Annotated in this window: 106 protein-coding genes and 1 tRNA gene; 45 read left to right on the forward strand and 62 right to left on the reverse strand. The window is 63.3% G+C overall.

What is annotated here, in order from left to right; all coding sequences use genetic code 11:
- The 5 genes from C1A35_RS30470 to chvE all read right to left on the reverse strand — a co-directional run.
- Window positions 1-563: aldehyde dehydrogenase family protein (locus C1A35_RS30470; protein ID WP_158665206.1), on the reverse strand; the 563-nt coding region annotated here is incomplete at its 3' end.
- 54 nt (window positions 564-617) lie between these two features.
- Window positions 618-1,613, reverse strand: coding sequence for an AraD1 family protein (gene araD1, locus C1A35_RS30475; RefSeq protein ID WP_104667984.1), 996 nt, complete (start codon window positions 1,611-1,613; stop codon window positions 618-620).
- 170 nt (window positions 1,614-1,783) lie between these two features.
- A complete protein-coding gene (gene mmsB / locus C1A35_RS30480) occupies window positions 1,784-2,992 on the reverse strand; it encodes a multiple monosaccharide ABC transporter permease (RefSeq protein ID WP_104667985.1) in 1,209 nt (402 codons plus the stop codon).
- Window positions 2,992-4,527: a multiple monosaccharide ABC transporter ATP-binding protein gene (gene mmsA / locus C1A35_RS30485; RefSeq protein WP_104667986.1), complete on the reverse strand. Its 1,536-nt coding sequence runs from the start codon at window positions 4,525-4,527 to the stop codon at window positions 2,992-2,994. Before mmsA ends, mmsB begins: the two co-directional genes overlap by 1 nt.
- 97 nt (window positions 4,528-4,624) lie before the next feature.
- Window positions 4,625-5,692 (reverse strand): multiple monosaccharide ABC transporter substrate-binding protein, encoded by a 1,068-nt coding sequence (chvE, locus tag C1A35_RS30490; RefSeq protein WP_034793892.1) that lies wholly within the window; start codon window positions 5,690-5,692, stop codon window positions 4,625-4,627.
- Between the two features lie 265 nt (window positions 5,693-5,957).
- On the opposite strand from chvE, the gene C1A35_RS30495 reads away from it, so the two are divergent.
- Complete coding sequence (locus tag C1A35_RS30495) at window positions 5,958-6,950, forward strand: LysR family transcriptional regulator (protein WP_104667987.1); 993 nt, start codon at window positions 5,958-5,960, stop codon at window positions 6,948-6,950.
- 120 nt (window positions 6,951-7,070) lie between these two features.
- Window positions 7,071-7,523, forward strand: a complete 453-nt coding sequence (locus tag C1A35_RS30500; protein ID WP_104667988.1) for a hypothetical protein — start codon at window positions 7,071-7,073, stop codon at window positions 7,521-7,523.
- Between the two features lie 3 nt (window positions 7,524-7,526).
- On the opposite strand, the gene C1A35_RS30505 is transcribed toward C1A35_RS30500, so the two are convergent.
- On the reverse strand, window positions 7,527-7,775 hold the full coding sequence (locus C1A35_RS30505) for a hypothetical protein (protein WP_104667989.1): 249 nt from the start codon (window positions 7,773-7,775) through the stop codon (window positions 7,527-7,529).
- 340 nt (window positions 7,776-8,115) lie between these two features.
- On the opposite strand from C1A35_RS30505, the gene iolG reads away from it, so the two are divergent.
- Window positions 8,116-9,108, forward strand: coding sequence for an inositol 2-dehydrogenase (gene iolG, locus C1A35_RS30510; RefSeq protein ID WP_104667990.1), 993 nt, complete (start codon window positions 8,116-8,118; stop codon window positions 9,106-9,108).
- 91 nt (window positions 9,109-9,199) lie between these two features.
- Here the strand turns inward: iolG and C1A35_RS30515 are convergent, their stop codons facing one another.
- Together C1A35_RS30515 and C1A35_RS30520 are read right to left on the reverse strand one after the other, a co-directional pair.
- A complete protein-coding gene (locus C1A35_RS30515; RefSeq protein WP_104667991.1) occupies window positions 9,200-11,560 on the reverse strand; it encodes a bifunctional diguanylate cyclase/phosphodiesterase in 2,361 nt (786 codons plus the stop codon).
- A gap of 128 nt (window positions 11,561-11,688) precedes the next feature.
- On the reverse strand, window positions 11,689-12,903 hold the full coding sequence (locus C1A35_RS30520; RefSeq protein ID WP_104667992.1) for an ROK family transcriptional regulator: 1,215 nt from the start codon (window positions 12,901-12,903) through the stop codon (window positions 11,689-11,691).
- A 347-nt stretch (window positions 12,904-13,250) separates the two neighbouring features.
- Between C1A35_RS30520 and xylF the strand changes: the two genes are divergently transcribed.
- From xylF to C1A35_RS30540, 4 genes are all read left to right on the forward strand, one after another.
- A complete protein-coding gene (xylF, locus tag C1A35_RS30525; RefSeq protein ID WP_077960105.1) occupies window positions 13,251-14,288 on the forward strand; it encodes a D-xylose ABC transporter substrate-binding protein in 1,038 nt (345 codons plus the stop codon).
- A gap of 225 nt (window positions 14,289-14,513) precedes the next feature.
- Window positions 14,514-15,839, forward strand: coding sequence for a sugar ABC transporter permease (locus C1A35_RS30530; RefSeq protein ID WP_104667993.1), 1,326 nt, complete (start codon window positions 14,514-14,516; stop codon window positions 15,837-15,839).
- A gap of 12 nt (window positions 15,840-15,851) precedes the next feature.
- Window positions 15,852-16,637 carry an ATP-binding cassette domain-containing protein gene (locus C1A35_RS30535; RefSeq protein ID WP_034793927.1) on the forward strand — a complete coding sequence of 262 codons (786 nt, stop codon included), beginning with the start codon at window positions 15,852-15,854 and terminating at the stop codon, window positions 16,635-16,637.
- A gap of 199 nt (window positions 16,638-16,836) precedes the next feature.
- Window positions 16,837-16,913 (forward strand) — tRNA-Arg (locus C1A35_RS30540).
- Window positions 16,914-17,235: 322 nt separating this feature from the next.
- On the opposite strand, the gene C1A35_RS30550 is transcribed toward C1A35_RS30540, so the two are convergent.
- From C1A35_RS30550 to C1A35_RS30580, 7 genes are all read right to left on the reverse strand, one after another.
- Window positions 17,236-18,351: a hypothetical protein gene (locus C1A35_RS30550; RefSeq protein ID WP_104667994.1), complete on the reverse strand. Its 1,116-nt coding sequence runs from the start codon at window positions 18,349-18,351 to the stop codon at window positions 17,236-17,238.
- A gap of 4 nt (window positions 18,352-18,355) precedes the next feature.
- Window positions 18,356-18,910 carry a DUF4365 domain-containing protein gene (locus C1A35_RS30555; RefSeq protein ID WP_272939278.1) on the reverse strand — a complete coding sequence of 185 codons (555 nt, stop codon included), beginning with the start codon at window positions 18,908-18,910 and terminating at the stop codon, window positions 18,356-18,358.
- A gap of 199 nt (window positions 18,911-19,109) precedes the next feature.
- A complete protein-coding gene (locus C1A35_RS30560) occupies window positions 19,110-19,646 on the reverse strand; it encodes an OmpA family protein (RefSeq protein WP_104667995.1) in 537 nt (178 codons plus the stop codon).
- Between the two features lie 14 nt (window positions 19,647-19,660).
- Window positions 19,661-20,350 carry a L,D-transpeptidase gene (locus tag C1A35_RS30565; RefSeq protein WP_104667996.1) on the reverse strand — a complete coding sequence of 230 codons (690 nt, stop codon included), beginning with the start codon at window positions 20,348-20,350 and terminating at the stop codon, window positions 19,661-19,663.
- A 296-nt stretch (window positions 20,351-20,646) separates the two neighbouring features.
- Window positions 20,647-20,991: a hypothetical protein gene (locus C1A35_RS30570; protein WP_234823065.1), complete on the reverse strand. Its 345-nt coding sequence runs from the start codon at window positions 20,989-20,991 to the stop codon at window positions 20,647-20,649.
- Between the two features lie 198 nt (window positions 20,992-21,189).
- Window positions 21,190-21,660 (reverse strand): aminoacyl-tRNA deacylase, encoded by a 471-nt coding sequence (locus C1A35_RS30575; RefSeq protein WP_104668073.1) that lies wholly within the window; start codon window positions 21,658-21,660, stop codon window positions 21,190-21,192.
- Window positions 21,661-21,759: 99 nt separating this feature from the next.
- A complete protein-coding gene (locus tag C1A35_RS30580) occupies window positions 21,760-22,293 on the reverse strand; it encodes a dTDP-4-dehydrorhamnose 3,5-epimerase family protein (protein ID WP_104668074.1) in 534 nt (177 codons plus the stop codon).
- Window positions 22,294-22,483: 190 nt separating this feature from the next.
- Between C1A35_RS30580 and C1A35_RS30585 the strand changes: the two genes are divergently transcribed.
- From C1A35_RS30585 to C1A35_RS30630, 10 genes are all read left to right on the forward strand, one after another.
- Window positions 22,484-23,236: a cephalosporin hydroxylase family protein gene (locus C1A35_RS30585; protein ID WP_104667997.1), complete on the forward strand. Its 753-nt coding sequence runs from the start codon at window positions 22,484-22,486 to the stop codon at window positions 23,234-23,236.
- Window positions 23,221-23,757, forward strand: coding sequence for a GNAT family N-acetyltransferase (locus C1A35_RS30590; protein ID WP_234823066.1), 537 nt, complete (start codon window positions 23,221-23,223; stop codon window positions 23,755-23,757). The genes C1A35_RS30585 and C1A35_RS30590 overlap by 16 nt, the downstream gene beginning before the upstream one ends.
- Window position 23,758: 1 nt before the next feature.
- Window positions 23,759-24,484: a WbqC family protein gene (locus tag C1A35_RS30595; RefSeq protein WP_104667998.1), complete on the forward strand. Its 726-nt coding sequence runs from the start codon at window positions 23,759-23,761 to the stop codon at window positions 24,482-24,484.
- Window positions 24,481-25,338 carry a phytanoyl-CoA dioxygenase family protein gene (locus C1A35_RS30600; RefSeq protein WP_104667999.1) on the forward strand — a complete coding sequence of 286 codons (858 nt, stop codon included), beginning with the start codon at window positions 24,481-24,483 and terminating at the stop codon, window positions 25,336-25,338. Before C1A35_RS30595 ends, C1A35_RS30600 begins: the two co-directional genes overlap by 4 nt.
- The gene (locus C1A35_RS30605) at window positions 25,335-26,486 is read left to right on the forward strand and encodes a class I SAM-dependent methyltransferase (protein WP_104668000.1); all 1,152 of its coding nucleotides are present in this window, start codon (window positions 25,335-25,337) and stop codon (window positions 26,484-26,486) included. The genes C1A35_RS30600 and C1A35_RS30605 overlap by 4 nt, the downstream gene beginning before the upstream one ends.
- Before the next feature lie 104 nt (window positions 26,487-26,590).
- Entirely contained in the window at window positions 26,591-27,700 is a 1,110-nt protein-coding gene (locus tag C1A35_RS30610) for a DegT/DnrJ/EryC1/StrS family aminotransferase (RefSeq protein ID WP_104668076.1), read from the forward strand.
- Between the two features lie 97 nt (window positions 27,701-27,797).
- On the forward strand, window positions 27,798-28,565 hold the full coding sequence (gene rfbF, locus C1A35_RS30615) for a glucose-1-phosphate cytidylyltransferase (RefSeq protein WP_104668001.1): 768 nt from the start codon (window positions 27,798-27,800) through the stop codon (window positions 28,563-28,565).
- Complete coding sequence (gene rfbG / locus C1A35_RS30620) at window positions 28,562-29,629, forward strand: CDP-glucose 4,6-dehydratase (protein WP_104668002.1); 1,068 nt, start codon at window positions 28,562-28,564, stop codon at window positions 29,627-29,629. The genes rfbF and rfbG overlap by 4 nt, the downstream gene beginning before the upstream one ends.
- Window positions 29,630-29,637: 8 nt before the next feature.
- Window positions 29,638-30,870 (forward strand): class I SAM-dependent methyltransferase, encoded by a 1,233-nt coding sequence (locus C1A35_RS30625; protein WP_104668003.1) that lies wholly within the window; start codon window positions 29,638-29,640, stop codon window positions 30,868-30,870.
- A 171-nt stretch (window positions 30,871-31,041) separates the two neighbouring features.
- Window positions 31,042-31,779, forward strand: coding sequence for a glycosyltransferase (locus C1A35_RS30630; protein WP_158665207.1), 738 nt, complete (start codon window positions 31,042-31,044; stop codon window positions 31,777-31,779).
- 77 nt (window positions 31,780-31,856) lie between these two features.
- Here the strand turns inward: C1A35_RS30630 and C1A35_RS30635 are convergent, their stop codons facing one another.
- From C1A35_RS30635 to C1A35_RS30660, 6 genes are read right to left on the reverse strand one after another with little or no spacing between them, the layout of a single operon-like run.
- Window positions 31,857-32,624: an ABC transporter ATP-binding protein gene (locus C1A35_RS30635; RefSeq protein ID WP_104668004.1), complete on the reverse strand. Its 768-nt coding sequence runs from the start codon at window positions 32,622-32,624 to the stop codon at window positions 31,857-31,859.
- The gene (locus C1A35_RS30640; RefSeq protein ID WP_104668005.1) at window positions 32,621-33,454 is read right to left on the reverse strand and encodes an ABC transporter ATP-binding protein; all 834 of its coding nucleotides are present in this window, start codon (window positions 33,452-33,454) and stop codon (window positions 32,621-32,623) included. Before C1A35_RS30640 ends, C1A35_RS30635 begins: the two co-directional genes overlap by 4 nt.
- Entirely contained in the window at window positions 33,451-34,383 is a 933-nt protein-coding gene (gene nikC, locus C1A35_RS30645; protein ID WP_104668006.1) for a nickel transporter permease, read from the reverse strand. Before nikC ends, C1A35_RS30640 begins: the two co-directional genes overlap by 4 nt.
- The gene (locus tag C1A35_RS30650; protein ID WP_199773073.1) at window positions 34,380-35,423 is read right to left on the reverse strand and encodes an ABC transporter permease; all 1,044 of its coding nucleotides are present in this window, start codon (window positions 35,421-35,423) and stop codon (window positions 34,380-34,382) included. The genes nikC and C1A35_RS30650 overlap by 4 nt, the downstream gene beginning before the upstream one ends.
- A gap of 60 nt (window positions 35,424-35,483) precedes the next feature.
- The gene (locus C1A35_RS30655; RefSeq protein WP_104668008.1) at window positions 35,484-37,124 is read right to left on the reverse strand and encodes an ABC transporter substrate-binding protein; all 1,641 of its coding nucleotides are present in this window, start codon (window positions 37,122-37,124) and stop codon (window positions 35,484-35,486) included.
- A gap of 49 nt (window positions 37,125-37,173) precedes the next feature.
- Entirely contained in the window at window positions 37,174-38,229 is a 1,056-nt protein-coding gene (locus tag C1A35_RS30660; RefSeq protein WP_104668009.1) for a dipeptidase, read from the reverse strand.
- Between the two features lie 361 nt (window positions 38,230-38,590).
- Here C1A35_RS30660 and C1A35_RS30665 point away from each other — a divergent pair, with 361 nt between their 5' ends.
- Window positions 38,591-39,847, forward strand: coding sequence for an alpha/beta hydrolase (locus C1A35_RS30665; protein ID WP_199773076.1), 1,257 nt, complete (start codon window positions 38,591-38,593; stop codon window positions 39,845-39,847).
- 44 nt (window positions 39,848-39,891) lie between these two features.
- On the opposite strand, the gene C1A35_RS30670 is transcribed toward C1A35_RS30665, so the two are convergent.
- The 6 genes from C1A35_RS30670 to C1A35_RS30695 all read right to left on the reverse strand — a co-directional run bounded on the left by C1A35_RS30670 (window position 39,892) and on the right by C1A35_RS30695 (window position 46,073).
- A complete protein-coding gene (locus tag C1A35_RS30670) occupies window positions 39,892-40,935 on the reverse strand; it encodes a Gfo/Idh/MocA family protein (RefSeq protein ID WP_104668011.1) in 1,044 nt (347 codons plus the stop codon).
- 5 nt (window positions 40,936-40,940) lie between these two features.
- The gene (locus C1A35_RS30675; protein WP_440271579.1) at window positions 40,941-41,732 is read right to left on the reverse strand and encodes a ThuA domain-containing protein; all 792 of its coding nucleotides are present in this window, start codon (window positions 41,730-41,732) and stop codon (window positions 40,941-40,943) included.
- Window positions 41,733-41,838: 106 nt separating this feature from the next.
- On the reverse strand, window positions 41,839-42,867 hold the full coding sequence (locus tag C1A35_RS30680) for an ABC transporter ATP-binding protein (RefSeq protein WP_104668013.1): 1,029 nt from the start codon (window positions 42,865-42,867) through the stop codon (window positions 41,839-41,841).
- A 12-nt stretch (window positions 42,868-42,879) separates the two neighbouring features.
- Window positions 42,880-43,710, reverse strand: coding sequence for a carbohydrate ABC transporter permease (locus tag C1A35_RS30685; protein ID WP_104668014.1), 831 nt, complete (start codon window positions 43,708-43,710; stop codon window positions 42,880-42,882).
- Window positions 43,710-44,693: a carbohydrate ABC transporter permease gene (locus tag C1A35_RS30690; RefSeq protein ID WP_104668015.1), complete on the reverse strand. Its 984-nt coding sequence runs from the start codon at window positions 44,691-44,693 to the stop codon at window positions 43,710-43,712. Before C1A35_RS30690 ends, C1A35_RS30685 begins: the two co-directional genes overlap by 1 nt.
- A 117-nt stretch (window positions 44,694-44,810) precedes the next feature.
- Window positions 44,811-46,073, reverse strand: a complete 1,263-nt coding sequence (locus C1A35_RS30695) for an ABC transporter substrate-binding protein (protein ID WP_104668016.1) — start codon at window positions 46,071-46,073, stop codon at window positions 44,811-44,813.
- A 364-nt stretch (window positions 46,074-46,437) separates the two neighbouring features.
- On the opposite strand from C1A35_RS30695, the gene C1A35_RS30700 reads away from it, so the two are divergent.
- A complete protein-coding gene (locus tag C1A35_RS30700; protein ID WP_104668017.1) occupies window positions 46,438-47,463 on the forward strand; it encodes a substrate-binding domain-containing protein in 1,026 nt (341 codons plus the stop codon).
- A gap of 17 nt (window positions 47,464-47,480) precedes the next feature.
- Here C1A35_RS30700 and C1A35_RS30705 read toward each other — a convergent pair whose 3' ends face one another.
- Entirely contained in the window at window positions 47,481-47,822 is a 342-nt protein-coding gene (locus tag C1A35_RS30705; protein ID WP_104668078.1) for a DMT family transporter, read from the reverse strand.
- A 17-nt stretch (window positions 47,823-47,839) separates the two neighbouring features.
- Window positions 47,840-48,400, reverse strand: a complete 561-nt coding sequence (locus C1A35_RS30710; protein WP_104668018.1) for a TetR/AcrR family transcriptional regulator — start codon at window positions 48,398-48,400, stop codon at window positions 47,840-47,842.
- Window positions 48,401-48,540: 140 nt separating this feature from the next.
- On the opposite strand from C1A35_RS30710, the gene C1A35_RS30715 reads away from it, so the two are divergent.
- Complete coding sequence (locus tag C1A35_RS30715; RefSeq protein WP_104668079.1) at window positions 48,541-48,933, forward strand: globin domain-containing protein; 393 nt, start codon at window positions 48,541-48,543, stop codon at window positions 48,931-48,933.
- A 2-nt stretch (window positions 48,934-48,935) separates the two neighbouring features.
- Complete coding sequence (locus tag C1A35_RS30720) at window positions 48,936-49,304, forward strand: DUF423 domain-containing protein (protein ID WP_104668080.1); 369 nt, start codon at window positions 48,936-48,938, stop codon at window positions 49,302-49,304.
- An 87-nt stretch (window positions 49,305-49,391) separates the two neighbouring features.
- Here C1A35_RS30720 and C1A35_RS30725 read toward each other — a convergent pair whose 3' ends face one another.
- The 5 genes from C1A35_RS30725 to C1A35_RS30745 all read right to left on the reverse strand — a co-directional run bounded on the left by C1A35_RS30725 (window position 49,392) and on the right by C1A35_RS30745 (window position 52,067).
- Window positions 49,392-49,706, reverse strand: coding sequence for an antibiotic biosynthesis monooxygenase family protein (locus tag C1A35_RS30725; protein ID WP_104668019.1), 315 nt, complete (start codon window positions 49,704-49,706; stop codon window positions 49,392-49,394).
- 9 nt (window positions 49,707-49,715) lie between these two features.
- A complete protein-coding gene (locus C1A35_RS30730) occupies window positions 49,716-49,985 on the reverse strand; it encodes a hypothetical protein (RefSeq protein ID WP_104668020.1) in 270 nt (89 codons plus the stop codon).
- Between the two features lie 28 nt (window positions 49,986-50,013).
- Entirely contained in the window at window positions 50,014-50,427 is a 414-nt protein-coding gene (locus tag C1A35_RS30735) for a DUF2325 domain-containing protein (RefSeq protein ID WP_104668021.1), read from the reverse strand.
- A 201-nt stretch (window positions 50,428-50,628) separates the two neighbouring features.
- A complete protein-coding gene (locus C1A35_RS30740) occupies window positions 50,629-51,534 on the reverse strand; it encodes an energy transducer TonB family protein (protein WP_104668022.1) in 906 nt (301 codons plus the stop codon).
- 95 nt (window positions 51,535-51,629) lie between these two features.
- The gene (locus C1A35_RS30745; RefSeq protein ID WP_104668023.1) at window positions 51,630-52,067 is read right to left on the reverse strand and encodes a hypothetical protein; all 438 of its coding nucleotides are present in this window, start codon (window positions 52,065-52,067) and stop codon (window positions 51,630-51,632) included.
- Between the two features lie 161 nt (window positions 52,068-52,228).
- Between C1A35_RS30745 and hemP the strand changes: the two genes are divergently transcribed.
- The 7 genes from hemP to C1A35_RS30780 all read left to right on the forward strand — a co-directional run bounded on the left by hemP (window position 52,229) and on the right by C1A35_RS30780 (window position 57,474).
- Window positions 52,229-52,456, forward strand: a complete 228-nt coding sequence (gene hemP / locus C1A35_RS37375; RefSeq protein WP_104668024.1) for a hemin uptake protein HemP — start codon at window positions 52,229-52,231, stop codon at window positions 52,454-52,456.
- Window positions 52,457-52,466: 10 nt separating this feature from the next.
- Entirely contained in the window at window positions 52,467-53,528 is a 1,062-nt protein-coding gene (locus tag C1A35_RS30755; protein WP_199773075.1) for a hemin-degrading factor, read from the forward strand.
- A gap of 21 nt (window positions 53,529-53,549) precedes the next feature.
- The gene (locus tag C1A35_RS30760; protein ID WP_104668026.1) at window positions 53,550-54,500 is read left to right on the forward strand and encodes a heme/hemin ABC transporter substrate-binding protein; all 951 of its coding nucleotides are present in this window, start codon (window positions 53,550-53,552) and stop codon (window positions 54,498-54,500) included.
- Window positions 54,487-55,605, forward strand: a complete 1,119-nt coding sequence (locus C1A35_RS30765; RefSeq protein WP_104668027.1) for a FecCD family ABC transporter permease — start codon at window positions 54,487-54,489, stop codon at window positions 55,603-55,605. The genes C1A35_RS30760 and C1A35_RS30765 overlap by 14 nt, the downstream gene beginning before the upstream one ends.
- Before the next feature lie 8 nt (window positions 55,606-55,613).
- Window positions 55,614-56,405 (forward strand): heme ABC transporter ATP-binding protein, encoded by a 792-nt coding sequence (locus C1A35_RS30770; RefSeq protein WP_104668081.1) that lies wholly within the window; start codon window positions 55,614-55,616, stop codon window positions 56,403-56,405.
- Window positions 56,406-56,603: 198 nt separating this feature from the next.
- Complete coding sequence (locus C1A35_RS30775) at window positions 56,604-56,969, forward strand: DUF883 family protein (protein WP_104668028.1); 366 nt, start codon at window positions 56,604-56,606, stop codon at window positions 56,967-56,969.
- Between the two features lie 73 nt (window positions 56,970-57,042).
- Window positions 57,043-57,474, forward strand: a complete 432-nt coding sequence (locus C1A35_RS30780) for a hypothetical protein (protein WP_104668029.1) — start codon at window positions 57,043-57,045, stop codon at window positions 57,472-57,474.
- Window positions 57,475-57,589: 115 nt separating this feature from the next.
- On the opposite strand, the gene C1A35_RS30785 is transcribed toward C1A35_RS30780, so the two are convergent.
- The 3 genes from C1A35_RS30785 to C1A35_RS30795 all read right to left on the reverse strand — a co-directional run bounded on the left by C1A35_RS30785 (window position 57,590) and on the right by C1A35_RS30795 (window position 60,039).
- The gene (locus tag C1A35_RS30785; protein ID WP_104668030.1) at window positions 57,590-59,092 is read right to left on the reverse strand and encodes a sensor histidine kinase; all 1,503 of its coding nucleotides are present in this window, start codon (window positions 59,090-59,092) and stop codon (window positions 57,590-57,592) included.
- A 198-nt stretch (window positions 59,093-59,290) separates the two neighbouring features.
- Window positions 59,291-59,845, reverse strand: coding sequence for an RNA polymerase sigma factor (locus C1A35_RS30790; protein ID WP_034794051.1), 555 nt, complete (start codon window positions 59,843-59,845; stop codon window positions 59,291-59,293).
- Window positions 59,846-59,853: 8 nt separating this feature from the next.
- Window positions 59,854-60,039: a NepR family anti-sigma factor gene (locus C1A35_RS30795; RefSeq protein WP_104668031.1), complete on the reverse strand. Its 186-nt coding sequence runs from the start codon at window positions 60,037-60,039 to the stop codon at window positions 59,854-59,856.
- 154 nt (window positions 60,040-60,193) lie between these two features.
- Here C1A35_RS30795 and C1A35_RS30800 point away from each other — a divergent pair, with 154 nt between their 5' ends.
- Window positions 60,194-60,988, forward strand: coding sequence for a response regulator (locus tag C1A35_RS30800; RefSeq protein WP_077960044.1), 795 nt, complete (start codon window positions 60,194-60,196; stop codon window positions 60,986-60,988).
- Between the two features lie 443 nt (window positions 60,989-61,431).
- Here C1A35_RS30800 and C1A35_RS30805 read toward each other — a convergent pair whose 3' ends face one another.
- The 9 genes from C1A35_RS30805 to C1A35_RS30845 form a co-directional block, all read right to left on the reverse strand.
- The gene (locus C1A35_RS30805; protein WP_104668032.1) at window positions 61,432-63,015 is read right to left on the reverse strand and encodes an FGGY-family carbohydrate kinase; all 1,584 of its coding nucleotides are present in this window, start codon (window positions 63,013-63,015) and stop codon (window positions 61,432-61,434) included.
- 145 nt (window positions 63,016-63,160) lie between these two features.
- Window positions 63,161-63,829, reverse strand: coding sequence for an HAD family hydrolase (locus C1A35_RS30810; protein WP_104668033.1), 669 nt, complete (start codon window positions 63,827-63,829; stop codon window positions 63,161-63,163).
- Between the two features lie 6 nt (window positions 63,830-63,835).
- A complete protein-coding gene (locus C1A35_RS30815) occupies window positions 63,836-65,320 on the reverse strand; it encodes a mannitol dehydrogenase family protein (protein ID WP_104668034.1) in 1,485 nt (494 codons plus the stop codon).
- Between the two features lie 40 nt (window positions 65,321-65,360).
- Complete coding sequence (locus C1A35_RS30820) at window positions 65,361-66,134, reverse strand: L-iditol 2-dehydrogenase (protein WP_104668035.1); 774 nt, start codon at window positions 66,132-66,134, stop codon at window positions 65,361-65,363.
- Window positions 66,131-67,135 carry an ABC transporter ATP-binding protein gene (locus C1A35_RS30825; RefSeq protein WP_104668036.1) on the reverse strand — a complete coding sequence of 335 codons (1,005 nt, stop codon included), beginning with the start codon at window positions 67,133-67,135 and terminating at the stop codon, window positions 66,131-66,133. Before C1A35_RS30825 ends, C1A35_RS30820 begins: the two co-directional genes overlap by 4 nt.
- 11 nt (window positions 67,136-67,146) lie before the next feature.
- On the reverse strand, window positions 67,147-67,977 hold the full coding sequence (locus C1A35_RS30830) for a carbohydrate ABC transporter permease (RefSeq protein ID WP_104668037.1): 831 nt from the start codon (window positions 67,975-67,977) through the stop codon (window positions 67,147-67,149).
- Window positions 67,978-67,982: 5 nt separating this feature from the next.
- Window positions 67,983-68,855, reverse strand: coding sequence for a carbohydrate ABC transporter permease (locus tag C1A35_RS30835; protein ID WP_104668038.1), 873 nt, complete (start codon window positions 68,853-68,855; stop codon window positions 67,983-67,985).
- A gap of 161 nt (window positions 68,856-69,016) precedes the next feature.
- The gene (locus C1A35_RS30840; protein WP_104668039.1) at window positions 69,017-70,327 is read right to left on the reverse strand and encodes an ABC transporter substrate-binding protein; all 1,311 of its coding nucleotides are present in this window, start codon (window positions 70,325-70,327) and stop codon (window positions 69,017-69,019) included.
- Between the two features lie 199 nt (window positions 70,328-70,526).
- Window positions 70,527-71,480, reverse strand: coding sequence for a sugar-binding transcriptional regulator (locus C1A35_RS30845; protein WP_104668040.1), 954 nt, complete (start codon window positions 71,478-71,480; stop codon window positions 70,527-70,529).
- Between the two features lie 312 nt (window positions 71,481-71,792).
- Here C1A35_RS30845 and C1A35_RS30850 point away from each other — a divergent pair, with 312 nt between their 5' ends.
- Both C1A35_RS30850 and preA read left to right on the forward strand, forming a co-directional pair.
- The gene (locus C1A35_RS30850) at window positions 71,793-73,154 is read left to right on the forward strand and encodes an NAD(P)-dependent oxidoreductase (RefSeq protein ID WP_104668041.1); all 1,362 of its coding nucleotides are present in this window, start codon (window positions 71,793-71,795) and stop codon (window positions 73,152-73,154) included.
- Between the two features lie 18 nt (window positions 73,155-73,172).
- A complete protein-coding gene (gene preA / locus C1A35_RS30855) occupies window positions 73,173-74,486 on the forward strand; it encodes an NAD-dependent dihydropyrimidine dehydrogenase subunit PreA (RefSeq protein WP_104668042.1) in 1,314 nt (437 codons plus the stop codon).
- A 76-nt stretch (window positions 74,487-74,562) separates the two neighbouring features.
- Here preA and C1A35_RS30860 read toward each other — a convergent pair whose 3' ends face one another.
- A complete protein-coding gene (locus tag C1A35_RS30860) occupies window positions 74,563-75,585 on the reverse strand; it encodes a zinc-dependent alcohol dehydrogenase family protein (RefSeq protein WP_104668043.1) in 1,023 nt (340 codons plus the stop codon).
- A gap of 106 nt (window positions 75,586-75,691) precedes the next feature.
- Between C1A35_RS30860 and C1A35_RS30865 the strand changes: the two genes are divergently transcribed.
- From C1A35_RS30865 to C1A35_RS30875, 3 genes are all read left to right on the forward strand, one after another.
- Window positions 75,692-76,591, forward strand: a complete 900-nt coding sequence (locus C1A35_RS30865; RefSeq protein WP_104668044.1) for a LysR family transcriptional regulator — start codon at window positions 75,692-75,694, stop codon at window positions 76,589-76,591.
- A gap of 221 nt (window positions 76,592-76,812) precedes the next feature.
- Window positions 76,813-78,489 carry an adenylate/guanylate cyclase domain-containing protein gene (locus C1A35_RS30870; protein ID WP_104668045.1) on the forward strand — a complete coding sequence of 559 codons (1,677 nt, stop codon included), beginning with the start codon at window positions 76,813-76,815 and terminating at the stop codon, window positions 78,487-78,489.
- A 151-nt stretch (window positions 78,490-78,640) separates the two neighbouring features.
- Entirely contained in the window at window positions 78,641-79,570 is a 930-nt protein-coding gene (locus tag C1A35_RS30875; protein ID WP_234823067.1) for a DMT family transporter, read from the forward strand.
- Between the two features lie 12 nt (window positions 79,571-79,582).
- Here C1A35_RS30875 and rutR read toward each other — a convergent pair whose 3' ends face one another.
- Window positions 79,583-80,236, reverse strand: coding sequence for an HTH-type transcriptional regulator RutR (gene rutR, locus C1A35_RS30880; protein ID WP_104668046.1), 654 nt, complete (start codon window positions 80,234-80,236; stop codon window positions 79,583-79,585).
- 279 nt (window positions 80,237-80,515) lie between these two features.
- On the opposite strand from rutR, the gene C1A35_RS30885 reads away from it, so the two are divergent.
- Entirely contained in the window at window positions 80,516-81,766 is a 1,251-nt protein-coding gene (locus C1A35_RS30885; protein ID WP_104668047.1) for a Zn-dependent hydrolase, read from the forward strand.
- An 82-nt stretch (window positions 81,767-81,848) separates the two neighbouring features.
- Window positions 81,849-83,303, forward strand: coding sequence for a dihydropyrimidinase (gene hydA / locus C1A35_RS30890; protein WP_104668048.1), 1,455 nt, complete (start codon window positions 81,849-81,851; stop codon window positions 83,301-83,303).
- A 93-nt stretch (window positions 83,304-83,396) separates the two neighbouring features.
- Here hydA and C1A35_RS30895 read toward each other — a convergent pair whose 3' ends face one another.
- The gene (locus C1A35_RS30895) at window positions 83,397-83,810 is read right to left on the reverse strand and encodes a cupin domain-containing protein (RefSeq protein WP_104668049.1); all 414 of its coding nucleotides are present in this window, start codon (window positions 83,808-83,810) and stop codon (window positions 83,397-83,399) included.
- 121 nt (window positions 83,811-83,931) lie between these two features.
- Between C1A35_RS30895 and C1A35_RS30900 the strand changes: the two genes are divergently transcribed.
- The 9 genes from C1A35_RS30900 to C1A35_RS30940 all read left to right on the forward strand — a co-directional run bounded on the left by C1A35_RS30900 (window position 83,932) and on the right by C1A35_RS30940 (window position 94,239).
- Window positions 83,932-84,723: an ABC transporter ATP-binding protein gene (locus tag C1A35_RS30900; RefSeq protein ID WP_104668083.1), complete on the forward strand. Its 792-nt coding sequence runs from the start codon at window positions 83,932-83,934 to the stop codon at window positions 84,721-84,723.
- Entirely contained in the window at window positions 84,713-85,177 is a 465-nt protein-coding gene (locus tag C1A35_RS30905) for a GNAT family N-acetyltransferase (RefSeq protein WP_104668050.1), read from the forward strand. The genes C1A35_RS30900 and C1A35_RS30905 overlap by 11 nt, the downstream gene beginning before the upstream one ends.
- On the forward strand, window positions 85,174-85,509 hold the full coding sequence (locus C1A35_RS30910) for a hypothetical protein (protein ID WP_104668051.1): 336 nt from the start codon (window positions 85,174-85,176) through the stop codon (window positions 85,507-85,509). Before C1A35_RS30905 ends, C1A35_RS30910 begins: the two co-directional genes overlap by 4 nt.
- Before the next feature lie 2 nt (window positions 85,510-85,511).
- Complete coding sequence (locus C1A35_RS30915; RefSeq protein WP_104668052.1) at window positions 85,512-86,396, forward strand: ABC transporter permease; 885 nt, start codon at window positions 85,512-85,514, stop codon at window positions 86,394-86,396.
- Window positions 86,393-87,262 (forward strand): ABC transporter permease, encoded by an 870-nt coding sequence (locus C1A35_RS30920; RefSeq protein WP_104668053.1) that lies wholly within the window; start codon window positions 86,393-86,395, stop codon window positions 87,260-87,262. The genes C1A35_RS30915 and C1A35_RS30920 overlap by 4 nt, the downstream gene beginning before the upstream one ends.
- Window positions 87,263-87,361: 99 nt before the next feature.
- A complete protein-coding gene (locus C1A35_RS30925; protein ID WP_104668054.1) occupies window positions 87,362-88,354 on the forward strand; it encodes an ABC transporter substrate-binding protein in 993 nt (330 codons plus the stop codon).
- A 527-nt stretch (window positions 88,355-88,881) separates the two neighbouring features.
- A complete protein-coding gene (locus tag C1A35_RS30930) occupies window positions 88,882-90,069 on the forward strand; it encodes an efflux RND transporter periplasmic adaptor subunit (protein ID WP_104668055.1) in 1,188 nt (395 codons plus the stop codon).
- A 14-nt stretch (window positions 90,070-90,083) separates the two neighbouring features.
- On the forward strand, window positions 90,084-93,398 hold the full coding sequence (locus C1A35_RS30935; protein ID WP_104668056.1) for an efflux RND transporter permease subunit: 3,315 nt from the start codon (window positions 90,084-90,086) through the stop codon (window positions 93,396-93,398).
- A 160-nt stretch (window positions 93,399-93,558) separates the two neighbouring features.
- The gene (locus tag C1A35_RS30940) at window positions 93,559-94,239 is read left to right on the forward strand and encodes a Crp/Fnr family transcriptional regulator (RefSeq protein ID WP_104668057.1); all 681 of its coding nucleotides are present in this window, start codon (window positions 93,559-93,561) and stop codon (window positions 94,237-94,239) included.
- A 36-nt stretch (window positions 94,240-94,275) separates the two neighbouring features.
- Here C1A35_RS30940 and ureG read toward each other — a convergent pair whose 3' ends face one another.
- The 13 genes from ureG to C1A35_RS31005 form a co-directional block, all read right to left on the reverse strand.
- Window positions 94,276-94,887 (reverse strand): urease accessory protein UreG, encoded by a 612-nt coding sequence (ureG, locus tag C1A35_RS30945; protein WP_104668058.1) that lies wholly within the window; start codon window positions 94,885-94,887, stop codon window positions 94,276-94,278.
- A gap of 78 nt (window positions 94,888-94,965) precedes the next feature.
- Window positions 94,966-95,637 carry an urease accessory protein UreF gene (locus C1A35_RS30950; protein ID WP_199773077.1) on the reverse strand — a complete coding sequence of 224 codons (672 nt, stop codon included), beginning with the start codon at window positions 95,635-95,637 and terminating at the stop codon, window positions 94,966-94,968.
- Window positions 95,630-96,103 (reverse strand): urease accessory protein UreE, encoded by a 474-nt coding sequence (gene ureE / locus C1A35_RS30955; RefSeq protein WP_104668060.1) that lies wholly within the window; start codon window positions 96,101-96,103, stop codon window positions 95,630-95,632. Before ureE ends, C1A35_RS30950 begins: the two co-directional genes overlap by 8 nt.
- 2 nt (window positions 96,104-96,105) lie before the next feature.
- On the reverse strand, window positions 96,106-96,402 hold the full coding sequence (locus C1A35_RS30960; protein ID WP_104668061.1) for a putative quinol monooxygenase: 297 nt from the start codon (window positions 96,400-96,402) through the stop codon (window positions 96,106-96,108).
- Window positions 96,403-96,573: 171 nt separating this feature from the next.
- Window positions 96,574-97,113: a peroxiredoxin gene (locus C1A35_RS30965; RefSeq protein ID WP_104668062.1), complete on the reverse strand. Its 540-nt coding sequence runs from the start codon at window positions 97,111-97,113 to the stop codon at window positions 96,574-96,576.
- Window positions 97,114-97,389: 276 nt separating this feature from the next.
- Window positions 97,390-98,061: a TIGR02117 family protein gene (locus C1A35_RS30970; RefSeq protein ID WP_104668063.1), complete on the reverse strand. Its 672-nt coding sequence runs from the start codon at window positions 98,059-98,061 to the stop codon at window positions 97,390-97,392.
- A 13-nt stretch (window positions 98,062-98,074) separates the two neighbouring features.
- On the reverse strand, window positions 98,075-99,787 hold the full coding sequence (gene ureC, locus C1A35_RS30975; protein WP_104668064.1) for an urease subunit alpha: 1,713 nt from the start codon (window positions 99,785-99,787) through the stop codon (window positions 98,075-98,077).
- A gap of 3 nt (window positions 99,788-99,790) precedes the next feature.
- Window positions 99,791-100,435: a Urease operon accessory protein gene (locus tag C1A35_RS30980; RefSeq protein WP_104668065.1), complete on the reverse strand. Its 645-nt coding sequence runs from the start codon at window positions 100,433-100,435 to the stop codon at window positions 99,791-99,793.
- A gap of 3 nt (window positions 100,436-100,438) precedes the next feature.
- Entirely contained in the window at window positions 100,439-100,858 is a 420-nt protein-coding gene (locus tag C1A35_RS30985; RefSeq protein ID WP_104668066.1) for a lysozyme inhibitor LprI family protein, read from the reverse strand.
- Complete coding sequence (locus C1A35_RS30990; RefSeq protein ID WP_104668067.1) at window positions 100,855-101,160, reverse strand: urease subunit beta; 306 nt, start codon at window positions 101,158-101,160, stop codon at window positions 100,855-100,857. Before C1A35_RS30990 ends, C1A35_RS30985 begins: the two co-directional genes overlap by 4 nt.
- A 98-nt stretch (window positions 101,161-101,258) precedes the next feature.
- Window positions 101,259-101,561 (reverse strand): urease subunit gamma, encoded by a 303-nt coding sequence (locus tag C1A35_RS30995; protein ID WP_104668068.1) that lies wholly within the window; start codon window positions 101,559-101,561, stop codon window positions 101,259-101,261.
- 123 nt (window positions 101,562-101,684) lie between these two features.
- Window positions 101,685-102,518: an urease accessory protein UreD gene (locus C1A35_RS31000; RefSeq protein WP_104668069.1), complete on the reverse strand. Its 834-nt coding sequence runs from the start codon at window positions 102,516-102,518 to the stop codon at window positions 101,685-101,687.
- Between the two features lie 175 nt (window positions 102,519-102,693).
- The gene (locus C1A35_RS31005) at window positions 102,694-103,668 is read right to left on the reverse strand and encodes a 2-hydroxyacid dehydrogenase (protein WP_104668070.1); all 975 of its coding nucleotides are present in this window, start codon (window positions 103,666-103,668) and stop codon (window positions 102,694-102,696) included.
- Window positions 103,669-103,896: the final 228 nt, after the last annotated feature.

The following is a 103,896-nucleotide window of genomic DNA, read 5'->3' on the forward strand; positions in this document are numbered from 1 at the left end:
TTAAGAATGTCGACGATGGCCCAGGAACTGCCGGGCACCAGTTCGGCCGGCTTGAAGACGACGGTGTTGCCGTAGCAGAGCGCCGGGGCGATCTTCCAGGCGGGAATGGCGATCGGGAAGTTCCACGGCGTGATGATGCCGACGACGCCGACCGGCTCGCGGGTGATCTCGACGCCGATGTTGGGCCGCGCCGATGGCAGCACTTCGCCCGCCAATCGCAGGCACTCGCCGGCGAAGAAGTCGAAGATCTGGCCGGCGCGCACGGTCTCGCCGATGCCCTCGGCGAGCGTCTTGCCTTCCTCGCGCGACAACAGCCTTCCGAGCTCTTCCTTGCGGGCAAGGATCTCGTCGGCGGTCTTTCTCAAGATCGCGTGACGCTCGAGGATACCGGAGCGCGACCAGGCCGGAAACGCTGCCTTGGCCGCGGCGATCGCCAAACGCGCATCGTCGGCAGACGCGCGGGCATATTCGCCGACAACGTCATGGGTGTCGGACGGGTTGATGTTGGCAACCCCGTCACCGCCGACCCATTCGCCGGCAATCAGGTTCTGGTGCAATGTCATGGCCTTGAGGCCTCCTTCATTCTCGCGCAAATCCGGCTCGCGCCGACACGGCGGTCAGAGCTGCTTTATGACGACCGGCTCGTCGGCGGCGATCGCAAGGGCATTGCGCAGCGGCAGCCCGAAACCATTGGCCTCGATCTCGAACACGTCGCCCTCCTCGGTGCGGATGCCATCGCCGAAGGACAGCGTCGCTGTGCCGAACATGTGGACGTGCACGTCACCCGGCTGGCGGAACAGGCCGTACTTGAAATGATGATGCTCGAGATTGGCGAAGCTGTGCGACATGTTGGCTTCGCCCGACAGGAACGGCTTTTCCCACAGCACCTTGCCGCCGCGCAGGATGCGCGACATGCCGCGGATATCCTCGGGCGCAACCCCGATGCGGATCTCCGGGCCGAAGCTCGCCTGGCGCAGCTTCGAGTGTGCGAGCCAGAGATAGTTGACCCGCTCGGTCTTGTGATCGGAGAACTCGTTGGCAACGGCAAAGCCGATCCGGAACGGCACCCCCTTCTCGCAGATCACGTAGATCCCGGCCATTTCCGGTTCCTCGCCACCATCCTCGGCAAAGGAAGGCGAGACGAGCGCGGCACCTGGGGCAACGGCGCTGGTGCCGTTGCCCTTGTAGAACCATTCCGGCTGCACTCCGGTCTGACCGGCCTTCGGCTTGCCGCCCTCGAGCCCCATGCGGAACATCTTCATCGAGTCCGTGAGCGTTTCTTCGGCGGCCTCGCTGGTCTTCTTGTGCATGGCGTCGCGGGTCGCGGCCGAGCCGAGATGCGTAAGGCCCGTGCCGGTCAGATGCAGATGTGCCGGATCCGGATGGGTGATCGGCGGCAGGAGACGCCCTTCCGCATAGGCCTTGTCGAGGTCGACGGCGGCGCCAAGGCCCTTGGCGTCGATCGTCTCCTTCAGGCTGCGCCCGGCATTGGCCGCCTCCAGAGCCAGTGCGTAGACGCTTGCCGCGCCGTTGACCGCATGTGCGGTCTCGCCCGGCTGGCGCACCGCCACGGTGATCGATCCGTCTTCGTTCCTGATCTGCGAAATCAGCACGATCCTGTCCTTCCTTGCGTCGTTCGGGTCTAAGTCTTCGCCTTCTCAAGGCAAAAGCGTCCCCGTGGGTGGCTTTCGCCACCCAATTCCGGCGGGCCAATCCGCCGATCCTGGCAGCCGTGGCTGCCGGTGAATGTTACTGGTTCGCGTCGGGTCTTATGGCTTTCCGCTCAACCCTTGTTCTTGTTGTAGACATCGAAGAACACGGCAGCGAGCAGCACGAGGCCCTTGATCAGCTGCTGGTAGTCGATGCCGATGCCCATGATCGACATGCCGTTGTTCATCACGCCCATGATGAAGGCCCCGATGACGGCTCCGATGATCTTGCCGACGCCGCCCGACGCCGAGGCGCCGCCGATGAAGCAGGCCGCAATGACGTCGAGCTCGAAGCCGACGCCGGCTTTCGGCGTTGCCGAATTGAGGCGTGCGGTGATGATCATGCCGGCCAGGGCCGCAAGCACGCCCATGTTGACGAAGGTGTAGAAGGTCAGCCGCTCGGTGTTGATGCCCGAAAGCTTGGTCGCCTTGACGTTGCCGCCCATGGCATAGATGCGGCGGCCGATCGTCGAGCGCGTCGTGATGAAGGTGTAGAGCGCAATCAGCACCGCCATGGCGATCAGCACGTTCGGCAGGCCGCGATAGGTCGCAAGCTGGAAGCCGATGAACAGCGCCACGGCAGCGATGACGGCCATCTGCACCGCGAAGAACACGAACGGCTCGTTCTCCGTGCCGTGCTGCTCGTTGATCTTGCGGTCACGAATGCCCGCATAGATCGCGTAGCCGACGAGCGCGATGACGGCCACGAGCGCCACCATGTTCTGGATGGTCTCGGGCGCCGGATTGAGGAAATAGAGGAAATCCGGAACGAAGCCCGTCGAGAGCAGCTGGAATTCCTTCGGGAACGGACCGATCGGGCGGCCGCCGAGCACCACATAGGTGAGCCCGCGGAAGACGAGCATGCCGGCAAGCGTGACGATGAAGGACGGGATCTTCTGGTAGGCGACCCAATAACCCTGGGCCGCCCCCATGATGCCGCCGACGATCAGACAGGCGGGAATGACGATGATGGCGGGCAGACCCCATTTCACCAGCATGATCGCCGAGATCGCCCCGATGAAGGCGACGATCGAGCCGACCGACAGGTCGATATGCCCGGCGACGATGATCAGCAGCATGCCGAGCGCCATGATGACGATGAAGGAGTTCTGCAGCACCAGGTTGGTGATGTTGACCGGCTTGAACAGGACGCCGTTGGTGACGAACTGGAAGAACAGCATGATCACCACGAGCGCGACGAGCAGGCCGTATTCGCGGATGTTGTTCTTGAGATAGTCCCCGATCGAGGGCTTGTTGTTTTGGGTGCTCGTATCGGCGACCATTAGTGTTTCTCCCCTGAACGCATGATGGCACGCATGATGGATTCCTGGCTCGCTTCCGCCTTCGAAAGCTCCGCGACGATGCGGCCCTCGTTCATGACGTAGATGCGATCGCAGGTTCCAAGCAGCTCCGGCATTTCCGATGAAATCATCAGGATGCCCTTACCCTCGGCGGCAAGCTGGTTGATGATGGAGTAGATCTCATACTTCGCGCCGATATCGATACCGCGTGTCGGCTCGTCGAGAATGAGAACTTCCGGATTGGTGAACAGCCATTTGGACAGCACGACCTTCTGCTGGTTGCCGCCCGAAAGGTTGACCGTTTCCTGATAGATCGAGTGCGAACGGATGCGCAGCTTCGAGCGATAGTCGGAGGCGACCTTCGCTTCCTTGCGATCGTCGATGACGCCGTTCGCGGCCACCGCCTTCAGGTTGGAGAGCGTCGTGTTCTCCTTGATGTTGTTGATCAGCACAAGCCCGAGCTGCTTGCGGTCCTCGGTGACATAGGCGAGCCCCGCATCGATCGCGCGCGGAATGGTGCTGACGTCGACGGGCTTGCCGCGCATCGTCACGTCGCCGGTGATCTTGTGGCCCCAGGACTTGCCGAAAAGGCTCATCGCCGTTTCGGTGCGCCCTGCCCCCATGAGCCCGGCAATGCCGACCACCTCGCCGGCGCGCACGGTGAAATTGACATCGTGCAGGAACTGCCGGTCGCGATGCTGCTGGTGGAAGACGTTCCAGTTCTTCACTTCGAGCAGCGTCTCGCCGATATCAGGTTCGCGCGGCGGATAACGGTCTTCCATGGCACGGCCGACCATGCCCTTGATGATCCGGTCTTCGCCGATGTCTTCGCTGTGACAGTCGAGCGTCTCGACCGTGCCGCCGTCGCGCAGGATGGTGATCTGGTCGGCGACCTTCCGGATCTCGTTCAGCTTGTGCGAGATGATGATCGAGGTCATGCCCTGGGTGCGAAACTCCATCAGCAGCTTCAAGAGCGCATCGGAATCGGTTTCGTTGAGCGAGGCGGTCGGCTCGTCGAGGATCAGCAGCCGCACCTTCTTCGAAAGCGCCTTGGCGATCTCGACCAACTGCTGCTTGCCGACACCGATGTCGGTGATCAGCGTTGCCGGGCTCTCGCTGAGGCCCACCTTCTTCAGCAGTTCCTGCGTACGGGCAAAGGTCTGCGGCCAGTGGATCACGCCGTTGCTGGCGATCTCGTTGCCGAGGAAGATGTTCTCGGCAATCGACAGCAGCGGCACCAGCGCCAGTTCCTGGTGGATGATGATGATACCGAGGTCTTCGCTGTCGGAAATCGTCGAGAAGCGGCGGGCTTCGCCGTCATAGTGGATCTCGCCGTCATAGGTACCGGCGGGATAGACGCCGCTCAGCACCTTCATCAGCGTCGACTTGCCGGCGCCGTTTTCGCCGACGAGTGCGTGGATCTCGCCTTCGCGGACCTTGAAGCTGACATTGTCCAGCGCCTTGACGCCCGGAAACGTCTTGGTGATGCCCCGCATTTCAAGAATGATATTGTCCATGTTCAGTCATTCCAGCGGCAGTCTTTGAGAGAGTACCGGCTCCGTCATCTGGATAAAAGGGCCCGCGCGCATGCACGGGCCCCCACGCTCAAAAAGATCAGTTGTTGATCTGGTCTTCGGTGTAGTAGCCCGAGCTGACAAGCACGTCCTTGATGTTGGACTTGTCGACCGCAACCGGCTTCAGCAGGTAGGACGGAACCACCTTGACGCCGTTGTCATAGGTCTTGGTGTCGTTCACTTCCGGCTCCTTGCCTTCCATGATCGCGTTGACCATGCCGACGGTCACCTTGGCGAGTTCGCGCGTGTCCTTGAAGATCGACGAATACTGTTCGCCGGCAAGGATCGACTTGACCGACGGCAGCTCAGCGTCCTGGCCGGTGACGGCAGGCATTGCCATGTCGCCCGAGCCATAGCCGACGCCCTTCAGCGCCGAAATGATGCCGATCGACAGGCCGTCATAGGGCGACAGAACACCATCGACCTTGGCATCGGTGTAATTCGACGACAAAAGGTTTTCCATGCGGGCCTGGGCAACGGCACCGTCCCAACGCAGCGTGCCGACCTGGTCCATGCCCTTCTGGCCGGACTTGACGACGATCTTCTTGCTGTCGATCAGTGGCTGCAGGACCGACATCGCGCCGTCATAGAAGAAGAAGGCGTTGTTATCATCAGGCGAACCACCGAACAGTTCGATGTTCTTCGGCTCGGTTGCGCCGTCGAGCTTCAGGCCCTGCACCAGCGAGGTTGCCTGCTGCACGCCGACCTGGAAGTTGTCGAAGGTGGCGTAGTAGTCGACATTGCCCGAGTCGCGGATCAGGCGGTCATAGGCGATGACCTTGACGCCGGCGTCATGCGCCTTCTGCAGGATGTCGGAGAGCGTGGTGCCGTCGATGGCGCCGATGACGAGAACCTTGGCGCCCTTGGTCACCATGTTCTCGATCTGGGCGAGCTGGTTCGGGATGTCGTCGTCGGCAAACTGCAGGTCCGGCGTGTAGCCGGCTTCCTTGAACAGCTTCTCCATGGTCTCGCCGTCGGAAATCCAGCGGGTCGACGTCTTCGTCGGCATGGAAATGCCAACCGTGCCCTTGTCCTGCGCAAATGCCGGTGCAGCGAAGGACGCGATCGAAATCGCGGCGGCTGCGAGAAGCGAAGTCATCAATTTCATCAGTTCTCTCCCAAAAAAGTTGAAGCCGGCAGGCGAGAGCCTTTCCGTCTATGCGCAGCAATCCGCGGGCCGGGATCTCGTCTCCGGCCGCGGATCAAGGTGAAGGAGAGGCCTCCCCGCCTCGCATGCTCCTACATGCGCTGGCACATAAGCAAAAACTGGAATCAAAACATATAACTGTCAAATACAATATAGCTTTGAACGCATACCAAAAATGATATAGCACGTGCAAACAGTGTGATTTTTGAAAATCCTTGAAAACCAAATGGGGTGGAAAGTGCGCGACCAGAAGCCAAGCACCACCGGTACGGCCGGAGAGCTTTTCGATTCAGCCCTCTTCCGCTCCGGCCTGAAGATCAGCCATCTGCGCCTGATTCTCGCCATCGACGATCACCGCCGCATCAGCGCCGCCGCCGAAGCGCTCGGCATCTCGCAGCCGGCTGCTTCGCGCATGCTGTCGGAGATCGAGACGATGCTGAAGGCGCCGGTCTGCGAGCGCATCGCCCGCGGCGTCGAACTGACGCCCTACGGCGAGGCGTTGGCGCGACGGGCTCGCACCATCTTCCTGGAGCTTCGCGAAGCATCCCGCGAGATCAACGAGCTGAAGACCGGCAGCGGCGGCTCGGTCTCGCTCGGCTCGGTCACCGGCCCGGCGCTCAATCTCGCCGTGCCAGCCATCCGACAGGTGATGACCGCCTATCCCGGCATCGAAATCAACGTGCAGATCGAAAACAGCAACGTTCTGGCAAGGGAATTGCTCGCTGCCCGCCACGACTTCATCATCGGACGCATCCCCGACGACCAGCCACCGCGGCTCTTCAACATGGTGGAGATCGGCTACGAAGAGGTCTGTCTGATCGTGCGCGACGGCCACCCGCTACTCGACAAACCCCTGGTGGGTGCTGAAGACCTGCCCTCCTACGACTGGGTGTTCCAGCCGCCCGGCACGCTTCTGAGGCGCGCAGTCGAAGACAGTTTCGTGGCGGCCGGCGTGAGGTTGCCGGCGACCGTGATCAACACCTCCTCGATCATCCTGACGCTGTCGATCGTGCGCAACACCAATGCGATCGCGCCCGTGGCGCTCGACGTCGCCAACCTGATCGCCGGCAACGGCACGCCGGCCGGCGAAATCCGCATCCTCAAGACCGAAATCCCGATCCGCATCAAGCCCTATGGGCTGATCACCGCCGAGGGCCGCGCGCTGCCGCCGAGCGCCAAGCTGCTCTACGACCTGATCCTGAAGCAGGGGCGCGCGTGATAAGCCCGGTACGATCGACACGATCAACCCGGCATGATCATTTCGATCAGCCCGGCATGATCATACTGATCAGCCCGGGATAATCTCCACCTGCCATGGTGCGCCCCCTGTGGAGGCATCATGTTTGGAATGTCAGTCTTTCAGTCGGTGCTCGAGCGACTGAAATCGGAAGAGGAGACCGAAGACCCGGCAGCGGCCGAGCCTATGCGCGTCGCCGCGCCTTATGCCCCGGCCTTAGACAATGCCCTTGCCGCCGAAAGCGTCGGCGCGGCTGCCTTCGGCACGGTCGAGCGCGCCTATCTCGATGCAGCCTTCGTGGAGCCGCCTCCGCCGCCGGTCATGCCGGATTATCTCAACCGCACGAGCCTCTCGGAGGTCGCCGAGGAACTGGCGCTTGCCGACGGCGAAACGCAGATGACACTTGCGACGAAGCGGCGGGCATTCGCTGCCCTGAACCACCCGGACCGGCTACCCGCCGCCTTCCGGGCCAATGCGACCATGCGCATGAAGCTCGCCAACATGCTGATCGACGAGGCCGCGCAGCAGATGCGCGCCATCAACCCGACGCCGTGATGTTCAGCCGGCAGAGCCATCGCCTTTGCCCTGGTCCTCACCCCCGGTCTTCTCCTCGCCCTTCTCGCTCGGCTTGTAGAAAACCAGCAGCGCTGCCGAGGCATAGGCCGTAACCGCGAGGAAAATCATGCCCCACATCGGCTGTTCGCCCAGGAACTCGACCGCCGTCCAGACGGCGCAGAAGAGTACGATCAGCAAACGGATCCAAAGCGGACGGTAAAAGGGGTGGTCCGGGTCGATGAACTTGCGCATTCTGTCCTCTGGTGGCCTCGTCGTGTGCGTTCCATTTACGAGAAGTTCGTCGGAAACGGCAAGACCGCAGGTGACGGACGCCCCTTGACGGGCACGCCGAAAATGGAATAAAAATTCCGAAATATCCACCATCGGCTACTTCGTTCCAAATGAAAGAGGCAGATCGAGTGGAAGCGGAGGTATCAAGGGAGAGGTGCTGAGCGCAGCGTTCCAACGCGCGATCGTTCGTGGCAAATCTTCGACCCATTCGCGGAAACAGCATTCCGCGGCGCCTTTGCGCGATGAGCGCCGATCATCACGCCCCTTCCCGGTCGCGAACCGGAATTCGAGAGAAACAGAGATGACAGTCAGATTTGGTCTTCTGGGCGCCGGCCGCATCGGCAAGGTTCACGCGAAAGCCGTCAGCGGCAATGCGGACGCCGTGCTCGTTGCCGTCGCCGATGCCTTCCCCGCCGCAGCCGATGCCATCGCCAAGCAGTACGGCTGCGAGGTGCGCACCATCGAAGCGATCGAAACCGCCAAGGACATCGACGCCGTCGTCATCTGCACCCCGACGGACACCCACGCCGACCTGATCGAGCGGTTCGCTCGCGCCGGCAAGGCAATCTTCTGCGAAAAGCCCGTCGATCTCGACGCCGAGCGCGTCAAGGCCTGCCTCAAGGTGGTGAGCGAAACCAAGGCCAAGCTGATGGTCGGCTTCAACCGCCGCTTCGATCCGCATTTCATGGCCGTCAAGAAGGCGATCGACGCCGGCAAGATCGGCGATGTGGAAATGGTGACGATCACCTCGCGCGACCCCGGCGCCCCGCCGGTCGACTACATCAAGCGTTCGGGCGGCATCTTCCGCGACATGACGATCCACGACTTCGACATGGCCCGCTTCCTGCTCGGTGAAGAGCCGGTTTCGGTGACGGCAACCGCCGCCGTTCTCGTCGACAAGGCGATCGGCGAGGCCGGCGACTACGACAGCGTCTCGGTGATCCTGCAGACCGCCTCCGGCAAGCAGGCAATCATCTCCAACTCACGCCGCGCCACCTACGGCTACGACCAGCGCATCGAAGTGCACGGCTCGAAGGGCGTCGCCTCGGCCGAAAACCAGCGCCCGGTTTCGATCGAGATCGCCAATGGCGATGGCTACACCCGTCCGCCGCTGCACGACTTCTTCATGACCCGTTACACCGAAGCCTATGCCAACGAGATCGAGAGCTTCATCGCCGCGATCGAAAAGGGTGCTGAGATCACCCCCTCCGGCAAGGACGGTCTCGCCGCGCTGGCGCTTGCCGACGCCGCCGTGAAGTCGGTCGTCGAAAAGCGCCAGATCAGCGTCGCCTGACGCCACGATCTGCGAACCACGAAATGAAAAGGCCGGGCGTCCCACGCCCGGCCTTTTCCTATCACCTTGCTCGACCGGTGCCGCGACCGCGTCAGCCGTCGGCGCGCGCCGGCATCTTTTCCCAGTGCGTGGCCTCCTGGCCGGTGCTGGGTGCGGCACCCGGCCGGCCCGAGAGAAAGCCCTGTATCTGCAGGCAGCCCTCCTCCGCGAGGATTTGTCGTTGCCGTTCGGTTTCGACACCCTCGGTCACGACCGCAAGCCGGAGGCTGTGACCGAGCGCGATGATCGCCCGGACGATCGCCTGCGCCGAAGGGTCGTTTTCCAGCGCCGCGGTGAAGCTGCAATCGATCTTCAGCTTGTCGAAGGGGAAGGTCTGGAGGTTGCTGAGCGACGAATGGCCGGTGCCGAAATCGTCCATGACGATCCGCACACCGAGGACCCGTAGGCGCACCAGAACCGCCAGCACGTCCTCGCGATTGTGCATCAGTGCCGCCTCGGTGATCTCCAACTCGAGCCGCCAGGGATCAAGGCCGGTCCGGCGCAAGATGCTTGCGACCTGATCGAAAAGGTTGGGCAAAAGAAACTGGACCGGCGAGATGTTGACGGAGATCGGCAGCGGCTCGTTCCACTTCGCAGCCTCCGTGCAGGCCTGCTCCAGCACCCATTCGCCGATCTGGATGATCGAACCGCTTTCCTCGGCGATCGGAATGAAGACATCAGGGCCGATCAGCCCGCGCTGCGGATGGTTCCAGCGCAGAAGCGCCTCGTAGCCGATGACCCTGTCGCTCTGCATTTCGACCAGCGGCTGGTATTCGAGGAAAAACTGGCGACGAAGCACCGCGTGGCGCAGGTCGTTTTCGATCTGCCGGCGGCTGCGCACCGCCTCGTCCATTTCCCGGTCGAAGAAGCAGGCGACACCCTTGCCGCTCTGCTTGGCGCGGTAGAGCGCCGTGTCGGCGTTGTTGCGCAACTGATCCGCCGTCTGCCCGTCGGCCGGGAAGATCGCAGCCCCGATGCTGACGCCGACGGCTGTCGGATCGCGATTGGTGTCCATCTCCGCCGCAAACAGGGCCTGGATCCGGTCGGTCAGATGACGCGCCGCCTCCGGCTGCCTGCCGCCCGCCTGGATGATCGCAAACTCGTCGCCGCCGAGCCGGGCAATCGTATCCTGTTCCCCGACGGCCGTGCGCAGGATGTCGGCGACCTTCATCAGGATGCGGTCACCCTCGCCATGGCCGAAGATATCGTTGACCGCCTTGAAGCGATCGAGGTCGAGGCAGAGGATCGCCAGTTCCTCGTTTCTGGCAGCCGCCGCCGCCAGCGTCTGGGCGAGCCGGCGGTCGAAGAAGGCGCGGTTCGGCAGGCCCGTCAGCGCATCATGATGGGCAAGATGCTCGATCGTGCGCTCGGCTTCCTTGCGGGCTCGAAGGTCCCGCACGAAGATCACCTCGCATTCGCGGCCGCGATACTCGATCGTCCGGCACATGAACTCCACCGGAATGGTCCGCCCCTCCAGGTTCAGGAGGTCGATTTCGCCAGGGCCGTCGCCGTGCCTGTGTGCGTCCAGCCCCTCTTCGCCGAAGACGAAGATTTCCGCCGGGCGCCGCCCGGAAAGCTCCGAAAGCCTGCGGCCCGTCAGGCCGGCGAAGCGCTCGTTGGCCTCCACGATCACGCCGTCGAAGACGATCGCCATGCCTTCGAGCGAAGCGTTGGCGAGGCCGCGCAGATCCGTCAGATGCCGGTCGAGGAAGAGCGCGCCGAAGGCGAGCACGATCAACGTTGTCGACGCGGCGATGACGCCGCCTGCGAGCCAGGCGGGGTGGATGGTGTCGGCAACGGCGACATCGGCCTCTGGAACCAGCGTGATGCCGCTCATCGACGTGAAATGCAGCGCACAGATGCCAACGACCAGCAGCGACGACGAGGCGACCAGGCGCCGTACGCCGCGCAAGCGCTGAAACGCGTAGAGCGCCGCGCCCGCAAGCATCGTCCCGGCGAACACGGCGGAGACCGTGCTTGCGGGATCGTAGGAAATATGTCCCCGCATCTCGACCGCCCGCATGCCGGTGAAGTGCATCGCCGCGATGCCGGCGCCGAGCAGCAGGCCGCCGCAGGTCATGGAAAGATGCGAGCGCCCGCCGAGACCGATCGCGAAGGCGACCCATGAGGCAGCGATCGCAACGACCACGGAGAGGACCGTGCCCCACGCGCCATAGGCGACCGGAACGCCGCCGTCATAGGCCAGCATGGCGATGAAATGGGTGGACCAGACGCCGATACCGCAGGCAAAACCGCTGGCCGCGATCCACAGACCGCGCTGGCTGCCGTCACTTCGCTGCGCCCGCAACAGGAGCAGCATCGTGGCGAGGCTGCCTGCCAGGCAGACGACCGCGGCGACCAGAATAAGGCGCCAGTCATGATCGTCGCGTATGCATGCCATCACTGAAAACATCATCGTCTCCCGCGTCAGGCCACATTGACAAGGAGTCGCTAAATAACTGTAAATTGCATTGCCGGAGTTGTTCGCCTTCGGCACAACCCCAAAAATGGTTGCGCCAAAAACCGCACGTCATTCGCGCATCAAGCAATACCCGCGCTGGCGATCTCGCCGTCGATAGCACCAAGCACGCGCTCCAGATGTCCTTCGAAGACGAGCCGCTGCTCGTCGGCCACGACGGCAATTTCCGGCGGCCCCTGAAGTCGAACCTGCATGGATTGGGCCAGCCCTTCCTCGATCCCGGGCAGCATGAGATCAAAATAGCGGATGCCCGGACCCGTGACGTGCACAGGCATGCGCTCATAAAGGCTCAGCATGCGCGAGATGCCGTTACCGAGCGCGATGCCTGCCTGGCGAAAGGCGTAGCCGGCCATGCGATGGCCCTGCCGCGCGCTTGCGGCGATCTTGTCGAGTTCCGTCACCGGAACGAACTTGGCGGGGATCGTATCCGCCGGTACCTCGAAAGCGGCGCGCAAGATCCCATAGAAGCCCGCCGCCGCCTCGATACAGCCATAGGCGCCGCAACGGCAAAGGCCCGCCGAAGGCGTGTGCAGCATGTGGCCGAAGTTTGGGGCGCCGACGTCCAACTCGCCGCTCTGGCTCTTGCGCGCAACCCCGAGCCCGATGCTGTGGCCGAGCGAGATCGCCGCAAGCGCCCTGAACCCGCTCTCCGGCCTGCGCTCGGCCTGCGCCGCGAGCGCCTGCGCGACAAGCAATGTTTCGTTGCTGAGCATGACTTTCGCGCGCCATTGCGGCGCAAGCAGCGCGGCGAAATCCAGTTCCTCCCGACCGAACACCGGCGACCACAAGAGCCGCGCGGAGGTGCCGTCGACCAGCCCCTTGCTGCTGATCGAAACGGCGAGCACCCGATCCCGCTCCAGTCGCGACCGCTGCAACAGCCGTTCGAGCGCATCGACGAAGGAGCGGGCAAATGGGGCTGTGCCCCGCTCGTCGTGGTTCCGTACCTCGTCGAAGCGATCGAGAAGCGTGCCGCCGTAATCGACCAGGGAATATTGCACGATGTCGGACGAGATCCGCACGACGATCAGATGGCCGTGATCGCGGCGGGGGGTGAACAGCACGCGCGGCCGCCCTCGCCCGCCCTGAACCTGCTGCTCAGCCTTGGTGAGCACGCCTGCCTTTTCCAGTTCCGCCGTGATCGCCGAAACGGTCGCGGAGGCAAGGCCGGTCTCGCTTGAGATTTCCGTATGGGAGAGATTGCCGGAGCGCCTAAGCGCTGCAAGGACGAGCGCGCTGTTTTGCTGACGCACGAGCTCAGTGCTGGACTTGGTCAGCATGAGACGTCCCTGTCAGTGGCGGATCCTTCGGACACATGCCCCTCCCAAAGCATCTGTTGAACGGCAAGACAAGGCGCCGGGCGTCTTGTCGACAGCCTTGTGCATCGATTTTCTCGACTGGCGAGAAACGACGGCCGCGACGGTTCTTCAAACCCTTTGTTGATGCCGCAATCACCGCGTTTCAGGCCGTGTTGACAGCCTCAGAAATCCATGACATTCATTTTCTCGACTGTCGAGAAAATAATTCCGCACAATGGAGCGGCGCGATCTACGACAGCGTTCCAAGGCTGGCAGAGGATTGTGCGGGAGGTTCGCACGCTCGGCCGGCCCTCACTCGGGAGGATGAAATGAAATCCGTTTTGAAGCTGATGGCAGGCGTTGCCGTCATCGTTTCCCTGCATTCGGTTGCCCAGGCGAAGGACCTGGTGGTCGGCGTGTCCTGGTCCAACTTCCAGGAAGAGCGCTGGAAAACCGACGAAGCCGCCATGAAGGCAGCCCTCGAAGCGTCCGGCGACAAGTACATCTCCGCTGACGCCCAGTCGTCGCCCGCCAAGCAGCTGACCGACATCGAATCGCTGATTGCCCAGGGCGCCAACGCGCTGATCGTGCTTGCCCAGGACAGCGACGCCATCGGCCCGGCGATCGAGAAGGCCACTGCCGAAGGCATTCCGGTCGTCGGCTACGACCGCCTGATCGAAAACCCGGCCGCCTTCTACATCACCTTCGACAACAAGGAAGTCGGCCGCATGCAGGCCCGCGAAGTGTTCAAGCTGAAGCCGGAAGGTAACTACGTCTTCATCAAGGGCTCGTCCGCCGACCCGAACGCCGACTTCCTCTTCTCCGGACAGATGGAAGTGCTGAAGGAAGCCGTCGACGCCGGCAAGATCAAGAATGTCGGCGAAGCCTATACCGACGGCTGGAAGCCGGAGAATGCCCAGAAGAACATGGAGCAGTTCCTGACCGCCAACGACAACAAGGTCGATGCGGTCGTCGCCTCCAACGACGGCACCGCCGGCGGTGCGGTCGCGGCGCTCGACGCACAGGGCCTCGCCGGATCGGTTCCGGTCTCCGGTCAGGACGCCGACAAGGCGGCCCTGAACCGCGTGGCCCTCGGCACGCAGACCGTTTCGGTCTGGAAGGACTCACGAGAGCTCGGCAAGCGCGCAGCCGAAGTCGCCGTCGAACTTGCCGGTGGCAAGAAGATGGAAGAAGTCGCCGGCGTCACCACCTTCAACGGCGGACCGAAGGGCGTGGCCATGCAGTCGGTCTTCCTCGCACCGCTGCCGATCACCAAGGACAACCTGAACGTCGTCATCGACGCGGGCTGGATCTCCAAGGCGGAAGCCTGCCAGGGCGTCAAGGGCGACGTGGCGGCCTGCAAGTAAGCCGCACCAGCAGAACTGAGCGCTGACTGAAAAGAGCGCCGCAACGCAACCCGTTGCGGCGCTTGCGCAAGGTGCGGACGCGGCGGACAATGCCGCCACCGCGACCGGCGCAGATCAGAAAACCGCTCGCTTTCTGCCGTCGCTCCGGACTTGTCGCGTCGATCTTGGCTCTTGGTGCCACGGACGCGATGACATCAACAACATAAGTGGGGGGAAGGCACGTCCATGGCCGACATCACACAAGGCAACACCCAGGGCGCACAGACAAACCGCGCCCGTACAGCGGACGAGAACCCGATAAAGCGCTTCTTCCGCGCCACCGAAATCGACACGCGGCTGCTCGGCATGGTCGGCGCGCTCGTCATCATCTGGGTTGGCTTTCAGATCATGACCGGCGGCCTGTTCCTGACGCCGCGCAACCTTTGGAACCTGACGGTCCAGACCTCTTCCGTCGCCGTGATGGCGACCGGCATGGTACTGATCATCGTCACCCGCAACATCGACCTTTCCGTCGGCTCCGTGCTCGGCTTCTGCGGCATGGTCATGGGCGTCATGCAGGCGAAATTCCTGCCGCAATATCTCGGCCTCGAACACCCGGCGATCTGGATCATCACTCTTCTGAGCGGCATTGCCGTGGGCGCCGCCATCGGCGCACTGCAGGGCTCGATCATCGCCTTCCTCAACGTGCCTGCCTTCATCGTCACGCTCGGGGGCCTGCTCGTCTGGCGTGGCGCCACCTGGTTCGTCACGAGCGGCCAGACGGTCGCGCCGATGAACGCCACCTTCCGCCTGATGGGCGGCGGCACCGAAGGCTCGATCGGCGCAACGGCAAGCTGGATCGTGGGCATCCTCGCCTGCATCGCCATCGTCGCCGCCATCCTCAATTCGCGCAAGCAGCGCAAGCGCTTCCGCTTCCCGCTGCGCCCGATCTGGGCGGAGTATTTCCTGGCGATCCTCGGCTGCGTCCTGGTTCTCGGCGCAATCGCCGTTGCCAACAGCTACTACTGGCCGACCAACATCGCCCGCAAATACGCCGACGCCAACGGCATCGCCTGGCCGGACGGCGGACTGCAGATCTCGCACGGCATCGCCATTCCGGTGCTGGTCGCCATCGCCGTCGGCATCGTCATGACCTTCATCGCCACGCGTCTGCGCTTCGGCCGCTACGTCTTTGCTCTCGGCGGCAACCCCGAAGCAGCAGAACTCGCCGGCATCAAGACGCGCTGGGTCACCGTCAAGATCTTCACGCTGATGGGCATTCTCTGCGCCATCGCCGCGGCGATCTCGACCGCCCGCCTCAATGCGGCAACCAATGCGCAGGGCGAACTCGACGAACTCTACACGATCGCTGCGGCCGTCATCGGCGGCACCTCGCTTGCAGGCGGCGTCGGCACGATTGCCGGCGCGATGATCGGCGCGCTCGTCATGCAATCACTACAGTCGGGCATGGTGCTCTTGGGGATCGACAGTCCGTTCCAGCGCATCGTCGTCGGCGTGGTTCTCGTCGTCGCCGTCTGGCTCGACACCATCTACCGCGCCCGCGCCAAGTAAGGAGTACGATCCATGAAAGACCAACGCACTCCCCTTGTGGAAATGAAGAACATTTCCATCTCCTTCGGCGGCATCCACGCCGTGGACAACGCCTCCGTCGACCTCTACCCCGGCGAGGTCGTGGCGCTGCTCGGCCACAACGGCGCCGGCAAGTCGACGCTGATCAAGATCCTCTCGGGCGCCTACAAGCGCGATGCCGGCGAGATCCTGATCAACGGCGAGGCCGCCGACATCAACAACCCGCGCGACGCCAAGAAATACGGCATCGAGACGATCTACCAGACGCTCGCCGTCGCCGACAACGTCGACGCCGCCGCCAACCTCTATCTCGGCCGCGAACTCCGGACCCCCTGGGGCACGCTCGACGACGTGGCGATGGAGGCCAAGGCGCGCGAGGTCATGGGGCGTCTCAACCCCAACTTCCAGCGCTTCAAGGAGCCGGTGAAGGCGCTTTCGGGCGGCCAGCGGCAGTCGGTGGCGATCGCGCGCGCGATCCTGTTCGATGCCCGCATCCTGATCATGGACGAGCCGACGGCAGCCCTCGGGCCGCAGGAGACCGCCCAGGTCGGCGACCTCATCAAGCAGCTGAAGCGCGAAGGCATCGGCATCTTCCTGATCAGCCACGACATCCACGACGTCTTCGACCTCGCCGACCGCGTCTCGGTGATGAAGAACGGCCAGGTCGTCGGTCAGGCCCGCACCGAGGACGTCACCAAGGACGAGGTGCTCGGCATGATCATCATGGGCAAGGTACCGCCAAAGGCGATCCCCGGCCCCGGCGCCATGCAGGTGGCGTGAACCGACAATAGGCGGCGGAGCTTCAACGCGCCGCCGCCTGGCGCTTTCCTGCGCGAAGAGCAGAGGCCGCTCCTTGTGCTGCTTTTTGGCAGCAACCGCAAATTCCCCTGCGAACTCCGCCATTTCACCATTGATGCGGCGACAAAGCTAAGCTATGAACCGCTCACAGCCTGCTTCGGCGGCCCTGCCGCCAACGGATGCACCCGTAGCTCAGCTGGATAGAGTGTTGGATTCCGATTCCAAAGGTCACAGGTTCGAATCCTGTCGGGTGCGCCATCTTCTGCCGGATCCATACTGGATACATAGGTTACGGTTTATTTTGGAGACATGGGTACACTTTCGGGCCTAATGGGTTCGGTAAAGGTTCAAGCCTGCATGTCTCGTCACCGAAGTATCCCAGATCGTAATCCATGGAGCTGGTTTCGCTGCGGTGGTCTATTCTTCGCACAAGGCCCTCTCGATTTGCATCGCCTTCCTCCAGATTTCGTCTAGACGTTTCTGGTAGTCGTCATTCTTCTGCTGAAACTCGCCCATCTCGACTCCCTCTGGTCGCTTCGATTCTAAATTGATGCAAGCGGCAGGACCGTCGCACGAAGTGTCAGGCGGATGTCGTTCGTATGTCCTTCGCGTCCAAAAGCACCCACGAGCGACCCTTACGTTGCAGCTTGCCCTGGATCGATATCGGCCTTCCCTGCTTGTGAACTTCCACGGCGGCCAGATAGCTCGCAGGACCGAGACTGACCGAAACCTTTATCACCCCGTGCTCGGGACTGTCCCAGTTCACCTGAATGATACGGTCGGCGTCATCGCCCATCAAATCGGACGGATCGCCGACATTATGCAGGTTCACGATGCGGCCGAAGATCGAGACGTCGGCATTCTCGTCGGTTTTTGTTAGGCGAGCTGCAGCTTCCTTCAGGATGTCGCGGTACCGACTTTCAATCTTGAAAGATTGAGGCGCCGGCACGCCCGGCTCCCACTCAGGAGACAGTACGAACGATAGGTCGATGCGAGGAATGCCAGTACCTTCGATAATTCCTACCAGCTCGTTGCACATATTCGCGTTGAGCCCCTCGGACGTCGCAAGGATCGGATCAAGATCGTTCTGAGAATAAGACTCCCTCAAGGACTGGAGGCCAACGGCAATTCTACGGACGATCTTTCGGCCCAAGGGAAGCTCCGGCTCCACGAAGGGCATGACGGTCTGATTGTTTAACCCGACAGGGGATTCGATCGCGAGACCGAAGCTCCCTTTGAACGTATGAGCGAACCGGCACCCATCGGCGTAGTCTTTCGCCTCCTTAACTGTACGGCGGAACGAACGCTCTCCCGTCAAAACCGTAGTCGCCGAAGCGGCAATGATGCCTTTCATTCCATTCAGGTAGGAGCGGGCGGCCCGAAGCTCGATCGACTCATACCTCAGAAAGTCGTCTGGGACCGTGGCGAGTATCTTGTCGAATGTCAGCGAAACCAGATTTGCGCGAAGGGCAGACTCCGACAGGCCGTAGATCTGCTGAATCGTTTCGGCTGCAGCCGCCACCTCCGCCCCATCGGCATCTGCCCCGGCACTCGCCACCGAAAAAAAGATATTCACCGAAGGCCGAGCATCGTCATCGGAGAGCACCAGCCGGATCAGGCTGCCATCCCTGCTATTCTGCTGCGCCCATCCCTGCCGCACCAGGTAGCGAATGATCGCTTGCTTCGTGACGTCCACGGCGCTACTCCCCGAACGTCGAGAAGGCGGCATCCATCCGCTCCCGGTTCTTGTTTAGGATCGATGTCAGGCTTGCCACGTTGAGCAGGTTGCTGCGCGGGAAGCGCACTTGGTGCTTACTGTTCTCGTTCTCCCGCATAGGCCCGGTAACGGTCGTATAGTAGCAGCACTTCCGGAGGACCAGTGCATCCTCAGAGAAATCCATCCAGCCGTCCTCGTTCTCGGGGAGGCACATCAGGATGAGAATTGCGGGGACGGCGCCGCGACCACGGCCTGCAAGCTTGTTGTAGGCCTTGGAATTCATCCTCCAGAGGACGTCGTCGCCGACGATCTTCCAATCCTTCGAGCATTTGAGCTGGAAGTCGACCGTGTATCCCGCCTTTACAAGGTTCTGCTTGCCCGAAGCGGGGTCGACTTCCACCCTCGCGATCAGATCAAACTGACCGTCGAATCCATAGTCAAACTCGTCCTTCATGCTTGACCATATACGGGCGGCCGAGGATAACGCCTGAATGTATGCACGACTTAGGCCTTCCTGCGCATGGTTCTTTGTTAGCAAGATGTCTCCGTCGTCCCGCGATTTATCAGCGAGATAGTCAGCCGAATTGGTTGAAATTTCGTCGACACGATAACCTAAAGGCGAGAAATTCTTGCGCCGCCGGACTAATGCAGCATCAGCGGTGCATGTCGTCGTCCTTGCCAGAGACACAAATGCTGAAGTCCGCTTTCGGTCTCTGAAGATGCGCGGTAACGCGCCCTCAAATCGCGTCGCGTTCCGTCCTGAGGTTCGAGACCACGCGGCGGTTCTGCACCTTGCAGGAGCGCTCGGTGCAGTCGCGCACTTCGCGGTCGTTGCCGTAGCCCTTGGCCCACATGCGGTTGGGATCCACCCCCTTGGAAGCAAGATAGGCCATCGCCGCATCGGCGCGCTGCTGCGACAGCGTCGCCATCTTGGAAGCCGAACCGCTGTCGTCGGAGAAGCCCTGCAGCTTGACCAGCCAGCGCGGATTGCTGTTGAGCCAGATCGCCTGCTTGTCGAGCGTCGCCTTGGCGACGGGATCGAGCGCGGCCGAATCCTGATTGAAATAGGTCCGGCGGCCGACATTGAGGATGAAGTCTTCCTCGCTGCCGGTCGACACGGTCTCGAATCCGGGCGCCGGGTCGTCGGTCTTTCCGGTCATCGGCACGGCAGCGGGCTCTTCGACCGCGGCAATCTCGGTGGTGTTGCAGGCGGCAAGCGTCAAGAGAATGGCAGCCGTAGACAGCAGCTTCGTCAATCCGGTCATGGCGGGCATCGGGGTGATATTCCTCATTCGACGGGAGTGGCGACGGGCGTGGCGACCGGGGTTGCTTGACTGACTTCGGGGGCCTTGTCGGCGATGTGCGGCAGGACCTGCACGGCGGTGCCGATCGGGCAGCGCTGGTAAAGATCGATCGCATCTTCGTTGAACATGCGGATGCAGCCGCTCGAAGCGTCCTTGCCGATGCTGCCCGGCTCCAGCGTGCCATGGAAGCGGTAGCCGGTATCGACGCCGTCACGCAGCAGGTACATCGCGCGTGGCCCGAGCGGGTTCTTCGGCGAGCCGCCCTCGACAAATTCAGGCAGCTCGGGGTGCCGCTCGCGCATCTCCGGCGGCGGCGTCCAGCGCGGCCACAACGACTTGCGGTCGATCGTGGCGCGGCCGTACCACTTGAAGCCTTCCTTGCCGACACCGACGCCGTAGCGGATGGCGGTCTTGTTTTCCATGATCAGGTAGAGAAAGTGGTGCCTGGTATCGACGACGACGGTGCCGATCGGCTCGCTGCTGAAGTATTTGACGACCTGGCGCCGCCATTTCGGGTCGATATTGGCGAAATTGGTGCTGCGATAGGTCACGCCGTTATCGGTGGCAGGACCGCCAAAATAGGATGTCGCCTTGGCGAAGACCGGGCTCTGAACCGCGCCGGCGCCAAGAAGCGCCAGACCACCAAGCATAATTTCCCTGCGGGTCAACTCCATCGGCAATATCCCCCGAAAGCCAAGCAGCGAGGTGGCAGTAAATCAGATTTTTTGATTGTCACAACAGAAAATTCTAAAGCAGCGGTTCTTTCGCTGAACCTCAGAAAAGTAGCCTTTTTCCGTAGACTTCAGGTTTCGACGCCGCTTTGCCTTAGGGGCTGTGCCAGCGAACACGAATTACAGCGAGAACGCCGTTCGGGTCATGTTCGGCATTTTACAGTGTACCAACAATAGCTTGCTATTCTCGTTGCAAACGACGGACCAGGCCGCCGCGCCGCCCGCGCGCGCCGACCAGACTACTTGATATCGCGCGCCTGCCCCGACGCCCTGAGTTCCTCGATCGTCTTTCCAAGGCAGCTCCCACCCTCTTCGGCGCCGACCACCTTGGCCGCACCCATCAGCGTGATCGTGCCGGCAAAATTGTCCGAAGCCACATAGGTCGCGGTACCGTCGGCCGTCACCTTGGAAAGATAGAAGGCGTGTTGCGTGCCCTTGTATTCGCATGCGACAACAACCGGAAACTGGTCGAAAATGTTGGCCTGCGCAAATGCCGCTAAGCCGAAGGTCTGGGCCGCGGCTGCAACCGACAGTACCGCTAGCGAGTTGGTCAAGGTCCTGTTGGTCAAAGTTCTGGACGTCATCTGCGTCATCGCCCCCCCATCAAAAGGTGCCTATCCCAGTGATGGTGCAACCAAGTTGGGACTTTGACAAGATCTCCCCGGCGCATTCCGGCCGTGGCCCGTCTCGACCGCTGGTTGGAGCCCGAAATATCGCCGGGCAAGCGCCAAGGTCGGAACCGCCGAAGAAGCCGGCAGCCCTGAGGACCTGAACAACTGAGATCACGCCGGGTGGCTGAAGCGGGCGATCTGCGCGCCCCGCATCAGGTTGCGAAAGTTCGCTCCGCTCATGTGGACCAGCGTCCTGTGGTCGCCGCCCTCGAAATAGACGTCACTCACGTCGCCGAGGCTTTCGTCGAGCAGTACCGGAAGATCATAGGCCGGGCCGACCGGCGGCACGGCGCCGATATCGCAGTCGGCAAAAAGATTGCAGACCTCTTCTTCCGAAGCGAGCCCGAGGCGGCGGTCCATCACGTCCTGCAGCGTCGAGAGTTCGACCCGGTGGGTGCTGGGAACGACGGCAAGGACATAGCCCATCTCATGGTGGACAACCACGGACTTTGCAAGCCGGCTGCCGGGCACATGCGCGGCCCTCGCCGTCTGGCTGGTGGTCGCGGTGCGGTGATGGTCGACGGTGTCATAGGCGACACCCGTGCCATCGATGTAATCCTGAAGTTTTCTGGCGATCGTCATCGTCGACACCCCTTCTCTCTCGTGGTGGCGCGGAGCGATCATTGTCCTCCCATCCGTCATGAAGTCAACGCCGGAGGCCCAGGCGGGACTGCGCGGTAGTCAGAGAACCGGCAAGGCCTGATCGCGCGCCGACATCTGCGCGACCGGCAACGGCCAGGCGATCGCCAGCCTCGGGTCGAGAGGGTTGAGCCCGCCTTCCGCCCCGGGGGCATAGGGCTTGTCGTGCAGATAAATCAGTTCGCAGTCGTCGTCGAGCGTCTGAAAGCCATGTGCGAAACCACCGGGGATCATCATCGAGCGCCCGTTTTCGGCACTGAGAACCTCGCCATGCCAGTGCAGATAGGTCGGGGAACCGGGCCTCAGATCGACGGCCACGTCGAAGACTGCACCGGAAAGGCACGAAACGAATTTCGCCTCGTCGTGCGGCGCGTGCTGGAAGTGCAGCCCGCGGATCGTGCCTGCGGCTTGAGTGAGCGTGTGGTTGATCTGCGCGATCGTGCCGCCGCCGCCGAAATCGGCCAGGGCGTCGCGGCAGAAGAACCGCGAGAAGAAGCCACGATCGTCGCCCCTGCGTTGCCGCTCGACAACCATGAGACCCGCTATGGGTGTAGAAATTCGTTCGAATCGCGACATGAGCCCTTCCATCCGAACCAAGCTCTACCCGTCTTTTCGCCCTTAAGAAACCGGCCTTGACCGTATTTGCAATTGCCGACATGAAAGCGTTCACAGGAAAGCGCTACGAATCGGGCAAACTGCCGTGGGTCGCGACTGGCGGTCGACGGCGCAGCCGCAGATTGCATTCAATAAAGGGTGTCAGGCAGCAATGACAGTAGCAGACGATCGTCTCGCATTCGAAGCCCACAAGACGGAGATGGCCCTTGCGCTCGGCAAGGACGAGGCCGCCTTCCAGCAGTCGCTCGACACCCTGGTGACGCTCGACAGGTATGACTACTCCTATCTCTGGTCCTTCATGGGCGTGCCGATCATCCAGATGCCGGCCGACGTGATGGCGACCCAGGAAGTAATCTGGAACACCAAGCCCGACATCATCATCGAGACCGGCGTTGCACGCGGCGGTTCTGTGATCTTCATGGCCGCGATGCTGCAATTGATCGGCAAGGGCAAGGTCATCGGCGTCGACATCGACATCCGCGCTCACAACCGCGATTCCATCGAAAAGCACCCGATGTCCTCGCGCATCACGCTGATCGAAGGCCCCTCGACGGCGGCGGAAACGCTGGCGAAGGTCAAGGCCGAGATCCCTGAAGGCGCCTCGGTCATGGTGGTGCTCGACAGCGACCACAGCCGCGACCATGTGCTCGACGAACTGCGCACCTATGGGCCCCTGGTGACCGAGGGGCAATACATGGTTGTGGCCGATACGCTGCTGGGTTGGGGCAACGCATCGCAAACACCAACGAAGCGCTCGAAGGTCTGGCATCCGGGTGATGAGCCCTTCGCTGCCCTGAATGCCTATCTCAAGGAAACGGACCGCTTCGAGGTCGACCAGGTGCTGAACGGCAAGCTCGTTCTGTCCAGCTCACCGGGAGGTTATCTGCGTTGCGCCAAGAAATAGGCTCCGACCAGGCCCGCGTCACCTTTCGCGAGGTTCGCGACGAGGATCTGCCGCTTCTGTTTGAACTGCGCCGCGACTTGCCGCTGCAATCGCTGCTCTTGACCGTGCCGGACGCGCTCGACGATGCATCGCTGCACGCCTGGGTCGCTCGCCGGCGCGAAGATCCGGGCGGCATGTTCCGCATGATCGTCGATACGGCAGCCGGCGAGGCCATCGGCTACACTCAGGTCAGCCAGGTGCATCGCAAGAACAGGACGGGCTACGGCGGCATCTCGCTCGCCGGCAAGGCGCGCGGAAGGGGTCTCGGCCAGGCGACGCTCAGGGAGCTCGTACGGGTTGCGCGCGAAGAGCTTGGCCTCATCAAGCTGCTCTCCGAGGTCCGGGTCGACAATTTCGCCGCCTTGCGCCTCAACCTCTCGGTCGGTTACCGCGTCGTCGGCACATTGGAAGCGCATTTCACCGATAGCCTCGGCGACACGCACGACGTGCTGCTCCTCGAGCGGAAACTGAAAAACGCCTGACATGACAGCCGTCGTCATTTCCCAGCCGATGCTTTTTCCCTGGCCGGGCTTCTTCGAGCAACTGATGCTCGCCGATAGCTACATCTATCTCGACGACGCGCAGTTCTCGAAAGGCAGCTTCACCAACCGCATTCAGCTCCTGAACGGCGAGGATCGAAGCTGGATGACGATCCCCCTTGCCGGCAAGGGGAGCTTCCAGAAGATCCGGGACCTGTCGGCGACCGGCCGCGACTGGCGAACCAGCCATCGCTCGCTCCTGCGCCAGTCCTTGAGCGGCGCTCCCCACATCGACGATGCGCTGGCGATCTTCGACGAAGTCTATGCCCAGGAAACGATCTGCGATCTTTTGATCGCCAGCATCGACGTGCCCGCCCGCTACCTCAGCATCGGCTTCGAGCGCACGGTCCAGCGGTCCAGCGAAATGGCCATCGAAGGAACCTCGTGGCAGCGGGTGCTCAACCTCGTGCTTTCGGCCGGAGGCACGCGCTACCTGACCGGGCACGGCGCGGCCAGCTACCTTGATCACGACGCATTCGAAGCAGCCGGCGTCCATGTCGAATATATGAGCTACAGCTGCACGACGTGGCCCCAGCCCCGCGAAACCTTCACACCCTATGTTTCGGTCCTGGATCTGATTGCGCGTACCGGTCCGGATGCGCGCAAGTATTTGTTACCGAAGACCATTTCGTGGCGGGAATTCCTGAAGGAGGAAGCAGGCGTATCATGAAGAACGGCACCATCATTTCCGAGAGCGCGCGCCAGGAATTCGAAACCAAGGGCTATCATGTCGTCCCGGGCTTCTACGACGTCCAGTCGGAGATCGCGCCGATCCAGGAAGGCATTCGCCAAATCCTTGAGCTCCTTTGCAAGAAGTACGGCGTCGACGCGCCGACCGGAACCGCACACGACGCGATGACGATCGCCTATCGCAAGCTGATCGCCGTCAACCGCTCCTGGGGTGGCGAAGTCTATGACGCAGTGAAGCAGATCCCGTCGTTCATGCGACTTGTGAGCTCGGCAGCAAACGACGAAGCCTTCAAGGCGCTTCGGCCCGGCAGCATCCCCGGTATCGCCGCCGGCGGCTACGGCATGCGCATCGACAATCCCGGCGAAGAAAAGTTCCGCGCGCAGTGGCACCAGGAATTCCCCTCGCAGCTGCGCAGCGTCGACGGGATCGTCTTCTGGACTCCGCTCCTGCCAGTCACCGAGGACATGGGCCCGGTCCAGATCGCCGAGGGATCACAGGCCGAAGGCCTCGTTCCGGTCTATGAGGACGACGCCGGCGCCGGCAAGACCGGTGCCTATGCGCTGCATCTTCACAGGGGCGAGGAACGCCTTGCCCGCTACAAGCATGTCGCCCCCTTGAGCAAGCCCGGGGATCTGATCCTCATGGACTTTCTGACCTTGCACCAGTCTGGCCACAACATCTCGCAGACCCCGCGGTGGAGCATCCAATTCCGCTATTTCAACTTCGCCGAACCCGTGGGCATCCGCATCGGCTGGAAGGGCTCGTTCGCAGCCGGGGTGAAGTTCGCAGAAGTGCTTCCTGAACTCGTCGCCCCACAAGGAGAACCGGCATGACTGCCTGCCGGGTTTGCGGCACGTACATAGCCAGTCCGACCTACGAGGTGCCGGCGCCGGCACTGACATCGATCATGACGCTGCTCGACGCGCCGACACGGGTTTTCGTTTGCGCAGATTGTGGCCACGCGCAGAGCGACGACATTCCCGACATTCAGGCCTTCTACGATACGGGCTACCGGATCTCCCTGAACAGCGAAGATCACGACCAGATCTTCGCTGTTGCCGCGGATGGCACGATCACCTACCGCACCGACCATCAGGCCGCGTTATCGCTGCGGCTGCTGGAGCTGCCCAAGAACGCCTCGATCCTCGACTATGGCGCCGCCAAGGCCGACACGTTGCGCAAGATGACCGTCGCCCGCAGCGATCTGCGGCCTCACGTCTTCGACGTCAGCTCCGACTATGCCGCCGCATGGCAGGGCTGGGTACCGGAGGCGGCACAGGCCACCTATTCGGTGCCGGAGAACTGGAAGCGGACGTTCGACGTGGTCATGAGCCATTTCGTCATCGAACATGTGGCCGATCCCGTCGGCTTCATGCGTGACGTGCGCGACCTGCTGCGGCCGGGCGGCACCTTCCTGTTCTCCGTACCCGACGTTGCCGGCAACCCGGGCGACATGGCGGTCGCCGACCATCTCAATCATTTCAGCCAGGCGTCGATTTCCCATGCCCTGGCAAGCGCGGGCTTCGAGGTGCAAGCCGTCGACAACACCTCGTTTCCGGGCGCCTTCTTCGTCGTCGCACGCCGCGTCGAAGAGGCGGTCGAGACGACGGCGCCAGCGGCTGCGGCCACAGATGCGGCCAAAAAGGCCCACGAGATCTGCGCCTTCTGGGATCAGGCATCGGAGACCCTCAAGGGTGGCGCCGAGCGCTACGCCAGGCGCAAGGTCGCCATCTATGGCGCCGGTTTTTATGGAAGCTGGATCTATGGCCGGATCGGCGAAGCCGTCGACGTCGTGGCCTTCCTCGACCGCAACGAAAACATGAAGGGCGCCATGCATTTCGGCATTCCCGTTCTTCCGCCTGAAGACCTGCCCGCGGAAGCCGAAGCGCTGTTCGTCGGCCTCAATCCGTTGAAGGCGCGCGCAGCCATCGCCGCACAGCCTTGGCTGCAGCGGGCGGGGCTCGACCACGTCTGGCTCTGACGGGCAAGAGATCGCAGGAGCCGGAGCGGGAAGGACACGTCCGACATTCCGCCCGGCATTCAGATTTCAATGAACATCACAGTTTGATCGAACGGCGCTCCTCCATGAAACCCCGCATCCTCTACACCAAACCCTCGATCACCGACCGCGAGGTGGCCTATGCGACCGACGCGGCGGCGAATGGTTGGGGCGAGCGCTGCTACGATTACATCAACCGCTTCGAAGCTGCCTTCGCCGCCCATCTCGGCTCAACCCGCGCGATCTCGACATCGAGCTGCACCGGGGCGCTGCACATGGGCCTTGCCGCCCTCGGTGTCGGGCCGGGGGACGAGGTCATCCTCGCCGATACCAACTGGACCGCCTCGGCCGCCCCGATCGTCCACCTCGGAGCAAAGCCGGTATTCGTCGACGTGCTTTCCGACAGCTGGTGCATCGACCCGGAGAAGGCGGAAGCGGCAATCACGCCAAGGACCAAGGCGATCGTCGCCGTCCATATCTACGGCAACCTCTGCGACATGGACCGGCTGCTGGACATCGGCGCGCGGCACGGCATCCCTGTCGTCGAGGACGCCGCCGAAGCCCTCGGCTCGGAGTGGCGCGGACGCAAGGCCGGATCGCTCGGCGCCTTCGGCGCCTTTTCCTTCCACGGCACCAAGACGGTGACGACGGGCGAAGGCGGCATGTTCGTCACCAGCGACGAGAAGCTCTACGAAAAGGTGCTGACGCTCTCCAATCACGGCCGCGCCCGCGGGCAGAAGAAGCAGTTCTGGCCGGATGAAATCGGCTTCAAATACAAGATGTCGAACCTGCAGGCTGCGATCGGCCTGGCGCAGATCGAACGCGTCGGCGAGCTGGTCGATCGCAAACGCGCGATCTTTTACGCCTATCAGGAACAACTCAAGGGCGTGAACGCGGTCGCGATGAACCCGGAGCCGGAGGGAACGAAGAACGGTTTCTGGATGCCGACGGTGGTCTTCGCGCCGGAAACCGGCGTCACCCGGGAGACGCTCCAGGACGCCTTTGCGGCCGAAAACATCGATGCGCGGGTCTTCTTCTGGCCGCTGAGCTCGCTGCCGCCCTTCGAAGAGGTGCCGGTCAACACCAATGCCTACGACCTGCCCGGCCGGGCGATCAATCTGCCCAGCTATCACGACATGACGCCCGACGAGATCGGCCGCGTGGTAGAGGTCCTGCGCGGCTGCCTGGCCGCCTGACGGCAGCCGCTTCGAGACCACCTCCGCGCAAGGTCGCCAGGATATTAGAACCTTGCAATGCGCCATACCAAGGGCAGGCGCAAATACGGGGCGCCGCATGAAAATCGTCATTCTCGCAGGTGGTTACGGCACGCGCATCTCGGAGGAAAGCCACCTCCGGCCGAAGCCGATGATCGAAATCGGCGGCCGGCCGATCCTGTGGCACATCATGAAGATCTACAGCCACTACGGCTTCTCGGACTTCGTCATCTGCCTCGGCTATCGCGGCTACATGATCAAGGAATACTTCGCCAACTACGTCCTGCACTCTTCCGACGTCACCTATTGCATGGCGACGGGCGAAACCCTGTTTCATTCGAACAAGGCCGAGCCCTGGCGCGTGACGCTCGTCGATACCGGAACGGACTCCATGACCGGCGGACGCCTGAAGCGCGTGGCCGACCATCTCGGCGACACGTTCTGCCTGACGTACGGTGACGGCGTCGCCGACATCGACATCAAGGCCCTGACCGATTTCCACCGCCATCATGGCCGCCAGGCGACGGTCACCAGCGTGGTCCCGCCTGGCCGTTATGGCGCGCTTGCCGTCAGCGACGGACGGGTCAGAAGCTTCATCGAGAAGCCGGCCGGCGACAACGGTCACATCAATGGTGGCTTCTTCGTTCTCAACCGTTCGGTGCTCGATCGCATCGAAGGCGATCACACGCCGTTCGAAGCGGAGCCTCTGGAGGGTCTCGCCTCAGAAGGGCAGCTGATGGCCTTCGAGCATGCGGGCTTCTGGCGGCCGATGGATACGCTGCGCGACAAGAACCAGCTCGAAGACCTCTGGCAAAGCGGAGCTGCGCCTTGGAAAGTCTGGGCATGAGCCGACTTGCAGACCCGTCCTTCTGGGCCGGAAAACGGGTGATGCTGACGGGGCACTCCGGCTTCAAGGGCAGCTGGGCTCGCCTGTGGCTGACGCAAATGGGCGCTGAAGTCACCGGCTACGGCCTGTCGCCGGCGACCGCCCCCTCGCTGCACGCACTGCTCGGGCCGGAAACCGCCGCGAGCGAACATTTCGCAGACATCCGTGACGTCGACACACTCGGATCTGCCGTTCGCGCCTGCGACCCGGAAATCATCCTTCACATGGCGGCCCAGCCTCTGGTGCGCGAGAGCTACCGGACGCCGGCCGAAACCTTCGACGTCAATGTCATGGGCACGGTGCGCCTGCTTGAAGCGGCGCGCGCAGCCCCTGCCCTCAAGACCATCCTTGTCGTCACCACCGACAAGGTCTACCGCAACGACGAAAGCGGTCGGCATTTTCCCGAGGAAGCCGCGCTCGGCGGCCACGACCCCTATTCCGGTTCGAAGGCTGCCTGCGAGCTTGTCGTCTCGACGTGGCGGGATTCCTATCTGCGTGAGCGCGGCATAGGGGTAGCGACCGCCCGCGGCGGCAACGTGCTCGGCGGTGGGGATTTTTCCGCCGACCGGCTGGTTCCCGACATCGTCCGCGCCACCCTTTCCGGCGAGACGCTGGACATCCGCAGTCCGATGGCGACGCGGCCCTGGCAGCACGTGCTCGACTGCCTCAACGGTTACTTCGTCTATGCTGAGGCGCTTCATGGCGGCATGACCGATGTGACGACGCTGAACTTCGGCCCGTCTCCGGACGAGCGACAGATCCCGGTCCGGGACGTCGCGGCGGCCATCCAGACCGCAATGGGCCTGCCCGCGCAATGGCGCGACGCGTCATCGCAGGATCAGCCGCGCGAGATGCAGACGCTCGGCCTCGATCCGGCGCTTGCCGCAAGGACGTTGTCATGGAGAACCCGTCTTTCGCAGGACGAGGCAATCGCCTGGACCGCGCACTGGTATGACGGCTGGCGCCGCGGTGCCGGCGCCCGTGACCTGACACGCAGCCAAATCGACGCATTCATGAGAGGCTAACGACTTCGATGTCCCACAACTGCCGTTTCTGCTCGACACCGCTCAAGACCGTCGTCGCCGATCTGGGTTCAACGCCCTGGTCCAATTCGTTTCTCGAGCCGACCGAAGAAGCGATTGCCCGCGAACGTTCGTTCCCGCTGAAGGCGATGGTCTGCTCCGAGTGCCTGCTGGTGCAGACGACGGAAAACGTACCGGCGGATGAAATCTTCACCGACGGATACGCCTACCTCTCCTCCTTCTCGACAAGCTGGCTCGAACACGCGCGCCGCTACGCCGAGACCATGACCGAGCGTTTCGCGCTCGATAACAACTCGCAGGTCGTCGAGATCGCCTCGAACGACGGCTACCTGCTGCAGTATTTCGTCGCCAAGGGCATCCCGGCGCTCGGTATCGAGCCGGCCGCCAATGCGGCAAGGCTCGCCGAAGATCGGAAGGTTCCGACCGAGGTCGCCTTCTTCGGACGCGAGACGGCGACGGAGCTCGTCAAGCGCGGCATTCGCGCCGACCTCACGGCCGCCAACAACGTGCTTGCGCACGTGCCCGATATCGCCGACTTCGTCGCCGGCTTCGCCATTCTGCTGAAGCCGGATGGTGTGGCGACCTTCGAATTCCCGCATCTTCTGCGCCTGATGGAAGGGGTGCAGTTCGATACGATCTACCACGAGCACTATTCCTATCTGTCGCTGGCGGCGGTCGAACGCATCTTCGAAAGCTCCGGCCTCAAGGTCTTCGATGTCGAGGAACTGCCGACCCACGGCGGCTCCCTGCGCGTCTACGCCCAGCTGAGATCGGGCGTGCGCGAGACCACGCTGGAGCTCGAGAGGCTCAGGGCGACAGAGGCGCTTGCCGGACTGATGCGCATGGAGACCTACACGGCATTCGACGACCGCATCGCAGCCGTGTGCAAGGATTTTCAGAACTTCCTGGCGAACGCCAAGGCCGAGGGAAAAACCGTAGCCGCCTATGGCGCCGCGGCGAAAGGCAATACCTTCCTCAACGTCTGCGGCCTGTCGCCCAGCGAAATCGCTTTTGCGGTCGATCGCAACGACCTGAAGCAGGGCAAGCTCCTGCCGGGCACCCATATTCCGGTGCATGCGCCCGCGGTGATCGAGGATGCAAAGCCCGATTATCTCGTCATCCTGCCCTGGAACCTGAAGACCGAAATCGTCGCCGACAACGAGGCGATCCGCGACTGGGGCGGCCGCTTCGTCGTCGCCATTCCGAAGCTGAGCGTCTTCTAATCTTCGACGCCGGGAAGTGTGGACAGTTCCTCAACCGGGCCGCGTTGAACCGCTCCTTAGGTCGCTTTGCCGTAAATTCGGTGACTTTGCCGTAAATTCGGCACGATTTAAGTGAACGTCGGGGGTGGCGTGGGTATTGACGGTTGAAAAAAATGCACCCAAGGAGGTGCTATGTCCACGATTGACCTATGCCTTGTCGCCACCCGGCGCCCGGACCTGCTTGCGCAAACGCTTGCAAGCTTCCGGGACAGAATCTTTTCCAGGCTCGACTTGCGCGGCGCCTACCTCAATCTCGATCCGATTTTCGGCTCGGATGAGGACCATCGCGCCTGCGTCGAGATCTTCCGCAGCCATTTCCCCGACGGCACCGTGTTCCAGCCCGAGACCCCGGGCTTCTGCGCGGCCGTCGCGAAGCTCTGGTCGGCAACCAGCGCCGACTATGTCTTCCACCTGGAGGACGACTGGATCTCCCTGCGGGACATGGGCGAGGAACTCCTGGCGCCCTTCGCCGATCCGGCGATAGGTCAGGTGTCGTTCCACACCGCGGACCAGAACTGGGACATTCGCCGCAAGGGCCATTTCCATCGGCGCAATGAATACGCGTATCTCTTCGGGATCAAGGTCCCGTTGTTTCGCACCTTCCCGAAATTCACGACGTCGCCATCGATCCTTCGCGGCGATTTCGCGCGGCAGTGCGCCGGCCTGATGGATCTCGCGCGTGATCCGGAGAAGCAGTTCTATTCGGGCGTCAATCCGGCGTTGGAGGCCTATGTCGCCAACCGCCGCAACTATATCTTCTCGCCCGAAGCAAGCCCGGTCATCAAGGACATGGGCCGGGAATGGCGCGAGCAGCGGCGCATCCAGAAGGTGATCACCAACTCGACGTCGGTCTGGCGCGAAAGCGCGTAGGCGAACCGGCGCGCCCACGCCTTCACACGCAATACGCACGGGCGGGACCATGATGGCCCCGCCCGCGACAAACGTTGTCACGCGGTCGCAGAGGCGTCCTTGCGCTTAAAGCCCTTGCTCGCGACCATCAGGCTGCGCGTATAGTCCTCGCCGATCCGCCCGCCGACGAGATCGGCCGAGGACAGTCGCTCAACCACGCGTCCGCCCTGCATCACGGCCAGCCGGTCACACATATGGGTGACGACCCCGAGGTCGTGGCTGACCATGATGAAGGTCAGCTTATGGTCGCGCCGGACCTGTTCCAGGAGGTTCAACACCTCCGCCTGGACCGAAGCGTCGAGCGCCGAGGTCGGCTCGTCGAGCAGCAGGATCGAGGGCTCGAGGATCAGCGCCCGGGCGATCGCGACGCGCTGGCGCTGACCGCCCGAAAGCTGGTGCGGATAACGAAAGCGGAAGCCCGACCCGAGACCGACCTCGTCAAGCGCTTTCAGAATGCGCCGCTCGCCATCGGCCACGCCATGGATGGCCAAGGGCTCCAGCAATTGCCGATCGATCGTCTGACGCGGATGCAGCGAGCCGTAGGGATCCTGGAAGACCATCTGCACGGCGCGATAGAAGGCCTTGTCGCGCTTGGCGCCCGACAGCACCCGATCATGAACGCGGATAGTGCCTGACGTCACCGGTGCAAGGCCGGCAATCGCCCGGAGCAACGTCGACTTGCCCGACCCGGATTCGCCGACGAGCCCGAAGGATTCGCCCGGCGCGATCTCGACGCTGACGTCGTTCAGCGCCTTGAACTCGTCATAGGTGACGGTGAGGTTGGAAACGGAAACGGCTGAAGTCATTGCGCCCACTCCGGCTTGCGGTCGAGAACCGGTAGCGGATGACGATCAGACCCGATCGCCGGCATGCAGTTCAAAAGTCCTTGCGTATAGGGATGCTTGGCGTTGGCAAGCTCCGACGCCGCCAGCTCCTCGACGATCCGGCCGGCATACATGACGATCACCCGGTCGCAGAAGGAGGAAACCAGGCGCAAGTCATGGGAAACGAAGATCAGGCCCATGCCGCGCTCGGCGACGAGCTTGTCGAGGATGCCAAGCACCTCGAGCTGCACCGTCACGTCGAGCGCTGACGTCGGCTCGTCGGCGATGAGCAGTTCAGGGCCCGCGACCAGCATCATCGCGATCATCGCGCGCTGCCCCATGCCGCCCGAAACCTCGTGCGGGTAGAGATCGTAGACGCGCTTCGGGTCGCGAATCTGCACCGCCGCGAGCATGTCGAGTGCCCTCTCCCGGGCTTCGCTGCGGCCGACAGTCTCGTGCTGCCTGAGCGTCTCGACGATCTGCCGGCCGATGCTCATGACCGGGTTCAACGAATACTTCGGATCCTGCAGGATCATGGCGATGCGCTTGCCCCTGAGGTCCCTGCGGACCTTCGGCGACGCGGAAAGCAGGTCGATGCCGTCAAAGGACAACTGCTTTGCCGTCACCTGCGCATGACCAGGCGTCAGCCCCATGATCGCACGACCGGTCTGCGACTTGCCGGAGCCGCTTTCACCGACGATGCCGAGGCGTTCGCGGCCGAGCGTGAAGGAGACTCCGCGTACGGCCTCGACGAGGCCGGTGCGGGTCGGGAACGAGACCTTGAGGTCTTCTACCGTCAGGAGCGCATTCATTGGCCGCTCTCCCGGGGATCGAGCGCGTCGCGCAGACCGTCGCCGAGCAGGTTGAACCCGAGGCTGACGATCAGGATCGCGATGCCGGGCATGGTTGCCACCCACCATTGATCGAGGATGAAGCGGCGGCCCGACGCGATCATCGCGCCCCATTCCGGCAGCGGCGGCTGTGCGCCGAGGCCGAGGAAGCCTAAGCCCGCGGCCGTCAGGATGATGCCTGCCATGTCGAGCGTGACACGCACGATCAGCGACGACATGCACATCGGCATCACATGGCGGAAGACGATGCGGATCGGCGAGGCACCCATGAGCTGCACGGCGGCGATGTAGTCGGAATTGCGCACCGTCAGCGTCTCGGCGCGGGCGATACGCGCATAGGGCGGCCAGGAGGTGATGGCAATCGCGATGACGGCGTTCTCGATGCCCGGTCCGAGTGCCGCGACGAAGGCGAGCGCCAGAACCAGCTTCGGGAAGGCGAGGAAGATATCGGTGATGCGCATCAGCACCGCATCGACCCAGCCGCCGGCATAGCCGGCGACGGCGCCGACGATAAGCCCGATGGGTGCTGCGATGACCGCGACCAGGAGCACGACGGCGAGCGTCAGCCGCGAACCGTGGATCAGTCGCGAGAGAATGTCGCGGCCGAGATCGTCGGTGCCGAGCAGGTAGCCGGGGGTTCCCGGCGGCAGCAGCCGCGCATTGGCGAGATCGCCGATATAGGGCGAGTGCGGCGCCAGAAAATCGGCAAAGGCGGCAATGAAGACCAGCGCCAACAGGATGACGAGGCCGAGGACGGCGAGCTTGTTGGCGGCAAAGCGCTGCCAGGTCATGTAGGCGCGGCCAAGCCGCGCCTGGGTGCGCGACTGCGGGCGATCGGACAGCAGCCATTCGCGGCGCGTCATCGGACGTGTCTGGGTAACGGTACTCATCGCTGGCGCGTCCTCGGGTCGAGCGTCCGGTAGAGAAGATCGGACAGGAGATTGATGCCGATGAAGACCGAACCGATGATGATGGTGCCACCAAGCACGGCGTTCATGTCGGCATTCTGCAGCGAGTTGGTGATGTAGAGGCCAAGGCCCGGCCAGGCGAAGACGGTTTCCGTCAGCACCGAGCCTTCGAGCAGGCCGGCATAGGAGAGCGCAATCACGGTGACCAGCGGCACGGCTGCGTTCCGGAGCGCATGGCCCCAGATGATCCGGGTCTCGGACAGGCCCTTGGCGCGCGCCGCGACGATGTATTCCTGCTGCAGCTCGTTGAGCATGAAGCTGCGCGTCATGCGGCTGATATAGGCGAGCGAGAAGTAGCCGAGCAGCGAGGCCGGCAGGATGATGTGGCGGAACACGTCGAAGAAGACGTCCCACTGCCGCTGCCAGAGCGCATCGAACAGATAAAAGCCGGTGATCGGCGTGAACGTGTATTCGAACACGATGTCGATGCGGCCGGGATAGGCGACCCATTTCAGCCGCGCATAGAAGACGAGCAGCGACAGGAGCGCCAGCCAGAAGATCGGCACGGAATAGCCGACGAGGCCGATGACCCGCACGATCTGGTCGGCAATGCTGCCGCGCTTGACGGCGGCGAGAACGCCGAGCGGCACGCCGAGAAGCGCGCCGATAAGCGTGCCGAGCGTTGCGAGCTCCATGGTCGCCGGAAAGACGCGGCGGATGTCGGTCATGACGGGATTGGTGGTCAGCACCGAAACGCCGAAGTCACCGGTCAGCGCCTGGCGCACATAGATGAAGAATTGCTGGTAGAGGGGCAGATTGAGCCCCATCGCCTCGCGCGTCCTTTCGACGACATGCGTCGGCGCCCGGTCGCCGAGAACGGCCAGAACCGGATCGATCGGGATCACCCGGCCGATGAAGAAGGTGACGGCCAGAAGGCCGAGATAGGTGGTAACGACAACGACAAGAAAACGCAGCACCGCTGCCACGATCTTACCGGGACGGGCGCGTCTGCGCCCGTCCACTATCCCTGTTCCGCTCATGCTCAAGGGAACGATCCTTTCGGTTTATTCCTTCGAGACGGCTTATTCTTTGGTAATGCCGGCGACGAAGTTGGTGTCGAAGCTCGGACCGAGCTTCAGGCCCTTGACGTTGCCGCGGTAGCCGGCGACTTCGGTCTGCTGGAAGATGATGACGAACGGGCTTTCGCCGAGCACCGTCTTCTGCAGTTCCTTGTAGGTCTCGGCACGCTTGGCGCTGTCACGCTCGAGCAGAGCGTCCTTGGTCTTCTTCGTCAGTTCCGGAACGTCCCAGGCATTGCGCCAGGCAAGCGTCTTGTTCTTGCCTTCGTCGGAGTTGTCAGGGTTGCTGGTGAAGGTCTCGGCGTTGGAGTTCGGATCGAAATAGTCCATGCCCCACTGACCGATATACATGTCGTGGTTGCGGGCACGGTACTTCGTCAGCGTCTGCTTGCCGTCGCCGGGGATGATTTCGAGCTTCACGCCGGCCTGGCCGAGCGTCTGCTGGAAGGATTCGGCGATGCCGGTGACCGGCTGGCCGTTGCGAACGTCCATGGTCACGGTGAAGCCGTCGGCGAGGCCGGCCTTGGCCAGCAGTTCCTTCGCCTTGGCGACGTCGAGCTTGTAGGGGTTCTCGTCGAGAGCGCCGAGCACGCCCTTCGGCAGGAAGCTCTGGTGGACCTCGCCGATGCCCTTGATGAGGGTCGAACCGATGGCGTCGTAGTCGACCAGATACTTGAACGCTTCGCGCACTTCCGGCTTGGCAAGGTTCGCGTTCTTCTGGTTGAGGCTGATGTAGTAGACCGTGCCTTTCGGCGCGTTCGTGGTGGCGAGGTCGGCATTCTTCGAGACGGCGTCGTAATCGCCCGGCTCCAGGTTGCGCGCGACGTCGATATCGCCGGCTTCAAGCGCCAGGCGCTGGCCCGAGCTTTCCTTCATGTGGCGATAGATGACGCGGGCGAGCTTGGCCTGTTCGCCGTAGAAGTTGTCGTTGCGCTCAAGCACGATGACTTCGTTGGCGCGCCATTCGCGCAGCTTGAACGGACCCGAGCCGGCATAGCCGGTCTTCAGCCATTCATTGCCGAAGTCGTTGTCGTACTTGTATTCGTCGGTCGGGGTAACCGGCTTGACGTTTTCGAGCACGAGCTTCTTGTCGAGCACCGCGCCGACCGTCGCCGTCAGGCAGTTCAGGACGAAGCTCGGTGCGTAGGGCTGATCGACGGTGAAGACGAAGGTCTGGGCGTCCGTTGCCTTGGCCTTTTCCGTCACGTTGTCGCCGGTAAGGCCGAACTGGGTGAGGATGAAGGCAGGGCTCTTGTCGAGCTTCACGGCACGCTCGAACGACCAGGCGACGTCTTCAGCGGTCACCGGGTTGCCGGAAGCGAACTTCAGGCCGGGCTTCAGCTTGAACGTATAGGTCAGGCCGTCGTCGGACACGGTCCAGCTTTCGGCGAGGTCGCCGACGACCTTGGTCGTGTCGTTGATGTCGAGGCGCACCAGCATGCTGTAGGTGTTGCCGGTGATTTCGGCCGCGGTCAGCTCGAAGGCTTCGCCCGGATCCATGGTGATGACGTCGTCGATCGCAAAGGCTTCGACCAGCGTGTCCTTCGGCGTCTCGGCAAAGGCCGGTGCGGTTGCAGCCATCACCATGGCCAGCGCCGCAGAAGCAGTCAGAAGACGAAGACGTCCGTTGAGCTTGTGCATCATTTTTTAAAGTTCCCTCGTTTGCGCCCTTTTGGGGCCCTTCTTCATGGATTCAGGCGGCCTCGTGCCAAGCCTGCCCCAGAACTCTCCACCAGTTCTCCCGGCATATCTTTGCCAGTTCGGCATCACCATATCCGGCGCTCCTGAGCGCCGCAACGAGCGCCTGACTACCGGCCGCATCAGCAATCTCCTCGGGGATCGTTGCCCCGTCGAAGTCTGACCCGAGTGCGACGCAGTCGATGCCCATGCGCTCGATGAGATAGTCGACATGGCGCACCATGTCGGAAAGCGGCGTTGCGGCATTTTCCTGGCCGTCGGCGCGCAGCATCGTCGTCGCGTAATTGAGCCCCACGAGACCCTTGCTTTCGCTGATGGCGTCGAGCTGCTTGTCGGTCAGGTTGCGCGCAACCGGCGTCAGCGCATGCGCATTCGAATGGCTGGCGACCAGCGGCTGGTCGGTCGTCTTCGCCACGTCCCAAAAGCCTTTCTCGGTGATGTGGGCGAGATCGATCAGGATGCCGAGGCGGTTGCAGGCCCGCACGAGCTCGAACCCCGCCTCCGTCAACCCCGGCGCCGTGTCCGGCGACATCGGATAGGAGAAAGGCACGCCGTGGCCGAAGACATTGTGCCGGCTCCAGACGGGCCCGAGCGAACGCAGGCCGGCGGCATAGAACGTATCGAGCGCCGAAAGATCGGCACCGATCGCCTCGCACCCCTCCATATGCAGGACCGAGGCGAAGACGTCTCTTTCGACCGCTCCCCGGATTTCGGCCGTCGAGCGGCAGAGCATCCACGCCCCTGCCCGGTCGAGCCTCACGGCGATGTCGGCAAGCTCCATGGCGATTGCGAGCGACGGCAGATGCTCGAGCGGTGCAGAAAGCGGCGTCTGGTAATGACCGTTCTCGTCCGGCGGCTGCAGGACCAGATCTCCCGAGGGCACGTAGATCGCCGAAAGGCCGCCGACGAGACCGCCCACCTTGGCGCGCGGCGCATCGATGTGGCCTTCGCCGATACCGTCGACGAACTCGCGCACCGGATCCTGGCCCTTCCGGGCGTTCTGCCATAGACGCAGAAGCACGTCGTTGTGGCCATCGAAAACCGCCTGCATTCCTGAATTTCCTTATCATTTCAGGGAGATCGGACGGGCCGTTCGGGTCACGTCCAAGGGAAAGTCGAAGCGATGCTAGTGAAAGCCCAAAGCCTTTTCAATGAATATCAGGGGGTTTTACCCAGCCCTGCCTGTAGCGAAATGTTGCATGATTGCCGCATGCTCGACGGCAAACGCAGCGCCGATAGGCGCCCGGGGCCGGTCAAGGGGTGAAAATCTCGGGTTTCTCATGCATGGAGAGGGCCGACCCGACTGTTCGGGCTGTCGCGCCGCATGAGGCGGCATTGGGGGTTGTTTGCTGCGTTCGTCTTCTTTCGCGGGCTCGAAGGGACATTGGACCCGTGTCGCGGCGACTTTCGTTCTGGCCGTTGCCCTCGTCGCCTGCGCCGGCCGTCCTGTGGGCGTGCTCGTCCCATCGGGCACCACGGGTGACGCCTCCCAGGTCGACCTGATGGTCGCGACCACGCGCGCCCCGGCGGCAGAACCGGGCGTGCTTTTCAGCGGCGAACGGTCGGCACAGCTTTCCCTGACGGAAATCGTCGTTTCCATCCCGCCCGAGAAGAACCGCGAAGTCGGCCAGGTGCAGTGGCCAAAGAAGCTTCCGGCCAATCCGGAGCGTGATTTCTCGACCGTCAGCGTTACGCCGCTCAACGAGGGCAACGACGTCCAGAGCTGGCTGAAAGGCAATCTGCCGAAGACCCGTCGCGTGCTGATCTTCGTGCACGGCTTCAACAACCGCTACGAGGACGCCGTCTATCGGTTTGCCCAGATCGTGCATGATAGCGGCACCGACGTCGCCCCAGTTATCTTCACCTGGCCCTCGCGCGCCAGCATCTTCGACTACAACTACGACAAGGAAAGCACCAACTATTCGCGCGACGCGCTGGAGGAACTGCTCAGGCGTGCCTCGAGCAATCCTGCGGTCGGCGAAATCACCGTCATGGCCCATTCCATGGGCTCCTGGCTGACGGTCGAGGCGCTGCGCCAGATGGCAATCCGCGACAAACGCATCGCACCGAAGATCACCGATGTCATCCTGGCGTCGCCCGATCTCGATGTCGATGTCTTCGGCCAACAGATCCGGGCCATGGGCGACAAGCGCCCGAAGTTCACGCTGTTCGTGTCGCGCGACGACCGGGCACTGACGTTATCCAGGCGCATTTCCGGCAATGTCGATCGCCTCGGGCAGATCGATCCGACCGCCGAACCGTATCGCACGCAACTGGAACAGGCCGGCATCAGCGTCATCGATCTGACGGCGCTGAAGGGCGGCGACAAGCTGAACCACGGCAAGTTCGCCGAAAGCCCCGAAGTCGTGCGCCTGCTCGGCAACCGGCTGATTGCCGGCCAGACCGTGACCGATTCCGATGTCGGGCTCGGCGAGCGCCTGGGCGCCGTCACGCTCGGCGCCACGCAGACAGTCGGCAGTGCCGCGAGCCTTGCGGTATCGACGCCGATCATGATCTTCGACCCCAACACCCGCAAGAACTACGACGCGCAGGTGCGCCGTCTGGGCCAGTCGATGGAAAACACCGTCGGCTCGGCTGTGACCCCTTGGGTACCGCCGAAAAGCGGGGGAGCTGCCAAAAGCACCACCCCCGATCGTCATTCCCGTTAGAGCGTCGTGCGTTCATGCGAACGCACGACTGAAGGCAGGATGCTCTAGACGGGCAGCTCGCGCCGCTCGGCTTCCGTCACCATTGCAAGGTCGAGCACCTTCTGCAGGTTTGCCGCATGGCGGAACCCCGGCTCTTCAGTCTTGCCCTTGCGGACGGCAGCCACGAAACGCTCATAGTTCGTCGCAACGGCGCCGGCGTCGACATCACGCCAGATTGCCTTTTCGACATCGGCACCGAGGCAGGCCCTGAGCGTCGAGCCATCGGGCGTGTGCACCACTTCGATCGCGCCCTTGTCGCCGTGCAGGCGGAGCCGCAACTCGTTCAGATGCCCGGTCGCCCAGCGGCTTGCATGGACGACACCCATGGCGCCGTTGCCGAATTCGGCCGTCATGACAAAGCTGTCATTGGCGTCGAGGTCGTACTCGCCGATGCGGTTGCCGGGCGCCTTGTCGAAGGTTTTCAGGCGGGCAAAGACCCGCGACGCGTCGGTACCCGCACCGTAACCGGCGAAATCGAGGATATGGATGCCGACATCGCCGAGCACGCCGTTCGAGCCATGCCTGGTCGAGAGCCGCCACAGCCATTGCGATTCCGTCGCCCAGTCACCCCAGGCCTTGGAGACGAGCCAGCTTTGCAAATAGGACGCCTCAAGGTGGCGCAGCTTGCCGACCTCGCCTGCCAGCACCATCGCGCGCGCCTTCTGCAGCGGCGCGACGTTGCGGTAGGTGAGGTTGACCATCGTCACCAGACCGGAACGCTCGGCGGCGTCGGCCATCTCAGCCGCCTTGGCGTAGTTCTCGGCAAGCGGCTTCTCGCACAGCACATGCTTGCCGGCGGCAAGCAAGGCCAGCGTCGTCGGGTAGTGCGCCTTGTCCGGCGTCACGTTCGTCGCCGCATCGAACTTGCCCCAGGCGATCGCCTCGTCGAGCGAGGTGAACGTGTTGGCGATGCCGTGCTTGTCGGCAAAAGCCTGCGCGCGCTTGGGATCCACATCGACGGCGCCGACCATTTCGACGCCTTCGATCTTGGCAAAGGCCTGGGCATGGCTGTTCGCCATGCCGCCGGTTCCAACTACAAGAAGACGCATGGTGCTCACCTGTATCCTGCTTCGCCGGCCTGGTGCAGCCTTGGGCCGCGCTCGACGATCGGCTCCAGCGCCTTTTCGACCGGCACGTTCGGCGCATCATGGATCGCCGTGTAGCGGTTGTCGGCGTTGTAGGCCCACTTCACCGAATTGCGCAGAACCTTCTGCACATTGGCGTCGTGATAGGTCGGGTAGGTTTCGTGACCGGGGCGGAAGTAGAAGATGTTGCCGGCGCCGCGACGCCAGGTGAGGCCCGAGCGGAACACTTCGCCACCGGCAAACCACGAGATGAACACGGTTTCGAGCGGTTCCGGTACCGAGAACTGCTCGCCGTACATCTCCTCGTTCTCGAGCACGAAGTTCTCGTCGATCCCCTCGGCGATCGGATGGCGCGGGTTGATCGCCCAGACGCGCTCGCGTTCGCCGGCCTCACGCCACTTCAGTGCGCAAGGGGTGCCCATCAGCCGCTTGAAGATCTTGGAGAAGTGGCCGGAATGCAGCACGATCAGGCCCATGCCTTCCCAGACACGCTTGGCGACCCGCTCGACGATCTCGTCGCTGACGGCGCCATGGTCCTTGTGGCCCCACCACAAAAGCACGTCGGTATTGGCAAGACGCTCGACGCTGAGGCCGTGCTCCGGCTCCTGCAGCGTTGCGGTCGTCGCCTCGATGCCGGCTTCGGTGTTCAGCGCCGCCGCGATCGTGTTGTGCATCCCGTTCGGATAGATGCTGCGAACGATCTCGTTGGTCTGCTCGTGGATATTCTCGCCCCAAACAACTGTTCTGATAGGCACGTTCATTCTCCTTGGGTGTTCGCCCGTCTCGGGCATGCCGTCTTACGATCCATGGGGCCGCCACGCATTGGCGACCCCGAAGCTAGAAACCGTTCGATATGGGGATAGCTGGTCAGGCTGCCCCTCTCATCGGGGCGCGGCCAAGCGCCTGGCCCGACGCATCGAAGCGGTGGATGTTGTCGCCGACCGGTGAGATCTGAACCGTCTCACCGGGGCGGTGAAGCGACGTGCCGCCTTCCCGGACAATGACCGGTTCGCCGGCGCCGATATCGAGATAGATGTAGCTGTCTGAGCCCAGCATTTCGGAATGCACCACCGTTCCCGACCACTTGCCGTCGCTTAGCCTGATCTCCAGATGCTCGGCCCTGATGCCGATCGTGTGGGCATCGTAGGGTGCGGCGAGCGCACCGGACAGGAAGTTCATCTTCGGCGAACCGATGAAACCGGCGACGAACACCGAATTCGGGCTCTCGTAGAGTTCGAGCGGCGTGCCGATCTGTTCGACCAGCCCATCCCGTAGCACGCAAATGCGATCAGCCAGTGTCATCGCCTCGACCTGGTCGTGGGTGACATAGATCATCGTCGTCTTGTGCATGCTGCGATGCAGCTTGGCGATCTCGATGCGGGTCGCAACGCGCAGCGCCGCGTCGAGATTGGAGAGCGGCTCGTCGAAAAGGAAGACCTTGGGATCGCGCACGATCGCGCGGCCGATCGCCACGCGCTGGCGCTGGCCGCCGGAGAGCTGCCGCGGCAGGCGCTGGAGATAGGGTGTGAGCTGCAGCATCTCGGCTGCCGCCTCGACGCGCTTCCTGCACTGCTCCTTGTCCTTGCCTGCGAGCTGCATGCCGAACGACATGTTCTCGAACACCGTCATGTGCGGGTAGAGCGCATAGGACTGGAACACCATCGCGATGCCGCGCTTCGACGGCGTCAGTTGATTGACCACCTGTCCGTCGAAGGAGAGCGTGCCCGAAGAGATCTCCTCAAGCCCCGCAATCAGCCGCAACAATGTGGACTTGCCGCAGCCGGACGGTCCGACGAAGACCATGAATTCGCCGGCCCGGATGTCCATGCTGACGCCCTTGATCACCTCGAAGGCGCCGAAGGACTTGCGGACGTTGCGCAATTGAAGTTCTGCCATGATTTCTTCCCCTTATCCCTTGACGCCGCCGGCCGTGAGCCCGGAGATGATCCGCCGCTGAAAGATCAGCACGAGGATCACCAGCGGCACCGTGACGATGATCGATGCGGCCATGATGTTGCCCCACGGAATTTCGTAGTCGCTGCTGCCCGAAAGAAGCGCGATCGCAACCGGGACCGTGCGCTGGCTGTCGGATGAGGTGAAGGTCAGCGCGAACAGGAACTCGTTCCAGGCGGCGATGAAGGCGAGCAGCCCCGTCGTCACCAGCGCCGGCCACATCAGCGGCATGAAGACGCGCGTGATGATCACCCAGGGTGTGGCGCCATCGACGATCGCCGCTTCCTCGATTTCAACCGGCAGGTCGCGCATGAAGGTGGTGAGCACCCAGACGGTGAAGGGCAGAGTGAAGATCATGTAGGAAAAGATCAGCGCGAGCGGCGTATTGAAGACCCCGACCGCGCGGATCAGTTCGAAAAGGCCGGCAAGCACCGCGATCTGCGGGAACATCGACACCGACAGGATCGTCAGAAGCAGAAGCCCGCGACCGCGAAAGCGCACCCGCGCCAGTGCGTAGGCGGCGGTGACCGCGAGCAGCAGCGATACGGCGACGACGGTGGTCGCGACCATCAGCGAGTTGGCAAGGTTGCGCAGAAAGGTTCCGCTCGAAACGAGCCCCGCATAGTTCTCGAAGGAAACGTCGGTCGGCCAGTAATCGACCCGGAACAACGCGGTCCCGGATTTGAAGCTCGTCAGCACCGCATAGTAGAACGGGAAGACGGCCATGACGATGATAGTGGCAACAAGGGCGTAGAACGCCGTGCGCTTGGCAAGGGTGGCAACCATCAACGATCTCCTTCGAGATTGACGCGGCCGAACCACATATAGGCGACCGTGATCGCCGCAATGATCAGGAACAGCATGGTCGAGGCGGCGGCGCCATAGGCGAACTTGTCAAAGTCGAACAGGTTCTCGCGCGCCAGCACCGACATGGTCTTGGTCTTCGCGTTGTTGGGCGTCAGCACGTAGATCAGGTCGAAGATGCGTAGCGCATCGAGCATGCGGAAGATCACCGCAACCATCAGCGCCGGCCGGATCAAAGGCAGCGTCAGCCGCCAGAAGATCTTCAGCGGATGCACGCCATCGATCTTGGCCGCTTCGTAGATGTCCGAGGGAACCATCTGCAAGCCGGCCAGGATCAGGAGCGCCATGAAGGGCGTCGTCTTCCAGACGTCGACGATCAGGACCGCGACCATCGCCGTCTCCGGATTGGCGGTCCAGGCGATCTTGTGACTGATGAGCCCGAGGCCCAGCAGGAGGTCGTTCAGGATGCCGAACTGGTCGTTGAGCATCCAGGCCCACATCTTCGCCGAAACAATGGTCGGGATCGCCCAGGGGATGAGGATGGCCGCGCGCACCAGCCCGCGCCCCGGGAAATGGGCGTTCAGCACCAGCGCCACGATCAGGCCGAGCACCGTCTCGATGGTCACGGAAAGGGCGGAAAACTTCAGCGTGTTCCAGACGGCATTCCACCAGGCGGGATCGGCAAGCAGGCCGTTAAAGACCGTGCGCCCGCTCTTCAGCGTGATCCAGGAAAGATAATTCTTGAAACCGACGAACTCGGCGCCGTCGAGATTGGTCAGCGACGCGTTCGTGAAGCTGAAATAGACAGTGCGGATCAGCGGCCAGCCGGCGACGAGTGCGAGCACCAGAAGCGTGGGCGCGAGAAAGATCCAGGCGGAGCGGATGCGCTCGGCGTTAAGGTCGGAGCGGATCCGGGTCTGCTGCCCGAGGGCGGAAGGCGGATCCGTGAGGGAAAGGTCGGTCATCTCTTTACTCACCCTTGCCATTCGGCACGCGGCCGAGCGGTTGATCGGAGAGGAATGCGGGGTGATCAGGTGGAGCGAAGGGAGGCTTGAGTAGCACTCCCCTCGCCCCCGGGAGGATCACCAGCTATCGCCCTTCATCTCGGTGAGTTCGATTTCGAGCAGTTCGAGGTTTTCCGCAGCCGTGCCGTTGCCGGAGAGCGAATTGTGAACGGCACCCCAGAACTTGGCCGAAACCTCGTTGTACTTGACCTTGGTGACGGCCGACGGGCGCGGCACGGCGCTCTCGAAGATCGGCTTCCAGGCAGGCATGAACGGCTGGGCTTTCGCCACCGCCGGATCGTCGTAAAGAGCGGCTACCGTCGGCAGGTTGGAGAGTTCGATCGCCCGGCGCTTCTGCACTTCGGCCGAGGACAGGAACTTGACGAGCGCGATCGCCGCTTCCTGGTCTTCGGAGTACTTGGAGACGGCGACATTCCAGCCGCCGAGCGTCGAAGACGGCTGGTCGCCATCGGTCGCCGTCGGCAGCGGTGCGACCGCGAACTTGCCCTTGACCGCGCTGTCGTCGCCATTGCCGAGCGCATAGGCATAGGGCCAGTTGCGCATGAAGACGGAATTGCCGGTCTGCCAGACGCCGCGCGATTCCTCTTCCTGATAGGCAAGCACGCCCTGCGGCGAGATCGTGCCGATCCAACCCTTGATCCGGTCGATCGCAGCGGCCGCCTTCTCGTTGTTGATCGAGATCGTGCCGTCGGGCTCGACGATCTGGCCGCCGCCCGACGACTTGATCCATTCGAGTGCGTTGCAGGTCAGCCCCTCATAGGCGTTGCCCTGGAAGACGTAGCCCCAGAGATCCGCCTGGCCGGCAGCCCGCTCCTTCTCCTGGATTTCCTTGGCGGTCGCCGCCAGCTCGTCCCAGGTCTTGGGCGGCGCCTTGCCATATTTCTCCAGCAGGTCCTTGCGGTAGTAGAGCGCCGGCGCGTCGGTGAAGGCAGGCAATGCCACGAGGCGGCCGTTGACCGTCTGCGAGGCGATGATCGACGGGAAGTGCTGGCCAACCACATCCTTGGCCGCTTCCGTCAGGTCGACGAACTGGTCGGCCAGTTGCGGCGCCCAGACGACGTCGGTCTGGTAGACGTCGACATCCTTGTTTCCGGCGGCAAGCCACAGGCGGTACTGGCTGAACTGTTCGCTGCTCGAAGGCGGCATGGTGACCAGGCTCACCTTGTGCCCCGTCTCCTTCTCGAAAATGTCGAGCTGCTCGCGAATGAAGTTCACGTTCTTGCCGGTGGTGTTGGCAGCGAGCGAAAGCTCGGCGGCACTGGCCGTTCCGGCCCCTACGATTGCGGCACAAAAAGTCAGGGCATTGAGCATGGTTGCCATTGGGTCGACTCCTCCTGTTCCCCCTCCACCGCACGAAAGCTCCTCGGCAAATTCGAAAGCGGTTTGGATTGAAAAAAGTTGGCAGAAGACGGAAAAACTGTCAATCCATACATTAGAAAATCTCGAATGCCGGTGAATTGTCAGGCTTTAACATGTAATTTCAGATACTTATTACTAGAGAAGAAATTCAGCGCTCCAACTGCAGAAACCCATAAAATCGGAGGGGAGCTGCGACAATTTAAAACGGTTTGGTAAAATTCCGCCCCCGACCGAAGCGCGGGACGGCACCGACAAACCGATTGTTACCGGCCGCGAAGCTGTATATTTCTGGGACCGGGCCAGGGTTTGAGGAAACGCATACCGAATGAAGCTGAGGGAGTTCGCACAACAACTGGGCCTTTCGCCGACCACCGTCAGCCGGGCGCTGAGCGGCTATCCCGAGGTCAGCGAAAAGACGCGCAAGCGCGTCGCCGAAGAGGCGGCCCGCCTCGGCTATCGTCCGAACATCAATGCGGTGAGGCTCGCCACCGGTCGCGCCGGCGCGATCGGCGTCGTCATGGGGCGGTCCGGCGAATTCCATTTCTCCGAATTCATGGGGGGACTTGCCGAACGGCTCGGCACCGAGGATATCGACATCCTCGTCAGCCCGATGGACGACAAGGACCCCAAGGGCGAAATCCAGCTCTATAGCCGGCTCGCCGTCAGCGGCCGCGTCGACGCCGTGATCGTGCATTCGCCCGAACCGAACGACGAGCGCATCGCCCTCCTCCACAAGCTCGGCATGCCCTTCCTCGTGCATGGGCGATCCGACATCGACGTGCCGCACGCCTGGCTCGATATCGACAACGAGGGCGCCATCCGCCGCGCGACCTCGCACTTGATCGACCTCGGCCATCGCCGCATCGCCATGATCAACGGCAGGCAGGGCCGCACCTTCTCGCTTCACCGCGACAAGGGCTACCGCGATGCGCTGCAGGCGCGCGGCATCGCCTTCGATCCCCGCCTCGTCGCCCATGGCAACTTCACCGACGAACTCGGCTTCCGCTTCGCGCGCTCGTTCCTCGAACAGACCCCGCGCCCCACCGCCTTCGTCGCCGGCTCGATGATGACGGCGCTCGGCATCTATAGAGCAGCCCGATCGATGGGCCTGGAGATCGGCCGCGAGGTCTCCGTCATCGCCCATGACGATGTCTTCCCGTACCTCACGGCCGACAACATGGTGCCGTCGCTCTCGGCGACGCGCTCGTCGATGCGTGCGGCGGGCGCGCGTTCGGCCGACCTCGTGTTGCAACTGCTCTCGGGCCGGCCGAGTGAAGAGGTACACGAACTCTGGCCGGTGGAACTGATCCTCAGGGAATCGACCGCACCACCACCACCGGAACGCTCGTAGGGTCGACGTCGACCGCCTCAGTGGAAGGTCGATTTGGAGAAGAGGTTGAGCACCACCACGCCGGCAATGATCAGGCCGAGCCCCAGAATGGCCGCCGGGTCGAGCTTCTGCCCGAAGGCAAAATAACCGACGAGCGAAATCAGCACGATGCCGAGCCCGCTCCAGACCGCATAGGCGATGCCGACCGGGATGAAGCGCAGCGTATAGGACAGGAAGAAGAAGGCGATCGCGTAGCAGACGACCATCACGACCGTCGGCCCGAGCCGGGTAAAATGCTGCGCTGCCTGCATCGCCGAGGTGCCGAGCACCTCGAAGACGATGGCTGCAACCAGGACGGTATAGAGCATGGCGGGGTTCATCGGGGACTCCATCCGCGTTACTGCGCCGAAAGCGCCTTGAGATTTTCAACGAGGCCGGCCCGCGCCTCGGCGTCCAGTTCGTGGCTCTGCATCAGATCCGCGAGCCACACTCCATCGCAGGCAAAGCGGGCAAGCATGCAGCCGGTCGAGGCGTCGGTCTCCGCAAACTCCACCGATCGCCGGCCGACCCAGTCACGCCAGCGGCTCTTCAGGTGCGGCTCGGCAATGAGCGCGATCGTCAGCATGCGCCAGCCCGGCACGTCGGTGGCGGGATCGAGCGCGAAGCAGACGTCGATATAGGCGCGGGTGAAGCGCCCCTTCGCCACCGGATCGCGTGCCATCGCCGCCTCGATCTCACGGTTGAACCGCGTCACCAGATCGTCGAACAGCCCGTCAAGAAGAGCGAGCTTGTTCGGAAAGTGATGCAGCAGCCCGCCCTTGCTGACGCCGGCTGCCTGCGACACCGCATCGAGCGTGATGCCGGCCACCCCCTGCTCGTGCGAAAGGCGTGCGGCGACCTCCAGCAATTGCTGGCGCACCTGTTCCGGCTGTTTCTTGCGGCGATGAGCTTCTGTCATGTTGCTATAAAGATACCGTCTGGACGGTTTGTCAAGAGAGGCAGCCCTCGACCGCGATGAAACGCCGCAAATCCGCGTTCTGAAAATCGTTGTTCGCCCGGTCGCCGCGCGCTAGGACCGGTGGAACGAAGGATGCGAAGATGGCGGAACCGGAAACCACGACCCTCTACGAAGCCATCGGCGGCGACCCGACGGTTCGCGCCCTGACACGCCGTTTCTACGAGCTGATGGACACGCTGCCGGAAGCGGCGCGCTGCCGCGCCGTGCACCCGCCCGATCTCTCCGGAAGCGAAGAGAAATTCTACGAGTACCTGACCGGCTGGCTCGGCGGGCCGCCGATCTATGTCGAGAAGCGCGGCCACCCGATGCTGCGCCGCCGCCATTTCGTCGCCGAGATCGGACCTGAAGAGCGCGACGAATGGCTGCTCTGCTTTACCCGGGCGCTTGAGGAAACGATCGAGCACCCGAAGCTCAGGCGGATCATCCTCGACCCGATCACCCGCCTCGCCCTTCACATGCAAAACAAGGAATGACCATGTCGCACAGCGGATTTCGCGCAACGACGCTTTTTGTTGCCGGCCTGATGGGGCTGACGGGCGTCGTCAGCGCGGCTGCGGCTTCGCATGGCGACGACCCGCGCCTGCTCGCCGGCATTTCGGCCATGTGCCTCGCCCACGCCCCGGCATTGGTGGCACTCTACGCAGCCTGGCCGCACTTTCGCACCGCAGCCGCTGCCGCCCTCCTCATCGCTGTCGGCACGGCGCTGTTTTCGGCCGATCTCGCGATGCGCCATGTTGCAGGCCACGGCCTCTTCCCGATGTCCGCTCCGCTCGGCGGCACGACCATCATGGCGGGCTGGCTCGCCGTTTCGTTCGGCGCCTTCCTGCCGAAAAAGACGGCCTGACCCAAAACAATTCGCCTCCCGGAGAGATCCATCCGGGAGGCGAATAACACGCAAAATCAGGATTGTATGCGCGCGCTGGCGCGCGGATCAGGCGCCCTCGACAGCCGAAAATCCCTCGAACTTCGGCGGGCCGAGATACATCGCCTTGTTATCGCCGGCGTTCCGATGGGCCGCGCGAAAATTCTCCGACTTGGTCCAGGCCGAAAACGAGTCCTTGTCCTTCCAGACCGAGTTCGAAACGAAGAGCGTGTAGCCCTCCTCCGGCACGCTGTCTCCGCGCAGCAGATGGAAGGAAACGAAGCCGGGCATCTCCGACAGGCTGGAATCGCGCCCCTTCCAAACCGCCTCGAAGGCTTCTTCGTGGCCGATGGCGATGCGGAAACGGTTCATGGCAACAAACATTTGGAACTCCTAGGCGCTTTCTTTTTTCCGGGCTGCGTCGTTGGCGGCCCGGGGAAAGGCGAGGATAGTTCCTTCTTTCGGCTCCGCAAGGCCGAGCGGATCGCGCACCGGCGGGCGCGTCTGCCAGGCGGGGAACTCGGCGACATTGGTGTTCTCTTCCACCATGCGCGCCCGTCGCGTCAGGATCTCGTAAAGCTCGGGCACCAGGCCGTCACCCTGCTGCGCCGCAAGCTTGTGCAGACCGATCATCATGGCGAGGTCGGGACGTTCTTCGTTCATTGCAAACTCTCGTCTTGTCTTCAAAGGATTACCGCTCGTTGCGGCTGGTGGTCAGGTCCTGAAGCGCGCGTTCCAGGCTCGACTTCGAGCCGTTCCGCAGCGGCACGAAGGCCTTGCCCCACTTCTTGCAGCCGGTCTTCACGCGAAGACACGCGTCATGGCTGATGCAGTCGATCGGGCAGAAGACACAGTCGACCGACGGCAGCACCCGGTCGATGCGCGATACAGCCTCGCGCAGGCCGCCATCGTGGTGCAGCAGCTCGGCGCCAAAGGAGCTGGCGATTTCGCGCAAGTGCGCCACCTGGCAATCGCGGCCGCCGACATAGAGGAAGCTGCGCCCTTCGAGCGTCGCCTTGCCGGCCTCCTGGCGGACCTCGACCGGTTCCGAAGCCGGGCGACCCTTGCCGTTCTTCGCCGCATTCTGGTGACGCTTGCCGCGCATGCAATCTTCTCCGTCTGGTCGCGCGACAAGGGCCTTCATCGGCAGCCGGTCGCATCGGGACTTCCTCTCGACACACACCTTTTGGCTGCGTGACGGGGGCAACCTATTAAACTTGATAAACGGAGTAAAGTATAAACATGAGTTTTTGCATCATATTTTTTCTTGCAACTTCTGCGAGCCGAGCGCCCTCGAGGACGAAAGTCAGCGAACGGTCGCAACCATCGGCACGATGAAGGATTCGGAGCTCGGCGCTCCGGCCGGAAACGCCGGGAACGGGGCAGCGCGGCGAACCGCATCGACGGCCGCCTCGTCGATCGCCGGCGAGCCGGAGCTGCCCGCGATGCCGACGCGCGTCAGGTTTCCGTTCGCCGTCAGGGTGAAGCGGACGGTCGCCGTGCCGGATACGCCGTCGCGCCTTGCGGCGGCCGGAACCTTGAACCGGCGCGTGATCCTCTTGCGGATCTTGCCGCCATAGTTCTCCATGTTCGCATTCCCGACTTCGGTCGCGCGGCTGTTGCCATTCGCTGCGGAGGAATTGCCATTCTCCTGGCCGTCCTGCTTGCCCTTGACCTGGTTCTGCGCCTGCTCGCCCTGGTCGCCCGCCTTCTTGCGGGTCACCTTCTTCTTCTTCACCGGCTCCTTCTTCGGCTCCGGCTTTTCGACCTTTTCCTTCTTCGGCTCCTCGGGCTTTTCTTCCGGCACAACGGTCTCGACCGGCGCAACGCTCGCCGTCACCACCGCTTCGGCGACCTGAAGGGTCGGCATTTCCTCAGCCGGCAGGATCACGTCCGCTTCGGTCGCCGTCAGGTCGTGGGGCTCCTCGGCTGTGATCTCCTGGGTCGGGGCGACATCCTCGACCGGCTGGGTTTCGGCGGGCTGGACCTCCTCGGGAAGGTCCTCCGTGGGCTCGACCACATCGGACACCGCGCCCGACTGAAGCGTCTCCTCGAAAGCGTCGCCGAGAAGCGCCACTTCGACGCTTGCGCCGCCCTCGATCAGATCCAGCTGCGTCTCGGGCGGGTTGCCGCCAAACAGGGTCGCGAGCACGACGCCGTGCGTTGCAAGCGAGAAGACCGCGGCCCCGGTCCAGATGACGATACGCTTCATTGCAGCCTTACCTTCGTCGCGCCAGGGCGACGCAAACCTCATGCTCAGATTGCGCGATCCCGCTCAGCCCCGGTCCCGCTCAGCTCCCGTCCCGCTCAACCCTTGAGTTCGACCGCAGACTTCGAACCGGTCTTGATCCCGCTCATGCACGCGCCCGGCTGAACGCCATCGCCGACACAGGCCGGCGCATCGTTGATCAGCAGGCTCTTCACCGCATCGCAATTGGTGCCGGGAAGATCGAACTGGCGAACCTTGGTCTTGCCGGCGGGAAGATCGCGGAAATCGAGCACGGCCATCCGCTCGACCAGTCCCTTCTGGTCGAAGATCACGAACTCAAAGGAAACCTTGCTCAGCGACTGCGCGAATTCATTGCCGGCGACGAAGGTGAGCTTGCAGCCCTTCTGGGACGGCGCCACCTCGTTGAGCTCGATCGTCAAGCCTCCGAACGTCGCAGTTTCCTGCGCCTTGGCAGCGGTTGCGGCGACCAGAGCCGCAAGCGCAAGGGAAGCAATCGGAAGGCTGGAAAACTTCATAACGACACCACTCCAAAGGATCGAGCACACCACCGAGCGCCGTCCGCACGCCCTTGTCCACAAGCCGGCAGCAACTAACTTGAGTTTGTAAGTCCGGTATTGCGTCCATAAATAAATATGAGTAATGAAGTCAAGATAGTAAACGAATTGCACGGCAGGAAATGCTGGAAAAACAGCGTGGCCTGCCCTTCTCGAAACGGCCAACCGCAGTGACCAACGACAACAATCTCGCGCGCCCCTCCGAGCCGCCGACGCCGGCAGGGCGGGCGCAACGGATCATCGAAAGTCGCGAGCTCTTCGGCACCGAAAACGAGATCCTCATTTCCCACGACGGCGCGATCTACCGCATGAAGATCACCCGCCAAGGCAAACTGATCCTGAACAAATAGGCAGATGAAAATGACCGAGAGCCTTCGCCCCACTCCCGCTGAAATCCGCGCCTACCGCGCCGAAAACCCGAAGATGCGCGAGCGCGACATCGCAGCTCAGCTCGGCGTTTCCGAAGCCGCGCTGGTCGCTGCCGAATGTGGGCTGACCGCCGTGCGCATCGATGCCGACGCCAACCGCTTCCTGTCACGCGTCGAGGAACTCGGCGAAGTGATGGCGCTCACCCGCAACGAAAGCGCGGTGCACGAGAAGATCGGCGTCTACGAGAAGATCACCACCGGCGAAATGGCGAGCATTGTGCTCGGCGAGCAGATCGACCTTCGCGTCTTTCCGAGCGCCTGGGCGCACGCCTTCGCCGTGACGAAGACGGACGACAAGGGCGAAGCCCGAAAGAGCCTGCAGTTCTTCGACAAATGGGGCAACGCCGTGCACAAGGTGCACCTGCGCGCCGCATCGAACGACGAGGCCTATGAAAAGATCGTTCAGGATTTCCGCCTTGACGACCAGACGCAGGAATTTGTCGCCGACGCCAGCGTTCAGCCGACCGACGACAAGCCGGAGACCGTCGTCGACGTCGCCGAACTGCGCGACCGCTGGGCGAAGATGACCGACACCCACCAGTTCCACGGCATGCTGCGCAAGCTGAAGATCGGCCGCCGCCAGGCGCTGAGCAACATCGGCGAAGATTTCGCCTGGCAGCTCGACCCGCAGAGCGTCGAGGCCATGATGCAGGCAAGCGCCGAAGTCGAACTGCCGATCATGTGCTTCGTCGGCAACCGCGGCATGATCCAGATCCATTCCGGCCCGATCGAAAAGATCGCGACGATGGGCCCGTGGCTGAACGTCATGGACCCGACATTCCACCTGCACCTGCGCGCCGATCACATCGCCGAGCTCTGGGCCGTGCGCAAGCCGACGGCCGACGGCCATGTCACCTCGATCGAGGCGCTGGACGCCAAGGGCGAGATGATCATTCAGTTCTTCGGCAAGCGCAAAGAGGGCCTGGCGGAACGTCCGGAATGGCGCTCGATCGCCGAGGGCCTGCCGCGCCTCGATACGACCGTCGCCGCCTGAGGCAGAGAATAGGACACGCAGATGATCAACCGCCTCGACTTCCGTCGCCTTCGCCGTTCAGGACTGGCGCTCGCCGCCTTCGCCCTCTCGGCCCCCTTCCTGCTGCCGGCGGTGGCACCCGGTGCCCCCTCCTTCATCCGAGCGGCGATGGCCGAGGACACGCAGAAGGCCGACGTCTCGCGCGTCGTTTCGGTTGGCGGTGCCGTGACCGAGATCATCTATGCGCTCGGCGAAGAAGGTCGCCTCGTCGGGCGTGATTCCACCAGCACCTATCCGGAGGCGGCAAAGACGCTTCCGGATGTCGGCTACATGCGTCAGCTTGCGCCGGAAGGCATCATCGCCGTCAACCCGAGCGCCATCGTCGCCGTCGAAGGCAGCGGCCCGCCCGAGGCTCTGGCCGTGCTGAAGGAGGCCAACATCGCCTTCACCAGCGTGCCCGAGACCTTCGACAAGGCCGGCATTCCCGCCAAGATCCGCGCCGTTGGTGCCTTTCTCGGTGTCGAGGACAGGGCCGAAACGCTTGCCAAGAGCGTCGAGGCCGATCTTGACGCGGCTGTCGCCGAGGGTGCAGCGCGCCCGGCAGCCGAGCGCAAGCGCGTCCTCTTCATCCTCAGCACCCAGGGCGGCAAGGTCATGGCCTCTGGTCTGGGCACCGCGGCCAACGGCATCATCGAGCTCTCCGGCGCCGTGAACGCGGTCGGCAACTTCCCCGGCTACAAGGCGCTGACCGACGAAGCGATCATCGAAGCCAAGCCCGACGTCATCCTGATGATGGATCGCGGCGGCGAGCATTCCGCCAAGGCGGACGAACTTTTCGCCCTGCCGGCGCTGAGCCTCACGCCCGCTGCCAAGGACAAGGCGCTCGTGCGCATGGACGGCCTGCACCTGCTCGGTTTCGGCCCGCGCACGGCAAGCGCCATTCGCGAACTGAATGCAGCCGTCTACGGAAAGAAGGCCAATGCCTCGCAGTGAGGCATTGGGCCGCGGCATGCGCCTGACCGGATTGGCCGCCGACATCCGCAGCGAATGGCGCGCCGGCAACCGTGCGCGGTTGGCACGGCTCGTCGTCGTCGCCTTGGCGGCAGTCGCCATCGCCACCTTCGTCGGCTCGATCATGACCGGCGCCGCCGACGCGTCGCTCGCCAATGTCTGGCGCTGGCTGATCGGCGAGGCGGACCAGGCCTTGAGCATCCGCGACCGCATCATCATTCTCGATATCCGCCTTCCCCGCGCCGTGCTCGGCATGCTCGTCGGCGCCTCGCTCGCGGTTTCCGGCGTCGTCATGCAGGGGCTCTTCCGCAACCCGCTGGCCGATCCCGGCCTCGTCGGCGTCTCCTCGGGCGCAAGCCTCGGCGCGGTCCTGTTGATCGTGCTTGGAACCGCCACCTTCGGGCCGCTGTTTGCCCTGTTCGGTTTCTATGCACTGCCGGTGGCGGCCTTCTTCGGCGGCCTCGTCACGACGCTTTTGCTCTACCGCATCGCCACGCGCGGCGGGCAGACCTCGATTGCCACCCTGCTTCTGGCGGGCATCGCGCTTGGCGCGCTGACCGGCGCCGTTACCGGCGTGCTCGTCTTCATGGCCGACGACAAGCAATTGCGCGACCTCACCTTCTGGGGCCTCGGATCGCTCGCCGGCGCCAACTGGACGAAGATCCTGGCGTCGGCGCCGATCATCCTGCTTTCGCTCGCCGTCACGCCGTTCCTCGCCCGCGGCCTGAACGCGATCACGCTTGGCGAGGCGGCCGCCTTCCACATGGGCATCCCGGTGCAGCGGCTGAAGAACGTCGCGATCGTCAGCGTCGCGGCGGCGACCGGCGCGTCCGTTGCCGTCAGCGGCGGAATCGGCTTCGTCGGCATCGTCGTTCCGCATCTGCTGCGCCTCGTCATCGGCCCCGATCACCGCTACCTGCTGCCGGCTTCGGCCCTGCTCGGCGGCACGCTCCTGATCCTTGCCGACATGATCGCCCGCACCATCGTTTCCCCGGCGGAGCTGCCCATCGGTATCGTCACCGCCTTTATCGGCGCGCCATTCTTCCTCTGGATCCTGCTGCGCGGCCGTTCGAACATGGGACTGTGAACGAAGCCATGATCAACGTTTCCAATCTCTCCGTCCGCCTCGGCGGACGACCGGTCCTTCACGGGGTCTCGCTCGAGGCCCGGCCCGGTGCGCTGACGGCGATCGTCGGCCCGAACGGCTGCGGCAAGACCACCACGCTGAAGGCCATTTCCGGAGAGCTTGCGCCAGCGGGCGGGACGATCCGCATCAACGGCCGCGACCTGCGCGGCCTGAAGCCCTGGGAACTTGCGTCGATGCGCGGCGTGCTGCCGCAATCGACCGTCATCTCTTTCCCGTTCACCGTGCGCGAGGTCGTCCGGCTCGGCCTTGCTGCCGGTGCAAACGCCGATGCGGCCTTGCACGACCGGATCGCGGCGGAGGCGCTCGAAGCGGTCGATCTCGGTGGCTTTGCCGGCCGTTTCTACCAGGAACTGTCCGGTGGCGAGCAGCAGCGCGTGCAGCTTGCCCGCGTCCTATGCCAGATTTCCGAGCCCGTTACCGACGGCGAGCCGCGCTATCTTCTCCTCGACGAGCCCGTCTCCAGCCTCGATATCCGCCATCAGCTCGGCATCATGCAACTCGCACGCAACTTTTGCGAACGCGGCGGCGGTGTCGTCGCCGTCATGCACGACCTCAATCTGACCGCCATGTTCGCCGACCATATGGTGATGATGAAGGCCGGCAAGGTCCGCGCCAGCGGCGCGCCCGCAGAGGTCCTGACGGACGAGACGATGGAAGCCGTCTTCGGCTGCCGCATGCGGGTGGGCGTCGCGCCTCCCGCGCCTGTGCCCTTCGTGCTGCCGCAGACCGCATCACTCTGAGACCAGGCACGGGCCGGGCAAGCCCCTCGCCCAGCCCTGGATCTTCCCTGGGCCAACATCAAGATTTGTCGAAACAATTTCCGCACTTGCGCGTTGTCCTCCCGAAGCGCCGGCGCAAGCTTGCAGTTGTGCGCGCCGGTTTGACCAGGAAGCGCCGACCGTTCGCGGCCGGCGCATGTGTGAAAGGGAGTATTCGTCATGGCATCAGGCCTCTTCTCCGGTTCGAGCGCGCGTTCGACCAAAAACGGCAAGCTCGCGGACATCTCCGTCGAGGAACAGCTGAGTGAGCTTCGCGACGACGTCGCAACGCTCGTTGCCTTGCTGGCCGACCGCGGATCGGCGGCATCGAAGCAGGCGCGCAGCAAGGCTCATGACGCGCGCGAGCAGGCCGAAGCGAGCGTCAGCGAACTCTTGGCGAGCGGCGAAGAACTGCTTGCTGAACTTCGCGGCCGCTACTCCGGGACGGAGAAGCAAGTCCGCCAGGCCGTGCGCGAGCACCCGATTGCGACACTTGGCGCCGCCGCCCTGATCGGCCTCGCCGTCGCGGCACTTCTCCGTCGCTGAACATGACGTGGGCCGATAAAGCGGACGGGCGGTTACCACCCCGCCTGTCCCGACCGACGATCGGGGGAAATGAATGGGACCATTGACGGCAGCCCTCTCCGCGCTCCTGGCCGCCGATATCGGTGCAACGGCAGCGCGCGTGAAACGCAACGCGGTCCTATGGGGCATCATAGGATTGCTGCTTGTCACCGCCTATGTCTTCGGCCTCGCAGCCACATACCTCTATCTCAGCGCGCTATACAGTCCGGTCGCTGCCTCCGCCGCGATCGCGATCGCGTTTTTCGTGACCGCGCTGGTGCTGTTCGGCATCATGGCCATGCTGCAAGGTCGCGACCGCCGCCTGGCCGAAGAACGCCGCCGCCGCAGACAGATGCAAACCAATCTGACCCTGATTGCCGCGGCGGGCATCCTGCGCAAACAGCCGCTGCTCGCTGTGGCTACGGCCCTTGCGATCGGTGCACTCGTCGGAACCGGCAAACGGCGCGAGCGCCGACGTGACGACTGACCTTCAAGCAAGGCTTCCCAAACCAGTCGCGACCTTTCCCGCCGGGGACGTTGGTGCCTGGCCGGAAAGCCTTGCACGCTTGCGCCTGTCGGCCATTCCGGCGGCGGTCAACGCTCTAAAGAGGCAGGCGGATGAGCGCGGTGACGCCGGCTGGCAGGTACTCCACCTTGACCGAGCTGCCCAATACCTTGTCGAGGCTGCGCTCGATCAGGATCGAGCCGAAGCCGCGTCGCTTCGGCTCGCGCACCGGCGGTCCGCCGACTTCGGTCCAGGTGAGATGAAGAACGTTGTCGCCATCCTCGACCATGTTGCGCGCCGTCAGCACCACCTTCCCCTTCGGCACCGATAGCGACCCGTATTTGACGGCATTGGTCGCAAGCTCGTGCAGAACCAGACCGAGGCCAACCGCCTGGTCGGGGCCGAGCGATATCTCGTCCTTGTGGATCTCGATCTGCTCCGCATAGCAGTTGACATGCGGCAGCAACTGCTTTGCGATCAGGTCGGCGAGCCGAATGGTGCCCCATTCGTGATCCGAAAGCAGGCCGTGCGCTTCGGAGATCGCCTGCAATCGCCCGGCAAAGGCGGTCATGAACTCGGCCGGATCGCTCGTCTGGCGCAATGTCTGGCGGGCGAGCGATTGCAGCATCGCGAGCGTGTTCTTGACCCGGTGGTTGAGCTCCTTCAGCAGGAGCCGGGTGCGCTGCACCGAAGCCTGCTGGTCGGTGACATCGATCGTGACGCCGATGAACGTCAACGGATTGCCCTTGGCGTCGCGGTCGTGCACGCGTCCGCGCCCAAGCAGCCAACGGCCGGTGTCGCCGACCCGGAACATGCCGTCGTACTCGTCGTCGGCCTTCATCGCCTGGCGCAGCTTGGAAAAAGTCGCACCGCGGTCGTCGAGATGGATGGCACCGAAAATCTCGCGCGCGCCGACGAAACTGTCGGCCGGCAGGCCGAACATGCGTTTCATCGCGCTGTTGCCGGCGATCGCCCCGGAGCGGATATCCCACAGCCAACTGCCGATGTTCGCCGCTTCGAGCGCCATGGCGTGGCGCTGCTCCTCGCGCGAAAGCGCTGCCTCTTTCAGCGCGCGCCGGCGCGCCTCGTCCTTGATCTTGAAGAGGGAAGCGGCGAGATCGGCGAGCCGGCCCAGCTGGTCCATCAACGCTTGCGCCACGTTGGCGCGCGGCTTGTCGTCGAGAACGCAGACGGTGCCGACGGCCTGTCCATCGAGAACGATCGGCGCTCCGGCATAAAAACGCAGGAAGGGCGGCCCCACGACCCGCGCGCGCCGCATGAACCGCGGATCAGCCGATGCGTCGAGCACGACGAGACGGGCATCGGCCTCGGCCGCCACCTGCACGCAGAAGGATTCCTCCGATGAAGCCCGGGTCTCGTCGGTTCCGACGGCGGCCTTGAACCACTGCCATTCGCGGTCGATCAACGTCACCAAGGCGATCGGCGCGTCGAAGAGGCCGGCAGCGATTTCAACGATGCCGTCGAAGTCCCGATCCGGCACCGCCATGTCGGGCACGGTCGCATGCAGGACGCTCAGGCGCTCGGGCGCGTCGAGCAGTCTCATGGCGGGCGGGTCTGTCGTTTCTGTCCTCATGCGCATCCGGTCTCAATTCCCATCGGAGCGGGCTGGGGCATCCCTTGTGGACCGCACCCGCATCTCGCTCGGTTCTGGGCGTATCGACCCAAAATCGTCATGATTGCGCTCTGCCGCCACCAGCCGCCGTCCCTCTCGGGGTCAAGCCGTCAGTGAAAGCAGGACACCGCCGCTTTTGCAACGGTGCCCGGTTCGAAAGTTTCCTCAGGAAACAAAGGCGCGCGACGTGATCGGGGCCGACGTCTCGTCCGGGCCGTAGTCGTTTTCGCCCTTCACCTGAAGGATGTCCTGCAAGCGCTGGCGCGCGCGGTTCACGCGGCTCTTGATGGTTCCGAGCGCGCAGCCGCAGATCGTCGCCGCTTCCTCGTAGGAAAAGCCGGAGGCGCCCACGAGGATGATCGCTTCACGCTGGTCGGGCGGCAGCATCTCCAGCGCCTTGCGGAAATCCTGCAGGTCCAGCGAGCCGTATTGCTCGGGGTGATGGGCCAGGGACTCGGTGAAATGTCCGTCGCTGTCCTGAACCTCGCGCCCGCGCTTGCGCATCTGGCTGTAGAGCTCGTTGCGCAGGATGGTGAAGAGCCAGGCCTTCATGTTGGTGCCCATCTCGAAGTGGTCCTGCTTTGCCCAGGCCTTCATGATCGTGTCCTGAACCAGGTCGTCGGCACGGTCGTGACGGCCGATCAGCGACATGGCGAAGGCGCGAAGGCTCGGCAACGCGGCCAGCATCTCACGCTTGAAATCATTCTTTTCGGATGACATTCCGGTACTTACTCCCTGCCCTGCAGCGCCGATTGCTGCTCGGCCGCGTCGAGTTTTTCCAGAAGATCGAGAAAACGCGCGGGTATCGCCTCTTCCTGCACGGACTGATAGAGCGCCTTCAGCTTCGCTGCGATTTGCGCATTCGGATCTAAGGTCGTGCCGGTGGTCCGCCCTGCCCCTGTTTTATGTTTCATTTTCAATCTGTCGCCTTCAACTGTCCATAATCGCCAAGACTGTCCATAGCCGCCTTAACGCCGCTGAAAATTGAAATGTTCCCTCGCGGAACCTTTTTTTACGAAGAACGTTCTCGCAACGTCACCGTAAAACGATTTTCGAGGGAGTTCCTCTATGACATTGTCCACGCGGATCGCACCGCTCCTGCCGTATCTGCGCCGCTATTCACGCGCGCTGACCGGTTCGCAGACATCAGGCGACGCCTATGTGGCCGCCGTTCTCGAAGCGCTGATCGCCGACACGTCGATTTTCCCCGAAGCAAGCAATGATCGCGTTGGCCTGTTCCGCCTGTTCACCTCGCTCTTCGGTTCCTCGTCCGTGCTTGTCCCGGAACCGGTCTCTCCGTTTGCCTGGGAACAGCGCGCGTCGATCAATCTCGCAACCGTCTCGCCCCTTGCCCGCCAGGCTTTCCTCCTGGTCTCGGTCGAAGGGTTCCGGCCGGAAGAAGCGGCCGAAGTTCTCGATCTCAGCACCGACAAGGTCGGCGGCCTCCTGGACCGCGCCTCGCAGGAAATCTCGCGCCAGGTTGCGACCGATATCATGATCATCGAGGACGAGCCGCTGATCGCCATCGACATCGAACAGATGGTCGAAAGCCTCGGCCATCGCGTCACCGGCATCGCCCGCACGCGCGACGAAGCGATCGCGCTCTACAAGAAGACCCGCCCCAGCATGGTGCTCGCCGACATTCAGCTTGCCGACGGCAGCTCCGGCATCGACGCGGTCAACGATATCCTGAAGACGAGCGCCATTCCGGTGATCTTCATCACCGCCTTCCCGGAGCGGCTCTTGACCGGCGAACGGCCGGAACCGACCTTCCTAGTCACCAAACCGTTCAATCCGGACATGGTCAAGGCGCTGATCAGCCAGGCCCTGTTCTTCAACGAATCCACCAAGGCGGCGGCCTGAGTGCGACGGCATGCCTCCTTTGACGTAACCAGTCAAAGGACAAGACCTGCCGTCCTATGAAGCCCGGCAGCGGCGGGCATCCGAAAGGGTGTTCGCCGCTGCCGGTCGTTTTGCGTTTGCTTTTGACGAAACAACCCGATCGTCCTGACCGGATCTAACCGTCATCATTTCAGCACCGATCCGGCGAGTTCACCGTCGCTCTTTTGCCGTGCCGCAGCCGTTGCCGAATGAGATGCGAAGGCAGCTCCCAGAAACACAACAGCCAGTGCCGAGGGAAGGCACTGGCTGGTATGTGCAACTCACTCGGGGAGTGTGAGTTGTAGGCCGGCGGTCTGCCTCCGGCGCGGCATTGGGGGCTATGCGCGCCACCGTCCGGTCAAAGTCAAAATGCGCGACACGGCAAAAGGTTCCATGGCCCGCGACAACCTTTTTGGCGGCCGTCGTCACGGCATCTTGTCGAGTTCGTCACGGTGGCGATAGAGCGCCAGGAAGCGGCGGTAATCGCGATCATAGGCGTCGCGAACCGCCGGGTTCGGCAAGCGCTCGTGCCCGTCCGATGCCATTTCAGCGCCGGCCGCAGCAAGGTCCGCATGCATGCCACCGGCCACCGCCGCCGCCATTGCCGTTCCGAGCAGCACCGCATCCGGCGCATCCGGCGCAACGACACGGCAGCCGGTAACGTCGCAATAGAGCTCCATCAGCAGCGCATTGCGAACGTGGCCGCCGGTCACGTGCAGCGTGTCGAGCTGGTAGCCGACCTCCCGCATCATCTCCAGGATATGGCGGATCCCGAGCGCGATCGCGACGCAGGTGCGCCAGTAGAGTCGGCAAAGCGCATCGAAGGAGGAATCGAGCGGCAGGCCGCTGATGACGCCGAGGCCATGGGGATCGGCAAGCGGCGAACGGTTGCCGTGGAAATCGGGCAGCACATGCAGCCGATCGGCAAAGGCAACCCCCTGTTCGGCACGCAGTTCCTGAACCCGCGCAATGATCCGCCCATGGGTTTCGGCGGTCGGCTCAAGGCCCCCGCCATGCAGCCTGACGATATGGTCGAGCAGCGCGCCGGTCGCCGACTGCCCGCCCTCGATCAGCCAGGCGCCGGGAAGAACCGCTTCAAAGTAAGGCCCCCACATGCCGAAGCCGGGTTTCATGTCCTTGGAAAAGGCGACGATGCAGCTCGACGTTCCGGCAATCAGCGCCAGCTGCCTTTCAAGCTTCTCCGGCTTGCCGATGAACCCGCCGACGACGCCGAGCGCGCCGGCATAGGCGTCGATCAGGCCGGGCGCCACCTGGCAGGCTTCGTCGAGTCCGAGTTCGGCTGCAGCAGCAGCGCTCAAGCGACCGACCGAACTTCCGATCGGCAGGCTTTCCTCCGGCAGCCCGCCGCGCTCGACGAGATCCTCAAGTCCGATCTTTGCGAGATAGTCGGGCTGCCAGCCGCGCTTCTCATGCGCCAGGTAGTTCCATTTGGCCGTCAGCGTGCAGCGCGAACGCGCCGCACTGCCGGTCGCCCGCCAGGAAAGATAGTCGGCGAGATCGAAGAAGAAGCCCGCCTTCTGCCATTGCTCAGGCAGGTTGCGCTTCAGCCACATGAGCTTCGGCGTTTCCATTTCCGGCGACATCACGCGTCCGGAAAAATCGAGCACCGGATGGCCGGTCGCGGTGACGAAGTCCGCCTCGGCGAGCGCCCGGTGGTCGAGCCAGACGATCGTGTCCCAGCGCGCCTCACCCTTGCGGTTGACCGAGAGCGGCTTGCCCTCGCGGTCGCGCACCACCAGCGAGCAGGTGGCATCGAAGCCGATCGCCGCAATGCTTTGCGCGATGATCCCGGCCTTCTCCTTCGCCGCCCTGACCGCGCCGCAGACGGCGCGCCAGATATCTTCGGAATCGTGCTCGGCGTGGTTTTCTTCCGGACGGTTCATGGCGATCGGCAGGTCGTGACGCGCAAGCAGCCTGCCCTTGCCGTCAAAAATACCGGCGCGCGCACTGCCGGTACCGACATCGACCGCAACGACGAATTCACGCATCAAAGAAAGTCTCCGCCCCCAAGATCACGATGATTTGGGGTCCATTCGACCCAATCACAACCGTGATCGATTGTCATGAAGGAGAGCGGAAGTGCAGGCGGAAAACCGCGCACAAGTTCCTCGTCCCGCTCCCGTTTCGTCCCTGCTATCGGCCGACAAACTGTAACAATTCGCCCATGTCGTCAAACAGCACGTCGGGACTGAGAGCGGCGAGACTTTGCCGGTGCTTGTCGGTGCGCGCGTGGCTGCCGCCGGCAAACGCAAAGACCCGCATGCCCGCGGCCTTCGCCGCTTCGATGCCGGCCGGACTGTCCTCGACCACGATGCAGTCGTGAGGATCGAAGCCCATCTGGCGGCTTGCGTGGAGAAAGAGATCCGGTGCCGGCTTGCCGTGCCTCACCATGGTGGCGGAGAAGATGTTGGGCTCGAAGAGGTCGATGAGCCCGGTAACGGTCAGCGACAGCCGGATGCGTTCTGGCTGGCTGGACGAGGCGACACAGCATGCACCCTTCAGGCCCTCGACGGCCTCCCGGATGCCACCGATCGGCTGGAGTTCGGTGCGAAAGCGCTGATAGAGGCGCAGGCGCATGCCCTCAAGGAAAGCGTCGTCGGTCGCAAGCCCGTATTCGTCATGCAGGATCGCCGACATGCTCTTCAGGCTGCGCCCGAGGAAGCGGTCGTTCGCCTCCTCCGTCGTCATGGAAACGCCGGCGGCCGAGAGCACATCCACCAGCACCTCCAGCGAGATCGGTTCGCTATCGACGAGCACCCCGTCGCAATCGAAGATCACCAGCCCGGACGCCGCATCCGCCATCGCACTCTATCCCTCAAGCTTGCCGTCCAGATAAAGCTGGAGCGTAGCGCGCGTACCCTTTTCCCAGAGGGTTTTCAATGCATGGGCGAAACGACGGCGGAAGAGGTCGGAGCGCGCGACGTCGCCGAAGATGTCGCCGAGGGCCAGAAAGGCCATCGGATCGTCCTTGGCGGCCAGTGCCGCCCTGTTCAGCCGGTCGGCGCTCTGGTCGTTGAAGGCGATGGTCTTGCCGCTGTCCGTCGTGCCGGCGAAGTAGCGGCACCATAGCGCCGAGACGAGCGACAGGCCGACGACGTCCTCGCCACGCGTCAGCCGGTCGGCGGTCGACGGCAGGATGAACTTCGGCTGCCGGTTGGAGCCGTCCTGGGCGAGCCGGGGAATGGTGTCGCCGATCTTCGGGTTGGAGAAGCGCGTCTCGATCAGCCTGTAGTAATCGCCGAGATCGGTGTTCGGCACCGGCGGAATGACCGGGATGATCTCGTCATGTTCGAGCTTGGCGAGGAAGGCGCGGATCAGCGGCTCCTCCATCGCCTCGTGCACGAAGTGGATGTCGAGCAAGGCGGCTGGGTAGGCGATCGCCGCGTGGCCGCCATTGAGGATGCGGATCTTCATGTGCTCATAGGGCGCGACGTCGGGCACGAATTGAACGCCCACCTTCTCCAGCGCCGGACGGCCGAGCGGGAAATGATCCTCGAGCACCCACTGCTTGAATTCCTCGCAGAACACCGGCCAGGCATCCTCGATGCCGTAGTCGTCGGCGACGATGCCGATCTCGCGCGCGCCGGTTGCCGGCGTGATCCGGTCGACCATGCCGTTCGGGAAGGCGACATTGGCGTCGATCCAGTCGGCAAAGGCCGGATCATGGAGACGGGCAAGCCCCGAAACCGCTGCGTGGGTAACCTCGCCATTGCCCGGGATATTGTCGCAGGACATCACCGTGAACGGCGGCACGTTTCTGTCGCGACGCGCCTTCAGCCCGGCAACGATCAGGCCGAACACCGTCTTCGGCGCTGCGGGGTTCTGCGCATCGGCAACGATATCAGGATGGGTCGGGTTGAAAACGCCCGAGGCCGGATCGATGAAGTAGCCGCCTTCGGTGATCGTCAGCGACACGATGCGGATCGCCGGATCGGCAAGCCTGGCGACGATCGCCGCGACGTCACCGGGTGCCAGATAGTCGATCATCGCGCCGGTGATATGGGCACCGGTGCGATTGTTGTCCTGCTCGACAACGGTCGTCAGGAAGTCCTGCGCTGCGAGCTTCGCCCGCATCGTTGTATCGGAGGCAAGAACGCCGGCGCCGATGATCGCCCAGTCGCGGTCGTGGCCGGCATTGAAGAGATCGTCGAGATAGACGGCCTGATGCGCCCGATGGAAGTTGCCGACGCCGAAATGCACGATGCCCGCCGTCAGTTGCGACCGGTCGTAGCTCGGCACGCCGGCTTTGGCCTTGATCGTGTCGAGGGCGGCAAGTGAGAGTTTGGTCGTCATGATCCCTTGTCCTTTCGAGGCTTCACCGGCCGGCGCCGGTTCAGCTCATCCAGTTGCCGCCGTCGACGTTGTAGGTCTGCGAAACGACGTAGTCGCTCTCCGAGGAGGCAAGGAAGATCGCCATGCCCGTCAGGTCCTCGGCGGTTCCCATGCGGCCGAAGGGCACTTCGGCGCCGACGAGCTTCTTCTTTTCGCCGCGGGGGCGGTTCTCATATTTGGCAAACAGCGCGTCGACGCCGTCCCAGTGCTCGCCGTCGACCACGCCGGGCGCGATCGCGTTGACGTTGATGCCGTGCTTGATGAGGTTGAGGCCGGCCGACTGGGTGAGGCTGATGACCGCCGCCTTGGTGGCGCAGTAGACAGCAACCAGCGCCTCGCCTCGGCGCCCCGCCTGGCTTGCCATGTTGATGATCTTGCCGCCCCTGCCCTGATCGATCATCTGCCTGGCTGCGGCCTGCATCGTGAACAGCGTTCCGGAAACGTTGATCGCAAACAACCGGTCATAGCTTTGGCGGCTGATTTCGACGATCGGCGCAAGATCGAAGAGCGCTGCATTGTTGACGAGGATATCGAGCCCGCCCGCTTGCCGGACGACGGCGGCAATCGCCTCGTCGATCGAGGCTTGGTTCGTCACATCCATCTCGACCGCATAGGCGCCGGCACCGATCTCGGATGCTGTCTGACGCGCCCGCTCGATGTTGATGTCGGCGATCGCGACCGTGGCGCCCTCACGGATGTAGGCCTCCGCAAAGGCACGACCGATCCCTCGCGCAGATCCGGTGATCAGCGCGCTCTTCCCGTCGAGCCTCTTCATCGAACCGCCAGCCCCTTTTCGTCGAACCTGTGGACGCGCTGCGGATCCGGCGTCAGGAACACCCGGTCGCCGTGGGTCACGGCGAAATCACCGCTGACACGCGCCGTCACCGTGCCCACCCCGCCGTCGACATTGACGTGCAGAAAGGTGTCGGAGCCGAGATGTTCGGCGACGCCGACTGTGCCCTGCCAGGTCCCACTGTCCTTCGAAAGCGCCAGGTGTTCGGGACGAATGCCCATCGTATGCGCCTGGTAGGCGGCAGCCGCAGGACCGGATACGATGTTCATGCGCGGCGAGCCGATGAAGCCGGCAACGAACAGGTTGTCCGGCTTGTGGTAGAGGTCGAGCGGCGAGCCGACCTGTTCGATACGACCACGATTGAGCACCACGATCTTGTCGGCCATGGTCATCGCCTCCACCTGATCGTGGGTGACGTAGATCATCGTCGTCTTCAGGTCCTGGTGCAGCTGGCTGATCTCCAGCCGCATGTTGACGCGCAGCGCCGCGTCGAGGTTCGACAACGGCTCGTCGAACAGAAACGCCTTCGGCTGGCGGACGATCGCCCGGCCGATGGCGACGCGCTGGCGCTGGCCGCCCGAAAGCTGGCGCGGCTTGCGGTCGAGATAGTCGGTGAGGTTGAGTACGCGGGCTGCATCCGACACCTTCTTGTCGATGACAGCCTTGTCCTCACCCGCCATCTTCAAGGGAAAGGCGATGTTCGAGCGCACGCTCATATGCGGGTAGAGCGCGTAGGACTGGAACACCATCGAGAGACCCCGCTGCGCCGGCGGCAGCTCGGTGGCGTTCTTGCCGTCGATGACGATGTCGCCGTCGCTGACGTCTTCCAGCCCGGCGATCAGCCGGAGCAGCGTCGACTTCCCGCAGCCGGACGGTCCGACGAAGACGACGAACTCGCCATTGTTGATGTCGAGGTCGATCGACGGGATGACGGCATGGGCGCCGAAGACCTTCGAAACCTTGCTGAGTGTAATGCTTCCCATTGTCGTATCCCTTATTTGACCGCGCCGAAGGTGAGGCCGCGTACGAGCTGCTTCTGCGAGAACCAGCCGAGTATGAGGATGGGGGCGATCGCCATGGTCGAGGCGGCCGAGAGCTTGGCGTAGAACAGGCCCTCGGGGCTCGAATAGGAGGCGATGAAGGCCGTCAGCGGCGCCGCCTTGGCGGCACTGAGATTGAGCGTCCAGAACGCCTCGTTCCAGGCGAGGATGATGTTCAGGAGCAGCGTCGAGGCGATGCCGGGGATCGCCATCGGTGTCAGCACGTAGATGATCTCCTTGGACAGCGACGCGCCGTCCATGCGTGCGGCTTCAAGGATCTCGCCGGGGATCTCCTTGAAGTAGGTGTAGAGCATCCAGATGATGATCGGCAGGTTAATCAGCGTCAGCACGATCACGAGGCCGGTGCGGGTGTCGAGCAGGCCGGTGTTGCGGAACAACAGATACATCGGCACCAGCACGCCGACCGACGGCATCATCTTGGTGGAGAGCATCCACATGAGCACGTCCTTGGTGCGCTTGGTCGGCGAAAACGCCATCGCCCAGGCGGACGGAATGGCGATGATCAGGCCGATCAGCGTCGAGCCGACGGAGACGACGACCGAGTTCATGAAGTGCAGGAAGTAGTTCGAGCGGCTCTGCACCTCGTGATAGTTCTCCGTCGTCCAGTCGAAGAAGAACAGCGACGGCGGCGAGGCGATCGCCTCGGCCTCGGTCTTGAAGCTCGTCAGGAACGTCCAGAGGATCGGGAAGAAGATCAGGATGCCGATCGTCCAGGCGACGACGGTCACGACGATCTTTCTTTGGGTGGAGACGTTGCGTGCCATGGTTCTCAAGCCTCCAGCGTCTTGCCGATCATGCGCATCAGGAAGAATGCGACGATGTTGGCGAGGATGACGGCGATGATGCCGCCGGCCGATGCACCGCCCACGTCGAACTGCAACAGAGCCTGCGCATAGACGAGGAAGGTCAGGTTGGTGCTCTGCGTGCCCGGGCCGCCATTGGTGGTCACCAGGATTTCGGCAAAGACCGAGAGTAGGAAGATCGTCTGGATAAGGATGACGACCGTGATCGCGCGGGAAAGATGCGGCAGCACCAGATAGATGAAGCGGCTCCATGCGCCGGCGCCGTCCATCTGGGCTGCTTCCTTCTGCTCCTCGTCGAGCGACTGCAGCGCCGTCAAAAGGATCAGCGTCGCAAAGGGCAGCCATTGCCAGGCGACGATCAGGATCACCGACATCAAGGGTGCATTGGCGAGGAAGTCGAAGGGCTGCAGCCCGAAAAGCTTGGCGATCCAGGCAAAGAGCCCGTTGACCGGGTTCATGAACATGTTCTTCCAGACGAGTGCTGCCACCGTCGGCATGATCAGGAAGGGTGCGATGACGAGGATGCGCACGATCCCCTGCCCGAACATCGGTTGGTCGAGCAGAAGCGCCAGCGCGATGCCGCCGACGACGGTGATGAACAGCACGCCGAGAACGATCGCCAGCGTGTTGAAGATCGCCTGGAAGAAGGCGGGATCGGTCAGGAAGTACTTGTAGTTCGTAAAGCCGGCGAACTCTTCCATGCCCGGCATCAGGAGATTGTAGCGCAGGAACGAGAAGTAGATCGTCATGGCCAGGGGAACGATCATCCAGGCCAGAAGCAGAAGCACCGAAGGCGCGATCATCAGCCGCGCGGCGGAGCGTGTGTGCAAGGTCGCCATGGCGTCCCCCAAAAGATGGAATTCAACGCTTGTTCGAAAGCTCGGACCGGCCGCGCACGGGTTACCGCGCGTGCCGCGGAACATCCTGCGGGAGAGCGGCCCGCAGGAGAATTACCGGGGCGCCGGCCATTTGCGGCCAGCACCCCGGGCCCTTGGGAGCCCTACTTGATGTAGCCGGCCTTGGTCATCTCACGCTCGGTGAGCTGCTGGGCGCTGGCAAGCGCCTGATCGACGCTCATCTGGCCGGCAAGTGCTGCCGAGAACTGCTGGCCGACCGCCGTGCCGAGACCCTGGAATTCCGGGATCGCCACGAACTGCACGCCGACATAGGGAACGGGCTTTACCGCCGGGTTCTTCGGATCGGCTGCGTTGATCGAGTCGAGCGTCATCTTCGCGAAGGGTGCCGCCTTCTGGTACTCGGGGTTGGCGTAGAGCGAGGTACGCGTGCCCGGAGGAACGTTCGCCCAGCCTTCCTTGTCGGCGACGAGCTTCAGATAGTCCTTGCCGGTTGCCCAAGCGATGAACTTCTCTGCCGAAGCGACTTTCTGCGAGCCTGCCGGGATGGCGAGGTTCCAGGCCCAGAGCCAGTTGCCGCGCTTGCCAAGGCCGGTGTCGGGAGCGAGCGCGAAGCCGACCTTGTCGGCCACGGTCGATTCCTTCGGGTTGGTGACGAAGGACGCCGCCACGGTCGCATCGATCCACATGCCGCACTTGCCGGTCTGGAACAGCGACAGGTTCTCGTTGAAGCCGTTGGAGGAGGCGCCGGGCGGTCCGGCGTCGTTCATCAGCTTGACGTAGAAGTCGAGCGCGTTCTTCCATTCCGGCTGGTCGAATTGCGGCTTCCAGTTCTCGTCGAACCAGCGGGCGCCAAACGCGTTCGCGGTCGCGGTCAGGAAGGCCATGTTCTCGCCCCAGCCGGCCTTGCCGCGCAGGCAGATGCCATAGATTTCGGCGTTCTTGTCGGTGATCTTGCGCGCCGCGTCGGCAATGAAGTCCCAGGTCGGCGCGTCGGGCATCGTCAGCCCCGCCTTCTCGAACAGGTCCTTGCGATACATCACCATCGAGCTTTCGCCGTAGAAGGGCGCTGCATAGAGCTTGCCGTCGATGGTGAGGCCCGAGCGGATCGCCGGCAGCAGGTCGTCGACATCATAGCCGGCGCCGAGATTGTCGAGCGGCAGGAGCCAGCCCTGCTTCGCCCAGATCGGCACTTCGTAGGTGCCGATCGTCATGATGTCGTACTGGCCGCCCTTGGTGGCGATGTCGGTCGTCACGCGCTGGCGCAGCACGTTTTCCTCGAGCGTGACCCACTCGAGCTGAATGTCCGGATTCTTGGACGTGAAATCCTCCGTCAGCTTCTGCATCCGGATCATGTCGCCGTTGTTCACGGTCGCAATCGTCAGGGTTTCTGCTTGGGCCAGACCCGACAGTGCGACTGCCGAGCACGTGCCCAGCAGGAAAGTTCTCAAGTTCATCGACTTCCTCCCAGAAGAAATTGAGCATTTGCCTCGCTCATGGGCAATTACTCACTTCCCATGACGAAATGTCAATGCGCAATCGTTGCTGCGACGCACACAGAAACATTAGAAGATTGTTTTGATTGTCGATTTTTTCGTTTCGCAAATGCGAAAGGCCGGCGCATTGGCCGGCCTTTTCAAACGTTTCGTATACCGATCACGCGTTGAGCAGATAGCGCGCCGTCGCCTCATCGGTGATGAGGCCATTGATGATTCCGCCCTTTACCGCCGCTCGCAGCGCCTCGTACTTGCGCCGCCCCTTGGCGAGACCGATGACCGACGCCCGATCGCGCGAAGGAAGCGGTACGGAAGCGACGCGCTCGTTGAAGCTGCCGGAGAGCAACGCACCGTCGTGGTCGAACATCCAGCCGCAGATTTCGCCCGCCGCGCCCGCCTTGGTCAGATCGGCCATTTCATCTTGCGCCAGGAACCCGTCCTGGCAGAGCGGTGCATCCGGGCCGAGTTCGCCGACGCCGACGAAGGCGACATTGGCTTCGGCGCCGAGTTTCAGCGCCACCTGCACCAGGCTTTGGCTGTGCAGCACCTCCCGTTCCTCGGCAGACGCGGCAAGAACCGGCAGCGGCATCGGAAAATGCCGGGCCTTCACCGCATCGGCCATGCTGAAGATGACGTTGTAATAGGCGGCCGAACCGTCGAGGCCGATATTGCCGGTGAGCGACACGATGCGGTGCTGCGGACATTCCATCGGCGGCAACTGGTCGACCGCTGCCTTCAGCGTGCGGCCCGTGCCGATCGCCAGCACCTGCGGCTCGGGCGATTTCAGCCAGCGCTCGATCTCGGCGGCCCCGGCTTCTGCAATGCCGACCGTCGTCGAGGTCGAGCCCGGATCGCTCGGCACCACCTCCACATGTTTCAGCCCGTATTTGTCGCGCAGACCCGCGGCGGCCTCCAGGCAGGCGGCAATCGGATGGTCGAGCCGGACCTTGATCAGCCGCTCGGACATGGCGAGAGAAACCAGCCGCTGCGCCGACTGGCGCGAGATTCCCATGACGGTCGCGATCTCGTCCTGGGTGCGGCCGGCGACATAGTACAGCCAGCCCGCCCGGGCAGCATCGTCAAGCCGGTTGTTCGCCTCGCCCCTGCGCGCCATGCCTGTTCTCCATTCCCCCCGATCACGATACTTTTGGATCCTGTCGGTCCAAAAGTATCGTGATCGATCCTCATAAGCAGAGCGGGGTGCGGGCGGAAAACCGCGCACACTTTTCCTCACCCCGCTCTGATTTGCTGCCACTATTTGCCCTGCCCTGTCAAACAGCAGCCAAGAACAACGGCTTGGCGGCTCAGTCGAAAAACCCCACATCTCAAGGCTTTCCGGTCATTTCGGTCGCAAACTTTTACCGTTTGATAAAAAAATAAAGCGTGTTACCGTTCCATCATCCTGAGAAAACATTGGGAGCCAAAAATGGGAACGACACAATCTGGGATCCTCGGCGGCCGCCTGCCGCTCGGGGAGTACGAGAGCAATTTCTCCGACCTCCATCCGCCGCTCGACAAGCACGAGGCCCTCGTCGCTTCCGACCGCTGTTACTTCTGTCATGACGCGCCGTGCATGACGGCCTGTCCCACCTCCATCGATATCCCGCTGTTCATCCGGCAGATATCGACGGGCAATCCGATCGGATCGGCCAAGACGATCTTCGATCAGAACATTCTCGGCGGCATGTGCGCCCGCGTCTGTCCCACCGAAACGCTCTGCGAACAGGCCTGCGTTCGCAACACCGCCGAGGAGCGCCCGGTCGAAATCGGCCGCCTGCAGCGCTATGCGACCGACGTGGCGATGAAAGAGAACAAACAGTTCTACACCCGCGCTGAAACCTCCGGCCGCAGGGTCGCCATCGTCGGCGCCGGTCCGGCCGGTCTTGCTGCTGCCCACCGCCTCGCGGTCAAGGGCCACGACGTCGTGATCTACGATGCTCGCCCGAAGTCGGGCGGCCTCAACGAATACGGCATCGCCGCCTACAAGTCGGTCGACGACTTCGCCCAGAAGGAAGTCGACTACGTGCTGTCGATCGGCGGCATCGAGGTGAAGAACGGCCAGGCTCTCGGTCGCGATTTCACCCTTGCCGATCTTTCGGAACAGTATGACGCCGTCTTCCTCGGCCTCGGCCTTGCCGGCGTCAACGCGCTGCGCCTCGAAGGCGAGAATGCCGAGGGCGTCGATGACGCCGTCGACTTCATCGCCGCCCTTCGCCAGTCGAAGACCAAGGCCGATATCCCGGTCGGCCGCCGCGTCGTCGTTCTCGGTGGCGGCATGACCGCTGTCGACGCGGCGGTGCAGGCAAAGCTGCTCGGCGCGGAAGAAGTGACGATCTGCTATCGCCGCGGCAAGGAGCACATGAACGCCTCCGAATTCGAGCAGGATCTGGCGGCGTCGAAGGGCGTCACCATCCGCCACTGGCTCCAGCCCAAGCGCATCGCCGAGAAGGACGGCAAGGTCGCCGGCATCGAGCTGGAATATACGACGCTCGAAGACGGAAAGCTGACGGCGACCGGCGAAACCGGTATCATAGCTGCCGACCAGATCTTCAAGGCGATCGGCCAGAGCTTCCTCGGCGCCGGCCTCGGCGCGCTGCAACTCGAAGGCGGCCGGATCGTTGCGGACGCCGAAGGGCGCACGTCGCTTGCCAACGTCTGGGCCGGCGGCGACTGCGTGCTTGGCGGCGAAGACCTCACCGTCTCGGCCGTCGCCATGGGCCGCGACGCGGCTGAATCGATCAACCGGGCTTTCGCCGCGGCCGCACCGCGCGCAAGTGCCGTGGCTTAAGATCGGGAGGAGGAACCAATGGCTGATCTTCGCAACAATTTCGTCGGCATCAAATCCCCAAACCCGTTCTGGCTGGCGTCCGCCCCGCCGACGGACAAAGCCTATAACGTCGAGCGCGCCTTCAAGGCGGGCTGGGGCGGCGTCGTCTGGAAGACGCTCGGCGAGGAAGGACCGCCGGTCGTCAACGTCAACGGTCCGCGCTATGGCGCCATCTGGGGTGCCGACCGCCGGCTGCTCGGCCTCAACAACATCGAGCTCATCACCGACCGCGACCTCTATGTGAACCTGCGCGAAATGAAGCAGGTGAAGATGAACTGGCCGGATCGCGCCCTGATCGCCTCGATCATGGTGCCCTGCGAGGAAGAGGCGTGGAAGGCGATCCTGCCTTTGGTCGAAGAGACCGGCGCCGACGGCATCGAGCTCAACTTCGGCTGTCCGCACGGCATGTCCGAGCGCGGCATGGGTGCTGCGGTCGGCCAGGTGCCGGAATATATCGAAATGGTCGTGCGCTGGTGCAAGCAGTACACGCGCATGCCCGTCATTACCAAGCTGACCCCGAATATCACCGACATCCGCAAGCCCGCCCGCGCCGCCAAGGCCGGCGGCACCGATGCCGTGTCGCTGATCAACACGATCAACTCGATCGTCTCCGTCGACCTCGACAACTTCGCCCCCAACCCGACGGTCGGCGGCAAGGGCACCCACGGCGGCTATTGCGGCCCGGCGGTGAAACCGATCGCGCTCAACATGGTCGCCGAGATCGCCCGCGATCCGGAAACCTACGGCCTGCCGATCTCCGGCATCGGCGGCATCACCACCTGGCGCGACGCGGCCGAATTCCTGGCGCTTGGCGCCGGCAACGTCCAGGTCTGCACTGCGGCCATGACCTATGGCTTCAAGATTGTCCAGGAGATGATCTCGGGCCTCTCCGACTGGATGGACGCCAAGGGCCACCGCAATCTCGACGACATCACCGGCCGCGCGGTGCCGAACGTCACCGACTGGCAGTATCTGAACCTCAACTACATCGCCAAGGCGAAGATCGACCAGGACGCCTGCATCAAGTGCGGTCGCTGCCACATTGCCTGCGAGGATACCTCGCACCAGGCGATCACGCAGTTCGTCAACGGCGTGCGCCACTTCGAGGTGATGGAAGACGAGTGCGTCGGCTGCAATCTCTGCGTCAACGTCTGTCCCGTTGAAAACTGCATCACCATGGAAGAACTGCCGGTCGGCACGATCGACCAGCGCACCGGCAAGCCGGTTGATCCGAACTATGCCAACTGGACGACGCACCCGAACAACCCGATGGCCCGCCAGGCCGCGGAGTAAGGGCGCCCGAGCGGGTTCGCCCGCAACGCATCGAACGAAGCCGCCGGACCTCCAGCCGGCGGCTTCGTCGTTCAACTCAGAACTCGACGACCACCTTGCCGAACGGGCCGCGGTCGAGATGCGCGAGCGCTTCCGGCAATTCTGAGAACCGGTAGCGGGCGTCGATGACCGGCTTGATCCCGGTCCGGTCGATGGCACCGGCCAGGTCTTCCAGCGCCCGGCGATGGCCGACGCCGATGCCCTGAATGACCGGCGACTTCAACAGCACGAACGGCGCCGGGGCGGAGATCGCACCGCCTTCGAGCACGCCGATGACGGAGATACGCCCCTGCACCGCCACCGCCTGCAGCGATTTGCCGAGATTGGCGCCACCGGCGAGTTCCAGAATGTGGTCGGCGCCGTGATCGCCGGTAATCTCGAGAACACGCTCGGCCCAGTCCTCCTTCACGCGATCGATGCCGTGGTTGCCGCCGAGCGCGAGGGCGCGGTCGAGCTTTTCCTGGCTGGCCGACGTGACGATAACCTCGGCACCATGCGCCTTGGCGATCTGCAGGCCGAACAGCGATACGCCACCCGTGCCCTGCACGACGACACGGTCGCCGGCCCTCAGCCGCCCCTTCTCCACCAGCGCAAACCAGGCCGTCACCCCGGCGCAGGGCAAGGTGCTCGCCTCGCCGTCATCAAGGCTCTGAGGTGCCTTCACGAACCAGCCTTCGGGAAAGGCGACATATTCCGAAGCGACACCCGGGTTGAGGCCGCCGAGCGCAAAGGACGTCGGGTGGCGGGCCGTGCCCGGCTTCTGGCCGTCGATCCACGTGGGGTCGAAGACGGAAATCACGCGATCGCCCGGCTGAAAACGGGTCACGCCCCGGCCGACCGCCTCGACCACGCCTGCCATGTCGGAGCCCGGCACGAAGGGGAAGGAGAGCGGCATGCCCATGCCGTTCTCCAGAACCAGCTTGTCGCGGAAATTGAGCGACAGGGCGGTCGTGCGCACCAGCACCTCGCCCGGACCGGCCTCAGGAACGCGTCGCTCGGTGACCTTCAGGTTCGATGCGCCGAACGCATCGATCGTCCATTCCTTCATCAGCCTTGCCATGGTCGTCTCCTTTATCGGTTTGATCTGATGAGGAGACCATAGCGTTGAATTTATCTCGCCAGTTGCGATAAGATTTCGCCATATTGGTTCCATGAAGGATACAAACATGAGCGACCTCAATGGCGTCTCGGTGTTCGTGGAGGCGGCCGACGCCGGCGGCTTTTCGGCGGCCGCCGAAAGGCTCAACCTGTCCCGCTCCGCGGTCGGCAAGACCGTTGCCAAGCTGGAGCGGCGGCTGGGCGTTCGCCTCTTCCATCGCACCACCCGCACCCAGAGCCTGACCGACGAGGGTCAGCTTTTCTACGAAAACTGCCAGCGGGCGCTGGCCGAAATCCGCGCCGGCGAAGCCCTGCTGGAATCCGGCAAGCAGGAGATAGAAGGGCGACTGCGCCTGTCGATGCCGGTCCATTTCGGCCGCCAATGCATCATGCCGCTGCTGTCGGAACTGCTGCGGCTGCACCCACGGCTGGAATTCGACCTCAACTTCAGCGATCGCAACGTCGATCTGGTCGAGGACGGCTTCGATCTTGCCATCCGCACCGGCCCGCTGCGCAGCGAGCCGGACCTGATGACGCGCAAGATCGCCGACCAGCCCATGATCGTCTGCGCCTCGCCCGCCTATCTCCAGGCAAACGGCACGCCGGAAACGATCGACGACCTGATGTCGCATCAGGCGATCCTCTACCGCCGCAGCGGCCAGCCGCTCGCCTGGTCCTTTCCGGCAAAGGCCGCTCAGGTGCGGACCGTTACGCCGCCGGCGCGGCTCAGGCTCGACGACCTGACGTCGATCGCCGAAGCAGCGGCAGACGGCTTTGGCATCGCCTGGCTGCCACGCTGGCTCGTTGGCGACCGCATCGCCTCGGGCGCGCTGGTGCGGATCCTCGCCGATGTGCCGGCACTGTCCTATGGCACCTATGTCGTCTGGCCGAAAACCCAGTACATGCCGTCGAAGCTGCGCCTGCTCATCGATACGCTTGCAGCCCGCCTGCCGCCGATGATGGAGTAAGGGCAGCCGAACCGCGCTCAATAACGCTTTGCGCCGATAACGAACAGGACACGAAAACGAAACAGATTGTGTAAGAATGGTAAGTTGTCGGCTCGCGCGATCTGGATAATAAGGAAGAACTCATACGGCGGTGCGTCGCGCGTTCGATCAGGATCGCGGCGCAACCTCCAACGGTTTGACACTGCAGCCGGGCGACGCTCCGGCAGAGCTGGACCTTTTGCTTGACGATCATTTCGGCCAACCGACGCAAGCGGATCCACCTCGTTTCCGGGGCGATCCTCGGCACGTTCGTCCTGGCGCATTTCCTCAACCATTCGCTTGGCCTGATCTCCATCGACGCGATGGAATCCGCCCGCAAGAGCTTCAATCTCATCTGGCATAGCCTGCCCGGCACCGTGTTGCTCTACGGCGCTCTGCTGCTGCATTTCGCCATGGCGCTCGAAAGCATCTACCACCGGCAGACGCTCCGGATGCCGGCGCGCGAGGCGCTGAAGATCATCTTCGGCCTCAGCCTGCCCTTCCTGCTGATCGGCCACGTGACGGCCGCCCGGGTCGAGCCACTCCTCACGGGGATCGATGCGGATTATCCGGACATGCTGCGCATGCTCTGGTCGAATTCCATCAATGCCACGAGACAATCGCTCGCCCTGCTGCTTGTCTGGGGTCACGGCTGCCTCGGCGCCTGGTTCTGGATGCGCGGCCGCGCCTGGTTCCCGCGCTATGAAATCCTGCTTTACACGGTCGCGATCCTCGTACCGATCTTCGCTCTGCTCGGCTTCGTCAGCGGCGCCCGCTCGATCGAAGACGGCTACGCCGAACATGGCGGCTATGGCGACAGGGCCTACAGCAAGCCGGCGGCCGATCTCACCCTTCTCGAGGATATTCGGCTCGGCCTCTATTTCGGCTTCGCCGGCCTGATCGCCGGCACGTTCCTGCTGCGGGCGATGCCGAAGGGCGGACGCATTCGCGTGCGCTATCCCGATGGCCGGGTGGCAACCGTCAATCTCGGCTTCAGCGTGCTGGAAGCAAGCCGCGCCGCCGGGATCCCGCATGTCTCTGTCTGCGGCGGTCGCGGCCGATGCTCGACCTGCCGGGTGCGCATCATCCAGGGCCAGGAAGACCAGCCCCCACCCGAAGATGCCGAGCTTGCCACCCTCACGCGGATCGGCGCCCCCGACAATGTCCGCCTCGCCTGCCAGTTCCGCCCCGTTCACAACGTCACCGTCGTGCCGATCCTCGACAGCGACAGCCTCGGCATCAAGAAGCAGATCGGGCGCGAGGGCGGCGAAGGCCGTGAACGGCGTATCGCCGTGCTCTTCTGCGACCTGCGCGGTTTCACCAGCATTGCCGAACACAAGCTGCCTTTCGACACCGTGTTCCTGCTCAACCGCTACTTCGAGATGGTGGGCGAAGCGGTCGAGGATTCCGGCGGCGTCATCGACAAGTTCATCGGCGACGGCGCGCTTGCGATCTTCGGTCTGAAGAGCACCTACACGGAGGCCTGCCAGCAGTCGCTCGCGGCCGCCGTCAGGATATCCAAGGGAATCGAGACGCTGAACCAGACCTTCCGTGGCGAACTCGACGAGCCGCTGCGCATCGCCATGGGCCTCCACGCGGGCCCGGCGATCATCGGTGAGATCGGCTACGGCCAGGCGACATCGCTGACGGCCGTCGGCGATACCATCAACACGGCGAGCCGCCTGGAGGGCCTCGCCAAGGAGCACGACGTGCAGCTCGCCGCCTCGGCCGAGCTCGTCAACCGCGCGGGCCTGGTGATCGAAGGGCACGAGCGGCTGGACATCAGCCTCAGGGGGCGGCAGGCGACGCTTGAAACCTGGATCGTCGAGGACGCCGCACGCATCTACGCGGCCTTGCAACCGGCCCCGTCGAACGCATAGTGCAACCCCTTGAAAGCGTGAATCAGTTTTCACGCCCGAAGGTGCATACCTTCAAGGCATTGGATCTTTTCACGGTTTCAATGAAGCGCTGAAATGATCTAGTAGTAGAGATCCTTCCCGCCCTCGCCGCCGATCCAATCCGGAAGCCCGCATGAAACAGGACGTCTCCCCGAAAACCGCGCACCAGGTTCATGCCAAGGGCGCCGAGAAGCTGAAGGCGCATCTGGCGATGATGACCTTCGCCGTCCTGATCGCCGGCTCGTTCTCCTTCGGCGGCCTTGCCACCCAGCATATGGGTGCCGGGCCGCTGACGCTCTGGCGTTATCTTTTGACCGTCGTCGTCCTCGGCCTCATGACCTTCGGCTATGCCCGCGTGCCATTTCATTTCCCCAAGCAAGCGTGGCGCTTCGTGATCCTCGGCGGGTTGATCGCCGTCTACATGCTGACGATGTTCAAGGCGCTGGAGTTCACCAATCCGGTTTCAACAGGCGCTGTGTTCACCTTGATGCCGCTCTTGAGTGCCGGTTTCGCCTATCTGCTGCTCGGCCAGCACACGCGGCCGGGCGTGCTCGCCGGTCTCGTCATCGCAGCCCTCGGCGCCGTCTGGGTGATCTTCCGCGCCAACATCCAGGCGATCCTTGCCTTCGATATCGGCCAGGGCGAATTGATCTTCTTCGTCGGCGTCGTCTGCCATGCGGTCTACGTGCCGCTGATCCGCAAGTTCGGCCGCGAGGAAAGCCCCTTCGCCTTCGGCTTCTGGGTTGCGGTCTTCACCGTGCCCTGGCTGCTGGTGCCGGGCGGCGTCGGCCTCGTCACCGCCGATTTTGCCGCCCTTCCCGCGGTCGTCTGGATCGCCGTCCTCTATCTCGCCGTCGTCACGACAGCGATCACCTTCCTGCTGCTGCAATACGCCTCGATGCGGCTGCCGGCATCGAAGGTGCTCGGCTATGGCTATCTGACCCCAAGCTTCATCATTGTGCTCGAAGGTCTGCTCGGCCACGGCTGGACCAGCCTGCCCGTCCTTGCCGGCGCACTGACCACGGCCTGCGGCCTGCTGTTGATGGCGCTCCTGCCGGATTGAAAGCGGAGGGTTTTAGACGGTCGGCTGCTCGCTCACCTGCAGCCCGTCGACGAAGAGCCGCTCAAGGAAGCGCGCCGCGTCCTCGAAGCGTCCCTCGCCGGCATTGCCCTGCCCGAGCACGGCGCGCACCTGCACGTCGAAGTCGGCATAATGCTGGGTGGTCGACCAGATCGCAAAGATCAGGTGATAGGGGTCGCACTTGGCGATCTTGCCGGCCTTGGCCCAGGCGCGGATCACCTCCGCCTTCTCGTCGACCAGCGCCTTCAACGGTCCCTTGAGCTCGTCTTCGATATGCGGCGCGCCCTGCAGCACCTCGTTGGCGAAGAGCCGGCTTTCACGCGGATAGTCGCGTGCCATTTCGAGCTTGCGCCGGATATAGCTGCGGATCTCGGCAACCGGGTTTCCCTCGGCGTTGAATTCGCGCAAGGGATCGAGCCAGGTGTCGAGCACCCGGTCGATCAGCGCCCGGTGCATCGCCTCCTTGGTGCGGAAGTAGTAGAGCAGGTTCGGCTTCGACATGCCCGCCACTTCGGCGATCTGGTCGACGGTCGAGCCACGGAAACCGTTGGCGGAAAAGACTTCGAGCGCCGCCTCGAGAATGCGCTCTTCCTTCTCCCCCTGTATGCGTGTCCGCCTCTGGGTCCTGGCCGCTCTCGGTAATACCATCTGTCCCCCTGGCGCTGCCTGCGCGCCTCGTCGCGCAGGCACCTGCCCAATTTCCGGTCTCGCCATCTTCTTGGGCAACAACTTCGTTTTTTTGTTTTTCCGGCTTGAGTGCCGCAACGGAAGTTGTAATGTTTACCAACCGGTCAAATTATCAGCCAGTTCACCGCCAAAGGCAACGGCTGATCGAAGGGCACAAGAAAAAACCAAGCCTGGATTTGACCAAGGGAACATAAGGGCTCGCCGCGATCGGTAAAGCTCTGAAAAAATGAGGAGACCGCCGTGGCTGCACCTGGCGAGAACATGCGCGTCAATACCGACCGCCTGTGGGATTCACTTATGGAAATGGCCAAGATCGGCCCTGGTGTCGCCGGCGGCAACAACCGCCAGACCCTGACCGACGAGGACGCCGAAGGGCGCCGGCTTTTCCAGTCCTGGTGCGATGCCGCCGGCCTCACCATGGGCGTCGACACCATGGGCAACATGTTCTTCACACGGCCCGGTACCGATCCGGACGCGCTTCCCGTGTATGTCGGCTCGCATCTCGACACGCAGCCGACCGGCGGCAAGTATGATGGCGTGCTCGGTGTCCTCTCGGGCCTCGAAGTCGTGCGCTCGATGAACGACCTCGGCATCAAGACCAAGCACCCTGTTGTCGTCACCAACTGGACCAACGAGGAAGGCGCGCGCTTCGCGCCGGCGATGCTTGCGTCGGGCGTCTTCGCCGGCGTTCACAGCCAGGACTTCGCCTATGGCCGCAAGGACCCGGAAGGCAAGACCTTCGGCGACGAACTGAAGCGCATCGGCTGGGTCGGCGACGAAGAGGTCGGCGCCCGCAAGATGCACGCCTATTTCGAATACCACATCGAACAGGGCCCGATCCTCGAGGCCGAGGGCAAGGACATCGGCGTCGTCACCCACTGTCAGGGCCTGTGGTGGCTGGAGTTCACCCTGACCGGCCGCGAAGCCCATACGGGCTCGACGCCGATGAACATGCGCGTCAATGCCGGCCTTGCCATGGCCCGTATCCTCGAAATGGTGCAAGGGGTGGCGATGGAGAACCAGCCGGGCGCCGTCGGCGGTGTCGGCCAGGTGTTCTTCTCGCCCAATTCGCGCAACGTGCTGCCGGGCAAGGTGGTCTTCACCGTCGACATCCGCTCGCCCGACAAGGCCAAGCTCGACCGCATGCGGGCAAAGATAGAGGCCGAGGCACCGAAGATCACCGACGCGCTTGGCGTCGGCTGTTCCATCGAGGCGATCGGCCACTTCGAGCCGGTCACATTCGATCCGAAGCTCGTCAGCGCGGTGCGCAACGCCGCCGAGCATCTCGGCTACAGCCACATGAACCTCATCTCGGGCGCCGGTCATGACGCCTGCTGGGCCGCCAAGGTGGCGCCGACCACGATGATCATGTGCCCCTGCGTCGGTGGCCTCAGCCACAACGAGGCGGAGGACATCTCCAGGGAGTGGGCAGGCGCCGGCGCCGACGTCCTTTTCCACGCCGTCGTCGAAACGGCCGAAATCGTCGAATGAGTTTATGGGCGGGACGAAAGTTCCGCCCTTTTTCGTGGCGGCCAAGCGGCTGCCGGAAGCGCAATCGCGAGGATCAAGAACCATGAGCACTGTCATCAAGGGTGGAACCATCGTCACGGCCGACCTGACCTACAAGGCGGACGTGAAGATCGAGGGCGGCAAGATCGTCGAGATCGGTCCTGATCTCTCCGGAACTGAGACGCTGGACGCGAGCGGCTGTTACATCATGCCCGGCGGCATCGACCCGCACACCCATCTCGAAATGCCCTTCATGGGCACCTACTCGTCGGACGATTTCGAAAGCGGCACGCGCGCAGCGCTCGCCGGCGGCACGACCATGGTGGTCGACTTTGCGCTGCCCTCGCCCAACCAGTCGCTGCTCGAAGCGCTGACCATGTGGGACAACAAGTCCACCCGCGCCAATTGCGACTATTCCTTCCACATGGCGATCACCTGGTGGAGCGAGCAGGTCTTCAACGAGATGGAGACCATCGTCAAGGACAAGGGCATCAACACCTTCAAGCACTTCATGGCCTATAAGGGCGCGCTGATGGTCGACGACGACGAGATGTTCTCGTCCTTCCAGCGCTGCGCCGCCCTCGGCGCGCTGCCGCTGGTGCACGCCGAAAACGGCGACGTCGTCGCGCAACTTCAGGCGAAGCTGCTCGCCGAGGGCAACAACGGCCCGGAAGCGCACGCCTATTCACGGCCGGCCGAGGTCGAGGGCGAGGCGACCAACCGCGCGATCATGATCGCCGACATGGCCGGCTGCCCGGTCTATATCGTGCACACCTCCTGCGAGCAGGCGCACGAAGCGATCCGCCGCGCCCGTTCCAAGGGCATACGCGTCTTCGGCGAGCCGCTGATCCAGCACCTGACGCTGGATGAGACCGAATATTTCAACAAGGACTGGGACCATGCGGCGCGCCGCGTGATGTCGCCGCCCTTCCGCAACAAGCTGCACCAGGACTCGCTGTGGGCGGGCCTCGCCTCGGGCTCGCTGCAGGTGGTGGCGACTGACCACTGCGCGTTTACCTCCGAGCAGAAGCGCTTCGGCGTCGGCGATTTCACCAAGATCCCGAACGGCACCGGCGGTCTCGAAGACCGCATGCCGATGCTCTGGACCCACGGCGTCAACACCGGCCGCATCACCATGAACGAGTTCGTGGCGGTGACCTCGACCAACATCGCCAAGATCCTCAACATCTACCCGAAGAAGGGCGCGATCCTCGTCGGCGCCGATGCCGATCTCGTGGTCTGGGATCCCAAGCGCTCAAAGACGATCTCGGCCAAGAGCCAGCAATCGGCGATCGACTACAACGTCTTTGAGGGCAAGGAGGTCAAGGGTCTGCCGCGCTACACGCTCACCCGCGGTGTCGTTGCGATCGAGGACGGCACGATCAAGACCCGCGAGGGCCACGGCGAGTTCGTGCGCCGCGATCCCTTCCCGGCCGTCAGCTCCGCCCTTTCCACCTGGAAGGAAGTCACCGCGCCCCGCGCCGTCCAGCGCACCGGCATCCCGGCCACCGGCGTCTGAGGCCTCATGTATCGCGGCTTGCACGTCTTCGCGCCGCTCTGTCCCACCGGACATGTCCCGCCACCTTGGCGGGGCGCTTCAGCCTGGGAGCCGTCAGCCGGGCACGAGCGCATCGAGCTCGGGCAAGAGCACGACGCTTTCCAGCTGCTTCGGATCCGTGCGCGCGATGACGGCCGAACAGGGCGCGTCCGACCGGTTTTCCGGCAGATGCGGCACGCCGGCCGGGATATAGACCATGTCGCCGGCGCGCGCGACGACATGGTCCTCCAGTTTCTCGCCGAACCAGGTCCAGGCCTCGCCCGAAAGCACGTAGATCGCCGTCTCGTGGCTCTCGTGCAGGTGTGCCTTGGCACGCGCGCCGGGCGGGATCGTGACGATATGCATGCAGAGCCCGGTCGCCCCGACGGTCTCGGCCGCAATGCCCTCGAAATAGTTGAGCCCCTGCTGGCCGGCCATCATGCCCGCGGGACGAACCACGCGACAGCCCGGATTGGATGATCGAGACATGAACGTTCTCCAGAATTCCCTGAAAAACCAGCAACAAACGGCTGCGCACCCAAATCCGCGATTGCATGTTGCCGGTCCGGATAGCAGTCTGACACAGACCAGCCACAATGAGTATTTGCCGATGACGTCCAATACCGCATCCGTGGTTTCGGCCCGGGACCTCTGCCTGACCTTCGAAACCGCCGATGGGCCGGTTCATGCGCTGACCGGCGTCAATCTTGATGTCGCCAAGGGCGATTTCGTTTCTTTCATCGGCCCGTCCGGCTGCGGCAAGACGACCTTTCTCCGGGTGATCGCCGACCTCGAAAAGGCGACCTCCGGTACGATCAGCGTCAACGGCATGACGCCGGAAGATGCGCGCAGAGAGCGCGCCTACGGCTATGTCTTCCAGGCGGCAGCGCTCTATCCCTGGCGCACGATCGAGAACAACATCGCCCTGCCGCTCGAGATCATGGGCTATTCAAAGGAAGAGAAGAAAGCGCGCATCGAGCGGACGCTGGACCTCGTCAATCTCAAGGGCTTCGGCAAAAAATATCCTTGGCAGCTTTCGGGCGGCATGCAGCAGCGCGCCTCGATCGCCCGCGCGCTGGCGTTTGATGCAGACCTGCTTTTGATGGATGAGCCCTTCGGCGCGCTCGACGAGATTGTCCGCGACCATCTGAACGAACAACTCCTGAAACTCTGGGCCCGCACCAACAAGACAATCTGTTTCGTCACCCATTCGATCCCCGAGGCGGTCTATCTCTCCACCAAGATCGTGGTGATGAGCCCGCGTCCCGGGCGGGTGACCGATGTCATCGAGTCGCCGTTGCCGCGCGAACGGCCACTCGGCATTCGCGAAACGCCGGAGTTCCTGGAAATCGCCCACCGCGTCCGCGAGGGCCTTCGTGCGGGGCACAGCTATGACGAATAGCGCCGTGATCCGCCCTGCCGAGCGGGCCGACATGGTTGCCTGCGCCGGCATTCTCAACCGCTGGATTGACGCGACACCGTGGATGCCGCGCGTGCACGACCATGCCGATGTCGAGCGCTACTACGAGGAAACCGTCTTTGCCGAACGCCATGTGATCGTGGCGGAACATGGAAGCGAAGTCGCCGGCTTTCTTGCCCTGTCCGACGACCGTTATGTCACGGCACTCTATGTCGATACGCCTCATCGCGGCGTCGGCATCGGTACGCGGCTTCTGGAGGTCGCCAAGAATTTGTCTCCGCAAGAACTCAACCTGTGGACATTCGAGAACAATCGCGCCGCCCAAGGTTTCTACGAGAGCCAGGGTTTTCAGGTGGTGCGACGCACCGACGGTGACAACGAAGAGCAGCTGCCGGATCTCCTCTACCAATGGCAGGCCGGGGAGGTGCAGGCATGAACCTCGCCTATGCCCTCTGGATGCTGCTCGCGACGACCATCTTCCTCGGCGGAGCCACCGCCTCGCGCGCCTATGTGTCCAACAATCATCTCGGCATGCTCTTGCTTGCGCTCGGGCTCTACGTGATCGGCAACATCATCATGGTCAAGCTGATGCGCGAGGGCGGCCTGGGGCTCGCGATCTCGCTTTCGGCGATCGTGCAGCTCGTGCTCGTCAACGTCATCGCCTTTGCGGTCTTTGGCGAACGGATGAGCCTGACACAGGCCGCCGGTGTGCTTCTCGGCATCGTCGCCATGGGCCTGATGTTGTTCCCCGCAAGTGGAAAGGCGTGACGATGCAGGAACCAAGCTTTCTCAGGGACAAATTGCTGCCGGTCGGCACCATCGTCCTGTTGTTGATCGCCATCTGGTATGTCGCGGTCGTCTTCCTTAATGCGCCCTTCGAGCGCGATACTGCAGGCCGCGCCGGCACCGAGATCAGCTTCTCCGAGATCGTGCGCAACACCATGGCGCAGGAACGGCCGGTCTTGCCGGCGCCGCACCAGGTGATCGCCGAGATCTGGGACACGACCTTCAACAAGGCGATCACCTCCAAGCGCAGCCTCGTCTACCACGCCTGGATCACGCTCTCGGCAACCCTGCTCGGCTTCGGCATCGGCGCCGCCCTTGGCATCCTCCTGGCGGTCGGCATCGTGCACAACCGCGCCATGGACCGCTCGCTGATGCCCTGGGTGATCGCGAGCCAGACGATCCCGATCCTCGCCGTCGCGCCGATGATCATCGTCGTCTTGAACGCCGTCGGCATCTCCGGTCTCTTGCCGAAGGCGCTGATCTCGACCTATCTCTCCTTCTTCCCCGTCGTCGTCGGCATGGTGAAGGGCCTGCGCAGCCCGGAGACGATCCAGCTCGACCTGATGCACACCTACAATGCCTCCTCGGCCCAGACCTTCTGGAAGCTGCGCTGGCCGTCGTCGATGCCCTACCTCTTCACCTCGCTTAAGGTTGCCGTCGCCATCTCGCTGGTTGGCGCCATCGTCGGCGAACTGCCGACCGGGGCGGTCGCCGGCCTTGGCGCCCGGCTGCTCGCCGGCTCCTACTACGGCCAGACGGTGCAGATCTGGGCGGCGCTGTTCATGGCGGCGGCTCTTGCCGCAGTTCTCGTCATGATCGTCGGCTTCGCTCACACCGCCGTCCTCAAGCGCATGGGAGCCAAGCCATGAACCTTCCCGTCCTTGCCGCCGCGATCATCTTCTGGCTCGCCGCCTGGGCCTTCAACGAATGGCTGGTGCGCCAGAACTTCCAGAGCGCAGCAGCAAACAGCGCAGCCCGCTTCGCCGTACCGGTGATCTTCGGCATCACGATCCTGGTTCTCTGGGAAGGCATCGTCCGCGGCTTCCAGGTCCCCTCCGTGCTGCTGCCGGCACCCTCGATGATCTGGCAAAAGCTGATCAACTCGCTGCCGACGCTCGGCGCCGATTTCCGCCAGACCTTCCTGAAAGCGGTGTTGATCGGCTATGCGCTCGGCTGCGGCCTCGGCTTCGCCGTTGCGATCCTGATCGACCGTTCGCCCTTCCTGCAGAAAGGCCTCCTGCCACTCGGCAATTTCGTCTCAGCCCTTCCCGTCATCGGGGTCGCCCCGATCATGGTCATGTGGTTCGGCTTCGACTGGCAGTCGAAGGTCGCCGTCGTCGTCATCATGACCTTCTTCCCGATGCTGGTGAACACGGTTGCCGGCCTTGCCGCCGCCAGCCACATGGAACGCGACCTGATGCGTACCTATGCCTCCTCCTGGTGGCAGACGCTGGTCAAGTTACGCCTGCCGGCCGCGTGGCCGTTCATCTTCACCGCGCTCAAGATCAATTCGACGCTGGCGCTGATCGGCGCCATCGTCGCCGAGTTCTTCGGGACCCCCATCGTCGGCATGGGGTTCCGGATTTCCACGGAAGTGGGACGCATGAATGTCGACATGGTCTGGGCCGAGATCGCCGTCGCGGCGGTCGCCGGTTCCGCCTTCTACGGGGTGGTCGCGCTCATCGAGCGCGCCGTCACCTTCTGGCATCCTTCCATCCGCGGAGGGCGCGCCTGACGCATACGGCCTGAGCAATTCCAGGAAAAGTGTAAAACGGTTTTCCGTCCGAAATTGCGCAGTTGAAAGAAAATGAATTAAAAACAAGAGGGAACTGACATGAACAAAAGACTTGCATCGCTTCTCGCCGCAGGCGTCTTTTCGCTCGCAGCGTTCCAGGCTGAAGCTGCCGAAAAGGTGACGCTGCAGCTAAAGTGGGTGACCCAGGCGCAGTTTGCCGGCTACTACGTCGCCAAGGACAAGGGCTTCTACGAAGAGGAAGGCCTCGACGTCGACATCAAGCCCGGCGGTCCGGACATCGCGCCGGCGCAGGTGATCGCCGGTGGCGGCGCCGACGTCATCGTCGACTGGATGCCGTCAGCACTTGCCACCCGCGAAAAGGGCGTGGCGCTGGTCAACATCGCCCAGCCCTTCAAGAAATCCGGCATGATGCTGACCTGCCTGAAGGAAACCGGTGTTACCAGCCCCGACAAGTTCAAGGGCCAGACCCTCGGCGTCTGGTTCTTCGGCAACGAGTATCCGTTCCTCTCCTGGATGTCGCACCTGAAGATCCCCACCGATGGCGGCCCGAATGGCGTCACGGTCCTGAAGCAGGGCTTCAACGTCGACCCGTTGATCCAGAAGCAGGCCTCCTGCATCTCCACCATGACCTACAACGAGTACTGGCAGGTGATCGACGCCGGCATCAAGCCGGACGACCTGGTGACCTTCAAGTACGAGGACCAGGGCGTGGCAACGCTGGAAGACGGCCTCTACGTGCTTGAAGACAAGCTCAAGGACGCCGCCTTCAAGGAGAAGATGGTCAAGTTCGTGCGCGCCTCGATGAAGGGGTGGAAATACGCCGAGGCCAATCCGGACGAAGCAGCCGACATCGTGCTTGAAAACGACTCCACCGGCGCACAGACGGAGAAGCACCAGAAACGCATGATGGGCGAAGTGGCAAAGCTCACTGCCGGTTCCAATGGTTCGCTTGACGAAGCGGACTACAAGCGCACCGTGCAGTCGCTGCTTTCGGGGGGGTCCGATCCCGTGATTTCCAAGGAACCGTCCGGCGCCTTCACGCATGAGATCACTGACGCCGCCCTGAAGTAGGCCCCGCGTCGCACAAAGCAAAAAAGAGGGTCGCACGGCTCAGTTCGTGCGGCCCTCTTCCGTTCTCTTAGCGGTCGTTCGCATCCGCCAAGCTGCCGCCGGGTACCGGGCGTGGGGGTGGTAATCCGGCGAACAACGGCGCTACCTTTGCTTGCCATTGTCAAGATCGTGTCAAGATCGCAACCATAACCACAGAACGAACTGAATATTGAGGCACCATCACTTCGTGCACTCTTGTAAGCGTCCAAGGCCGAGATTACATAGGCGACGATGTTTGTTGGAGGCAGGCATGGCGGAGGACTTCTTTTTCCCAGTGCATTGCCTGCGGTAACCGGTCCCAGTTCCGCCCGCGTCTACGGTCTGATACCGTGCACGCGGAGCGCGAAATGAGGAGAAGCGCAGTCTTCTGTCCCCGTGCAGTCGCCGGGGCGCGATGTCGGCGCGATAAAATCGCCTGATTGCCCGTGGATCCTGCGTTGAGCGGTGATCCGCTCGATGTTGTTTCCATTGCCGGGACTGTGAAGCCGATGGCTCAAAAAGTATTGCCCGTTCTCAGCGTGTGCGCTGCGATGACCCTTGTTTCGCTCTCGTTCGCCCGGGCGGAGGAAGTGGCGCAACCGACACCGGCGCCGAGCCTCCCCTCCATCGTCGTGACGACGGCGGTCGATCAGTCGATCAGCGACCGGGTGGTTGCGACCGGCACCATCCAGGCCGTCGAACAGGTCTACGTCGCCCCCATGGTCGACGGCCTCTCGATCCGCACCCTCAATGTCGATGTCGGCGACAAGGTCGAAGCCGGCAGCGTGCTCGTGGTCCTCAACGACGACGCGCTTCGCCTGCAAAAGAGCGAACTCGAAGCCTCGCTCGCCAAGGCGGAGGCCGGGCTTGCGCAATTGAACGCACAGCTCAGCGAAACCAAGGCGAACGCGGACGAGGCCAAGCGCGTCAGCGACCGCGCCGCGGAACTCTCCAAGAACGGCACCGTTTCGACGGCCGAGGCCGACCGGGTCCGGGCGCTCGCGATCGCGACGCAGGCGCGTGTCCTCTCGGCCGAGCAGGCTGTCGCCGTGGCCAATGCCGACATCAAGGTAGCCGAGGCGCAGATCGACGACATCGACCTTCGCCTCGCCCGTACCGAGGTCAAGGCACCTGTCGCCGGTGTGATCTCCGCCAAGAACGCCAAGGTCGGCGCGATCGCCACGGGCAACAGCGAACCGCTCTTCGCCATGATCCGCGACGGCGCGATCGAGATGAAGGCCGACGTCGCCGAAGCCGATATCATCAAGCTCGCTGTCGGCCAGCCGGCCGTCGTGACGCTCGCCGGCGGCAACACCAAGGTCGAGGGCAAGATCCGCCTGATCGCGCCGACCGTCGATCCCGTCAGCCGCCTCGGCACCGTCTTCATCAGCCTCTTCGATACCGAGAAGGCCCGGGCCGGCATGTATGCAAGCGCCCTGATCACCGCCGAACAGAAGCAGACGGTGGTGCTGCCGCAAACGGCCGTCACCAACGAGAACGGCCGCACCATCGTCCGCAAGGTCGAGAACGGCGTCATCCGCATCCTGCCGGTCAGGACAGGGATTTCCGACGGCAAGTTCATCGAAGTCCTCGAAGGCGTGAAGGCCGGCGAGGACGTGGTGGCGAGGGCCGGCGCCTATGTCCGCGACGGCGACCGCATCAACCCCGTCAAGTCCGCTGAACCAGCGACCAACTGACAGGAACCGTGACCATGAACTTCTCAGCCTGGTCCATACGCAATCCGATCGCGCCGATCCTCGGCTTCTTCGTCCTGATGGTACTGGGCTACCAGTCCTTCGTGTCGTTGCCGATCACCCGTTTCCCCAACATCGACGTGCCGATCGTCTCGATCAACGTGACGCAAAGCGGCGCCTCGCCGGCCGAACTCGAAACACAGGTCACCAAGGAAATCGAGGACGCCGTCGCCAGCGTCACCGGCGTCGACCACATTCAGTCGACGATCAACGACGGAACCTCGACCACCGCCGTGATCTTCCGCATGGAAGTGCCGACGAACCAGGCGGTCCAGGACGTCAAGGACGCCATCGACCGCATCCGCAGCGACCTGCCGACCTCGATCGAGGAGCCGATCGTCTCCAAGGTCGACGTCGAAGGCCAGGCAATCCAGACCTTCTCGGTCTCGGCACCAGGCATGTCGCTGGAAGAGCTTTCCTGGTTCGTCGACGACGTCATCAAGCGCGAAATCCAGGGCAAGAGCGGGATCGGCCGTGTCGACCGCTACGGCGGCGCCGATCGCGAAGTCCGCGTCGAACTCAATGAAGACAAGCTGAATTCGCTCGGCATCACCGCCGCCGACGTCAATGGCCAGCTTCGCCGCATGAACATGGACCTCGGCTCCGGCCGCGGCCAGGTCGGCGGCAGCGAGCAGGCGATCCGCACCCTCGGCGACGCCCGAAACGTCGATCAGCTTGCCAATACGATGATCTCGGTGCCGAGCGGCCGTTTCGTTCGCCTTTCCGAACTCGGCACCGTCACCGACACCTATGAGGAGCCGCGCTCCTTCTCGCGCTTCAACGGCACCCCCGGCGTAACCTTCGCGGTCTTCCGCGCCAAGGGCGCCTCGGAAGTCAGCGTCGCCGAGACTGTCGCCAAGTCGCTCGACAAGATCAGGGCGGCAAGCCCCGACGTCACCATCGAGATGGTCGACGATTCCGTCTACTTCACCTACGGCAACTATGAAGCGGCCCTGCATACGCTGATGGAAGGCGCGCTGCTTGCCGTCATCGTCGTCATGCTGTTCCTGCGCAACTGGCGCGCCACGCTGATTTGCGCCGTCGCCCTGCCCTTGTCGGCGATCCCGACCTTCTGGGTCATGGAACTGCTCGGCTTTTCGCTCAATCTCGTCAGTTTCCTCGCACTGACGCTGGCAACCGGCATTCTCGTCGACGATGCAATCGTCGAGATCGAGAATATCGAGCGGCATATTCATATGGGCAAATCGCCTTACCGGGCGGCGATCGAAGCGGCAGATGAAATCGGGCTTGCGGTTATCGCGACCACCTTCACGATCATCGCGGTTTTCATCCCGGTGTCGTTCATGCCGGGAATCGTCGGCCAGTATTTCATTCAGTTTGGCCTGACCGTCGCAGTCTCGGTGTTCTTCTCGCTGCTGGTTGCGCGCCTGATAACGCCTGTCATGGCCGCCTATCTGATGCGACCGTCGAAAACCGATGGCCATCATGCCGAAGACGGCTACCTGATGCGCAAATACACGCGTCTGGTTCATGCGACCACGAAACGCTGGTACATGCGCTACCTGACGGTGCTCATCGCGATCGGCGTGACCGTGGCCTCCATGGTCGCTCTGTTCATGTTCGTGCCTGGCGGGTTCCTGCCGCCGGACGACGCGTCGCGCGTCAGCCTGTCCGTCGAGCTGGCGCCAGACGCCATGCTGGAAGATACCGACCGGACCACGGCGCAAATCTACGAGCGGGTCAAGGACATCGAGGGCGTCGAGAGCGTCTTCGTGCTCGGCGGTGCATCGCCGAAGGGCGACCTGGAACTGCGCCGAGCCACGGTGACGGTGCTGCTCGAAAAGCGCGACCATTCGCTTCTCAACAAAGTCGTCAACGACGTCTTTGGCAGGCTGCCGGTGATCGGCCCGTATCTGCCAAAGCTGGAGCCGGACGGCCGCATCATTCCGCAGTCACAGATCGAGAAGGAAATCTTTGCCCGCGTGCGCGATCTGCCGGACGTCCGGGTGATCAAGCTCAACGACCGCGGCGAACGAGAGCTTTCCTTCAATCTGCTCTCCAACAACGAGGCCGATCTCGACAGGGCCGTCGGCATTCTGGAAGGAAAGCTGCGCAGCGATCCATTGCTGGCCAATGTCAGCCCGGATGGCGCACTTCCCCGCCCCGAGTTGCAGATCCGTCCGCGTGACGAGCAGATGTCTCGCCTCGGCATCACGACAGCGCAGATTTCGGAAGTTATCCGCGTCGCCACCATCGGTGATATCGATGCGGCATTGACCAAGATCGCACTCGATGGCCGGCTGATCCCGATCCGCGTCCAGATCAACCGTGATTTCCGCACGGACATCGCAGCGATCCGCAATCTGAAGATCCAGACGTCCTCGGGCATGACGGTGCCGCTGTCCAGCGTGGCCGACATCAACTATTCCGAAGGCCCGAGCTCGATCAAACGCTACGACCGCAATCGCGTCGTTGCGCTCGGTGCCGACCTGCCGATCGGCGTCGCGCTGAACACCGCCTCTGCGCGCTTCCTGCAGATTGCGGACGAGGCCAAGATGCCGTCCACGGTTCAGCTCCTCAAGAGCGGCGACGCCGAGGTTGAGGAGGAAATGCAGGAGAGCTTCGTCAATGCGATGTTGCTTGGCCTGATGCTGGTGCTCGTGGTTCTGATCCTCCTGTTCAAGGACGTGATCCAGCCCTTCACCATCCTGTTCTCGCTGCCGCTCGCCATGGGCGGCGTTGCTGCCGGCCTGATCCTGACGCAGAACTCCCTGTCGATGCCGGTGCTGATCGGCATTCTGATGCTGATGGGCATCGTCACCAAGAACGCCATCCTGCTCGTCGATTTCGGTATCGAGATGATGCATCACGGTATGGACCGGACGCTGGCGATGATCGAAGCAGGCCGCAAGCGCGCCCGCCCGATCATCATGACGTCGATCGCCATGTCCGCCGGCATGCTGCCGTCGGCGCTCGGCGTCGGCGAAGGCGGCTCGTTCCGTGCACCGATGGCGATTGCAGTCATCGGCGGCATCATCGTCTCGACGGTTCTCAGTCTCGTTGTCGTGCCTTCCTTCTTCCTGATCATGGACGACCTTTCGCGACTGCTCGCCTGGGTCTTCGGACGCTTCGTCGGCCAGAAAGACGAGGAAAACCTGCCGCTCGACCGCGAAACCCTGACGGGTCTCGTGCACGAACAGGGCAAGACGATCGAAGGCCTGGAAGACCGGCTGAAGACGCTGGAGACCGACCAGACCAAGGGACGATCCGGCGGCAAGGTCATCAATCACCCGGCGCTTGCCGCCGAGTAGGCCCGTCGCGGAAGCGGCTCTCCGCCCGGAGCTGCCACAATTCCAAAGCGAGCCCGCGCCCTGCAAGCGCGGGCTTTTTGTTGTTCTTATTTGATCGAGGTCAAACCACGATCGGCAAAGCTTCACTACCCTGACGCAGAAATTACTCAGGACGGGTACGATGAAGACGTTGCGATTGAACTCGAACGACAGGGCGGTGCTGCTTCGCTCCTGCTTCTTCGAAAGGCTGCCGACGGCCGCATCGAGCGCCATTCTCGATGACGTCGTGGTTTCCACCCACGAGGAGCACGACCTTCTCTTTGCCCAGGGCGAAGCGCTGGACCATGTCTTCTTCGTTCTCTCTGGTCTGGTGCGTCTTTACCGGCTGGGCAAGGATGGGCGCGAAGCGGATATCGCTGTCTTTCCGAAGGGCGAGCTTTTCGGCGAAAGCGCGATGTTCCTCGGCAACCGCGCCACTGCCAATGCGCAAGCCATCGAAACGACGATGCTCGCCCGCATCGACAGCCGCAAGCTGCGCAAGCTCGCCGAGCGGACGCCTGAAATCGCCGACGCGCTGATGCAGCTCTTGTGCCGGCACGCGCAAATGGCGGAGGATTGCCTGGCCGAAGACCGGCTGCTGACGGCACCGCAGCGGGTCGCAAGCTATATCCTCGGCAACTGCCCCGACGGTATCACCAACTTCTCCTTCCGCCTGCCCTTCCAGAAGAACGTGCTGGCCGGCAAGCTGGGCCTCGCGCCGGAAGCCTTGTCGCGCGCCTTCTCAGCGCTTCGCCGCTCCGGCGTCACCGTCAAGGGACGCGTCATCGAGATCCACGACCGGCAGGCGCTGGAGCGCTTCTGACGCGAGTTCAGACGTCGGAAGCGAGGCGAGGCCGCGTCAGAGCCCGCCGTGCAACGTCAGGAAATCGACGATCCGGTTGATGCCGTCGCCGCGCTTCATGTCGGTGAAGACGAACGGTTTTTCGGCGCGCATGCGGGTTGCGTCGCGCTGCATGACGTCGAGATCGGCGCCGACGTACGGGGCGAGATCCTTCTTGTTGATGACGAGCAGATCGGACTTCGTGATCCCCGGCCCGCCCTTGCGCGGGATTTCCTCCCCCTGGCAGACCGAGATCACATAGATCGTCAGATCGGCAAGATCAGGGGAAAAGGTCGCCGCCAGATTGTCGCCGCCGGATTCGATGAAAACGACGTCGAGATCGGGAATGCGCCGGTTAAGCTCGGCGATCGCCTGCAGGTTGATCGTCGCGTCCTCGCGGATCGCCGTGTGCGGGCAGCCGCCGGTTTCCACGCCGACGATGCGATCGGACGGCAGCGCCTGCATGCGCACCAGCGCCTCCGCATCCTCCTTGGTGTAGATGTCGTTGGTGACGACGGCGACGGAGTACTTCTCCCGCATTGCCTTGCAGAGCTTGTCGGTCAGCGCCGTCTTGCCCGAGCCCACCGGCCCGCCGATGCCGACGCGAAGGGGACCGTTCTTCGATGCCATCTGGATATCCTTTCAGGTGGAAGCAGTTCCAGGGAAAGTGTGAAGCGGCTTTCCGCCGGACTTGCGCAAGTCCATGGGTTACGAGCGGAAGAGCCGCGAATTGAGGGTCTCGTGTCTCAGCGCCGAAATATCCGCAATGATCGCCGCCGAGCCGAGATCGTCGAGCGAGGCGTTGGCGGCCCTGCCGGCCGTTGCCGCGATGACCGGTTCGAGCGCCGCGATAATGCCGACGCCGTCGCGCTGGCCGGTAACGCCGCAGCGGATCGCCACGGAGACGGCGTTCGATACGGAGGCGTTGAGATAGGCGGCAAGCGCCGGCTCGAGGCCCGTTTCGTGGGCGCCGGCGACCACGCCGACCGCGACCGGATAGGCGACGGTCTCCGGCAGCGCGTCAAGAACCGGATGCGGCCACGACCGCGCGGCCGCGAGAAACGCCTGACCCTGCAGCATCGTCTCCATATGCCGTTCGCGGCTTCCCGCCAGGGCCCCTGCAAGCTCCGCGGCCGCAGCCAGCCGAACATGGTCGTTCACGGCGCGATAGCTCTCGGCCAGAAGCAGGGCATCGTTCCAGCCGGATCCGAGACAAATGACCGTTTCCAGCCAGTTGCGAAGCGCGCCGGCATCCGTGACCAGTCCGTCATGAACCGCCTGTTCGAGCCCGCTGGAATAGGAAAAGGCGCCGACCGGAAAGGCCGGCGACATCCATGTCACGAGGCGCAGCAGCGCCTGTGTCCCAAAGCCTTCAGCCATGGTGGTGGTGGCTGTGGTCATGGTTGTGACCGCCGGAATGATAGGCGCCGCGCAGCGGATGGAAAGGCTCGGAAACCTCGGTCACGCCCGCCCCCAGGCCTTCGAGCATCTGACGGATGACGGCATCGCGGGCAATCAGGATACGGTTCTCTTCGATCTGTGCCGGCAAATGGCGATTGCCGAGATGCCAGGCAAGCTCGATCAGGTGCAGCGGATCGCGCGGACGGATCGCGTAAAGCGCCTCCGGTGCCGCGACGATCCGGATATGACCGCCACCTTCGAGCACCAGCAGATCGCCATCGGCGAGCATCACCGCTTCCTTGAGATCCAGCATCACGACATCGTCGTTTTCGAGATGCAGCAACTTGCGGCGCAGATGCCGCGCGTCGTGCGTCAGGGTCACGCTGTGAAGCGGCGCTTTGTCGGCCGGGCCTGGAGACAGGACTTCTGTCGAGCGGTACGGCATCTTCAGAGCACCTCGACCTTTTCCGGCGTCACCAGCTCGATGCGCGCCTCGACGAGCAGATCGGCCATCGCCGCCTGAAAAGCCTTCAGATGCGGCTCCTCGAAATGCGCGTCGACGGCTGCCTTGTCTTTCCAGGTCTCGACAAAAACCAGCACGTCGGGCTCGGCCGGCTTGCGATAGAGATCGTAGGTGATGCAGCCGGCCTCGCGCCGCGTGGCCTCGATCAGCGGTGCAGCAAGCGACACCACTTCATCCCCCTTGCCCTTATGCGCGGTCAGGTAGGCGATTATGTAAACCATTGAACCCTCGATATCTTTTCCGTCGGCCAGTTTAGCAAGAAAAAGCCTTGGCGCCAGTCGCGCGCCCACCGCATTTCAGGCGCCCGCCGCAACCACGCGGCACAAGAAAAAGCCCGAAGACCGGATCCGGTCTTCGGGCTTTCTCAAATCAGCAATGATAGGTCCCTGCCATCAGGCGGCAAGCTTCTGGGACTTCAGCGTCTCCAGAATGTTCTGCGGCGAGGAGACGCCATAGGGATCGCTGTCGCAGTTGTCGGAATAGCCTTCTTCCTCGAACCACTGCTCGACGACGCCATTGTTGACGACGGCGGCGTAGCGCCAGGAACGCATGCCGAAGCCGAGATTGTCCTTGGCGACGAGCATGCCCATCTTGCGGGTGAACTCGCCAGAACCGTCCGGGATCAGCTTGACGTTTTCGAGGTTCTGGGACTTGCCCCAGGCGTTCATGACAAAGGCGTCATTGACCGAGATGCAGTAGATTTCGTCGACGCCTTCGGCGCGGAAATCGGCCGTCAGCTTTTCGAAATCGGGCAGCTGGAAGGTCGAGCAGGTCGGCGTGAACGCGCCCGGCAGCGAGAACAGCACGACGCGCTTGCCTGCGAAGTAATCGTCAGAAGACACGTCCTCCCAGCGGAACGGGTTCGAGCCGCCAACGGCTTCGTCGCGAACGCGGGTGCGGAACGTTACAGCGGGTACTTTTCTGCCAAGCATCGTCATCTCCTTTGGACCACGATGATTTGGATCGGTTCGACCAAAATCATGAACGTGATCGTCTCTTGTAAGTTAGAGCGGGATATATGCGGAGAACCGCAAACCGCTCTGGTGCAGCTCTCGGTCGGCAGGTCTTGGGAGGATTGCTGGCAACCGAGGAAGGTCAGCCGTCTTCCTATCGGATATTGCGCTGCGACGCAGCACGAAAGGCCCCAATTCACACGCGAGCATGGCAGCCATGCGGTGGCCGCATGGCTGCCGACTGCCGATCTTTGCTCAATTATGGAGGCGCAGCGACAGGCCGAGGCTTGGCGGGACCGGGTTCCACAGGCCCGTTCGCAAGCCCGCCTCACGCAACGCCCGCGCCGTCCATGTGTTGCAGCCGAAGAGCGCGTTGAAACTGCCTTCCGCCTCGAAGAAGCGGTCGTTGCCATTGTAGGAAAATCCGTCGATCGGAACGACCGCATCAGCTTTTCGGGTAAAGCTCTCGGCAATGAAGGCGAGCAGCCGATCGTATCCCGCTTCGTCCAGTTCGAAGCCGGCGACGGAAGCTTGAGGCTCGACGATCCGCCCGGCGATATCCACATGCATCACCGACCGATCGACGGTCAGCGCCTTGAACACGGGCCCGGGCTTCAACTCCGACCATGTCGGCGTTTCCAGATAGAAGGAGCGCCCGCCCCAGCCGAAGATCAGCCATTCAGCCTGCGGATGCGCAAGCGGCACACCCGCCGCTTCGACAAAGCCGAACCTTGCCCGCGTCTCCTCCGTGAGAGGCACGGCGATGTCCGTGTGAATCGGCCCCGAAAGCAACAGTATCCGCGTGCCCGCGGCGCCCGCGGCAGAGGCGGAAGCCGGCAGGAGTGGCCGCGGCAGCACCGTTCCGAGAACAACGGCAAGCACGGCCGCAAGCAGGCCGAAGAAAGCCCATTTCAGGCCGCGCTTCATCCTCGGCCTCTGCTTAGAACAGGAAGTAGCGTTGCGCCATCGGCACGACCGTCGCCGGCTCGCAGGTCAAAAGCTCGCCGTCGGCGCGCACCTCATAGGTCTCCGGATCGACTTCGATATGCGGCAGCAGGTTGTTGTGGATCATCAATGCCTTGCCGATGCCGCCGCGGGTGTTGCGGACCGCCACAAGCTGCTTGGCAACGCCGAGCTTGGCGGCAAGGCCGGCATCGAGCGACGCCTGCGACACGAAGGTGACGGAGGAGCTGGTGCGGTTCTTGCCGTAGGCGGCAAACATCGGCCGGTAGTGCACCGGCTGCGGCGTCGGGATGGAGGCATTCGGATCGCCCATCGGCGCCATCGCGATCGAGCCGCCGAGCAGCACGAAGTCGGGCTTCACGCCGAAGAAGGCCGGGTTCCAGAGGACGAGATCGGCGCGCTTGCCGACCTCGATCGAGCCGATCTCGTGGCTGAGACCGTGGGCGATCGCCGGGTTGATCGTGTACTTGGCGATGTAGCGCTTCACCCGGAAATTGTCGTTGTCGCCGGTTTCCTGCGGCAGCGGCCCGCGCTGACGCTTCATCTTGTCGGCGGTCTGCCAGGTGCGGATCGCCACCTCGCCGACGCGCCCCATCGCCTGGCTGTCAGACGAGATGATCGAGAAGGCGCCGATATCGTGCAGGATGTCCTCAGCCGCGATCGTCTCCTTGCGGATGCGGCTCTCGGCAAAGGCGATGTCCTCGGGGATCGACGGCGACAGGTGATGGCAGACCATCAGCATGTCCAGGTGCTCGGCGAGCGTATTCCTGGTGTAGGGCCGCGTCGGATTGGTCGAGGACGGAATGACGTTCGGCTGGCCGCAGATCTTGATGATGTCGGGCGCATGCCCGCCGCCCGCCCCTTCCGTGTGGAAAGCGTGGATGGTGCGCCCCTTGATCGCCGCGATCGTATCCTCGACGAAACCGCTCTCGTTCAGTGTGTCCGTATGGATCATCACCTGCACATCGTATTCGTCGGCAACGCCAAGGCAGCAGTCGATCGCCGCCGGCGTCGAGCCCCAGTCCTCATGCAGCTTCAGCGAGGTGGCGCCGGCAAGCACCATTTCGACGAGCGCACCCGGCCGCGACGCATTGCCCTTGCCGGCAAAGGCGATGTTCATCGGGAAGCCGTCGGCCGCCTCGATCATGCGGGCGAGATGCCAGGGACCGGAGGTGCAGGTGGTAGCGAGCGTGCCATGCCCCGGTCCGGCGCCACCGCCAAGCATGGTCGTGAGCCCGCTCACCAGCGCCTCCTCGATCTGCTGCGGGCAGATGTAATGGATGTGGCTGTCCATGCCGCCGGCGGTGATGATCTTGCCCTCACCCGCGATCACCTCGGTACCGGGACCGACGATGACGGTAACGCCCGGTTGCGTGTCCGGGTTGCCGGCCTTGCCGATGCCGGCGATGCGTCCGTCCTTGAGGCCGATATCCGCTTTCACGATGCCCCAGTGGTCGACGATCAGCGCGTTGGTGATGACCGTGTCGACGGCACCCTCGGCCCGCGTCATCTGGCTTTGCCCCATGCCGTCGCGAATAACCTTGCCGCCACCAAACTTCACCTCCTCGCCATAGGTGGTGAAGTCCTTCTCCACCTCGACGAAGAGTTCGGTATCCGCGAGCCGCACCTTGTCGCCGACCGTCGGGCCGAACATGTTGGCATAGGCCGCGCGCGACATCTTGTAGGGCATGGTTCAGGCTCCTTGGGGCGAAGAAGAAAGGGGATGGAGGCGGCGAAGGCGGCTCTGCGCCGCGAGCGCGTCGACATAGCGGCGCTCGGCGGCAAAGGGATGCCATTCCCAGCCGACATGGCCGAAGCCGGCGAGTACGACTTCGTCATCGACCGTCGCGGTACTGGACAGAATGTCGGCAATGACGATCAGCCCGCTGGACGGAACGACGTAGGGATCCGGTGAAAAGCCGGCGAGATCCTGCTCCACCCGGTCGTGCACATCGACCGGAACGACGCGAAAGCCGCGGTTGGTCGAACGGGCGAAGCTCTCGAAACCGACCGTGTAATCGTCGCAGAAATCGTCGAGATCCGGATGGGTTTCGGCAAGACCGGTGCGCATCGCGGCAAACTTCGCGCCGGAGCGAACGCACCAGATCTCCCGCGCCTGGCGCACGGCGGAATTCGTCTTCCACCGGCCGCCGCCGAGCATGGAAATCCCCGGGCGTCCGGTATTGCAGACCGCGACGATATCGGTCCTGTGGCCACCGGAACCGACAGAGCGGCAATCGTTGAAGCGCACGACGATATCGGCTGCGTCGATCGTCGCGCCAAACCCCTCCGGCACTTCGCCATTGCCCACGATCATGATGGTGCGGCCGCCGCTCAAGGTCTAGTTTCCGTCGGGCTCGGCAACGGCCTGGAGTTCCTTCGTCCGGGCCTTCGTCAATTCGGCGAGGCAACCGGAAACGAGCATCGGCTCCATCGAGCCCCCGCGGGCTTCGAAGCCCGCGAGCTCGCATTGGCCGTCACGGTAACCGATCCAGGCGCGCTGCGCCTTCTTCAGCGCCTCCTCCGCGCCGACATAGTTCGCATCGATCTCGGCCAATTCCTTGTCCTGTGCCTTTGTTGCTGCCAGCGCCAGCTTGTAGACCTTGTTCAGTTCCGCGTCGGCCGCCTCGTAGTCCTTGTTGGCGCATATGTTCATGTCCATCTGCGTGACGGCATTTTGGCAGTCGACTTTGTCGTCCTGCGCCAGTGCCGGCGCGAGCGGCAGAACGAGAGCGATGGCAAGTGCGGCGAGGCGTTTCATAGCTTGCCCATCACCTGCTGGCGGAAGCCATAGACCTCGCGCTTGCCGGCAAGCGGGATCAGCGTCACCTGGCGCGTCTGGCCCGGCTCGAAACGCACGGCGGTACCGGCCGGAATGTCGAGCCGGCGGCCGTAGGCGGCCTTGCGGTCGAACTGCAGTCCGGCGTTGGTTTCGGCGAAATGGTAGTGGCTGCCGACCTGGATCGGCCGGTCACCGGTGTTGGCAACTTCGATCGTCGTCGTGTCGAGACCGACATTGAGCTCGATCTCGCCGGCCGCCGCGATGATTTCTCCTGGGATCATGAACCTCTCCTCGAGCCGCCTGGAAGGCCCGCACGCTTGCTTCCTGAGTTAAGGCCTGGGGCGCTCAACGCCCGCAAGCTACATCGTCGTCCGCCCGCCTAGCGGATCGGCTCGTGTACGGTGACGAGCTTGGTGCCGTCAGGAAACGTCGCTTCGATCTGGATATCGTGGATCATCTCGGGAATGCCCTCCATCACCTGATCGCGCGTCAGCACCTGCGCGCCCGCCTCCATCAGTTCGGCAACCGAGCGTCCATCGCGCGCACCCTCGACGACAAAGTCGGTGATCAGCGCAATCGCCTCGGGATGATTGAGTTTCACGCCGCGCTCCAGGCGCTTGCGCGCGACCATCGCGGCCATGGAGATCAGCAGTTTGTCCTTTTCGCGCGGGGTAAGATTCATGCGTCGCCACCGGTTGTTCGAGAAGCAGTTCCCTGGAAGAATGCGAAGCAGTCTTCCGCCAGGAATTACATAGTTTCAATGCGTTAGATCATTTCACAGTTTCAAATGAAAATATGAAATGACCTAGAGAACCCAGACTTTCGGCACTGTCTTCTGCTTGCGCAAGTGCGAAATAACGGGGATGAGGATTTTTCTGAGCGTGAAGCCGTCCGGCGCGACGAAGCGGGCAACCAGCTTGTCGCGGCTATCGACCTGGAAATGGCTGATGCCGACCCCGGCCTCGCCGTCAACGAGCGAGCGGAGATGTCGCAGCATCAGTTCGCAATCCGGCCCGACATAGAGCAACGTGGCAAAGGCGGCTGCGCCATCGAGCACCGCGTTGCGCCGACCGAGGCTCGCGACCTCCCCTGATAGCGCCAGATTGTCCGCATGCAGCAGCCTGCCCTCGACGTGGATACGCCAGCGATCGCGGAATAGCCCGGTTTGCACCGCCTCGCCCATCGCCTTGCGGCCAAGCAAGACCGCCTCCACCGCGAGGAACGTCGCGTCGGCAGCAAGCTCCACTTCCAGTGAGCGTGACAGCGCGGCACGGTCGAAAAGGATCGTCTCCTGCGGCAGCCAGTCGACGCGCGCGCCGGAGGCAACCTCGATCCGCGTCGTGACGTCGACGGTGTCCGCACTTGCCTTGTAGATCTTCTCGCAGGCCTGCGTCGTCACGGTCACATCGGTTCCGGCCCCTGCCCCTACTTCCCAGGCCATGCGGTCGCCGCCGGTGAGACCGCCGGAGGAATTGATGAGCACCGCCTCCATGGACGCGTCGAAGGTCTTCGGCAGCCTGATCTTGGCGCAACCCTCCTGATAGAGCTCGGCTATACGGCTCTGGCCAAGCATCGCCTTGGCGACCAGCCGTCCCTTCCCCCAGGCCCGCTGCGGGGCGATGCTTGCTGCCTTGTTCATGTTGCGACCGCCGAGCGGTGTCCCTCGATCTCTGGCATGGCACGCGCGGGGCCATCGCCTTGTCTTCGCGCTATCGTCCGCATCGCGGCGCGACAAGTCAAGCTATTGTTTTGCAAAGAAAATCGTCAAGTTGCTGCATTTAAATGCAGGCGCTGCGCAGAAAACAGGCACCCTCTCACGCCACGCGATCCGGCGGCTCGCGGCCGTCGAAAAACGCGGTAACGTTGTCGACCACCTTCATGCCCATGGCGACGCGCGTCTCCTCCGTGGCGCTGCCGAGATGTGGAAGCAGCACGACATTTTCGAGCCCGCGCAAGCGCTCCGGCACGTTGGGCTCCGCCTCGAACACATCGAGCCCGGCGCCGCGAATGACACCGTTTTCGAGCGCGGCAATCAGCGCCGGCTCATCGATGACGTCGCCGCGCGCCGTGTTGACGAGATAGGCGCCCTTCTTCATCAGCGCCAGGCGCTCGGCGTTGATCAGGTGTCGGTTCTCGCCGCCGCCCGGGCAATGCAGCGACACGAAATCAGCCACCTTCAGCACGTCCTCGACGGTGTCGAGCTGACGGGCGCCAAAGCGGCTCGCTTCGGTGGGATCGATGCGCGAGCGGTTGTAGAAGACGACATCCATGTCGAAACCGAAATGGCAGCGCTTGGCCATCGCCTTGCCGATGCGGCCGAAGCCGATGATGCCGAGCGTCTTGCCGGTGACCTTGCCGCCGATCATGTGGGTCGGACGCCATCCGCTCCATTCACGGGCCCGCACCTGCCGCTCGCCCTCGCCTGCCCTGCGCGCGACCGCAAGCAGCAGCGTCATGGCGATGTCGGCAGTACAGTCTGTGAGAACGCCCGGCGTGTTGGTCACGACGACGCCGGCCGCCTTGGCTGCGGCAGTGTCGATGTGATTGTAGCCGACGCCATAGTTGCCGAGGATCTTCGCCCGCAGGCCACCGCCGGCGAAGAGTGCGGCCGGAAGGCGATCGGAAACGGTCGGGAGAACGGCGTCATAGGTCCGCAGCGCATCGGCCAGCGCCTCGACCGTCATCGGCACGTCGCCCTCGTTCAAGGTGAGATCGAAGCGCTCGGCAAGCACCTGCTCCACCGCCGCCGGCCAACGACGGGTGACGAGAATGCGGGGTTTCGAGCTCATGCCTGCCTCCGGATCAGAATCGCCGAAGGATAGTGCACGAAACGGCGCGACGCGACAGCCATCCCGGCAGGCGAAACAGCTATCACAAAAGCAAAAAGGAGGCGCCGGTGCGGGCGCCTCCTTTTGTCATGACGTCAGACGTGTCACGCCCTGGCGAAGGCGAGCAGGTCGGCGTTGAGCTGGTCCTTGTGCGTGTCGGTGATGCCATGTGGTGCGCCGGCATAGACC

Origin of the sequence: Ensifer adhaerens, from assembly GCF_002940685.1 — a bacterium.
GTDB lineage: Bacteria > Pseudomonadota > Alphaproteobacteria > Rhizobiales > Rhizobiaceae > Ensifer > Ensifer adhaerens_E.

Bases quoted from the DNA above. Each gene is read 5' to 3' on its own strand.
- mmsB (WP_104667985.1), bottom strand. From the start codon at position 2,992: ATGGTCGCCGATACGAGCACCCAAAACAACAAGCCCTCGATCGGGGAC.
- mmsA (WP_104667986.1), bottom strand. From the start codon at position 4,527: ATGGACAATATCATTCTTGAAATGCGGGGCATCACCAAGACGTTTCCG.
- chvE (WP_034793892.1), bottom strand. From the start codon at position 5,692: ATGAAATTGATGACTTCGCTTCTCGCAGCCGCCGCGATTTCGATCGCG.
- C1A35_RS30495 (WP_104667987.1), top strand. From the start codon at position 5,958: ATGGGGTGGAAAGTGCGCGACCAGAAGCCAAGCACCACCGGTACGGCC.
- C1A35_RS30500 (WP_104667988.1), top strand. From the start codon at position 7,071: ATGTTTGGAATGTCAGTCTTTCAGTCGGTGCTCGAGCGACTGAAATCG.
- C1A35_RS30505 (WP_104667989.1), bottom strand. From the start codon at position 7,775: ATGCGCAAGTTCATCGACCCGGACCACCCCTTTTACCGTCCGCTTTGG.
- iolG (WP_104667990.1), top strand. From the start codon at position 8,116: ATGACAGTCAGATTTGGTCTTCTGGGCGCCGGCCGCATCGGCAAGGTT.
- C1A35_RS30515 (WP_104667991.1), bottom strand. From the start codon at position 11,560: ATGTTTTCAGTGATGGCATGCATACGCGACGATCATGACTGGCGCCTT.
- C1A35_RS30520 (WP_104667992.1), bottom strand. From the start codon at position 12,903: ATGCTGACCAAGTCCAGCACTGAGCTCGTGCGTCAGCAAAACAGCGCG.
- xylF (WP_077960105.1), top strand. From the start codon at position 13,251: ATGAAATCCGTTTTGAAGCTGATGGCAGGCGTTGCCGTCATCGTTTCC.
- C1A35_RS30530 (WP_104667993.1), top strand. From the start codon at position 14,514: ATGGCCGACATCACACAAGGCAACACCCAGGGCGCACAGACAAACCGC.
- C1A35_RS30535 (WP_034793927.1), top strand. From the start codon at position 15,852: ATGAAAGACCAACGCACTCCCCTTGTGGAAATGAAGAACATTTCCATC.
- C1A35_RS30560 (WP_104667995.1), bottom strand. From the start codon at position 19,646: ATGCCCGCCATGACCGGATTGACGAAGCTGCTGTCTACGGCTGCCATT.
- C1A35_RS30565 (WP_104667996.1), bottom strand. From the start codon at position 20,350: ATGGAGTTGACCCGCAGGGAAATTATGCTTGGTGGTCTGGCGCTTCTT.
- C1A35_RS30570 (WP_234823065.1), bottom strand. From the start codon at position 20,991: ATGACGTCCAGAACTTTGACCAACAGGACCTTGACCAACTCGCTAGCG.
- C1A35_RS30575 (WP_104668073.1), bottom strand. From the start codon at position 21,660: ATGACGATCGCCAGAAAACTTCAGGATTACATCGATGGCACGGGTGTC.
- C1A35_RS30580 (WP_104668074.1), bottom strand. From the start codon at position 22,293: ATGTCGCGATTCGAACGAATTTCTACACCCATAGCGGGTCTCATGGTT.
- C1A35_RS30585 (WP_104667997.1), top strand. From the start codon at position 22,484: ATGACAGTAGCAGACGATCGTCTCGCATTCGAAGCCCACAAGACGGAG.
- C1A35_RS30595 (WP_104667998.1), top strand. From the start codon at position 23,759: ATGACAGCCGTCGTCATTTCCCAGCCGATGCTTTTTCCCTGGCCGGGC.
- C1A35_RS30600 (WP_104667999.1), top strand. From the start codon at position 24,481: ATGAAGAACGGCACCATCATTTCCGAGAGCGCGCGCCAGGAATTCGAA.
- C1A35_RS30605 (WP_104668000.1), top strand. From the start codon at position 25,335: ATGACTGCCTGCCGGGTTTGCGGCACGTACATAGCCAGTCCGACCTAC.
- C1A35_RS30610 (WP_104668076.1), top strand. From the start codon at position 26,591: ATGAAACCCCGCATCCTCTACACCAAACCCTCGATCACCGACCGCGAG.
- rfbF (WP_104668001.1), top strand. From the start codon at position 27,798: ATGAAAATCGTCATTCTCGCAGGTGGTTACGGCACGCGCATCTCGGAG.
- rfbG (WP_104668002.1), top strand. From the start codon at position 28,562: ATGAGCCGACTTGCAGACCCGTCCTTCTGGGCCGGAAAACGGGTGATG.
- C1A35_RS30625 (WP_104668003.1), top strand. From the start codon at position 29,638: ATGTCCCACAACTGCCGTTTCTGCTCGACACCGCTCAAGACCGTCGTC.
- C1A35_RS30630 (WP_158665207.1), top strand. From the start codon at position 31,042: ATGTCCACGATTGACCTATGCCTTGTCGCCACCCGGCGCCCGGACCTG.
- C1A35_RS30635 (WP_104668004.1), bottom strand. From the start codon at position 32,624: ATGACTTCAGCCGTTTCCGTTTCCAACCTCACCGTCACCTATGACGAG.
- C1A35_RS30640 (WP_104668005.1), bottom strand. From the start codon at position 33,454: ATGAATGCGCTCCTGACGGTAGAAGACCTCAAGGTCTCGTTCCCGACC.
- nikC (WP_104668006.1), bottom strand. From the start codon at position 34,383: ATGAGTACCGTTACCCAGACACGTCCGATGACGCGCCGCGAATGGCTG.
- C1A35_RS30655 (WP_104668008.1), bottom strand. From the start codon at position 37,124: ATGATGCACAAGCTCAACGGACGTCTTCGTCTTCTGACTGCTTCTGCG.
- C1A35_RS30660 (WP_104668009.1), bottom strand. From the start codon at position 38,229: ATGCAGGCGGTTTTCGATGGCCACAACGACGTGCTTCTGCGTCTATGG.
- C1A35_RS30670 (WP_104668011.1), bottom strand. From the start codon at position 40,935: ATGCGTCTTCTTGTAGTTGGAACCGGCGGCATGGCGAACAGCCATGCC.
- C1A35_RS30675 (WP_440271579.1), bottom strand. From the start codon at position 41,732: ATGAACGTGCCTATCAGAACAGTTGTTTGGGGCGAGAATATCCACGAG.
- C1A35_RS30680 (WP_104668013.1), bottom strand. From the start codon at position 42,867: ATGGCAGAACTTCAATTGCGCAACGTCCGCAAGTCCTTCGGCGCCTTC.
- C1A35_RS30685 (WP_104668014.1), bottom strand. From the start codon at position 43,710: ATGGTTGCCACCCTTGCCAAGCGCACGGCGTTCTACGCCCTTGTTGCC.
- C1A35_RS30690 (WP_104668015.1), bottom strand. From the start codon at position 44,693: ATGACCGACCTTTCCCTCACGGATCCGCCTTCCGCCCTCGGGCAGCAG.
- C1A35_RS30695 (WP_104668016.1), bottom strand. From the start codon at position 46,073: ATGGCAACCATGCTCAATGCCCTGACTTTTTGTGCCGCAATCGTAGGG.
- C1A35_RS30700 (WP_104668017.1), top strand. From the start codon at position 46,438: ATGAAGCTGAGGGAGTTCGCACAACAACTGGGCCTTTCGCCGACCACC.
- C1A35_RS30705 (WP_104668078.1), bottom strand. From the start codon at position 47,822: ATGAACCCCGCCATGCTCTATACCGTCCTGGTTGCAGCCATCGTCTTC.
- C1A35_RS30710 (WP_104668018.1), bottom strand. From the start codon at position 48,400: ATGACAGAAGCTCATCGCCGCAAGAAACAGCCGGAACAGGTGCGCCAG.
- C1A35_RS30715 (WP_104668079.1), top strand. From the start codon at position 48,541: ATGGCGGAACCGGAAACCACGACCCTCTACGAAGCCATCGGCGGCGAC.
- C1A35_RS30720 (WP_104668080.1), top strand. From the start codon at position 48,936: ATGTCGCACAGCGGATTTCGCGCAACGACGCTTTTTGTTGCCGGCCTG.
- C1A35_RS30725 (WP_104668019.1), bottom strand. From the start codon at position 49,706: ATGTTTGTTGCCATGAACCGTTTCCGCATCGCCATCGGCCACGAAGAA.
- C1A35_RS30730 (WP_104668020.1), bottom strand. From the start codon at position 49,985: ATGAACGAAGAACGTCCCGACCTCGCCATGATGATCGGTCTGCACAAG.
- C1A35_RS30735 (WP_104668021.1), bottom strand. From the start codon at position 50,427: ATGCGCGGCAAGCGTCACCAGAATGCGGCGAAGAACGGCAAGGGTCGC.
- C1A35_RS30740 (WP_104668022.1), bottom strand. From the start codon at position 51,534: ATGAAGCGTATCGTCATCTGGACCGGGGCCGCGGTCTTCTCGCTTGCA.
- C1A35_RS30745 (WP_104668023.1), bottom strand. From the start codon at position 52,067: ATGAAGTTTTCCAGCCTTCCGATTGCTTCCCTTGCGCTTGCGGCTCTG.
- hemP (WP_104668024.1), top strand. From the start codon at position 52,229: ATGCTGGAAAAACAGCGTGGCCTGCCCTTCTCGAAACGGCCAACCGCA.
- C1A35_RS30755 (WP_199773075.1), top strand. From the start codon at position 52,467: ATGACCGAGAGCCTTCGCCCCACTCCCGCTGAAATCCGCGCCTACCGC.
- C1A35_RS30760 (WP_104668026.1), top strand. From the start codon at position 53,550: ATGATCAACCGCCTCGACTTCCGTCGCCTTCGCCGTTCAGGACTGGCG.
- C1A35_RS30765 (WP_104668027.1), top strand. From the start codon at position 54,487: ATGCCTCGCAGTGAGGCATTGGGCCGCGGCATGCGCCTGACCGGATTG.
- C1A35_RS30770 (WP_104668081.1), top strand. From the start codon at position 55,614: ATGATCAACGTTTCCAATCTCTCCGTCCGCCTCGGCGGACGACCGGTC.
- C1A35_RS30775 (WP_104668028.1), top strand. From the start codon at position 56,604: ATGGCATCAGGCCTCTTCTCCGGTTCGAGCGCGCGTTCGACCAAAAAC.
- C1A35_RS30780 (WP_104668029.1), top strand. From the start codon at position 57,043: ATGGGACCATTGACGGCAGCCCTCTCCGCGCTCCTGGCCGCCGATATC.
- C1A35_RS30785 (WP_104668030.1), bottom strand. From the start codon at position 59,092: ATGCGCATGAGGACAGAAACGACAGACCCGCCCGCCATGAGACTGCTC.
- C1A35_RS30790 (WP_034794051.1), bottom strand. From the start codon at position 59,845: ATGTCATCCGAAAAGAATGATTTCAAGCGTGAGATGCTGGCCGCGTTG.
- C1A35_RS30795 (WP_104668031.1), bottom strand. From the start codon at position 60,039: ATGAAACATAAAACAGGGGCAGGGCGGACCACCGGCACGACCTTAGAT.
- C1A35_RS30800 (WP_077960044.1), top strand. From the start codon at position 60,194: ATGACATTGTCCACGCGGATCGCACCGCTCCTGCCGTATCTGCGCCGC.
- C1A35_RS30805 (WP_104668032.1), bottom strand. From the start codon at position 63,015: ATGCGTGAATTCGTCGTTGCGGTCGATGTCGGTACCGGCAGTGCGCGC.
- C1A35_RS30810 (WP_104668033.1), bottom strand. From the start codon at position 63,829: ATGGCGGATGCGGCGTCCGGGCTGGTGATCTTCGATTGCGACGGGGTG.
- C1A35_RS30815 (WP_104668034.1), bottom strand. From the start codon at position 65,320: ATGACGACCAAACTCTCACTTGCCGCCCTCGACACGATCAAGGCCAAA.
- C1A35_RS30820 (WP_104668035.1), bottom strand. From the start codon at position 66,134: ATGAAGAGGCTCGACGGGAAGAGCGCGCTGATCACCGGATCTGCGCGA.
- C1A35_RS30825 (WP_104668036.1), bottom strand. From the start codon at position 67,135: ATGGGAAGCATTACACTCAGCAAGGTTTCGAAGGTCTTCGGCGCCCAT.
- C1A35_RS30830 (WP_104668037.1), bottom strand. From the start codon at position 67,977: ATGGCACGCAACGTCTCCACCCAAAGAAAGATCGTCGTGACCGTCGTC.
- C1A35_RS30835 (WP_104668038.1), bottom strand. From the start codon at position 68,855: ATGGCGACCTTGCACACACGCTCCGCCGCGCGGCTGATGATCGCGCCT.
- C1A35_RS30840 (WP_104668039.1), bottom strand. From the start codon at position 70,327: ATGAACTTGAGAACTTTCCTGCTGGGCACGTGCTCGGCAGTCGCACTG.
- C1A35_RS30845 (WP_104668040.1), bottom strand. From the start codon at position 71,480: ATGGCGCGCAGGGGCGAGGCGAACAACCGGCTTGACGATGCTGCCCGG.
- C1A35_RS30850 (WP_104668041.1), top strand. From the start codon at position 71,793: ATGGGAACGACACAATCTGGGATCCTCGGCGGCCGCCTGCCGCTCGGG.
- preA (WP_104668042.1), top strand. From the start codon at position 73,173: ATGGCTGATCTTCGCAACAATTTCGTCGGCATCAAATCCCCAAACCCG.
- C1A35_RS30860 (WP_104668043.1), bottom strand. From the start codon at position 75,585: ATGGCAAGGCTGATGAAGGAATGGACGATCGATGCGTTCGGCGCATCG.
- C1A35_RS30865 (WP_104668044.1), top strand. From the start codon at position 75,692: ATGAGCGACCTCAATGGCGTCTCGGTGTTCGTGGAGGCGGCCGACGCC.
- C1A35_RS30875 (WP_234823067.1), top strand. From the start codon at position 78,641: ATGAAACAGGACGTCTCCCCGAAAACCGCGCACCAGGTTCATGCCAAG.
- rutR (WP_104668046.1), bottom strand. From the start codon at position 80,236: ATGGTATTACCGAGAGCGGCCAGGACCCAGAGGCGGACACGCATACAG.
- hydA (WP_104668048.1), top strand. From the start codon at position 81,849: ATGAGCACTGTCATCAAGGGTGGAACCATCGTCACGGCCGACCTGACC.
- C1A35_RS30895 (WP_104668049.1), bottom strand. From the start codon at position 83,810: ATGTCTCGATCATCCAATCCGGGCTGTCGCGTGGTTCGTCCCGCGGGC.
- C1A35_RS30900 (WP_104668083.1), top strand. From the start codon at position 83,932: ATGACGTCCAATACCGCATCCGTGGTTTCGGCCCGGGACCTCTGCCTG.
- C1A35_RS30905 (WP_104668050.1), top strand. From the start codon at position 84,713: ATGACGAATAGCGCCGTGATCCGCCCTGCCGAGCGGGCCGACATGGTT.
- C1A35_RS30910 (WP_104668051.1), top strand. From the start codon at position 85,174: ATGAACCTCGCCTATGCCCTCTGGATGCTGCTCGCGACGACCATCTTC.
- C1A35_RS30915 (WP_104668052.1), top strand. From the start codon at position 85,512: ATGCAGGAACCAAGCTTTCTCAGGGACAAATTGCTGCCGGTCGGCACC.
- C1A35_RS30920 (WP_104668053.1), top strand. From the start codon at position 86,393: ATGAACCTTCCCGTCCTTGCCGCCGCGATCATCTTCTGGCTCGCCGCC.
- C1A35_RS30925 (WP_104668054.1), top strand. From the start codon at position 87,362: ATGAACAAAAGACTTGCATCGCTTCTCGCCGCAGGCGTCTTTTCGCTC.
- C1A35_RS30930 (WP_104668055.1), top strand. From the start codon at position 88,882: ATGGCTCAAAAAGTATTGCCCGTTCTCAGCGTGTGCGCTGCGATGACC.
- C1A35_RS30935 (WP_104668056.1), top strand. From the start codon at position 90,084: ATGAACTTCTCAGCCTGGTCCATACGCAATCCGATCGCGCCGATCCTC.
- C1A35_RS30940 (WP_104668057.1), top strand. From the start codon at position 93,559: ATGAAGACGTTGCGATTGAACTCGAACGACAGGGCGGTGCTGCTTCGC.
- ureG (WP_104668058.1), bottom strand. From the start codon at position 94,887: ATGGCATCGAAGAACGGTCCCCTTCGCGTCGGCATCGGCGGGCCGGTG.
- C1A35_RS30950 (WP_199773077.1), bottom strand. From the start codon at position 95,637: ATGGCTGAAGGCTTTGGGACACAGGCGCTGCTGCGCCTCGTGACATGG.
- ureE (WP_104668060.1), bottom strand. From the start codon at position 96,103: ATGCCGTACCGCTCGACAGAAGTCCTGTCTCCAGGCCCGGCCGACAAA.
- C1A35_RS30960 (WP_104668061.1), bottom strand. From the start codon at position 96,402: ATGGTTTACATAATCGCCTACCTGACCGCGCATAAGGGCAAGGGGGAT.
- C1A35_RS30965 (WP_104668062.1), bottom strand. From the start codon at position 97,113: ATGCTTGGCAGAAAAGTACCCGCTGTAACGTTCCGCACCCGCGTTCGC.
- C1A35_RS30970 (WP_104668063.1), bottom strand. From the start codon at position 98,061: ATGAAGCGCGGCCTGAAATGGGCTTTCTTCGGCCTGCTTGCGGCCGTG.
- ureC (WP_104668064.1), bottom strand. From the start codon at position 99,787: ATGCCCTACAAGATGTCGCGCGCGGCCTATGCCAACATGTTCGGCCCG.
- C1A35_RS30985 (WP_104668066.1), bottom strand. From the start codon at position 100,858: ATGAAACGCCTCGCCGCACTTGCCATCGCTCTCGTTCTGCCGCTCGCG.
- C1A35_RS30990 (WP_104668067.1), bottom strand. From the start codon at position 101,160: ATGATCCCAGGAGAAATCATCGCGGCGGCCGGCGAGATCGAGCTCAAT.
- C1A35_RS30995 (WP_104668068.1), bottom strand. From the start codon at position 101,561: ATGAATCTTACCCCGCGCGAAAAGGACAAACTGCTGATCTCCATGGCC.
- C1A35_RS31000 (WP_104668069.1), bottom strand. From the start codon at position 102,518: ATGAACAAGGCAGCAAGCATCGCCCCGCAGCGGGCCTGGGGGAAGGGA.
- C1A35_RS31005 (WP_104668070.1), bottom strand. From the start codon at position 103,668: ATGAGCTCGAAACCCCGCATTCTCGTCACCCGTCGTTGGCCGGCGGCG.